We start from the raw sequence: 86,103 nt of genomic DNA, 5'->3' as shown, positions 1-86,103 counted from the left end.
AGGTACCTGTGCTTCAGCTCCTCCGAGCCGGACAGGATCACCGGCAGCGAGCCCAGCTTGTTGACCGCCGGGATCAGCGAGGACGAGCCGCACGCACGCGCGACCTCCTCGATCACGATCACCGTGGCCAGCGCGTCCGCGCCCGCGCCGCCGTAGGCCTCCGGGACGTGCACGGCGTGCAGGTCGCCGGCGACCAGCGCGTCCAGGGCCTCCTGCGGGAACCGGCCCTCCTCGTCCACCGCCGCGGCGAACGGCGCGATCTTCGCCTCCGCGAGCGCACGCACCGACTCCCGGAGCATGTCGTGCTCCTCGGAGGGCCGATACAGGTCGAAATCAGAAGAACCTGACACTCTCACTCACTCCCACACTGCTAACTACCGTTAAGTAACCCGAAGCGTAGGGCGTGCCCCGGCCCCGGACCAGAGCACGACTATGCTCGGGCAGGCATTCCGCCCGACGTTCACTGGAGACCCGCATGGCCCTCAAGATCACCGTGATCGGCACCGGCTACCTCGGCGCCACCCACGCCGCGGCCATGGCGGAACTGGGCTTCGAGGTCCTGGGGCTCGACGTCGTCCCCGAGAAGATCGAGCTGCTGTCCTCCGGCCGGGTCCCGATGTACGAGCCGGGCCTCGAGGAACTCCTCGCGCGCCACGTGGCCGGCATCGAGGGTTCGAGCGGGCGGCTGCGCTTCACCACCTCCTGGGAGGAGGTCGGCGCCTTCGGCGACGTGCACTTCGTCTGTGTGAACACCCCGCAGAAGCACGGCGAGTACGCCTGCGACATGAGCTACGTGGACGCCGCCTTCGCCTCCCTCGCCGAGGTCGTCCGCGAGGGGGCCCTGGTCGTCGGCAAGTCGACCGTGCCCGTCGGTTCGGCCGAGCGGCTCGCGGGCGTGCTCCCGGAGGGCGTGGAGCTGGCCTGGAACCCGGAGTTCCTGCGCGAGGGCTTCGCCGTGCAGGACACGCTGCACCCGGACCGGATCGTCGTCGGCGTCCAGGGCGAGCGGGCCGAGAAGCTGCTGCGCGAGGTGTACGCCGGGCCGGTCGGCGACGGTTCGCCCTTCGTGGTGACCGACTTCCCCACCGCCGAGCTGGTGAAGACCTCCGCGAACTCCTTCCTCGCCACCAAGATCTCCTTCATCAACGCGATGGCCGAGGTGTGCGAGGCCGCCGGCGGTGACGTCGCCAAGCTGGCCGAGGCGATCGGGCACGACGACCGGATCGGCGCCAAGTTCCTGCGCGCCGGCATCGGCTTCGGCGGCGGCTGCCTGCCCAAGGACATCCGGGCCTTCATGGCCCGCGCGGGCGAGCTGGGCGCCGACCAGGCGCTGACCTTCCTGCGCGAGATCGACTCCATCAACATGCGGCGCCGCGGCCAGATGGTCGAGATGGCGCGCGAGGCCCTCGGCGGCAGCACCTTCCTGGGCCGCCGGGTCGCCGTCCTCGGCGCCGCCTTCAAGCCGGACTCGGACGACGTCCGCGACTCCCCCGCGCTCAACGTGGCCGGTCAGATACACCTTCAGGGCGGCCAGGTGACCGTCTACGACCCCAAGGGCATGGACAACGCCCGCCGTCTCTTCCCGACCCTCGGATACGCCGAGTCCGCCGTCGAAGCGGTGCGCGGGGCGGACGTGGTGCTGCACCTGACGGAGTGGCGCGAGTTCCGCGAGCTCGACCCGGCGGCGCTCGCCGAGGTCGCCGCCTCGCGGGTGATCCTGGACGGCCGCAACGCGCTGGACTCCGAGCGCTGGCGGGCGGCCGGCTGGACGTACCGGGCGATGGGCCGCCCGCGCGCCTGAGGACACCGCCGCACCGGGGCGCTGTCGTCAGCGCCCCCTCCTCCCTTCCCGCCGTCAGGCCGCGGCCGGCCTGATGCGGTTCGTCCGCGCCAGGAACTCCGTCTCGCGCAGCGCCCGCGTCACGTTGGCGTGCGCGAGGCCGACCAGTTCCTCGGCGGTCCAGCCGCGGCGGAGGAGCTCCGCGAAGAGCGGGACGTAGCCGACGGCCGGGGTGGTGGCGTGGGAGACGCCCACGCAGTGCGTGCCCGCCTCCGTCCGCACCCGGTCCAGGACGTCGGCGACGGCGGCCGGGTCGTCGGTCACGGTCACCATGCAGACGGCGCCGTTCCCGCCGAGCAGGCCCAGGACGTCGTCCGGCAGGCCTTCCGGGGCCGCCCTGGTGAGCAGGGCGGGGGCGCGGGTGACCGCGAGGGCGCGGCGGACCGTGTCCTGGTCGGCGCCGGAGAGGTCCACGGCCAGGCCGAGGCGGTTCATCTCCCGTACCGCGTCGCGGGCGAAGCGGTCGAAACGGGTGAGGTTGACGGCCCGTACGCCCAGGGCGTGATAGGCCCGCAGGGTCGCGGCGGAGGCGCCGAGCGCCGTCCAGCTGACCGGTCCGAGCAGGGCGGCGACGCGGCCGCAGTTGCGGGCGTGGGCCATCTCGGAGGTCGTGTGGGCGAGGCGCAGGTCCTCGGGGCAGCCGGCGACGAGGGCGCGGATGGCGTCGATGCGCCGCAGGGTCCCGATGACGCCCGCCGTGTCTTCGCCGGGTTCGACGTGGAGCGACCAGAACTGGGCTCCGGCCTCCGCCGCGCGGACGGGCGGGAGGTCCTCCGGGTCGAGGGAGGGGGGCAGTTCGGTGTGTCCCTCGACGACGGGCTGGGCCGCCAGGAGGGCGCGGGCGCGGGACGTCTCGTCGGGCGGCGGGGGTGGTTCGGGGGGTGCGGGCTCCCCGGCGGAAGCAGGGACGGTGGAGAGGGTGGGATGGTCGTCTAGCAGTTCCGCCATGGTCTTACTCCAACTCGGTGATGCAGTACCGCCCCGCCGAGTCGGGCGGGGCAGTACCGTCCACCGTGCCACCGGGCCCGCGCGGGGGCTCGGTGGGCGGAGCCGTCCGGGTGAACGCCGGGGCCGGAGCCGGGGCGTGCGCACGCCGTCAGGCGCCCGGCGCGTCCAGGGAGTCGAGCGTCGCGTTCGACGGTGCCGTACGGCTGCGCAGGTCGCGCGAGACCGCCTCCGCGTCACGGAGGACGCGGACGGCGTTGGACCAGGTCAGCTTCGCCAGGTCCGGCTGCGACCAGCCGCGGTGCAGCAGCTCCGCGACCAGGTTCGGATAGCCGGCGACGTCCTCCAGGCCGGCCGGGGTGAAGGCCGTGCCGTCGTAGTCCCCGCCGATGCCGATGTGGTCGATGCCGGCGGCCTCGCGCATGTGGTCGAGGTGGTCGGCGACCGTGGCGGCGGTGGCGACCGGCCGCGGGTTGGCCTCCTCGAAGGCGCGGTGCAGCTTCATGGCCTCTGCGGTGGTGTCGAGGTGGTCGAAGCCGTGCGCCCGGAGGTTCTCGTCGGCCCGCGCGGTCCACTCGACGGCCGCGGGGAGGATGAACTTGGGCACGAACGTGGCCATCGCGACCCCGCCGTTGGCGGGCAGCCGCTCCAGGACGTCGTCCGGGATGTTCCTCGGGTGGTCGCAGACGGCCAGGGCCGAGGAGTGCGAGAAGATCACCGGCGCCGCCGAGGCGTCGAGCGCGTCCCGCATGGTCGTCGCGGCGACGTGCGACAGGTCGACGAGCATGCCCGAGCGGTTCATCTCGCGGACGACCGTACGGCCGAAGGCGGAGAGCCCGCCGACGCCGGGTGCGTCGGTCGCCGAGTCCGCCCAGTCGTTGTTGTCGTTGTGGGTGAGCGTCATGTAGCGCACGCCGAGGGTGTGCAGGGCGCGCAGGGTGGCGAGGGAGTTGTTGATCGAGTGGCCGCCCTCGGCGCCCTTGAGGGAGGCGATACGGCCCTGCGCGCGGGCCGCCTCCATGTCGTCGGCCGTCAGCGCGGGGGCGAGGTCGCCCGCGTACCGCTCCAGGAGCTGGTCGACGATGTCGATCTGCTCCAGGGTCGCGCTGACCGCGTCGTCGCCGGCCAGCCGGCAGGGCACGTACACCGACCAGAACTGGGCGCCGACACCGCCGGCCCGCAGCCGCTTGAGGTCGGTGTGCAGGGCGCCGGTCTGGTCCGCGCCGATGTCCATCCGGTCCAGGTCGTACCGGACGTGCTCCCGCAGCGCCCACGGCAGGTCGTTGTGGCCGTCGACGACGGGGTGGGCGGCGAGCAGCTCGCGGGCCTCGGCGAGGCGGTCGGCCGCGCCGCCGGAGGCCCCTTCCGCGGCGCTCACTTGGCGAAGCCGAACGACTCCGCGCCCTCGACCCTGGCCCGCAGGCGCTTGCCCTTCTCGGTCGCCTGGTCGTTCAGTTCCTGCTGGAACTCCCGCATCCGGGTGAGCAGTTCGGGGTTGTGCGCGGCGAGGATGCGGGCCGCGAGCAGGCCCGCGTTCCGCGCGCCGCCGACGGAGACCGTGGCGACCGGCACGCCGGCCGGCATCTGCACGATGGAGAGCAGCGAGTCCATGCCGTCGAGGTACTTCAGCGGCACCGGCACGCCGATGACCGGCAGCGGGGTGACGGAGGCGAGCATGCCGGGGAGGTGGGCGGCGCCGCCCGCGCCCGCGATGATCGCCTTGAGGCCGCGGCCCGCGGCCTCCTCGCCGTACGCGATCATCTCGCGCGGCATCCGGTGCGCGGAGACGACGTCGACCTCGTACGGGATCTCGAACTCGTGGAGGGCCTGCGCCGCGGCCTCCATGACGGGCCAGTCGGAGTCGGATCCCATGACGATGCCGATCACGGGGGCGATGGAGGTGGCGGGGGCTGCGGCGGGGCTCGTGCTGCTCACTCGGTGATCGTTCCTCGCAGATAGCCGGCGGCGTGGCGCGCGCGCTCCAGCACGTCGTCCAGGTCGTCGCCGTAGGTGTTGACGTGCCCCACCTTGCGGCCGGGCTTCACGTCCTTGCCATACATGTGGATCTTGAGCTGCGGGTCCCTGGCCATGCAGTGCAGGTACGCGGAGTACATGTCCGGGTAGTCGCCGCCCAGGACATTGCACATCACGGTCCACGTCGCGCGCGGCCGCGGATCGCCGAGGGGCAGGTCGAGGACCGCCCGGACGTGGTTGGCGAACTGCGAGGTGACCGCGCCGTCCTGGGTCCAGTGGCCGGAGTTGTGCGGGCGCATCGCCAGTTCGTTCACGAGGATGCGGCCGTCCGTGGTCTCGAACAGCTCGACGGCCAGGTGGCCGACGACGCCGAGCTCCTTCGCGATGCGGAGGGCCAGCTCCTGGGCCTGTCCGGCGAGCTCGCCGTCGAGGTCGGGCGCGGGTGCGATCACCGTGTCGCACACGCCGTCGACCTGCCGGGACTCGACGACCGGGTAGGCGACGGCCTGGCCGTGCGGGGAGCGGACGATGTTCGCGGCGAGCTCGCGCGCGAAGTCGACCTTCTCCTCGGCGAGGACCGGGACCCCCGCCAGGAAGGGATCGCGGGCGTCCTCCGGCTTCCGGACGAACCAGACGCCCTTGCCGTCGTAGCCGCCGCGGACCGTCTTGAGGATGATCGGGAAGCCCCCGACCTCGGCGGCGAAGGCCGCCGCGTCCTCGGGGTCCGCCACGATGCGGTGCCGGGGGCAGGGTGCGCCGATCTCGCGGAGCTTCGCGCGCATCACCCCCTTGTCCTGGGCGTGCACCAGCGCGTCGGGCCCGGGGCGGACGGGGATGCCGTCCGCCTCCAGGGCCCGCAGGTGCTCCGTGGGGACGTGCTCGTGATCGAAGGTGATCACGTCACATCCGCGCGCGAAGTCACGCAGCGTAGCCAGGTCGCGATAGTCGCCGATGACGACCTCGCTCACCACCTGCGCCGCAGAGTCCTGCGGGGTGTCGCTGAGGAGCTTGAACTTGATGCCGAGGGGGATGCCCGCCTCGTGGGTCATTCGGGCGAGCTGTCCGCCACCGACCATGCCGACTACCGGGAACGTCACCCTCTTAGGGTATCCGCACCATCCGTGAACACTCGTCCGGCTGTGGTTTGGCACAAGAACGACGCTGGTGGGGAGCCGGTTCGCCAGCGGTTTCCCAGGTACACGGGCGGGTGACAGGAGCGCTGGTTAGCATGGTTGGGTTGACGTCACCCGGACGTCATCCGGACGGACGGGACAGAGCCATCACCATGAGTGAACCCGGCGCGCTGCGCACGCGACTCGACCGGCTCGCCCGGGAGGTCGCCAAATTCGGGGTGGTGGGCGGTCTCGGCGTCCTGGTGAACCTCGGCGTCTTCAACATCGTCCGGGGTGCGACGGACATCCCGATGGTCCGGGCCAGCCTGATCGCCACCGTGGTCGCGATCGTCTTCAACTACGTGGGGTTCCGCTACTTCACGTACCGTGACCGCGACAAGTCCGGGCGCACCAAGGAGATGTCGCTGTTCCTGCTGTTCAGCGTCATCGGCATGGTCATCGAGAACGGTGTGCTCTACGCGGCGACGTACGGCTTCGGCTGGGACGGCCCGCTCGCGAGCAACTTCTTCAAGTTCTTCGGCATCGGGATCGGGACGCTGTTCCGCTTCTGGTCGTACCGCACCTGGGTGTTCCGCGCGCTGCCGGCGAAGGAGGCGGTGCAGACCGCCGAATCGTTCCTGGAGCAGGCGCCGCGGCAGGCGGCCGCCGCCCGGCAGCCCGACCGCGTCTGAGCCCTGGCTCCTCGAAACCCCCGAAACCCCTGGCCGGCATCGCTGACCAGGGGTTTCGTCCGTTCGACGGCGGGTGGCGCGCGCACGCGTCAGCGGACGGGGCGCTCCTGCTGGCTGTCCGCGACGCTGCGGACCTCCCGGCTCAGGAACAGTGCGAAGACCGGCGGCTGCTGCTGGAGGAGCTCCAGGCGGCCGCCGTCCGCCTCCGCGAGGTCCCTGGCGACCGCCAGGCCGATGCCGGTGGAGCTGCGGCCGCTGACGGCCCGCTCGAAGATCCGCGCGCCGAGGTCCGCCGGGACGCCCGGGCCCTCGTCGGTGACCTCGATCACCGACTGGTTGCCGGTGACACGGGTCCGCAGGGCGACGGTGCCGCCGCCGTGCATGAGCGAGTTCTCGATCAGGGCCGCGAGGACCTGGGCGACCGCGCCCGGGGTGCCGACGGCCCGCATGCCCTGCTTGCCGGAGTGGACGATGGCCCGCCCCGCGCTGCGGTAGGCGGGCCGCCATTCCTCGATCTGCTGCTTGACGACCTCGTCGAGGTCGAAGGCGACGGCGGAGCCGGTGCGGGGGTCGCGGGAGTTCGTGAGCAGCCGCTCGACGACGTCGGTGAGGCGCTCGACCTGGGTGAGCGCGATCGTCGCCTCCTCCTTGACCGTGTCCAGGTCGTCGGCGAGCGCGACCTCCTCCAGGCGCATGGAGAGGGCGGTGAGGGGCGTACGGAGCTGGTGCGAGGCGTCCGCGGCCAGCCGGCGCTCGGCGGTGAGCATCCGGGCGATGCGCTCGGCGGAGGCGTCCAGGACGTCCGCGACGCGGTCCAGCTCGGGCACCGCGTACCGCTTGTGCCGGGGGCGCGGGTCGCCCGAGCCGAGGCGCTCGGCGGTCTCCGCGAGGTCGGTGAGCGGGGACGTGAGCTTGTTGGCCTGCCGTACGGCGAGGAGGACGGCGGCGATCACGGCGAGCAGCGCGACCGCGCCGATGATCATGAGGGTGCGGCCGACCTCGGCGGTGACCGCCGAGCGGGACTCCTCGACGACCACGGTCTCGCCGCGCTCGCCCTCGGCGAGACCGCGGGTGACGTCACCCTGCGGGCGGGTGCCGATCTCGATCGTGTCGCGGCCGGGGATGTGGATCTGGGCGTACCGCTTGGCGCCGCTCTGCTCGGCCAGGATGTCCGGGTTCACGGGCTCGCCGCCGATGAGCCGGCTGTCGACGATGGAGACGATGCGGAGCGCCTCCAGGTCCACGCTCTCCTGGGCGCTGCTGGAGATGGTGCGCGTCTCCACGATGACCAGGGAGACGCCGAAGACGGCGATGACGACGAGGACGACGGCGAGGGTGGAGTTGATGAGACGGCGACGCACGGTTGCCCTCCGGGCGGGAACGGGAGACGCTCCCGACCTTACGGGCCCCGGCTAGCTCTTCTCGAAACGGAAGCCGACGCCTCGGACCGTGGCGATGTAGCGGGGGTTCGCCGCGTCGTCGCCCAGCTTCTTGCGGAGCCAGGAGATGTGCATGTCCAGGGTCTTCGTGGAGGACCACCACGTGGTGTCCCAGACCTCGCGCATCAGCTGGTCGCGGGTGACGACCCGGCCCGCGTCGCGGACCAGGACCCGCAGCAGGTCGAACTCCTTGGCCGTGAGCTGGAGCTCCTCGTCGCCCATCCACGCCCGGTGCGACTCGACGTCGATCCGTACGCCGTGGGTCGAGGGGGCGACGACCGGCTCGGTGGAGCCGCGCCGGAGCAGCGCCCGGACGCGGGCGAGGAGCTCGGCGAGCCGGAACGGCTTGGTGACGTAGTCGTCGGCACCCGCGTCGAGCCCCACGACCGTGTCGACCTCGTCGGCGCGGGCGGTGAGCACCAGGATCGGGACCGCGTGGCCCTCGGCGCGCAGTCGCCTGGCGACCTCCAGGCCGTCCATGCCGGGCAGGCCCAGGTCGAGGACGACCAGGTCCACGCCGCCCTGGAGGCCGGCGTCGAGGGCGGTCGGGCCGTCCTCGCGGACCTCGACCTCGTACCCCTCTCTCCGCAGGGCGCGGGCCAGCGGCTCCGAGATGGATGCGTCGTCCTCGGCGAGCAGTACACGGGTCATGGGGTGATGGTAGTCCGCACGGGTGGGGGCCCGGGGCGTGATCCACGGGGAGGGAGGAGACCCTGGGGATCTTGTGGCCATCTTGCACATGACCTTCGAATGACCCTGCGCGGTTGCACCGTCACCTGTGATCCATCTCTCAAGTCCTTCCATATCCGGCACTGTCGTGTCGTATGGTGGCTCGACGTCTGTAGCGGTAATCGGGGACCTTTGGCCAGCTTCGCGCGCCAAGGTCCTCTTTCTGCGTGAGGTCGGCCCAGCCGAACCTCGAGGACGATGAATGACCTGTGGGCCGGGTCCCGGGACGCGAAGACGCATCTCCCGGGGCGTGGATCCCGGTGGAGTCCACTCCGATTCCGCCGGTGCCGGCCTCCCCCACCGGGCGCACCACGCTCACAAGGCGCGCGTCCCGACAGAGCAAGGATCGACATGGCGTCCAGCCTGACGAAGGACTCGGCCGAACCCCTCGGCTACGAGAAGACCTTCCTCGGCCACCCCCGTGGTCTGGCCACTCTCTTCATGACCGAGATGTGGGAGCGTTTCTCCTACTACGGCATGAGGGCCCTTCTCGTTCTGTACCTGGTCTCCGGCGGCGTGGACGCCGCGACGGGCAGCCAGGGTGGCGGCCTCGCGATGACCGCGGCGACGGCGACGGCGATCTACTCCGTCTACGTCTCGATGGTCTACCTGATGGCCATGCCCGGCGGCTGGTTCGGCGACCGCGTCTGGGGCGCCCGCAAGACCGTCGCGATCGCGGCCTCCGTGATCATGCTCGGCCATGTCTCGCTGGCCGTCCCCGGCCAGGCGATGTTCTTCGTCGGTCTCGCGCTCGTCGCGGTCGGCTCCGGCCTCCTCAAGGCCAACATCTCGACGATGGTCGGCCACCTCTACAAGGGCGCCGACGACCCGCGCCGTGACGGTGGCTTCACGCTCTTCTACGTCGGCATCAACCTCGGCGCGTTCTTCGCCCCGCTGGTCATCGGCACCGTCGGCGAGAAGGTCAACTGGCACCTCGGCTTCGCCCTCGCCGCCGTCGGCATGGGCCTCGGCCTCGCCGTCTTCCTGATCTTCGGCAAGACGCTGAACCCGAAGAGCAACGAGGTCCCGAACCCGCTGTCCGCCGCGGAGCGCAAGGCCGTCATCACCAAGGCCGCCGTCATCGCCCTCGTGGTCGCGGTGTTCTACGGCGCCGTCGTCGCCATGGGCATGTACACCCTGAACTGGGCGATGGTCCCGATCACCCTCGCCGGTCTGATCATCCCGGTCGCCGTCCTGGCCCGTATCAAGCGCGACAAGGACCTCGACTCGAGCGAGAAGTCGCGCGTGACCGGCTACATCTGGTTCTTCGTCGCCGCCGCCATCTTCTGGATGATCTACGACCAGGGCGGCTCGACGCTGTCGCTGTTCGCGGACGACAAGACCGCCGGCACGATCTTCGGCCTCGGTTTCCCCGCGACCTGGTACCAGTCGCTGAACCCGCTGTTCGTGATGGCGCTCGCCCCGGTCTTCGCCTGGCTGTGGCTGTGGCTGGCCCGGAAGAACCAGGAGCCGAACACCATCGTGAAGTTCGCGATGGGTCTGGTCCTCGTCGGCGCCTCGTTCTTCGTCTTCATCGTCCCGATGAACATGGCGGGCGACGGCACCAAGGTCTCCCCGATGTGGCTGGTCACGATCTACATGATCCAGACCATCGGCGAGCTGTGCCTCTCCCCCGTCGGCCTCTCCGTCACCACGAAGATGGCGCCGAAGAAGTACGCCTCCCAGATGATGGGTGTCTGGTTCCTCGCCGTCACCGCCGGTGACTGCACCACGGGTCTGCTCTCCATCGCGGGCGTGGACCTGAACGGGACAGGGATCATCGCGATGCAGGCGACGCTCGCCGTCGCGGCGGGCTTCGCGATCTACATGTACCGCAAGAAGGTCCAGGGGCTCATGGGCAGCGTCCACTGACCTCCCCCGTACGGCCGTGAGGGCCGCCGCACCGATCCGGTGCGGCGGCCTTCCGCCGTTTCTCGGGCCCGCGTCAGCGCCTGAGGCGCGCCCACGGGGTGAAGGTGAACACGGCGCCGCCGAGCAGGATCACCGTGCCGGCGACGAGGGCGAGGGCGCGCAGGGCGCCGTCGCTCTCGGCGCCGGTCTCGGCGAGGTTCCCGCCGTCGGAGCCGCCGGAACCGCTACCGCTGCCGGAACCCGATCCGCTGCCCGAGCCCGAGCCGTTGCCGTCGCCGCCCGACGCGCCACCCGCCTGCTTGCTCGTGTCCAGTTCGAGGGAGGCCTGGACAGCGCCCTTCACCTGGCACGGGATGTCCATCGTCGAGCTGCCGAGGGTGACCTTGATGGTCAGCGTGCCGGGGCTGAGCGTGGACGTGCCGGTCGCCCCGGGCTTGTACGTGCCCTTCATGTCCGGCAGGTTCACCGGGTCGCCCAGCTTCAGCGCGGTGGGGTTCGGGGGCCCGGAGACGTTCACCGTGCCGCTGTCGGCCCCGCCGATCCTGATCGCCATGGAACCCTTCAGGGCACCCGCGGGGAGGGCGGCGGGGCTGTTCATGACGCCCTTGGCCGTCCTGACCGTGAGGTCGTACACACCGCCGTTCTTCTTGGCGTCGATCGTCACCTTGCCGTTGATCGGGTCCGGGCCGGGTGCCGTGCAGCCGAACGTGACGGCGACCTCCTTGCCGGGGAAGGACGTCTCACCGCCGCCCCCGCCGCTCGCGCCGCCGCTGGAGGATCCGCCGGAGGCCGATCCGGAGCCGGAGCCGGAGGATCCGCCGGAGCCGCCGGAGGAGGAGGTCGAGGAGCCGCCTGAGGACGAGGTCGAGGAGCCGCCGGTGGTGTTCGAGCCGCCGCCGGTCGTGGTCGAGCCGCCCGTGGTGCTGCCGCTCGCGTTGCCGCCCGACGTCGTCGTACCACCGGTGGTCGTCGTGGACCCGCCGTTCGTGCCGCCCGTCGTCGTACCGCCGCCGCCGGCCGTGACCTTGATCTTGGCCGCGACCGGCACCGTCTCCTTCGGGGCGCACTTCGTGTCCGTCGACAGCGGCTTGGACACGTTGATCGTGTACTTCCCGGGCGTGAGGGTGATCTCGCCCGCCTTCGTGAGCTTCAGCTTCCCCTTCATCTCGGGCAGCACCATCGGGCTGTTCTTGGGGATCGGCGGATTCTGCCGGGGCCCCTCCATCGCGACGGTGCCGGTCCCCGCGCCGCCCACGGTGAGGACGCCGGTCGGCTTAACCGTGTCCGCGCCGAGGTCGAGCACGTCGGGGTTCTTCGACGCGGCCTGGACCGTCTTCCAGACGATCTCGACCTCGTCGCCGACCTTGGCCTCCGCCGGCGCCGTGATCAGCACCTTCGTCGTGCCCTGCACGGGCGGAAGCCCGGAGATGGACGGCGGGATGCACTCCGTCTTGTACGAGACCTCGGCGGCCTGGGCGGGGCCGGCGGAAATCATGATCCCCGCGCCGCCGAGCATCAGCGCGACTCCGGCCGCGCTCATCCTCCGTTGCGTACTCACGCATGTCCCTTCGTCGTCGGGCTGCTCTCTGGGGCTGACGGTGCGGAGTCAGGACTGAACCACGGCAGGACCGCGGTCGGTTCGTCGTCCCCCTGGCCCCGGCGCGCGGAGTCGCGCGCGGGGTCGGGGGCACGTGTACGGAGCCGGGCCAGGGGAGCGGTCCGGGGCCGGGCGCGGGGCCGGGGCCGGGCGGGGCCCGTCGCCGGGCGGACGCGGTCCACCACGGCCATCCCGATCCGGAACAGCGCCGCCGGGACGACCACGGCGAGCAGCAGCCAGAAGAGCGTCACGCCCCAGGGCCTGCCGACCCCCCACGGCTGCTCGACCAGGACCTTGCCCGCGTACCGCACGGAGACCTGGTAGTCGCCGTGCGCGCCCGCCGTGAGTTCGACGGGGAGCCGGACCAGGGCCTTCCTGCCGGGGGCGATCGTGCCGCGCCACTGCCGCTCCTCGTACTGCGGCGCGAACACGCCGTGGCTGGAGCCGACCTGGAAGACCGGGTCCTTCACGGGAGCGGAGCCGAGGTTGCCGACGGTGAAGACGATCTCGCGGCTCGGCGGCGCCCCGAACCAGGTGAGGAGGCCGCTGGAACCGTCGAGGCGTACGGCGGCGAGGACGGCGAGCCGTCCGTCGCCCGAGGCTTCGGGGAGCGGCGCGACGGGATGCCCGGCGACGGTGAACTCCCGGTCGACGGCGTCCTGCTGTCCGGTCACCCCGGCGACGTGCACCACGCAGGGGCAGGGCTTGGGCGGTTCGGCGACCGGCAGCTTCACGCTGAAGCCGCCGCGCGCGTCGACGGTGGCGGCCCGGCCCTCGGTGTTGGCGCAGGAGTTGGTGCCGCCGATGACGCCCTTGTCGGGCGCGGCCTGGCCGCAGATCAGCAGCATGAGGAGCGCGGCCGGTTTCCAGCCGCTGCCGCTGACGGTGACCTCGCCGCCCTTGCCGCCCTCCGCCCGGGAGAGCTCGACGGCGGGACCGGGGGCCGCGAGGGCGGGGGCGGCCGGGAGGAGGCCGAGGGCGAGCACGCTCACGAGCGCCGCCGCTGTACGTATCCACCTCATGTGTGCACTCCCGCCGGGGCTCGCTGGATACGGGACCTGCCGCGCCGCCGTACCGCGTAGCCGCCGGCGCCCGCCGCCGACAGCAGCAGTCCGGCCGCCCCGGCGAGCGCCGGGCCCGAGGCGAAGGAGGCCTCGGCGCGGGCGGTGGCCGGGGCCGCGCCCTCGGCGGTGGCGGTCAGCCGGACGGTGACGGAGTCGAGGGCCGGCGGGTCGGGCCAGGCTTCGGTACGGGTGGCCCGCTGGCCGGGCTTCAGGGTGAGCGGCAGGGGCCGGCCCGGCCGGTCGAGGACGGTGCCGAGGACCCCTTCGGCGCGCACCGCGAGGTGCGGGGCGAGGACGGTGGTGCCCCGGTTGACCAGGGTGTAGCGGAGGGCGCCGGTCGCGGTGTCGACGTGGACGTCCTCGACGGTGAGCGCGGCGAGCCGCGGTCCGCTGACCCGCAGCCGCAGGTCGACGCGTACCTGCCGGCCGGCCGCCGAGGCCCGTACCGTCCCCCGGTGTTCACCGGGCGGGGTGTCCGCGGTGACGGTCACGGCGAAGGGCACGTCCGCCCGGGTCCTGGCGGGCACGGTCACCGTCCGGGCGGCGAAGGACACCGGGGCGCCCTGCCCGCTGAGCCGGACCGTGAGCGGCCGGGCGCCCGGGTTGGTCAGCGACAGGGTGTCCTGGAGGACGCTGCCCGCGGGGCCCTCCAGATAGGCGTACGGCCGCCCGGCGGCGGGCGCCGCCGTCCAGGAGGCCGGGGGGGCGTCGGCGGGGGCCGCGGTCCGGGCGTGGGCTGGGGCCGCCGCCCCGGCGTCGGCGGACACCGCGGTCCGAGCGTCGGCGGGGGCCGCGGTCCGGGCGCCCGCGGGCGCCGCCGCGACCGCGCCGACGAGGGCGGTCGCGACGGCCACGAGTCCGGTGCGTGCCGCCGTCCGCATCAGCGAGCCGTGCGCCGCGTGAGCCAGAGGACTCCGGCCGCGCCGGTGAGGAGGACGGTGCCGCCGAGGGTGCCGAGGGCCACGGCGGAGTCGAGCGGGCCGGTCCTGGGCAGTTCGGCGCCCGTGTTCTCCTCGTCGTCGCCCCCGTCGGCGGGCGGCGGGGTGTCGGCGCCGCCGGACAGCCCCGTCACCTGCAGTTCCAGAGCGGGCTTCGGGTTGTTCCTGGGGGTGCAGACGGCCGCGTCCATGCCGAGCGCGTGCACGGTCAGGGTCCCGGCCGTGAAGGTGACCTTGCCGTTCTTCTTCGGGGTGTACGTGCCCGTGAGCGTGCCGATCCTGATCGGGGTGTCGGGCGGGATGGCGGCGGTGTTCGGCGTTCCCTTGACCTTGACGGTGCCGGAGTCCGCGCCGCCGAGGACGAGGTCGGCGCGCGGGGTCATGACGCCCTTGGGCAGCTCGACCGGGCTGTCGGAGACGCCCTTCTCGAACGACATCGTGATCGTGTACGCGCTGCCGCTCTTGACGGCCTTGATGTCGACGGGCGAGACGGCGCCCTTGGGCCCGATCTTCGTCTCACAGGCGTAGTCGACGTCGACGACGGCCGCCTGGGCGGTCGGCGCGCCGACGAGCACGGTCGCGCCCGCCACCGCGACCGCCGCCGCGAGCGCGGCGGTCGTTCTCCTCCGGTTCGGCTCCTTGGACACCCCGAGCACCCCTCACCGCAATGAAACTGACGGTCTTTCAGATTGGGCGTCAAGGTACGCCCGGGGCCTTGCGGAGGGAAGAAGAGAGACGGTGAAAGTCCTAGGCGGGTGCGGAGAGTTCGGCCCAGACCGTCTTTCCGGGGGCGCCGGGGGTGCGCTCGATGCCCCAGTCGAGGCAGAGCCGCTGCACGATGAACATGCCGTGGCCGCCCGGGCGGCCGGACCGGTGCGGGGTGCGGGGTGCGGGGGTTCCGGCTCCCCGGTCGGTGACTTCGAGGCGCAGGGCCTTGGGCAGCCGCAGGACACGGAGGCGCTCGGGACCCCCGGCGTGCAGGCAGGCGTTGGTGACGAGCTCGGAGACGACGAGCAGGACGTCCTCGGCGGCGGCCCTGCGGTCGGCGGTGGCGGCCGGCAGCCAGCCCCACTCCTGGAGCGCCGACCGCGTGAAGTCACGGGCGAGCGGCACAGTGCCACTGGTCTCGCCGAGGGCGAGCGTACGGACGTCGGAAGCTTGGTCCATCAGCGCTTCACCTCACCGATCGACGGGACAGAGGGCAGGACGTGCGGGCGGTGCGGAGCCGGGACGTGGGGGCGGGCCCGGCCGGGGGTCAGCCGGGCAGGGCTGTGGCGAGTGTCTCGTGCACGGTGAAGACGGCCTCCGCGCCCGTGATGTGGAACACCCGGGCCACCGCGGGCCGCATCCCCACGAGATGGACACCGCCACCGGCGGCGTCCGCCCTCAGCCGGGCGCCGAGGAGCACGTTGAGCCCGGTCGAGTCGCAGAACTCCAGGCCCGAGCAGTCGACGACGAGCCGCGTACGGCCCGCGTCCAGCGCCTGGTCCAGGGGGGAGCGCAGCAGTTCGGCGGTGTAGTGATCGAGCTCACCCACCGGGGCGAGGAGTTCGGTCCGGTCCATGGTCCGGACCTCGACCCGCAACCGCGCGGGCGGTGCGCTGCCGATGTTCTCGCGGTCCATGGCCGTGCCTCTTCTCGCTCTCGCGGATGCCGACTGACGTGACTCGAACCCTACAAGCGAGGCACCCTCCGATGCACACGAGGTCCACCACATAACGGGCAAAGCGGATTATCGATACTTGCGACCTTCCCCGTCGAGCAGGTAGGGCTAGTAGACAACACCCGACACGACCGGCCTCGGAGGCGCCGCAAACCGCAGCAAGAACCCACGAAGGAGACCCATGTCACCCCGGCTCGACGCCCCGCGTACCCCCGACGCGCCGTCGGCAGCAGTCCTCCCGGACCATCCGCTCGACCAGCTTGCCGAGCTCTCCCCCGAGCTCCCGCACGACCGGACGCACGCCCTCCCGCACGACCGGGCGCTCGCCCTCCCGATCGACCGGCCCCTCGACGGCATCGGACCGGTCGACGCGCGTGCCCTGTCGAAGCAGCTCTTCGCCCGGCTCGCCGAGCTCGAAGAGGGCACCCACGACCACGCGTACGTCCGCAACACCCTCGTCGAACTCAACCTGGCCCTGGTCAGGTTCGCCGCCGCGCGCTTCGGCACCCGCAGCGAGCCGATGGAGGACATCGTCCAGGTCGGCACCATCGGCCTCATCAAGGCGATCGACCGCTTCGAGCTCACCCGCGGCGTGGAGTTCCCCACCTTCGCGATGCCCACGATCATCGGCGAGATCAAGCGCTTCTTCCGCGACACCTCGTGGTCCGTGCACGTGCCGCGCAGGCTCCAGGAGCTGCGGCTCGACCTCGCCAAGGCGGGCGACGCCCTCTCCCAGCGCCTCGACCGCGCGCCGACCGTCGCCGAACTCGCCGAGGAGCTCGGCATCCGGCAGGAGGAGGTCGTCGAGGGCATGGCCGCGAGCAACGCGTACACCGCGACCTCGCTCGACGCGCAGCCCGACGAGGAGGAGGGCCCCGGCGGCGAGGCCACGCTCGCCGACCGGCTGGGCTACGAGGACCACGGCCTCACCGGGATCGAGTACATCGCCTCCCTGAAGCCGATGATCGCCTCACTGCCCGCCCGCGACCGGCACATCCTCTCGCTCCGCTTCGTCTCCGGCATGACCCAGTCGGAGATCGGCACGGAGCTCGGCATCTCCCAGATGCACGTGTCCCGGCTGCTCGCCCGCACCCTGGCCACCCTGCGTCGGGGGCTCACTCTGGAGGAATGACCTCCACCGGCTTCCCCGAGCCGCCAAAATGGCTGCGGAAAGGGCCCGTCCACGGTCTCTCGACCCGTGACGGGCCCTTCCGCATGCCGCGTCCCGAGCCACTCCCGCGGCAGCTCGCACGGCCAACCGCGCGACGGGGACGTCTTGTTGACGCGGCGTCCGGAATGGGCCACATTGAGCCCGGGGGTTCAGGGGGGATTCACATGCTTTCTGCGTACGCGGAACTGGAAGAACGCATGCGCGGCCGGCTCGGGGGCAGGGAGTGCCTCTACGTGCCGTCGTGCCGCTTCGGGCTCTACCTCGCTCTGCGGCACTGGTGCCGGCCCGGCGGCAGGGTGCTGATGTCGCCGGTCAACGACGACGTCATCTTCTTCGTCGTCCTGGCGGCAGGGCTCCGCCCCGTCCAGGCGCCGCTCGACCCCCGGGACGGCTCGATCGACACGGCCGCCGTGCCCGAGTCCGTCTGGCGGGGCCTCTCCGCCGTCCTCACCACCAATCTGTACGGGAACCCCGACCCGGCTCCCGAGCTGCGGGGCCACTGCGACCGGCTCGGCATCCCGCTGATCGAGGACGCGGCCCACGCGATCGGCTCCACCGTCGGCGGGCGCCCGGTCGGCACGTACGGCGAGGCGTCCGTCTTCAGCCTCTCGAAGCACACCGGCGCCAAGACCGGCGGCTTCCTGACGCTCGCCGACCCGGCACTGCGCGAGGAGCTCGCCGCCGCCCGCGACGCGCTGCTGCGCCCGACCCGCATCACCGCCGAACTCGCCCACCTCGTACGGCCGTACGCCGAGTCCACCCTGCGCGGACTGCGCCTGGTCGGGGCCGCGCGGGCGGCCGTCCGGCGGCTCGGCCTCGACGAACGGGAGGAGATCCGGATGCCGCTCCGCGCCGAGGAGCTGACCCGGGCCCTCACGGCGGCGCCCGCGCTCGAACCCTTCCACTCCTGGGTCCGGGTCGACATGCACGACTACCGGCTGCGGCCCGGAGCCGGCCGGCTCCGCCGCACCACCCGCAGGTTCGCCCGGCTCGACGACGTCCTCGACGCCCACCGGGCGGGCACCGCCCTGCTCCTGGCCGGCGAGTACGGCGCGGCGGAGGCGTTCCCGGGCGGCGCGGCCGAGGAGCCCCCGGCCGGCACGCCGCCGCAGCCGCTCTACCGGGTGCCGCTGCTCGTCGACGACCGCGACGCGGCCGTCGCCGCCCTCGCCCGGCGCCGCATCACCACCGGCTACCTCTACGACCCGCCGCTCGACAGCTACGCGGGAGAGGCCTTCACGGACCCCTCCCCCGCGCCGGAACCGGGTGCCTGGTTCGCCCGGCACGCCCTGCCGGTGGACCCGCGCCGCGCGGCCGAGGCACTCGCGGTACTGCGCGCGGCCGGGATCCGCCCGGCGCGCCCGTCGATGGTCCCCGGCGGGTCACGGTGACGGAGACGGTACGGCTGCGGGGGTCCGACCGGGACGACGCGGCCGACACGGCGAGCCGTGGACCCGCGCCGGCCGAGACGCCGGCGGAGCACAGCCAGAGCTCCGGATCCGCCGACAACTCCATGTTCCGCAACGCCTACGCCCTGATGCTCTCCACCGGCGTCTCGGCGGCCCTCGGGCTCGGCTTCTGGCTGATCGCCGCCCGCTACTACTCGGAGGAGGCCGTCGGCCAGGGCTCCGCCGCCATCGCCGCGCAGCGGATGCTCGCCTCGATCACGGCGACCACCCTGTCCGGCGCGGTCGTCCGGTACGTGCCACGGGCCGGCCGCGCCACCGGCCCGCTGGTCGTGCGCCTCTATCTGTTCAGCACGGTCGTCGTCACCGTGGCCTGCGGGATCTTCCTGCTCACCCTCGACCTGTGGGGGCCCTCGTACGCCCCGCTCGGCACCGTCTCCGCCGGGATCTTCTTCACCGCGTCGGCGGTCGGCTGGGCCCTGCTCACCCTCCAGGACGGGGTGCTCACCGGGCTGAGACGGGCGTTCTGGGTGCCCGTCGGCAACGCCGTCTTCTCGCTCGGCAAGCTCGTCCTGCTCGTGCTCCTCGCGACCGCCGTGCCGATCCTCGGCGTCTTCGTCTCCTGGGCGGCGGCGATCGTGCTCTCCGTCCTGCCGTTGGGCTGGCTGGTGTTCCGCCGGCTCATCCCCCAGCAGGCCCGCGCCGACCGGGACCGCGAGCCGCCGGGCATGCGGGAGATCGGCCGGTTCGTCGCCGGGGACTCCGTCGGCGCGTTCTTCAGCCTCATCATGATCAGCCTGCTGCCGGTGATGGTCGCCGTCCGCTTCGACGCCGCCCACAACGCCTTCTTCTACACGGCGTACACCGTCGGCGGCACCATGGAGTTCATGGCCATCAACATGGCCTCCTCGCTCACCGCGCACGCCTCGCACAGCCCCGAGTCCCTCGCCGAGGGAGTGCGGGGCGCGCTGCGCCGCATGGTGCTGCTGCTCGTCCCCGTCGTCCTCGTTCTCGTCGTCTTCGCGCCGCTGATCCTGGCCCCCTTCGGCCAGGGCTACCAGGACAACGGCTCCACCGTGCTGCGGCTCCTCGCCGCCGCCGCGCTGCCCCGGGTCGCCGTGGAGCTCTACATCGGCGTGCTGCGGGTCCAGGGCCGTACGGGCATGCTCGCCGTCCTCCAGGGCGCCATGTGCGTCCTCGTGCTCGGCAGCGCGTCCGTGCTGCTCGGCCCGTACGGCATCAGCGGGGCCGGGATCGCCGTCCTCGGCGCGATGACCGTGATGGCTGTGGCCTGCGTGCCGGGCCTGCGGGCCACCTTGAAGGGCCGGACACCCGCCGAGCGCCCCCGGGCGGCGGCCCGGGTGAAGGAGCGCGAGGAGGACGGGTACGGCACCAACTGGGCGCGGGAGAGCGCCTATCTGCGCGGCGCGCACGAGTCGGTGACGCCGGCCTTCGGCATCCCCGTGTACGTGCCCCGGCAGCGTGACGACGCGCCCGCGGGCCCGCTCGCCCGGCCCCTGCCGCCCCCGGCGTCCCGGCCGGAGACACCGGACACGCCCGACCGGTGGGGGACCTGGCTGTGGCCGGCCCTCGGCCTGGCCGCCGGTCTCTTCTGGTTCCCGCTCGCCCGGTCAGGCGAGCTGGACGTGTCGACGCTGTCCGGCACCGGACTGCTCACCGCGCTGCCCCCGGTCACCCTCCTCGCCGGGCTGCTCCTGGTCGCCCTCCAGGGCGCCGCCGTCGGACTCCGCTTCTTCCGCCCCGCGTTCGCCGCGGCGGTGCTGCTCGCCACGTTCCTGGCCCTGCACACCGCCCCGCCGCTGCTCGGCCTGCGGCCGGCCGACGCGGCGGGTCCCGGGGCGACGCTCCTGGGCGAGGGCGTCGAGCGGGCGGTCGTCCCGATCGCGCTGCAGGCCCTGAGCCTGCTCCTGGCGGCCGTGCTGCTGCGGGTGGTCGGAGTGGGCGCGCGGGTCACGACCGGCGCGGTGTGGGTCCTGGTGTGGGCGGGCTGGGCGGGCCAGCAGGCCTTCGCCACCGCTCCGCTCCCGCTCTTCCTGGGCCTGGCCGGCGGCACGATGGCGGTGTGCGCCTTCCGGGGCCTGACGTCGGGGGGCCGTTGAGAGTCGTCAGCGGCGCGGTGGGAGCTGCTTGAAGTACGGGTCCCGCCCGGCGATCCGGTAACCCTCCAGGCCGGGACCGGAGTCGACGGTCAGATCGCAGCCGGGCCCGGGAACGGCCCGGTTCCAGTGCACGTACGCCTTCGCCTCCGGCAGGGTCGGCGCCACCTTCGGGATCGCCGTGTACCAGTCGCGCTGCCGCTCGGGCCTCTCCGGGTCGGGGGCGGTGGAGAACTCGGCGAGCATGATCGGCTTGTCGTCGGAGATGTTCTTCCGGAGCCAGTCGTAGCCAGGGCGCTGGCTGCTGTCGAAGTCGAGCCAGTCGGGCGACTTGTGGCAGAGGTAGTAGTTGTACTGGTCCATGCCGATCCAGTCGACGTAGTCGTCGCCCGGGTAGAGCGCCTTCATCTGCGCGGCGTTGCCGAGCCAGCCGGAGACGGTCCACACCCACACCACGTTGGTGACGCCCAGCTTCCGGAAGCGGTCGTGGAGGTGGCGGTAGGCGGCGACGTACTCCTCGGGTGTCCCGGCGCCCTCGGGGATGCGGAAGTCCGCCTCCTGGTCGAAGGAGAAGAAGACCCGCTTGCCGTACTCCTTGATCCGCCGGGCCTGCGGGTCGATGACGGAGGTGTCGTACCGCCCCGAGGCGATGTTCTTCCAGCCGAGCTGCCGCTCGGTCCAGCCGGCGTGGTGCTTCTCGGTCCACACGGTGGACTCCCAGGCCAGCATGAGGAGTCGCTCGCGGCCGAGTTCGCGCTCGTCGGCGGTGAGCAGCTGGCCGTCCGCCTCGCTCCCCGACATGTCGTGGTAGGTGTACACGAGGTCGAGCTTGCGGCCGATCTTCTTCTCGAAGGCGTACACGGGCCGGGTGAGCGAGCTGTCCTCGTCGTACGGGATGTACGCGCCCCACCAGGCCCCGCACGGGGCGACGAGAGCGGCGTCGGGGGCGCAGCGGTCGTCGCCCTCGTCGAGGGCCGACCAGACTCCTATGCCGGCGGTCAGCGCGCCGACGGCGGCCAGCGCGACCGCGAGCCTGGTCCAGGGGCCGCCCCGGCCGCGCCGACCGGTCATCCGCCCCCACCGGCCCCTCGGGTGCGCGACCGCGGCACACGGAACGGGAGCCCGCGGGTCCCGGCGGGCCGGGCGCCGTCGCGCTCGACGGCCCCGCGCGTGGCGGCGGGCAGCGGGACTCCGGGGAGGATCGCGACGACGCTGACGAAGAGGGCGAGGACGACGAGGAAGAGGGTCAGCGAGAACGCCTTCGCCAGGAACAGGGTCGTCGCGACGAGGGTGGCCACCGAGAGGCTGACCGGCGCGGCCAGCGCCAGTGCCTCCAGGCGGGCGCCGGGGCGCAGTCCGAGCGGCTGCGGGAGCAGCAGGGCCAGGCCGGGTGCGAGGACGACGAAGGCGAGGACGGGGATCCAGCGCGCCGGGGAGCCGCCGGGGAGCGCGGTCGCCGCGAGGGCGACCCATCCGGAGGCCGCGAGCGCGGCTCTGCGCTGGACGCGCGGGGTCAGGCGGGGGTGGGCCATGGCGTACCTGCTCCTCGTACGGACGGGCCGACGGCCGGGTCGTCGGCGGGGTGTGCGGCCGGTGGCGGGCGGTCGTGCTCAGCCGGTGGTGGTGGGCCGGTAGCGCAGGACGAGCCCGTACCGGCTCTCCTCCACGACCGCGAACAGCGGCGATGCCTTGAGCGCCGTGCCGAGGCGTGCGAAGCCGCCCTCCGGGAGGTAGCCCTCGCCGATGACGGCCTCGCCCTGGGTGGGGGTGAGGATCACATAGGCCGGGCGGCCCGCGGGGATGCCGCCGGCGAGGTAGCCGGCCGGGTCCTTCAGCATGCGGAGGTTCTCGTCGACCTCCTGCTCGGTGAAGAACCAGCGCTCGTACTGGTCGTAGCGGTAGTACGAGTCGGCGAACGCGCCGGTCGCGGCGAGGATCAGCGCCCCCTCGGGCGCCCGGTCGAAGGCGCGGCGGGTGAGCGCGGTCTCGCCGGGCGGCGCGTAGTGCATGCCCTCCTTGCCGTAGTACGAGGGCAGGAAGCCGGCGAGCATGGCGACGAGGGTGAGGGGCAGCGCGACGGTGGCCGTGCGGCGGGCGATCGTGGCGGCGCGGCTCGCGGCCCCGGCCGCGGGGACGAGCGCGGCGGCCGCGAAGAAGGCGGCGCCGGGAAGACCGAAGAGATAGACCCGGAAGATCATCTCGCCGCCGTAGTCGTTCACGGCGAACATCGGCAGCGGCGCGGCGGCGGTGAGCAGCAGCGGCAGCGCGCTGCGGACCAGCCTGCGGCGCAGGAGCACGGCGGCGGCGGCGAGACCGCCGAGCGCGAGCACCATCAGGATGTTGGCGCTGCCGACGAGTTCCGGGCCCGGCCCGGTGGGGTCGCCCGCGAAGCCGGGGCGCGAGTTGCCGAGCAGGTCGCCGGCCTTCTCGCGCAGGGTGCCGAGCGTGTCGAGGAACAGCTCCCGGCCCATGGTCAGGTTCCAGACCAGCATGATCAGGCCGGTGACGGCGAGGAGCCCGAGGTTGCGGTAGCGCCGGGTGAGGCAGAGGGCGAAGAGGCTCGCGCACAGCATCACCGGGGTGAGCTGGTGCGAGGCGTTGATGGTGGCGATGACCGGGACGAGGAAGAGGACCGCGACGGCCCGCTGACGGGTGGTCGTGGGCGGCGGCACGGCCGCGGCGGCCGGGTCGAGCACGGCGCGGTCGCGGAGTGTTCCCGCCGAGCCGGGCAGGACGAAGTGCCGGACGACGACGGCGAAGACGGTGAGGTAGAGCAGGTACGAGAAGCCCTGCGGGGAGAGGTAGTCCTGGCCCACCCAGTTCGCGAGCTGGAAGACCCACACCCCGGTCCACACGAGGCGCCAGTCGTCGCTGAACGTGCGGTAGACGAGTATCAGGACGGGAACGGTCAGCAGACCGAGCGCGACGGGCGCCCAGTTGATGAACGACGCGGCGGCGTCCACCCCGAAGGCGCGGACGAGGGCGGCGTCCAGCGAGAAGAAGCCGGGCCACTGGTCGTAGGCGGACATGCCGCCGGAGAGCTCGGTCCCGGGGTGGACGGTGCCCTGGGCGAGCAGCCTGCTGATGATCGCGTCGTGCTTGGACGCCCAGGCGTAGCGGACGGTGTCGTAGAGGATCGCGGGAGGCGCCTTGAGGGCGACGAGCATCGCCGCGCAGTAGGTGGCCGGCCAGAGGGGCGCGGTGCCGGCGCGACGCAGGGTGATGACGAAACCGCAGGTGAGGACCACGAGGGCGGCGTAGAAGGTGAGCGGGAAGCGGTCGAGGAGACCGAACTCGTCCATGCTCCGGAAGTCGATGCCGGGCAGTGCCCAGAGCCAGAGGGCGCCGGCGACGAGGAGGGGGACCAGGTTGAGGGCGTCGGGGGAACGGAGGGCGGTGGCGAACCCGGCCCGTGGGGCGGCCCGCTCCGTCGACTCCCGCGCCCCTGCCGCCGGGTCCCCGGCCGTCCGTTCCCCCGCCTCGTGGTCCTCCGCCTTCCGGTCCGTGGCGGAGGGCCGCGGTGGCACACCGCTCCCGGTCACCGGTGCGGGCCCCTGACGCTGCACGGCCTCTCCCCCCACGAACTGTCCTTTTCGACGAAGTACAGGAAGGTACTTCGGTTTTGTTCGTGCTTTCAACTGCCGGTCGGATCGCCGGAGTTGTCGATCTCGGGACACACCGGCACTCAACCGGCGAACTCGGGCCCCTTCAGCAGGGCGCGGGCCCTGCGGTACATCCGCCAGCCGACCGTGGGCAGCGAGTCGGGGTACGGCGCGGCCTTCGCGCCGCGCCCCTCCATCCACTGCTCGATGTCGGCGACGGTGTGACCGCGGCGCAGGATCAGCCGGGCGATGCGGTAGATCTCGTCGGTCCCTGAGCTGAGCGCGTGCCGGACGGCGACGGCCGAGGTGTACCCGGCGGCCGCGGCGGCCCGCCGTACAGCCGGGCTGTTGTAGCCGTGCGGGTAGGCGAGATGACGGACCTCGTGCCCGAGTACGTCCTCCAGCACCGCTTTGGACTCCCGCAGTTCCCGCCGGAGCGCGGCCGGGGCGAGGGTGTCGAGCTGCGGATGGGTGGCGGTGTGCGCGCCGACCTCCATCCCGTACTGCTCCAGGAGCGGCGCCTGGGCGAGCGTCATCATCGGCGCGGGCGGCAGCAGACAGGGCCGGCCGCGGGTGATGGCCCCCGTGGTGAGGTACGCGGTGGACGGCAGGCCGCGGGTGGCGAGGGCCTCGGCGGTCGGTCCCACCAGATCGGCGAAGCCGTCGTCGAAGGTGAGGACGACGGGCCGGGGCGGCAGCGGGGCGCCGGTGGCGAAGTGCGCGGCGAGGGCGCCGACGGTGACGGCGGTACGGCCGCTGGCGACGACCGCGTCGAGCTGGGCGGCGAACTCCTTCGGTGTCACCGTGAATTCGGCGATCCAGTCCGGGGGATCGTCCATCACGGCGTGGTAGAGGAGCACGGGTATGCGTGCGGTGAGGGGGGCTCCGGTCATCGGGGGTTCCTCATCTGCCGTGTCGCGACACGGGCCTTGGCGTATCCGATCGGGCCGTAGAGCATGCCGCGCCGCTCCAGTCGGGAGAGGGAGGCGGGCCAGGGGTGGTGCTGGGTGCCGTGCTCGCCGGGAACGCCGCCCTCGGGGGTCTCCCCCCGCCGGGCGGTCATGGTCCGGGCGTACGCGAGGCCGCGCGGCAGCCGGGTGAGCAGGGCGGGCAGCAGGCGAGGGCTGCGGACGAGGGTCGCGGTGAGGTAGGCGGTGAGGCCGGCGCCGTAGCCGTACGCCTGGTTCCGCAGGTCCTGCCAGGTGTCACGGTGGTGGTGCCAGACGAGGGCCTCGGAGGTGTAGCGGAGGCGGAAGCCGGCGGCGAGGACGGCGACGAACGCGTACAGGTCGTCGCCGCCGCGAGCGGCGGTCCCGGTGCCGGTCGCCGGGTCGAAGCCTCCGGCCTGTCGGAGGGCCGCAGCCCGGAAGGCCATGTTGGCGCCGGAGCCGAAGCTGCCGGCGGTGAAGGGGAAGAGCGGCTCGTCGGCGGGCGGCTCTGCCGGGTCGTACAGGCGGGGCGCGAAGCCCTTCGCGAAGCCGCCGTGCGATTCGAGGAGGACCTGCGCGGGAGTGCCGAGCCGGGCGGGCAGGATCAGGCCGGTGACGCAGCCGAGACCGGGATCGGTGGCGAACGGCTCGGTGAGCGCGGTCAGCCAGTGCGGGTCGGCGATCACGTCGTCGTCGGTGAAGGCGACGACGGCGCCCTCGGCGGCGGCGAGGCCGGTGTTGTGCGCGGTGGCGAGCCCTGGTGTGTCCTCGCGGACGTACCGGACGCGGTCGGTGTGCCTCCGGGTGACCAGGTCACGGGTGTCCGTGGTGCGGGGCGCGTTGTCGACGACGACGATCTCGAAGTCGGGGTGGTCCTGGGCGAGCAGCGAGTCGAGGGCGCGGGCGAGGGACCCGGGGCGCTCGCGGGTGGCGACGACGACGGAGGTACGGGGCGGGGGCCCGGCAGGCACGGACCGCGACCGGGCGGCGAGCCGCTCGGCGTCGCCGCGGGGCCCGGCCTCCGCGAGTCGCTCGCGGGCGAGCGCGGCGAGCACCTCGGCGGGGTCCTCGCCCTCGGCGACGGTCCCGACGACGGTGGCGGCCGGCCGCCCCCGGAGCCGTACGAGCGCGTACACGTCACCGCCCGCGAGGGCAGGCCCGCCGGGCGCGGGCCGGAGCGCCAGGACCTTCCCGTCGGGTGCGTCGAGGTCGAGTTCGGCGACGGAGAGGGGCCGGAGGGCGGGGGTGCTGCTCATCGGGGGTCTCCCCAGAGACGTACGGAGGCGGGCGCGGGCGGGGCTGAGGGGGCAGACGGGGGTCGTGCGGCGTGCGGGGCGCGTACGGCGGGTGTCCGCCGGGCGCTCGGGGGCGCGACCGCGCACCCGGTCACGGACCGCGCCACCGACCCGGTCGCGGACCGCGCCAGCGACCCGGTCACGGTCAGAGACGCGGCCGACGGCGCGATGGTGGGGCTAACGATGGCCCCGCAGGCGGGCGAGACCGTTGAGAACGGCGCGCCCGCGGGCCGCGAGGGCGGGCCGGGTGCGGACGAAGCGGTGCACGCGCAGCGGGGGCTCCCGGCGCAGCCAGTGCACCGCGCCCCGCACACCCGGCCGGACGACGGCACCCTCGTACACCGTCAGCTCCCCCGTCTTCAGCGCGTCCTTGTACTCGGCGGCGCCACGGCCCAGGTCCAGCATCCCGATCCCGGCGGCGGCCGCGGCCTCGGCCATCCGCAGATGGAGGACGAGCCCCGGCGAGTACTTCGCGAACTCGGGGTCGTACGCCGGGAACCAGCAGGACAGCACGGTCCGGGACCGCAGCCCGAAATGCGCGGCGATCGGGCGCTCCCCCGCGTACAGCACGGACAGGACACCGGAGCAGCCGGGCGTACGGAGCGTGTGGAGGCGGCGGACGAGCTCGCTGATCCACTCCTGGGCGAAGCGGTCGCCGCGGCCTGTCCTGCGGTACTGCGCGGACTTCCACGCCATGAGGGTGCGCAGGGCCGCCGGATCGCGCTCGTCGAAGACGAAGCGCACCTCGCCGTCCGTCTGCCGGCCGAGCCTGCGCTCCTTGGCGAGCGTGGTCCTGAGGAACTTGGGCGACTGGACGCGGAGCAGGGCCTCGTAGGCCGCGTACCCCTCGCCGACGTCGATCACGGGCGAGGCGAAGGACTCGGTGGCGGCGCCCTCGAAGACCGGCTGCCCGTCCTCCAGGTTGTCGAACTGCCAGACGGCGAGACCACAGGCGCGCAGCAACGCCCTTGCCCCCGGCCGCAGTCCGGAGCGCAGGACGGCTCCCTGACTGTCGGAGACCCCGAAGCCGATGGCCCGGCCCCCGCCGAGCAGGCCCTTCTCGTACGGGAAGAAGCCGACCGGCTCGCCGTCCTCCCACCAGACGGCGACCCGCGAGCGCGGGCGGACCTCGGCGACCGCGCGGGTGAACTCCGGTTCCATGAAGGGATTCGCGGGCCCTCCGGCCTTGGCGCGGAGCTCCCGCCACGCCTCGGTCTCGCGCTCGCCCAGCTCCCCCGGCCGCACGACGCGCACGCTCACAGCACTCACCTGCCGACCCCCCGGTCTACCCCCTGAGCACTACCAGGACAGGACGGTACCGGTCCGCGGGCACCCGTGGCAGGGATACTGGGCCTTTCCGTGACCAACCCGTGAAGGAGGGGACATGACGGGGATCCTGGGTGGTCAAGGGGCCCGCGAGGTCGACGAGTTGGAGATCATCGGCTGGGGAAGGGCCGCGGACGTCTACGCGCTGCCGGGGGACGACGCCTGGGTGCTGCGACGCAACCGCGACGGCCGTGACACGGCCCGGGAGGCCGAGGTCATGACGCGACTGGCGCGCCAGGGCTACCCGGTGCCCGCGGTGCTGCGCGCGGAGGGGCCCGATCTGGTGATGGAGCGGCTCGCGGGGCCGTCGCTCCTGGACGCCCTGCTGGCCGGCACGTACGAACCGGAACCGGCGGGCGCGTTGATCGCGGAGCTCCTGGCGAGGCTGCACGCGCTGCCGGGGCCGCCGCCGGCGCATCTGGACCTGCACCCCGGCAACGTCCTCCTGACCACCGACCGGGGGCCCGTCGTCATCGACTGGGAGACGGCCGAGGAGGGGCACCCGCCGGGCCTCGACCACGCGATGTCGGCGCTGCTCCTCGCGGAGGTGGCGGTCTCACCGGCCCCCTACGCCCCGGGCGCCCGGGCGGGCCTGGCCGCGCTCCTCTCGGCCGCGGCGGTCCCGGTCCTGCCGCACGTCGGCACGGCGCGGGTGCGCCGCGCGGCGGACCCCTGCCTGACGGCGGGGGAGGTGGCGGCGCTGGGCGCGGCGGCGGACCTGGTGACGGAGCTGGCGGCGTCCCGGGAGGCGTGAGCGACGCGTTCACGCGGCCTGCCGGGCGGCGGTCCGCCGGCCCGTGCCCGCGCCGAAACCCGGTGGCCCACCGCCCGGCCCCGTCGGTAGCGTCGAGGTCCGGCAGACCGCCCCCGCGGCCGCCCGCCCGCCCGCCCGGAGAGTGAACCCATGACCGCCGCCCACCGCCCGACGACGACCCTGTGGCGCCCCACCGGCCCGACCGAGCTCGACCTCGTGCGCGAGCTGGAGTGGCGGGCCTGGCCACCGCGGCTGCCGGAGCAGCCGATCTTCTACCCCGTCCTCGACGAGGAGTACGCGGTGATGATCGCGCGCGACTGGAACGTCAAGCACGACGGCGCCGGCTTCGTCACGCGCTTCGAGGTCGACACGGACTTCCTGCGCAGGTACCCGGTCCGGCAGGCCGGCGGGCGGACGATCCTGGAGCTGTGGGTGCCGGCGGAGGAGCTCGACGCGTTCAACGCGCACATCGTGGGCGAGATCGAGCTGGTTCACGAGTTCCGCTGAGCCCGGCTGGCTAAGGTGCGGTCATGGGAGCACTGACGACCGCCGTCCGCGGGCACGGGGAAGCCACCCGGTTCCTCGCCCCGCCCGACGACTTCGAAGCCCGGAACGAGCCCTACGAGCCGCGCCTGCCCGTCGGAGGCCACCGATGACGATCCGCCGTGCGGTCCCCAACCTCCGGACCGCCTCCCCCGGGGAGAACCGCGACTTCTACGCGCTGCTCGGGTTCGAGGCGGTCATGGACCACGGCTGGATCACCACCCTCGCCTCCCCGTCGGCCCCCACGGCCCAGATCAGCCTCATGACGCACGACCTGACCGCCCCGGTCACCCCGGACCTGAGCGTGGAGGTCGACGACGTGGACGCGGCGTACGCGACGGTCCGGGCGTCCGGCGCCGAGATCGTCCACCCCCTGACCGACGAGCCCTGGGGTGTGCGCCGCTTCTTCACCCGCGACCCGGACGGCCGGGTGATCAACGTCCTGAGCCACCGGCCCTAGGCCGACAGGGCCTAAGGGCTGAGCCCGCCCCTGCCGGGCTCAGCCGCGGCGCTTCACGTCCGTGCAGTACACCGCCGGGTGGACGCCGTACGGGTCGAAGGTCGTGCGCGTTCCGTCGTAGGTGCCGTCGAGGCACAGCTCGCCACCGCGGAGGTCGAGGGTGAACTCGACCCTTCCCCCGGCTTCCTCGGGGCCGTGGAGACGGTAGGGGAGGTCGTAGCCGATCTCGGCGAGGGCCTTCTCGACGTGGGCCGCGGTCGGGTCGCCGGACCCGTCAAGGGCCTTCGCGATACGGCTGCCGTGACGAAGCGCCGCACACTTCTCGGTGTCGCCCAACTCGACCTCCTGACGCACGCGATCGAAGTCCCAGGAGGTATCGCCGAGCGGGGGGAGGTCCTCGACGGGAGCGGGGGTTACCGAGTCACCGGGGCGGGGCGGCGGTTGCATGCTCGGGGATTCGGCGGGAAGGCCCTTGGAGCTCCCCTCGCAGGGCGCGGCGACCTCGGTCACGAGTCTCATGAACGCGACCGCGGCCCTCTGCTCCTCGACGGTGAGGCCGGGGTCGTCCATGGGGTCGGGCCTCGCCTCGGTGGGCGTCGGCGAGGCGGTCGGCGTCGCGGCCGCCGCCTCGCTCCCCGCCCCCTCCGTGCCGCATGCCGTGAGCGCCAGGGCGCACAGCGCCGCCGCGAGCGCACCGCCGACTCGCTGGGTCTTCCCGATGGTTGAGCGCTCTGAAGTCATGCCCGAAGTCTGTCGCGGCGGTCGGGGCCGCACCTGAGTACGGCTACTCAACCGCCGCACCCGTGTGCTCAGACCACGCGTGCCCCGGCCCGCCAGACCTCCGTCACCAGCGGGACGCCCGGGCGGTAGGCGAGGTGCACGTGGGACGGGGCGTCGAGGAAGGTGAGGTCCGCGCGCGCGCCGGGCGTCAGCCGGCCGACGTCCGTGCGGCGCAGGGCCGCCGCGCCGCCCGCCGTGGCCGACCAGACCGCCTCGTCCGGGGTCATGCCCATGTCCCGTACCGCGAGCGCGATGCAGAAGGGCACCGAGGACGTGAAGGACGAGCCCGGGTTGCAGTCCGTGGACAGCGCGACCGTCACGCCCGCGTCCAGGAGGCGGCGCGCGTCCGGCCACTGCGCGCGGGTGGAGAACTCCGCGCCCGGCAGGAGGGTCGCGACCGTCGACCCGCTCGCCAGCGCGTCCACGTCGGCATCCCTCAGGTGGGTGCAGTGGTCCGCGCTCGCCGCGTCCAGCTCCACCGCGAGCTGGACGCCGGGGCCGTACGTGAGCTGGTTCGCGTGCACCCGGGGGTGCAGGCCCTTCGCCTTGCCGGCGGTCAGGATCGCCCGCGCCTGGTCGCCGTCGAAGGCGCCCTTCTCGCAGAAGACGTCCACCCAGCGGGCGTACGGGGCGCACGCGTCCAGCATCTCGCCCGTCACGAGGTCCACGTACGCGGCCGGGTCGTCGGCGTAGTCCGGGGAGACGATGTGCGCGCCGAGGTACGTGACCTCGTCGGTGTGCTCGGCCGCGATGCGGAGCGCGCGGGCCTCGTCCTCGACCGTGAGGCCGTAGCCCGACTTGGTCTCGAAGGTCGTCGTGCCCTGGCGGAGTGCCTCGCGGAGGTAGCGGGCGACGTTCGCCGAGAGCTCGGCGTCGGTGGCCGCGCGGGTCGCCGCGACCGTGGTGCGGATGCCGCCGGCCTCGTAGGGCCGGCCGGACATGCGGGCGTTGAACTCGGCGGTGCGGTCGCCCGCGAAGACCAGGTGCGAGTGGGAGTCCACGAAGCCGGGGACGACCGCTCGTCCACCGGCGTCGACCCGGTTGTCAGTGGCCGGTGCTTTGCTGGATTCACCGACCCAGACGACGCGGTCGCCGTCGATGACGACGGCCGCGTCCTGGATCAGGCCCAGGGCGCTGCCATCACCGAGGGAGGGATCGTTCGTGACGAGGCTGGCGATGTTGACGATGGCGGTGGCGGTCGGCGCCACGGCGCTGTTCGCGCTCGTGGGGGCGGAGCTCGCCATCGGGTTGTTCGTCGCCGCGGGGCCCGTGTTCATGGTGGGAGGTGTCTCCTTCAGGCGTTTCAGCCGCGCAGTGCGGCGATCGAGTCCGCGAGGGCACGGGGCACGTCCTGCACGGTCTGGTGGACCCCGTCCCGTACGACGTGACGTCCGCCCACGACCGTGTGCCGTACGTCCGCTGCCGACGCTGCGAATACCGCCGTCTCGGCTGCCAGACGCGGTACCGGTCCCGCTGTCCTGACCGAGTCGAGCGCGATCGTCGTGAAGTCGGCGAGCGCGCCGGCCTCCAGGGTGCCGGCGTCCGTCCAGCCGAGGGCCGCGTGGCCGTCCGCCGTGGCCGCGCGCAGGAGGGCCGCCGCCGTCCAGTGGCCGCGGGTGCGGGTGCGGAGGCGTTCGTCCAGCTCCATCGCGCGCGCCTCCTCCAGGAGGTCGATCACCGCGTGGCTGTCGCTGCCCAGGGACAGCGGGGAGCCGGCCCGCTGGAGGGCGACGGCCGGGCCGATGCCGTCGGCCAGGTCCCGTTCCGTCGTGGGGCACATGCAGGTGCCGGTGGACGTCGAGCCGATCAGGGCGATGTCGGCATCGGTCATGTGGGTGTTGTGGACGCCTGTGGTCCGGGCGCCGAGCACGCCGTGGTCGGCGAGGAGCTGGGTGGGCGTGCGGCCGTGGGCCGCGCGGCAGGCGTCGTTCTCTGCGGTCTGCTCCGAGAGGTGGACGTGGAGCGGGGCCTGCCGGTCCTGGGCCCAGCGGGCCACCGTGGACAGCTGGTCCGCCGGGACCGCGCGGACCGAGTGGATCGCCGCCCCGATCCGTACGCCGTCCCGTTCCTTCAGGCCGCTCGCCCGCTCGGCCCAGGCCTCGGCCGTGCCGTCGGAGAAGCGGAGCTGGTGCCGGTCGGGTGCGGCGCCGAAGCCGGCGGAGAGGTACGCCGTGTCGAGGAGGGTGATGCGGATGCCCGCCTCGCCGGCGGCGGCGATCAGGGCCTCGCCCATGGCGTTGGGGTCGGCGTACGGGGTGCCGCCGGGCGCGTGGTGGAGGTAGTGGAACTCGCCGACGGCCGTGATGCCCGCCAGCGCCATCTCCGCGTACACGGCGCGGGCGAGGGCGAAGTAGCTGTCGGGGGTGAGGCGTTGGGCGACGTTGTACATGACCTCGCGCCACGTCCAGAACGTGCCGGAGCCGACCTGGACCGTGCCGCGCAGGGCGCGGTGGAAGGCGTGCGAGTGGGCGTTCGCGAGGCCCGGGATCGTCAGGCCGCGCAGCACGACGGCGCCGGGCGGCGGCGTGTCGACCCCGGTGCGGACGGCGGTGACGCGGCCGTCCGGGGAGCCGGCGGCGGCGTCGCCGGTGGACACGGTGAGGGCCACGCCCGGCTCGACGTTCGTGTCGAGCCAGGCGTGCTCAAGCCAGTACGTCGTCAGCGGCACGCCAGCTCCTCCAGTACGTCGGCGAGTGCGAGGACCCCGGCCACGCAGTCGTCCTCGGCCGCGAACTCGGCCGGGGAGTGCGAGACGCCGGTGGGGTTCCGTACGAACAGCATGGCGGTCGGAATCGATTCCGAGAGGATTCCCGCGTCGTGTCCGGCACCGGTGCCGAGGACCGGGACCTTCCCGGACACGCCCAGGATCCGGGACAGCTCGTCGCGCAGGGCGTGCGAGAAGTCCACGACCGGGGTGAAGGACTCCCGGACGACCGTGAGGTCGATGCCGTGCCGCCGGGCGTAGTCGCGGGCCGCCGTCTCGACGCCGGCCACGACCGTGTCGAGCGCGTCCTGGTCGGCGGCGCGGGCGTCGAGCCAGCCGCGGACCAGGGACGGGATGGCGTTGACGCCGTTGGGCTCGACCGCGATCTTGCCGAAGGTGGCGACGGCTCCCGCGAGCTCCGCCTCGCGGCGGGCGGCGAGCACCGTCTCCGCATAGGTGAGCATCGGGTCGCGGCGGTCGACCAGCCGGGTGGTGCCCGCGTGGTTGGCCTCGCCGGCGAAGTCGTACCGCCAGCGGCCGTGCGGCCAGATGGAGGAGGCGATGCCGACGGAGTCCCCGGACAGGTCGAGGGCGCGGCCCTGCTCGACGTGGAGTTCGACGAACGCGCCGATGCGGGAGAGCCGTTCGGGGTCGGCCCCGAGGGTCGAGGGGTCGTGTCCTGCGGCCTCCATGGCCTGCGGGAGGCTGATCCCGGAGGCGTCGCGGAGTTCGTACGCCTGCTCCTTCGTCAGCCGGCCGGCGGTGAGGCGGGAGCCGACGCAGGCGAGGCCGAAGCGGGCGCCCTCCTCGTCGCCGAAGTTGGTGATGGCGAGCGGGCGCTTGAACGAGACGCCGCGCGAACGGAGTTCGTCGAGGGCGGCGAAGGCGGAGACGACCCCCAGGGGGCCGTCGAAGGCGCCGCCGTCCGGAACGGAGTCCAGGTGGGAGCCGGTGACGACGGCGTCCCCCGCGGTGGGGTCGCCGAGCCAGGCCCACTGGTTGCCGTTGCGGTCGGTCTCGACGTCCATGCGGCGGGCCTCGGCCTGCATGCGGAACCAGAGCCGGCAGTCGGCGTCGGCCTCGGTCCAGGCGTAGCGCCGGTAGCCACCGGAGGCGGCGCTGCGGCCGATGGGCCGCAGCGACCGCCACATGGCGTCGAAGCTCGCGCTCACGCCTCGTCGCCCTCGCGCATCGGGACGCGGACGCCGCGCTCGTCGGCGACCCGCTCCGCGATGTCGTAGCCCGCGTCGACGTGGCGGATGACGCCCATGCCGGGGTCGTTCGTCAGGACGCGGCGGATCTTCTCGCCGGCGAGCTTCGTGCCGTCCGCCACCGAGACCTGGCCGGCGTGGATGGAGCGGCCCATGCCGACGCCGCCGCCGTGGTGGATGGAGACCCAGGACGCGCCGGAGGCGACGTTCACCATGGCGTTGAGGAGCGGCCAGTCGGCGATGGCGTCGGAGCCGTCGAGCATGGCCTCGGTCTCGCGGTACGGGGAGGCCACCGAGCCGCAGTCGAGGTGGTCGCGGCCGATCGCGAGGGGCGCGGCGAGGGTGCCGTCGCCGACCATGTCGTTGAACATGTCGCCGGCCTTGTCGCGCTCGCCCTGGCCGAGCCAGCAGATGCGGGCGGGCAGGCCCTGGAAGTGGACGCGCTCGCCGGCCATCTTGATCCAGCGGTGCAGGGACTCGTTCTCCGGGAAGAGGTCGAGGATCGCCTTGTCGGTCTTGTGGATGTCCGAGGCCTCGCCGGACAGGGCCGCCCAGCGGAACGGGCCCTTGCCCTCGCAGAACAGCGGGCGGATGTAGGCCGGGACGAAGCCGGGGAAGGCGAACGCGCGGTCGTAGCCGGCCAGCTGGGCCTCGCCGCGGATCGAGTTGCCGTAGTCGAAGACCTCGGCGCCCGCGTCCATGAAGCCGACCATGGCCTCGACGTGCCTGGCCATCGACTCGCGGGCCCGCACCGTGAACCCGGCCGGGTCCTTCGCGGCGGCGTCGGCCATGTCGTCGAAGGCGACGCCGACCGGCAGGTAGGACAGCGGGTCGTGGGCGGAGGTCTGGTCCGTCACGATGTCGATCGGGGCGCCCTCGGCGAGCATCTGCGGGAGCAGCTCGGCGGCGTTGCCGAGGAGGCCGATGGAGAGCGGACGGCGGGCGTCGCGGGCCTCGGTGGCCAGCTGGAGGGCGTGGGCGAGGTTGTCGGCCTTCACGTCCAGGTAGCGGTGCTCGATCCGGCGCTCGATGGCGCGCGGGTCGACGTCGACGCAGATGGCGACGCCGTCGTTCATCGTCACGGCGAGGGGCTGGGCGCCGCCCATGCCGCCGAGGCCGGCGGTGAGGGTGATCGTGCCGGCCAGGGTGCCGTTGAACTTCTTGGCCGCGACGGCGGCGAAGGTCTCGTACGTGCCCTGGAGGATGCCCTGGGTGCCGATGTAGATCCAGGACCCGGCGGTCATCTGGCCGTACATGGTGAGGCCGAGCTGCTCCAGGCGCCGGAACTCCTCCCAGTTGGCCCAGTCGCCGACGAGGTTGGAGTTGGCGATGAGGACGCGCGGGGCCCACTCGTGGGTCTGCATGACGCCGACGGGGCGGCCGGACTGGACGAGCATCGTCTCGTCCTGCTTCAGCGTCCGGAGCGTGCGGACCATGGCGTCGAAGGAGCGCCAGTCGCGGGCGGCCTTGCCGGTGCCGCCGTAGACGACGAGCTTGTCGGGGTGCTCGGCGACCTCGGGGTCGAGGTTGTTCTGGAGCATCCGGAGGGCGGCCTCCTGCTGCCATCCCAGGGCGCTCAGTTCCGTACCGCGCGGGGCCCGTACGGGGCGGGGTCCTGACATGGCGGTGCCTCCTCGAATGTCGTTCAGATATTCACATCCTGTCGCCTTGAATAGTTGTAGTCAACAGCTGCGGGGCCGCACGTCCCGGTGATGGGATGGACACATGGCCTCCTCCCGCCGCGACCTCGCCGTCCGCGCCGCCGTCGACCAAGGACTCCTCTCCTCCGCCGAACCGGTCGTCGCCCTCCTCGACACCGCCGGCATCCGCGCCTCCGCCGCCGCCCTGACCAGCGCGTTCGCCGCCGTCACCGACGCGCCCGTGCTGCACGCCTTCGCCGTCAAGGCCGCCCCGCTCGTCCCCGTCCTCCGCCTCCTGCACGAGGCCGGGCTGGGCGTCGAGGTCGCGAGCCCCGGCGAGCTGGCCCTCGCGCGCGCCGCCGGAGTCCCGCCCGCCGACACGGTGCTCGACTCCCCCGCCAAGACCCCCGCCGAGCTGCGCCAGGCCCTCGCGCTCGGCATCGCCGTCAACGCCGACAACCTCCAGGAGCTGGCCAGGCTCGACGCGCTCGTCGCCTCGGCGCCCACCGCCTCGCCGCTCGGGATCCGGGTGAACCCGCAGGTCGGCGCCGGTTCCATCGGCGCGCTCTCGACCGCGACCGCCACCTCCAAGTTCGGCGTGGCGCTCCGCGACGAGGGCGCCCGCAAGGCCGTCGTCCAGGCCTGTCTGGAGCGTCCCTGGCTGACCCGGCTGCACACCCACACCGGCTCCCAGGGCGTCCCGCTCGCCCTGATGGCCGAAGGCGTCGGGGAGGCGTACGCGCTCGCCGAGGAGATCAACCGCGCGGCCGGCCGGCAGCAGATCGACACCCTCGACATCGGGGGCGGCCTGCCGGTCAACTTCCACTCCGACGAGGAGACGCCGACGTACGCGGAGTACGCCCGGCTGCTCGCCGACACCGTTCCCGGGCTCTTCGACGGCCGCTACGGCCTGGTGACCGAGTTCGGCCGCTCGCTGCTCGCCAAGCACGGCACGGTCCTCGCCCGGGTGGAGTACACGAAGACGTCCGGCGGCCGCCCCATCGCCGTCACCCACGCGGGCGTGCAGCTGGCCACCCGGACGGTCTACGCCCCCGACGCCTGGCCGCTGCGCGTCCTCGCCTACGACGCCGAGGGCCGCCCCCGCACCGGGGAGGTCACCGTCCAGGACGTGGCGGGCCCCGCCTGCTTCGCCGGGGACCTGCTCGCCACCGGCCGGGCCCTGCCGCTGCTGCACCAGGGCGACGTGGTCGCCGTGCCGGACACCGGGGCGTACTACTTCGCCCACCACTACGCGTACAACAGCCTGCCCCGGCCGGGCATCCACGGCTTCACGGTGACCGGGAACGGCGACGGGGGCGGGAACGACGGCGGGGACGGCGGCGGAGACGGGGGCGGGAACGGCGACGGAGGCGGCGACCGGGTGGTCGCCTTCACGACCGTACGGAAGCCCCAGACGCTCGCGGAGATCGTCGCCGAGTCGGGTGGGGCGCACGCCGACGCCCTCGTCGGGTAGCGCGGGCCGTGCGTCGCGGTTTCGATGAAGCCATGACTGGAACGGGAACCGGCTCGAACACCACGACCGTCGTCGTCGAACGGCGGGTCGACGCCTCCCCCGGGCGGGTCTGGGAGTCGATCACCGACCTGCCGGACATGCCCCGCGTCCTCTCGGGCGTCGAGCGGGTCGAGGTGCTCACCGAGGGCGGCTTCGCTGTGGGCACCCGCTGGCGGGAGACCCGGCGGATGCTCGGCAAGGAGGCCACCGAGGAGATGCTGGTGACGGAGTGCGAGCCACCCGACCGGTACGTCACGGTCGCCGACTCGCACGGCATGCACTACGTCTCCGAGATCACCCTCACGCCCGACGGAACCGGGGCGACCACCCTGCGGATGACGTTCTCCGCCCGGCCCTCCCGCGGCCGCCGGCCGGGCTTCCTGGGGCGGCTGATGGCCCGCTTCGGCGCGAAGGCGGTCGCCAAGGCGCTCACGAAGGACCTGTCCGAGATCGCGCACGCGGTGGAATCGAAGACCTGACGGTCGACCTGACACACATCCGAGCCCGATTGCCGTCGAGTGCTGGCATGTTCCGATGGAAAATGCCAGAACACCCCCCTGAGGCCGCTGCGTTGAGTAACGTCACCGTCACTGCCGCACGTTCGCACGCCGCATCGGGAGGGGAATCCGCGTGCCCGGAATCGACGAGTGCCTTCTGGAGGCCATGGCCCTGCCGGGCGCTCGCGGGGCCTCCCTGGTCGACTGGACCAGTGGGCTCGCCCTCGGGACGGCGGGTGACTCACCGGTCGGCGACCATGAGACGACGGCCGCCGAGACCGCCGAACTCGCCCGCGCCGCCGCCGAGTTCGACTCGTTCGCAGCCGCGGGTGAGGACCCCGGCGACGAACCGCCCGTCGAGGACCTGATCGTCACCACCCGCGCCGGCTACCACGTCCTGCGCTTCGTCGAGACGACCTTCGACAGCAGCGTGTTCCTCCACCTCTGGCTCGACCGCGACACCGGCAACCTCGCCCTCGCCCGAATACGCCTCCGCGACCTCGCCGAACGGCTGGTCCTGGGATGAGTGCGCCCGGAGCGACCGCCGTCGCCACCCCCGTCTCCCCGATGCTGGTCCGGCTGGCCGCCGAGAAGGCCACCGGCGCACTGCTCCGCGACCACGGCACGCTCTACCTCGTCGACGGCCGCGTCGTGCACGCCGAGAGCCCCGCCGCCCCCGGCGTCGACGTCCTCCTCACCACCGGCGGACGGCTGCCCCGCGAGGGCTGGGACGAGGCCGTCGACCGGGCCGGCGCCCACCGCGCCGTCGGCCGCTTCCTCGTCGACAGCGGCCGGCTCCACGACGGCGAGCTGGAGATCTGCCACCTCGGCGCCGTCTTCGACGCGGCCTTCTTCGCCCTCTCCCCCACCAGCGGACCGACCCGCTTCCGGTACGGGGTCGGGCACTGGTTCGGGACGGTGCGGCCGGTGTCCGCCGAGGCCGTGGAGCGCGAGACGGTACGCCGCCGCGAACTGCTCGACGCCGTCTGGCCGTACGCCGCCGTGGACGCCTCCCCCGTCGTGCCGCGCCGCGCCGCCCCCGGCCAGACCGTGGGGGCGCGCCAGCGGGCATTGCTCGCCGCCGCCGACGGGCGCCGGACCCCCGCCGAACTGGCCCTGGCACTCGGCCGCCCCGCCTTCCACACCCTCCTCGACGTCCGGCGGCTCGCGGCCGCCGGCCTCGTCGAGACACCGCTCGACCCCACCCCCGTACCGCCGCCACCGCCCTTGCCTGTCCTCTTACCGGCCCTGCCGGTGGCCGATCCCGACATCGCCCTGCTGCGCCGGCTCCGTGACGCCCTGGAGGCACACCTGTGATGAGGCGTGCCCTGCGCCTGCGCGCCGAAAGGAAACAGCTCATGACGGCAGAAGCCGAGGTACTCGGCGAGCTCAGACGGCTGCGGGCCCGGCTGCCCCAGCTGACCGGAGCGCTCGCGGCCAGTGCCGACGGGCTCGTCCTGGCCCACGACACCGTGGACGGCGAGGCGGAGAGCGTGGCCGCGCTGACCGCGGCGGCGCTCGGCGTCGGCCAGCGGCTGACCGACAGCACCGGCCAGGGCCGGTTCCGGGAGCTGCTGGTACGCGGCGAGAACGGCTACGTGGCGACGTACGCGGCGGGCGGCTCGGCCGTCCTGACGCTGCTCGCCGAGCCCCGGATCAACGTCGGGCGGCTCCATCTGGAGGCCCGCAGGTCCAGCGTCCGGATAGGCGAACTCGTCGACGGCGCGCTGGAGCGCAGAGACCTGAACTGACGCACCGCACCGCAAGAAGCACCACGAGCAGCACCACGCAGAACGAGCACCGCGAAGAAGATCCGTACACGAAAAGGAAGTGCGACACCCATGGCGAACACCGAGACCTCCCTCAAGGAAGCGGCCTCCATCGAAGGCGCCATCGGCGCGGCCCTCGTCGACTACACCAGCGGCATGGCACTCGGCACGATCGGCGGCGGCAAGGAGCTCGACCTCAACGTCGCCGCGGCCGGCAACACCGACGTCGTCCGGGCCAAGGTCCGGGCGATGGAGATGCTGGGGCTCAACGACGAGATCGAGGACATCCTGATCACCCTCGGGACCCACTACCACCTGATCCGACTGCTCAAGGGGCGCGGCACCAACGGCCTCTTCCTCTACCTGGCCCTGCACAAGGACCGGGCGAACCTGGCGATGGCCCGCCACCAGCTGAAGAAGATCGAGGCCGAGCTGGAGGTCTGACCCGGCTGCGCGGGCGCGGGATCTATTCGACGAACAGGCCCCGCGCCGCCGCCTTCGCGTCGAACTCCTCCAGGCGCGCCTGCGCGTCCGGGAGCCCGTCGGCCATGGCCTCCAGGAGGACCCGGCCGAGCATCATCGGCGCACAGGCGGTGTCGAAGGCGAGCCCGGTGCCGACGGCGGCCGGGATGAGCAGGTCGCTGTGGGCGGCGACGGGCGCGAACGCCGATTCGGCGACGGTCACGACCGTGAGCCCGGCCGCGCGCGCGTACTCCAGGGCCTCGACGACCTCCCGCGGGTGCCGGGGCAGCGCGAAGCACAGCAGGGCCGTGGCACCGGCGCGTACGGCGGCGTCGACGCGGTCCGTGAGCATGGAGCCGGCCTCGTCGAGGAGCCGGACGTCCGGGTGCACCTTGGCGGCGAAGTAGGCGAAGCCACGCGCCTGCGAGGAGGCGGCCCGCAGACCGAGCACGGGGAGCGGGCGGGAGCGGGCGAGCAGCCGGCCGGCCCGCTCGACGGGCGCGGGGTCGGCGAGGAGCCCGGCGAGGTGCCTGAGGTTCTCGATCTCGGCGAGGACGGCCTGCTGGTACTCGTTGAGCACCTCGTCCTCCCCCTCGGCCGCATCGGGCTCGGGGGGCGCGACCTCGCGCAGGTGGCGGCGGAGCGCCGGGTACCCGTCGAAACCGAGGGCGACGGCGAAGCGGGTGACGGAGGGCTGACTGACCCCGGCGAGCTCGGCGAGCTCGACGCTGGACAGGAAGGGCACGTCACCGGCGCGCCGCACCATGCAGTGCGCGATCCGCCGCTGTGTCGGCGTCAGCCGGTGCCCCTCGAAGAGCGCCTGCAGCCGACCGGCCGGGCTGTCGCTCATGCCGCCGCCCCCTCTCTCTCACCTATTCACCCGCAAAGGGCTCTGCATAAGGATATGCAGCGGGTGCTCAGGAGAGAAGCGCGAAGAGGAAGCCCGACGGGAATCCCGAGCGGCGGACCCGGCGGGGAACCGCGAAGGGAGACCGCCGGGGCGCGAGGGGAGACCGCCGGGGAGCCGCGCGGGCGGCCCGGCGGGAGACCGCGAGGGGAGCCCGGCGGGAAACCGTGCCGGGGAGGCCCGGCGGGGCCGGGAGGAAGTCGGCGCGGGGACCGCCGCACCCCCGAAACGGGGGGCGGGACGACGGCGGTCCCCGCGAGGACACGGGCCCGGGTCAGGGCCGGCCTCCGCGTCCGCGGCGTCGTCAGGAGTCCGGGAGCCGCTCCGGAAGTCCGTGACGCCGACAACCACCAATGTGCCGGACGCGTGTTAAGCGGGTGCTGCGCGTACGTGTCGCGCTCGTACCGATTGCGCGAACGCGCCCGCAGCACCCGCGGCTCCGGCCCGGGGGACTACTTCGCGCCGCCGATGGCCAGGAAGGCCAGCAGGTCCTGGCGGCTAACAACGCCGGTCGGCTTGCCCTCGACCAGGACGATCGCCGCGTCGGCGGCCTCGCCGAGGACGGACATCAGGTCGGCGACCGGCTCGCCGGAGCCGACCTGCGGCAGCGGCGCGCTCATGTGGCGCTCCAGCGGGTCCTCCAGGGACGCGCGCTGCTTGAAGAGCGCGTCGAGCAGCTCGCGCTCGACGACCGAGCCGACGACCTCGGCGGCCATCACGTCGGGGTGGCCGGCGCCGGGCTTCACGATGGGCATCTGGGAGACGCCGTACTCGCGGAGCACCTCGATGGCCTGGCCGACGGTCTCGTCCGGGTGCATGTGGACCAGGGAGGGCATGGTGCCGCCCTCCTTGTGGCGCAGGACGTCGGCGACGGTGGCCGTGGAGGTGTCCTCCAGGAAGCCGTAGTCGGCCATCCACTCGTCACTGAAGATCTTCGACATGTAGCCGCGGCCGGAGTCCGGCAGCAGGACGACGACGACGTCGTCCGGGCCGAGCTCCTTGGCGACCTCCAGCGCGGCGACGACGGCCATGCCGCAGGAACCGCCGACGAGGAGGCCCTCCTCCTTGGCGAGGCGGCGGGTCATCTGGAACGAGTCCTTGTCGGACACGGCGACGATCCGGTCCGTGACGTTCCGGTCGTACGCGGTCGGCCAGAAGTCCTCGCCGACGCCCTCGACCAGGTACGGACGGCCCGAGCCGCCCGAGTAGACCGAGCCCTCCGGGTCGGCGCCGATGACCTTCACGGAGCCGCCGCTGGCCTCCTTGAGGTAGTTGCCGGTGCCGGAGATCGTGCCGCCGGTGCCGACGCCCGCGACGAAGTGGGTGATCTTCCCCTCCGTCTGCTCCCAGAGCTCGGGACCGGTGGTCTCGTAGTGGGAGCGCGGGTTGTTCGGGTTGGAGTACTGGTCGGGCTTCCAGGCACCGGGCGTCTCACGGACCAGGCGGTCCGAGACGTTGTAGTACGAGTCCGGGTGCTCGGGGTCGACCGCGGTGGGGCAGACGACGACCTCGGCCCCGTACGCCCGCAGTACGTTGATCTTGTCGAGGGACACCTTGTCAGGGCAGACGAAGATGCACTTGTAGCCCTTCGTCTGCGCCACGATCGCCAGGCCGACGCCGGTGTTGCCGGACGTGGGCTCGACGATGGTTCCGCCGGGCTTGAGCTCACCGCTCTGCTCGGCCGCCTCGATCATCCGCAGGGCGATCCGGTCCTTGACCGAGCCTCCGGGGTTGAAGTACTCGACCTTGGCCAGAACGGTCGCCTGAATACCCGCTGTGACGCTGTTGAGCTTCACCAGCGGGGTGTTGCCGACGAGGCTGATCATCGAGTCGTGGAATTGCACCGTAATCTCCGGGGTCTCCGTAATGGTGTGGCCAGCGTATGCGTAGTCGGAGCGGGTTACGGGGCAGTTAGACCCTGAACGGCTTGAAGGAGGTGACGGCCCCATGTCGAGGGCGAGGGTGGCGCGGCGGATCGCGGCGGGTGCGGCGTACGGCGGCGGGAGCATCGGGCTGCTGGGTGTGGCGGCGGTGGGCGTCCTGCTGGCCGAGATGCAGATCGCGAAGCGGACGGTGGGCGGCGGCGCGGCCCCCCTGCCGCCGGGAGCGGACGGCCTCTACGGCCGCGCGTTCGGTACGGACGCCCCCCTGCGGCTGGCCCTTCTGGGTGATTCCACGGCGGCGGGTCAGGGCGTGCGCCGCGCGGGCCAGACGCCGGGCGCGCTGCTCGCCTCGGGGCTCGCGGCGGTGGCGGAGCGGCCGGTGGTGCTGCGGAACGTGGCGCTCTCCGGCGCCCGCTCGGACGACCTGGAGCGCCAGGTGTCGCTGCTGCTCGCCCAGCCGCTCGGGCCGCCGGACGTCTGCGTGATCATGATCGGCGCGAACGACGTGACGCACCGGATGCCGCCGACGGAGTCGGTACGGCTCCTGGCGTCGGCGGTCCGCCGGCTGCGGACGGCCGGCGCGGAGGTGGTGGTCGGGACGTGCCCGGACCTCGGGACGATCGAGCCGGTCTACCAGCCGCTGCGCTGGCTGGCCCGACGGGCCTCCCGGCAGCTGGCGGCGGCGCAGACGATCGTGGTGATCGAGCAGGGCGGCCGGACGGTGTCGCTGGGCGACCTGCTCGGGCCCGAGTTCGCGGCGAACCCGCGCGAGATGTTCGGGGTGGACAACTTCCACCCCTCCGCGGAGGGGTACGCGACGGCGGCGATGGCCGTGCTGCCGACGATGTGCGCGGTGCTGGGGGTGTGGCCGGAGACGGACCGCCTCGAACCGGCACGGCGGGAGAACATGCTGCCGGTCGCGAAGGCGGCGGCGGAGGCCGCGAAGGAGGCGGGCACGGAGGTCACGGGCGCCCGGGCCCCGTGGGCCCTCCTGAAGCACCGGCGCAGGCGGCGCCTGCCGGTCGCGGCGGACGCGTCGCCGGAGGCGCAGGGGGAAGGGGCCGAGGAGACACCCGCCACCACCAACTGAGCGCTCGCTTAGAAAAGAGGTCCGCATCACATGCCCAGGCCGGTGACCCCATGCGGTACGTACGGGTAACTTCCCTTTCAGTCCGCTCACTCCGCACCCTCATGGAGCCGTGATGCCCGAAGCCGTGATCGTCTCGACCGCCCGCTCGCCCATCGGCCGGGCCTTCAAGGGCTCCCTCAAGGACCTGCGGCCGGACGACCTCACCGCGAACATCGTCAAGGCCGCCCTGGCCAAGGTGCCGGAGCTCGACCCGCGCGACATCGACGACCTGATGCTGGGCTGCGGCCTGCCCGGCGGCGAGCAGGGCAACAACCTGGGCCGCATCGTGGCCGTGCAGATGGGCATGGACCACCTGCCGGGCTGCACGATCACCCGCTACTGCTCGTCCTCGCTGCAGACCTCCCGCATGGCGCTGCACGCGATCAAGGCCGGCGAGGGCGACGTCTTCATCTCGGCCGGTGTCGAGATGGTGTCCCGCTTCGTGAAGGGCAACTCGGACTCCCTGCCCGACACGCACAACCCCTTCTTCGCCGAGGCCGAGGCCCGTACCGCCGAGGTCGCCGCCTCCGAGGGCTCCACGTGGCACGACCCGCGCGAGGACGGCGTCATCCCGGACGCGTACATCGCCATGGGCCAGACAGCGGAGAACCTGGCCCGGCTCAAGGGCATCAGCCGCCAGGAGATGGACGAGTTCGGCGTCCGCTCGCAGAACCTCGCCGAGCAGGCCATCAAGAACGGCTTCTGGGAGCGCGAGATCACCCCGGTGACGCTCCCCGACGGCACCGTGGTCTCCGCGGACGACGGCCCGCGCGCCGGCGTCACCCTGGAGGGCGTGCAGGGCCTCAAGCCGGTCTTCCGCCCCGACGGCCTGGTCACCGCCGCCAACTGCTGCCCGCTGAACGACGGTGCCGCCGCGCTCGTCATCATGTCGGACACGAAGGCCCGCGAGCTCGGCCTGACCCCGCTCGCCCGCATCGTCTCCACCGGCGTCTCCGGCCTCTCCCCCGAGATCATGGGCCTCGGCCCGGTCGAGGCGTCGAAGCAGGCCCTCAAGCGCGCCGGCCTCACCATCGGCGACATCGACCTGGCCGAGATCAACGAGGCCTTCGCGGCCCAGGTCATCCCGTCCTACCAGGACCTGGGCCTGGACCTGGACAAGGTGAACGTCAACGGTGGCGCCATCGCCGTCGGCCACCCCTTCGGCATGACCGGCGCCCGGATCACCGGCACGCTGATCAACAGCCTCCAGTTCCACGACAAGCAGTTCGGCCTGGAGACCATGTGCGTCGGCGGCGGCCAGGGCATGGCCATGGTCATCGAGCGCCTGTCGTAAGGCCCGGGCGCCTGCCGTGAGGCCCGGGCGCCAGGATCGAACGTCTGTCGCAGGGCAGGGAGTGCGCCGGGGCGCGTCTCCTCGTACCGAAGGCTCCAACCGCTCCGCGTCCGAGCCGTGACCGAATCTCCCCCAGGATGTGACCTACGTCCCGGGGGAGTTCGTTTTCCCAGGTCAGAGCCGTTTCGGGACTAAACGCCTGGTAGAAATACCTGTCCAATTCGTGACGTAATGCACTGACAGCGAGCCCCACCCCAGGACAAGCTGATGTAGGAAGTCGGGGGATCGACTCGGAATCGGGAGTACGTCAGTGAGCGCCATGCCTCTTGCCCTGCTGCTGACCACGGCCGCTGCCACGGCCGTGGGCGCTGCCGCCCTGCACGCCGTCCACGGTCTCCGCAAGCAGGTGACCGCCCTGCGGAGCGAACTGGCGGCCGGGCACGGCGTCACCGTTCCCGCGGCCCGTGCCACGCCCGCCGCCGAGATACAGGCCGCGGTCGCGGAGGCGCTGGCCGAGGAGCGCGAGCGTGAGCTCGCCGAGGCGCGGGCCTTCTGGGCCGCGCAGGAGGCCAGGGACGCGGCCGACGCCCCGTCCCTGCTGGGCGGCCTCGGCGGCCCGGTCGACGACGGCACCTTCTTCGTCCCGCGCCAGGCCGACTTCGTCGGTTTGGAGGCGATGGCCCTGGAGGCCATGGAGGCGGAGGCTGCCGCGCTCGACGGCCCCGACGCACTGGACGCGCTCGACTCGATCGACGCCCTCGAGGAGTACCCGGAGGACTCGGCCGAACTGGCCGCGGCCCGCCGCCGGCACCCCTCGCACCCGGACTTCGTGCCGGTGCAGACACCCGTGGTCACCGACCACGAGCGGACGGTGGCCCGCCTCGAGGAGCTGGCCGACACCGCCACCGCGCTGACCGACGTGCGTCCGGGCCCGCTCGGCACGCTCGACGTGTACGTCTTCGCGGACGGCACGACGCTCTGTATGACTCCGGGGCACCGCGAGACCGCGGAGCGCCTCGCGGAGGCCCTGCGCTCCGGTCGTACGCCGGTGCTGCTCGGCGGCTCGGGCGTCTCGGGCGCCTTCGCCCTCACCTTCTCGTACGGCGAGGCGGACGACGAGAACGTCTACATCCTGGCGGACCGCGTCATCGCGTCCCTCTGATTCCGCGCCCGTCTGATTCCACGCCCGTCGCACCGGGCGGCGCTACAGCCCCGAGCGCTCCGCCGCCTCACGGACCAGTCCCACGGCCTCTGCCAGTTCCCCCTCGCGGGAGTCGGCCGGGGCCGTTCGCAGGATCTCGGCCAGATCGTTCCCGGCGACGACCAGCTGGTCGGCCACGGTGAAGACCCCCGCGTCCGGCATCGTCCTCGGCTCCCGCTCCGGGTCCTCGGCGCGCTGGGCGCGCACCGCGAGCTCGCGGGCGAGGGCAAGTCCCTCGGCCGCCGCACCGCGCTGGAGGCGGCTCTGCGGGGCGGCCCGCAGCCGGTCGGCGAAGCGTTCGACGGCGGCGGTCAGTTCACTCGTATCGCGCACCCCGCGACCCTACGCGCCGTCCCGGGCCCCTTGCCAACGGGCGAACACTTGGGCACGGTGACGTGAAGAAGTGCCAGGAGTACGAGGAGCACACGGTACGACGCGTCCGGAGGCGCCGATGACCCACACATTCTCCGAAGAGACCCACCGCAACATGCTGGCCCGCATCCCGGGCCGCACCGGTCGTGAGATCGCCGACTGGATGCGCACCGTCGAGGAGGGCCCCTCCCTCCTCCGATTCGAGGAGCGGGTGAGCTGGCTCCGCGGGGCCCACGAGCTGGCGTACGGCCACGCGAAGGCGATCCTGCACGAGTACGACCTGCGGCGGGCCGCCCGGAGACTGCTCTGACGTCCGAGCCCCACCTCGTCCGACGGGGAAGGTCGGAGCACCGCCCCCGTCCCGACCGGGAACGCGGAAGGGCCCGCCCGGCACGAAGCCGGACGGGCCCTTCCCCCGAGTCGGGACGCGTCAGTCGTCGCCCTGCAGGATCGACAGCAGACGCAGCATCTCCAGGTAGATCCACACCAGGGTCATGGTGAGACCGAAGGCGGCCAGCCAGGCCTCCTCGCGCGGCGCGCCGTAGGTCACGCCGTCCTCGACCTGCTTGAAGTCGAGGGCGAGGAAGCAGGCGCCCAGGATGATGCCGATGACACCGAAGAGGATGCCGAGGCCACCGCTGCGGAAGCCGAGGCCGTCACCGCCGGCGAAGACGGCGAACAGCAGGTTGGTCACCATGAGGAGCATGAAGCCCATCGCGGCGGCCATCACGAAGCCGTAGAAGCGCCGGTTGACCCGGATCCAGCCCATCTTGTAGGCGATCAGCACTCCGGCGAAGACCGCCATCGTGCCGAGGACCGCCTGGATGACCACGCCGTCGGCGATGTACGTCGAGACGGCGGCCGAGATCACTCCGAGGAAGACGCCCTCGAAGGCCGCGTAGCTCAGGATGAGCGCCGGCGACGGCTTGCGCTTGAAGGACTGCACGAGCGACAGCACCAGGGCGACCAGGGCGGCGCCGATGGCGATGCCGTAGGACTTGCCCAGGTTGGCGGGGTCGACCGGCAGGAGCAGCCAGGACAGGACGGCGGTGAACACGACCGTACCGAGCGTCATGGCCGTACGGCTCACGACGTCGTCGATCGTCATCACGTTGCCGCGGGCCTGCTGCGGGGCGCCGAGCTGCGTGTCCTGCGGGGCGTACGGGTTGGTGGCGTACGGGTTCGTCGCGCCCTCGGCATACGGGTTGCCGGTGGCGTACGGGTTGGTTCCGACGGCGGGGCCCCCGGCCTGCGGCTGCTGGCCGTTGAAGCCCGCGGTGCCGTTGTCGCGGCTGAACCCCCGTCGCGAGAAGACCGGGTTGCTGCTCCTCATCTCACTCCTCCATGGCGTGCCGCATGTGCGCGGCCTCGCGTCAAGAGTAATGCGTAGGCAAAAGAAACTCTCTAGTGCTCGGGGAGGATCTTTTCCCGTACGTTCTCGGTCTTCGAGTGGGCCGCCACGGGGGCGGGAGGGTCCACTCGGTGAGTGAGGGGCTTCGCCGGGCCACAGGCGTGACACCTGGGGCCCGGGTGGTGCCCGGAACCGGACTCGAACCGGTACGGCCCGAAGGCCAGCGAGGTTTAAGCTCGCCGTGTCTGCATTCCACCATCCGGGCGTCGCGAAGCTCCGCGTTGGCACATGAGCCTATCCGGGGCGCTTCCCCCGTTCAGCGGAACATCCTCCCGATGTTGTCTTATTTTATTGACGCCTGAGGGTGTGTCAGTGCAGGTGGGAGCCGTTTCACCGAACTGTGACAGGGGTCGCAGGCGCAAAGCCGCACCCCCCGGAATGACGAAAAGTCGTCGCACGTCTGTCACGTCGGCGCGAACCCGGCTCTCAGGGCCGCCGTCATACCTCAGGAGGAGGATCGGACCCCCCGGTCCGACTCGAGACTGCCTCGGGAACGGGCACGTGGGCGGACGATCCGAGCACGAACGCTCGACACGATGGAGGGGTTCCCGAAGAAGCCCCGCAGTGACAGGAGTCCCTCGTGACCACCACCCCCACCGTGTCCCGCGCCACCGCGGTGGCCGCCCGCGCCACGGATCTCTCGAAGGTCTACGGACACGGCGAGACCCAGGTCGTCGCGCTCGATCACGTCACCGTGGACTTCCGCCAGGCCGAGTTCACCGCGATCATGGGCCCCTCCGGCTCCGGCAAGTCGACGCTCATGCACTGCGTCGCCGGCCTCGACTCCTTCTCCTCCGGCTCGGTCCGGATCGGCGAGACAGAGCTCTCCACCCTGAAGGACAAGCAGCTCACCCAGCTGCGCCGGGACAAGATCGGCTTCATCTTCCAGGCCTTCAACCTGCTGCCGACCCTGACGGCCCTGGAGAACATCACCCTGCCGATGGACATCGCCGGCCGGAAGCCCGACAAGCAGTGGGTCCAGCAGGTCATCGACATGCTCGGACTCTCCGCCCGGCTCAGCCACCGCCCCACCGAGCTCTCCGGCGGCCAGCAGCAGCGCGTGGCCGTGGCCCGCGCCCTCGCCTCCCGTCCCGAGATCATCTTCGGTGACGAGCCCACCGGAAACCTGGACTCCCGCTCGGGCGCCGAGGTCCTCGGCTTCCTCCGCAACTCCGTCCGCGAGCTCGGCCAGACCGTCGTCATGGTCACCCACGACCCGGTCGCCGCCTCCTACGCGGACCGCGTGATCTTCCTCGCCGACGGCCGGATCGTCGACGAGATGCTGCACCCGACGGCGGACGGCGTGCTCGACCGCATGAAGGCCTTCGACGCCAAGGGCCGTACGAGCTGACGCGACGGCGCCGGAACCGGACTCGAACCGGTACGGCCCGCGCCTCGCGCTCCCGCCCGCCGCCCCTCCCTTCCTCCAGGACACACCCATGTTCCGTACCGCCCTGCGCAACGTCCTCGCGCACAAGGCGAGACTGCTGATGACCGTCCTCGCCGTGATGCTCGGCGTGGCCTTCGTCTCCGGCACCCTCGTCTTCACCGACACCCTCGGCCAGGCCTTCCGCAACCAGTCGGCCAAGAGCTACGACGACGTCGCCGTCGCCGTCGAGATGTACCCGTCCGCCGAGGACGCCCGGCAGACCCCGGGCCTCTCCCAGCAGGACGTCGACAAGGTCGCGAGGCTCGACGGGGTCGCCTCCGTCACCCCCCGCGTCGACGGCTTCGCCGGCGTGCCCGACAAGAACGGCAAGCTGATCGGCGCCGGCTGGTCCAACAAGGGCACCAACTTCGCCCCCGGCAAGGACGGCAAGGACCGCGCGTACGCCTTCACCTCCGGGAACGGCCCGGCCTCCGCCGGTCAGATCGCGCTCGACAAGGACACCGCCGACAAGGGCGGCTACAAGGTCGGCGACACCGTCCGCGTCGCGACCACGGGCCCGGTGAAGGAGTACGAGCTCTCCGGCGTCTTCACCACCGAGGACGGCGCCGTCAGCGCCGGCGGCAGCCTCGTCGTCTTCGACACCGCCGTCGCGCAGAAGCTCTACCTCAAGCCCGGCTACTACCGGGACCTGGCCGTCAGCGCCACGCCCGGCACGGACGACGAGAAGCTCCTCTCCGAGGTCCTGAAGGTCGTCCCGAAGGCGGCCACCGCGCAGACCGGCGAAGCCCTCGCCGAGCAGCAGGCCAAGGACATCGAGGCCGGTCTCGGCGCGCTCAACCAGGTGCTCCTCGGCTTCGCGGGCATCGCGCTCTTCGTCGGGATCTTCCTGATCTCCAACACCTTCACGATGCTGGTCGCCCAGCGCACCAAGGAACTGGCGCTGATGCGAGCCGTCGGCGCCTCGCGCAAGCAGATCACCCGCTCCGTCCTCGCCGAGGCCGGTCTGGTCGGCCTGCTCGCCTCCGCCGTCGGCTACGTGCTCGGGATCGGCCTGGCCGTCTCGCTCCGCTCGGCCATGAGCGCCTTCGAGATGAAGGTTCCCGGCGGCGGCCTGGTCCTCACCGCCACCCCGGCCGTCAGCGCCTTCGCCGTCGGCGTACTGATCACGATGCTCGCCGCCTGGCTGCCCGGCCGCCGCGCCGCGAAGATCCCGCCGGTCGCCGCCATGAGCAGCGTCCACGCCACCGCGAGCACCAAGTCGCTCGTCGTGCGGAACTCCATCGGTGCGGCGTTCAGCGCCCTCGGTGCCGTGCTCATCGTGCTCGGCGCCGGCCAGGGCGGCGACGAGGGCCGCATGCTCATCGCGGGCGGCGCCTTCCTCGCCCTCATCGGCGTGATCGTCCTGATCCCCTTCCTGTCCCGGCCCGTGATCGCCCTGATCCGCCCCGTCTTCGTGAACCTCTTCGGGGTCTCCGGCAAGCTCGCCGGCCTGAACGCGGTCCGCAACCCGCGCCGCACCGGCGCCACCGCCTCCGCGCTCGCCATCGGCCTGACCCTCGTCACCGGTCTCTCGGTGCTCGGCGCCACGGTCGGCACGGCCCTCGACAAGGCCACGACGGACCAGATCAAGGCCGACTACATGGTCACCATGGCCAGCGGCAACAGCCTGAGCCCGGAGGCGCTGACCGCCTTGGAGAAGGCGCCCGGCGTCACCGCGATCTCCCCGCAGCAGGCGGGCGCCCTGGAGATCAAGGGCTCGTTCGTCTCGGCCTCCGGCGTCACCCCCGGCGACATCGGCAAGGTCCTCAACCTCACCGTCGTGAAGGGCTCGCTGTCCTCCCTCGGCGAGGGCGCGATCGCCGTCGACGAGAAGACCGCCGCGAAGCGCGGCCTGAAGGTCGGCGACACCGTCCCGGTCGAGTACCTCGACAAGCAGAAGGCCGAGCTGACGGTCGGCGCGGTCTTCGAGCCCAGCGAGTTCGTCTCGCCGGTCCTGATCGACCACAAGCTGGTCACCGCGCACGAGGAGCGGGCGGAGATCCGTCAGATCTTCGTCTCGACCGAGGGCGGCGCGAACGCGGCCAACGAGCGGGCCCTGGCGAAGGCCATGGGCGACAACCCCGACATCACGGTGATGGACCACAAGGGCATCCGCGACTCGTTCGGCGGCCCGATCAACCTGATGCTCAACATCATGTACGGCCTGCTCGGCATGGCCCTGATCATCGCGGTCCTCGGCGTCGTCAACACCCTCGCGATGTCCGTCTTCGAGCGCCAGCAGGAGATCGGCATGCTGCGGGCGATCGGTCTCGACCGGCGCCGGGTGAAGCGGATGGTCCGTCTGGAGGCCGTGGTCATCTCGGTGTTCGGCGCGGTCGTCGGCATCGGCCTCGGCTCGTTCCTCGGCTGGGCGATCGGCGAGACCATCAGGGAGCAGATCCCGGGCTACGCCCTGGTCCTGCCCTGGGACCGGATCGGCATCTTCCTGGTCCTGGCCGCCCTGGTCGGCGTCCTCGCCTCCCTGTGGCCGGCCCGCAGCGCGGCCAGGCTGAACATGCTCGCCGCCATCAAGGCCGAGTAGCCCGGCAGCGGAAGCAGCGGTACGAAGGGCCGGTCCCCCACCCGGGGGCCGGCCCTTCGGCGTACCTCAGGCCTTCTCGTTCCAGACGCGCGGCCGCAGCGCCGTGCCGCTCCTCCCCGACACCGGGGTCCGCACGGCGAGGAACTGGTTCACGCCGATCCGGTTGCGCTCGAAGGAGACGGCGGAGGCCGCCATGTACAGCCGCCAGATCCTCGCCCGGCCCGGTGAGGTGAGCCGGACCGCCCGGCCCCACTCGCGCTCCAGGTTGGCCACCCAGCGGCGCAGGGTGAGGGCGTAGTGCTCGCGGATCGCCTCCACGTCCCTGACCTCGAAGCCGGCGTCCTCCAGGGTGCTCAGCGTGCGGCCCATGGGGGCGAGTTCGCCGTCGGGGAAGACGTACGCGTCGATGAAGGCATCGACCTCGTACGCCTCCTCTTCGGGCTCGGGGCGCCGCGAGATCTGGTGGTTGAGGAGCCGCCCGCCGGGCTTGAGGAGCCCGTACAGGATGTCGGCGTACTCCCGGTACCGGACGGCGCCGACGTGCTCGGCCATGCCGATCGAGGAGATCGCGTCGTACGGGCCGTCCGTGACGTCCCGGTAGTCCTGGACGCGGATCTCGATCAGGTCGGTCAGGCCCTCGTCGGCGATCCGCTTGCGGGCGTACGCGGCCTGTTCGCGGGAGAGGGTGATGCCGACGACCCTGGCCCCGTACTCCCGGGCCGCGTGGAGGGCCATGGAGCCCCATCCGCAGCCCACGTCGAGCAGCCGGTCGCCCTCCTTCAGGTTCAGCTTGCGGGCGATCAGGTCCAGCTTGTCGCGCTGGGCGTCCTCCAGGGTCGCGTCGGGGCCGTCGGAGGGCCAGTACGCGCACGAGTAGACCATCGACGGGCCGAGGACCAGCTCGTAGAAGTCGTTGCCCACGTCGTAGTGGTGACTGATCGCCTGCTTGTCGCGGCGCCTGGTGTGCCGGCCGCCGCTGCGGCCGCGCATCTCCTCGGCCGGCGGCTGCGGCGGCAGCGGCGGACCGGCCAGTCTCAGCAGGGCGCGGGCGGCGGCGCGCAGCCTCGGGTCGCGCGCGGACGCGAGCAGCCCCCTGGCGGCCCCGTCACGCTCCCAGAGCAGGCCCGAGAGCCCGTCCAGAAGCTCGTACAGGTCTCCCTCGACGTCCAGCTCCCCGGCCACCCAGGCGCGGGCCAGGCCCAGTTCACCGGGTTTCCAGATCATCCTCCGCAGAGCGCGGCGGTCGCGGACGATCAGGACGGGGCCGCCCACTGGACCGGCCTCACTGCCGTCCCAGGCTCGCAGCCGGACCGGGAGCGGCTCGCCCAGCAGCTCCTCGGCGAGAGTCGTCAGCCGCGACGCGGCGTCGGCCATGGTGCACACCTCCGTGATGTCGTGCCCCAGAAATGCTCGTCACCAAGGGAACACCGTCCGTAGGCGTTTGCAGTCCCGGCACAGCGCAATCAGTCGGCAAAACACGCGAAGGGCCGTCCGCACCACGGATGGCGGACGGCCCTTTTACGGCCTTGCGTGTACTGCTGGTACTGCTCGGTGCTGCTGGTACTGCTCGTGCTGCTGGTCCTGCGTGTACCGCGGGTGCCTAGGAGGCCTTGGCCTTCTCCTGCGCCGGGGCGGCCGGCGCGGGGGCGGGCTTGGCGGCCTCGTAGAACTCCTCGCGCGGCGTCTCGATGGCGCCGAGGGAGACGACCTCACGCTTGAGGAACATCGCGAGGGTCCAGTCGGCGAAGACGCGGATCTTGCGGTTCCAGGTCGGCATCGCCATGCCGTGGTAGCCACGGTGCATGTACCAGGCGAGACGGCCCTTGAGCTTGATCTTCACCTTGCCCATGACGATCATCGCGACGCCCTTGTGCAGACCGAGGCCCGCCACCGCGCCCTTGTTGGCGTGGCTGTACTCCTTCTGCGGGAAGCCGCGCATGCCGGCCACCACGTTGTCGCCGAGGACCTTGGCCTGGCGCAGGGCGTGCTGGGCGTTCGGCGGGCACCAGGCGTTCGGGTTGCCCGCCTTGCGGCCGACCATGTCCGGGACCTGGGCGTTGTCGCCCGCGGCCCACGCGTAGTCGAGGCCGTTGATCTGGAGCTTCTCGTTGCAGTCCACGTGGCCGCGGGGGCCGAGCGGCAGACCGAAGCGGGAGAGCGCCGGGTTCGGCTTCACGCCGGCGGTCCACACGATCGTGTTGGAGTCGACCTCCAGGCCGTTCTTCAGCACGACGTGGCCGTCGACGCAGGAGTCCATGGAGGTCTCGAGGTAGATCTCGATCCCGCGGCTCTCCAGGTGCTCCTTGCCGTACTGGCCGAGCTTGGGGCCCACCTCGGGGAGGATCTTGTCGGCCGCGTCGACCAGGACGAAGCGCATGTCCTCGCGCGACACGTTCTGGTAGTACTTCGCGGCGTCCCGGGCCAGGTCCTCGACCTCGCCGATGGTCTCCGCGCCGGCGAAGCCGCCGCCCACGAAGACGAAGGTCAGCGCCTTGCGGCGGACCTCCTCGTCGGTGGTCGAGTCGGCCTTGTCGAGCTGCTCGAGGACGTGGTTGCGCAGGCCGATGGCCTCCTCGATGCCCTTCATGCCGATGCCCTGCTCGGCGAGGCCGGGGATCGGGAAGGTACGGGAGACGGCGCCCATCGCGATGACGAGGTAGTCGAAAGGCAGCTCGTACGCCTCGCCGACGAGCGGCGCGATCGTGGCGACCTTGCGGTCCTGGTCGATGGTGGTGACCCGGCCGGTGAGCACCTCGGCTCCGCGCACGACGCGTCGCAGCGGGACGACGACGTGGCGCGGCGAGATGCTGCCGGCGGCGGCTTCGGGGAGGAAGGGCTGGTAGGTCATGTACGACCGCGGGTCGACGACCGTGACGGTCGCCTCCGCGTAGCGCATCTTCTTGAGGATGCGCCGAGCTGCGTACAGGCCTACGTACCCGCCGCCTACTACGAGGATCCTGGGACGCTCCGTGGTGCTCATGAGATCGAGTATCCACCCCTCCTGAGGGGGGTGCTCGTGCGCCCCTTCACAAGGTCTCCGGACACCTCTGCTACACTCCGCCGCCCACGTGATCCATGTCATGGTGCTGCAAAGGAACCGGAGTGCCGGGGCGAACGTTGTTCACCCCTTGTGAACTGGCCCGGAGAGCCCCCGTTAACGCTGAACCAGGGCACCCGTTCACACGATGGAAACATCGAGCGAATCGGCCCCCGCGCCTGCGAAAGGGCCCTGCGGCGCCACCCGAAGGGCCCAAAGACCCCCCTCGGGCGCCATCAGGGCCCTTTTCCTTGTGAAGAACTTCACGAACTTTCCCGACGACACGTCGCCGGAGGGCGTCGATAGGGGGCCGCTATGCGACGGATAGGGCGATCCCATCGAGGATGTCGTGCTCACTGACGACGACCTCGTGGGCTCCGACCCGCTCGACGATCTCCCTCAGAACGATCGCGCCGGCGATGATCACGTCGACCCGGCCGGGGTGGATGACGGGGATCGCGGCCCGCTCGGCGTGCGTGGAGGCGAGCAGCCGGTCGGTGACCTCGGCGACCTGGGCGGCGGAGATCCGCGCGTGGTGGATCTTCTCGGAGTCGTACTCCGGGAGCCCGAGGGCGATGGCGGCGACCGTGGTGACCGATCCGGCGAGCCCGACGAGGGTGTCGGCGGTGTCGATCGGGACGGTCTCGGCAGCCAGGTCGAGGGCGGCCCGGACGTCGGCGCGGATCGCGTCGGCCTCCTCGGCGGTCGGCGGGTCGTGCCGGACGTGCCGCTCGGTGAGCCGGACGCATCCGATGTCGACGGAGCGGGCCGCCTCGACGTGCCGGTTGCCGACGACGAACTCGGTCGAGCCGCCGCCGATGTCCACGACCAGCCGGCGGTCGTCGCCGTGCAGCTCGCCGGTGGCGCCGGTGAAGGAGAACGCGGCCTCCTGGTCGCCGGTGATCACCTCGGGTTCGACACCGAGGATCTCCACGACCCCGTTCACGAAGTCCGCGCGGTTCTCGGCGTCGCGGGAGGCGGAGGTGGCGACGAAGCGCAGCTTCTCGACGCCGAGGTCCTTGATGACCTCGGCGTACGCGCGACAGGCGGCGAAGGTCCGCTCCAGGGCCTCGGGGGCGAGCCGGCCGGTCTTGTCGACGCCCTGCCCGAGCCGGACGATCGTCATCCGGCGGTCGAGCTCGACCAGGTCACCCGTGGAGCCCGCGCCGGAGGCGCTGTCGGGCACGGTGACGTCGGCGACGAGCAGGCGGATGGAGTTCGTACCGCAGTCGATTCCGGCGACCCGGGTCACTCCGCCGCCTCCTTCTTCTCCTCGTCCTCGTCCGCGCACGGCGTGACGCAGGCGCCCTTCGCCCACCACTCCGGCAGCATCGCGAGCGCCTCGTCGCCGAACGGGTTCACACCCGGTCCCGCGGCGAGCGAGTGGCCGACGAGGACGTGCAGGCACTTCACGCGGTCCGGCATGCCGCCGGCGCTCGGGAAGCCCTCCAGGACCTCGATGGCGTCACGGCGCGCGATGTAGTCCTCGTGCGCGGCCCGGTAGGCGGCGGCGAGCTCCGGATCGGTGGCGAGCCGGGCCTGCATCTCCTTCATGACCCCGTTGGCCTCCAGGGTCCCGATGGCCGAGGCCGCCCGGGGGCAGGTCAGGTAGTACGTGGTCGGGAACGGCGTGCCGTCGGGGAGCCGGGGCGCGGTCTCGACGACGTCCGGGTTGCCGCACGGGCAGCGGTGCGCGATGGCGCGCAGGCCGCGGGGCGGCCGGCCGAGCTGGAGCTCGAAGGCGGCGATGTCCCGCTCGGTGGGCTCGGTGCGTTCGGTCTGCGGAGGGGGCGTTTCCATGTCTGCCTTGCTCGTCTGGTGCGGAGGAGGGGTCAGGGGCGGTCGGCGTGGTCGACGCCGTCCCAGAGGTTGTCGTACCAGGGGCGGTCCGCCGCGCCCTGGTCGCCGCGGGGCCGGTGCTCCGCGTCGGGGTCGTTCACGGTGAAGCCGGTCTCGCCGGGCAGCACGTAGTGGAGGTGCTCGCGGGCGAGGCGGCGGACGTAGGCCGGGTCCTGGAGCCGGGCCTTCTCGTCCCTGAGTTCCTCGACCCGTCGGGCGGCCTCGGCGGCCCTGCGCTCCTGCTCGGCGATCTCGCCCTGCTGGGAGACGTAGCTCCGCATCGGGTAGGCGAGCGCCACGACGAGGGAGCAGACGACCAGGGCGAGGAAGGCCGCGCGGCCGGTGAGCCGGGAGCGGCGGGCCTGGCGGCGGGTCTGGGAGCGGTAGACACGGGCGGCGGTCTGCTCGCCGAGCAGTCTGATCCGGGTCGCGGTGGAGAACCGGTCCCGGTCCTTCGCGGCCATGTCGTGTCGCCTCCCCTGTTCACGCGGACGTCCCCGCACACGGTACGGGACCGAGTACGGGGACGTACGGAAGCTGCCCTGCGGAGAGGTTCAGCCGTCGATCAGCCTTGCGGGGTGATCAGCCCTTGAAGCGCGGGAAGGCGCTGCGGCCGGCGTAGACCGCGGCGTCGTCGAGGATCTCCTCGATGCGCAGCAGCTGGTTGTACTTGGCGACGCGGTCCGAGCGGGCCGGGGCACCGGTCTTGATCTGGCCGCAGTTCACGGCGACCGCGAGGTCGGCGATGGTGACGTCCTCGGTCTCGCCGGAGCGGTGGGACATCATGCACTTGAAGCCGTTGCGCTGGGCGAGCTCGACGGCGTCGAGGGTCTCGGTCAGCGAGCCGATCTGGTTGACCTTGACCAGGAGGGCGTTCGCGGTGCCCTCCTCGATGCCGCGGGCCAGGCGCTCCGGGTTGGTGACGAAGAGGTCGTCGCCGACGATCTGGACCTTGGAGCCCAGCTTGTCGGTGAGGACCTTCCAGCCGGCCCAGTCGTCCTCGTACAGCGGGTCCTCGATGGACACCATCGGGTACGCGGAGACGAGCTCCTCGTAGTACTCGGTCATCTCGGCGGCCGAGCGGGACTTGCCCTCGAACTCGTACTTGCCGTCCTTGTAGAACTCGGACGCGGCCACGTCGAGCGCGAGCGCGACGTCGGAGCCCGGGGTGTAGCCGGCCTCCTTGATGGCCTCGACGATGAGGTCGAGGGCGGCGCGGTTCGACTCGAGGTTCGGCGCGAAGCCGCCCTCGTCGCCGAGGCCGGTGGAGAGGCCCTTGCGCTTCAGGACGGCCTTGAGGGTGTGGTAGATCTCGGCGCCCCAGCGGAGGGCCTCGGAGAAGGACTCCGCGCCGATCGGGGCGATCATGAACTCCTGGATGTCCACGTTGGAGTCGGCGTGCGACCCACCGTTGAGGATGTTCATCATCGGAACGGGCAGCAGGTGCGCGTTCGGGCCGCCGAGGTAGCGGAAGAGCGGGAGGTCCGAGGCCTCGGACGCGGCGTGCGCGACGGCGAGGGAGACGCCGAGGATGGCGTTGGCGCCGAGGGAGCCCTTGTTCTCGGTGGCGTCCAGGTCGAACATGGCCTGGTCGATCAGGCGCTGCTCGGTGGCGTCGTAGCCGACGAGCTCCGGGCCGATCTGCTCGATGACGGCGAGGACGGCCTTCTCGACACCCTTGCCCAGGTAGCGGTTCGGGTCACCGTCGCGAAGCTCGATGGCCTCGAACGCACCGGTGGAGGCGCCGGACGGAACAGCAGCACGACCGGTGCTGCCGTCGTCGAGGCCGACCTCGACCTCGACCGTGGGGTTGCCTCGGGAGTCCAGGATTTCCCGGGCTACGACGACGTCGATGGACGGCACGAGCATCTCCTTTTTGGGATGTGACGCTGGATGTGACGCAAGGTCGGTGCAGGGTCGCTTGGCCTTGCGACAAGAGCCTAACCGGCTCGGGGGCTCCGGCCAGCCGGGCGCCCGCCCCCTGGGACGAAAAAGGACCCAAGGGCATGCATGTAGGGACGAAGGACCCCAGATCTACCGGCCGGTAACCGCGCCGGGCGTCCGGTTCGCCCGCGGGCTCTCCCCTTAGTACCTCCGCGAGTACCGCCGTACGCCGCCATACGACTCCGTACGACTCCGGAAACGGGGGAACCCCGGCCCGACGCGCACGGGGGATGGGCGCGCCGGGCCGGGGTGGTCACCGCGGGAGGGTCGGAGGGGCCGCGTGAGCCGCCGGACTCACGCGAGCCGCCGGGCTCACTTCAGGTGAAGCTGCTGGCCCGGGTAGATCAGGTCGGCGTTCTCGACGACGTCCTTGTTCAGCTCGAAGAGCTTGGTCCAGCCGCCCTTGACGCCGTGCGCCTGGGCGATCTTGCCGAGGGTGTCGCCGGCCACGACCTTGTACTCGCCGTCGCCCTTCTTGACCTTCTTGCCGGTCGGGGTGGTGACGGTCTTCTTCGCGGCGGCCTGCGGAGCGGCCTGCTGCTGCGTGGCCTTCTTCGGGGCCTGGCGCTGCTCGCTGCGGGTGGTCGGCTGCTCGGCCTTCCGCTCCTGCTGCGGCTGCTGGGTGCTCTGCTGCGGCGCGCTCTCGGCGGCGCCGGTGTTCGGCGAGGCGCCGGAGAGGCCCACGCCGCAGGACGGCCAGGCGCCCTTGCCCTGGCCCGCGAGGACCTTCTCGGCGATGGCGATCTGCTGGGACTTCGACGCCTGGTTGGCGGTCGCGGCGTAGGCGGTGCCGCCGTACGCGGCCCAGGTGGAGGCGGAGAACTGCAGGCCGCCGTAGTAGCCGTTGCCCGTGTTGATGGACCAGTTGCCGCCGGACTCGCACGCGGCGACGGTGTCCCACTCGGAGACCGTGGCGGCCGAGGCGGTGCCCGCGGTCATCAGCGGGGCGGCGACGGCGACACCGGTGACGCCGACGAGCGTGACGACCTGGGTGGCCTTGGAGGGACGGCGGTGTTTGCCCTTACCGGAAAACAGCATGGAGATTCTCCTCACCGACGCCTGTGAGGTGAGCTGTCGGGTTCGGGCCGGAAAGTTGCCCGGCCGCGTGTCCTAGCACGCGGCTTCACCCCAAGCCGTTCGCCGGCCGTCTGTCTCAACGGCCGGGACCGGCACTTACCTTGGGTCCCCCACTCCTGCCTTCGGCGCTTGCGCGACGACTGTTCCCATCGGCCGACGGCAGGATTCGGCGTTTCGGTCGACGGGGCCCGCGGTGGCGAGCGGTGACGACCGTAGACACAGACCCACCGGAAGTTCAAAGAGGCGTATTGCGGAAATAACGCCCCTACTTGCCTTCCGGTGGGGGGTGTTTGTGCAGGTGAGAGGTGACGGGAGCAAAGTTTGCGGACGGGACACGCCAGTTGGGGCGAAGAGACCCATGTCTCACTTGCCCAGAACCGGACATACAGCCCCGAATCACTCCGCCGGGGCGGTCGAACCGTTCGTCAGGTCGAGGGCCTGACCAGGGAGGATGAGGTCCGGATCCAGGCCCACGGTCTGCCGGTTGGCGTCGTAGAGGGCGGTCCAGCCGCCGGGGAGTTCGTTCTCCTGTGCAATGTCGGACAGATTGTCGCCCGGCTGCACGAGGTAGGCGCCCGACTTGCCCTGACTGTCCGTTGCGTCCGATTCCATCGACGCGTCAGCCGGAGACTTCCCCGCGGGCTTTTCGGCCAACTTGTTGTCCGACGAGGCATGTCTACCTGATTCGGCAGAACTGTCCGGGTTGCCGGTTTCCTCCGGGGCGGCGTCGCCCCGGTGCTTCCCGGTTCCGGGAGTGGCCGGCGACACGTCGTCCGTCGGGCCGCCGGGCGTGGTCGCCCCCGGCCCGGTGGGCGTACCGGGCGTGACCGGCGTAACGGACTCATCGGGCGTGCCCGGAGTGGTGGGCACCGTCGGGTGGCTCGGGTCGGTCGACACGGAGGGGCTCGCCGGGGTGGTCGGCGAGACGGGAGCGGTCGGCGAGACGGGAGTGGCGGGTGCGGTGGGCGAGGCCGACTCCGTGGCCTTCTTCGCACCTTCGGAGTCCTTGGACTCCTTCGCCTCCGCCGAGGACGCCCCGGAGGTCCCGGGAAGGCCGGTGGTCCAGTTCGACTCGGGAACCGGGCCCGTGGGGGCCTTGGGGACGCTCGCGGGGCCGGGGTCCACGCCGGGCGAGGTGCCGTCGTTCGTCAGGCCGGCGATCGGCGCGCAGGTGGCCCACTCGGTGGAGCCCTTCGCAAGGGCCTTCTCGGCCACCGCGATCTGCTGGGCGCGGCTGGCCAGGTCGGGGCTGGGCGCGTACGTCAGGCCGCCGTTCCGCTCCCAGCTGTCCTGGGTGAACTGGAGCCCGCCGTACATGCCGTTGCCGAAGTTGGCGCTCCACTGGCCGCCGGACTCGCACTCGGCGACGCGGTCCCAGGTGGCGGCGTCGGCGGCGGAGGCGGACCCGGTGGCGAGCAGCGGCAGCGCCATGGCGGAGCCGGTCACGCCCGCGGCGACGACGATTGCGGGGGCCTGACGGGGGCGACGGTGACGTCCGTTCCCGGAACGCATAGGAGCGCCTTTCGCGTGACGACTGTGTGGACGACCCGAGTTGCCGGACGTGGCCGAATTACTCAACCACGTTGACGAACCGAGCTGACGGGGAAGGTAGCCGTATTCGAACGCTCATCACAAGTCGATGCACCCGCGATCACGTGAAGATCACAGTTCTGACGGATCATCACTTCGTGGAGGTCGTGCGGAAGGGGAGAACTCCACCGGAAGCGTGCGCAATCCGCGCATGATGAGCCCTCCGCGCCAGCGCAGTTCCTCGGGATCGGCGGCAAGTCGCAGGTCCGGAAGGCGCGTCAGCAGGGTGGCGAGCGCGGTCTGTCCCTCGAGCCGCGCGAGCGGTGCGCCCAGGCAGTAGTGGATGCCGTGCCCGTACCCGAGGTGCTGGTTGTCGCGCCGGGCCAGGTCCAGGACGTCCGGCCCGTCGAACCGCTCCGGGTCCCGGTCCGCGGCGGCGAGCACCACGAGGACGGGGTCGCCCGCCGGGATGTCCTGCCCGCCGATGGTCAGCGGCTCGGTCGCGTACCGCCAGGTGGCCATCTCCACCGGCCCGTCGTACCGCAGCAGCTCCTCGATCCCGGTCTCCAGGAGCCCGGTCTCCCCCGCCGCGATCGACGCCTGGAGCAGCTCGCGCTGCGCGGGGTGGCGCAGGAGCTGGTACAGGCCGTTGCCGATGAGGTTGACGGTCGTCTCGAAGCCGGCGAAGAGAAGGATGAACGCCATGGCGGCGGCCTCGTTCTCGGTGAGGTGCTCGCCGTGGTCCGAGGCCTTGATGAGTCCCGAGATGAGGTCGTCCGCCCCCTCCTGCCGCAGGCCTTCCCGCTTGCGGTGGATCAGCTCGGCGAGATAGCCGCGCATCTTCTTCACCGACCGCGCGACCCCGCCCCGCGGGCCTCCGCCGTGCCGGATCATCATCCCGGCCCAGTCGCGGAAGTCGTCCTGGTCCTCCTCGGGCACGCCGAGCAGGTCGCAGATCGCGTAGATGGGGAGCGGGAAGGCGAACTCGTGGATGAGGTCCGCGCTCCCCTTCTCCACGAAGGCGTCGATGAGCCGGTCGGTCAGCTCCTGCACGCGCGGGGCGAACTCGGCGACCCGGCGCGGGGTGAAGGCCTTGGAGACGAGGCGCCGCAGCCGGGTGTGGTCCGGCGGGTCGATGTTGAGCAGATGCGTCATCAGCTCGGCCTTGCGCTCGCCCGGGATGCCCGTCTTCCCCTTGGCGTGCGGGGACTCGTCGTGGTGCGCGGGGTTCTTGGAGAGCCGCTGGTCGGCGAGGGCCTGCCGGGCGTCCCCGTACCGCGTCACCAGCCAGGCCTCGACCCCGCTGGGCAGCGTCGTCCGGTGCACGGGCGCGTGCTCGCGGAGCCAGGCGTACGCGGGATACGGATCGCTCGCGAACTCCCAGGTGAAGAGCTCGGGGGCGGGGGGCGACGCGGGGCAGGAGGCGGGACCGGTTCCGGGGGTGGTGCTCACTCCCCGACCGTACAGGGCGGTCCGGAAGGTGCGGTCTGTCGGATCCTGTGATCAAGAAGGGGGCGGTGCCCTAGATTCTTGTCAGTGGATCCTCAGATGCTCAGAAGCACGTTCGCGGTCGTCGAGAGACGGGCCGAACACGCCGTCACCTTCTTCTACTCGCATCTGTTCTGGAACAACCCCGCCATGCGCGAGCTGTTCCCCGAGGACATGCAGCCCCAACGGGACCGGCTCTTCGCCGCGCTCACCCATGTGGTGACCCATCTGGAGTCCCCGGGGCTCGCCGCGTACCTGGGGCAGCTGGGCCGCGACCACCGCAGGTTCCTCGCCTCGCCCGCGCTCTACGCCGCCGTCGGGTCGAGCCTGCTCGCCGCGTTCGCGCACGCCGCCGGAGCCGCCTGGAGCCAGGAGGCGGAGAAGGCCTGGACCGAGGCGTACGGGCACGTCGCCGATCTGATGCTGGCGGGTGCCGAGGAGGCGGTCGGGGCCGGTGAGCCCGCCTGGTGGGACGCGGACGTCGTCCGGCACGAGCGGTACGGCGAGGACCTGGCCGTCCTCACCCTGCGGCCCCGGCAGCCCTTCCCCTTCCTTCCCGGGCAGTACGTCAGCGTCAGCTCGCCGCGCGTCCCGCGTGTCTGGCGCACCTACTCCCTCGCGGACGCGCCCCGTCCCGACGGCACGGTCGAGCTCCATGTGAGCCGGATCCCGGGCGGCGCGATGAGCACGGCCCTCGTCGACGGGACGGGTCCGGGCGAGACGCTGCGGCTGAGCGCTCCGGGCGGCGGCCTCACCGCGCGCACGGAGCCGGGCGGACTCCGTACCTATGTATGCGCGGGTACGGGCTGGGCGCCGGTGAGGGCGCTCCTCTCCGAGGCGGCGGAGGCCGAGCCGGAGCTGAAGGGCCGGCTGTTCGTGGTGGCCCGTGCGAAGGAATACCTGTACGGCCGGCGGGACGCGGAGCGACTGAAGAAACGTCTCAGCGGACTCAGCGTCACCTACATCACCTCGGCCCCCGGCCATCGCAAGGACCAGGCGACCGAACGGCTCGTCCAGGCACTGCGGGCCTGCGTCCACTGGCCCTCGCACGACGTCTACCTCGCCGGCCCGCCCGGCTTCCTGACCGAGGTCGCGGAGGTGCTGGTGGAGCTGGGCACCGACCCGTACCGGATCCACCACGACACCCTGCAGCCCGTGGGCCCCTTCACCGCCCGCCCGAACACCGCCGCGGAGCGCCTCCTGGGCCCGCCGCCCCCGCTCTGGCACAACCCGGGCGCCCGGGCGCCGCGCGAGCCGTGACGCCGGCCGGCGTCAGCCGAGCAGAGCGCGAGCCTGAGACCGCACATGAGCGCGAGCCCTAGCCCGAGACCGCACCTGAGCCCGAGCCCGAGCTGAGACCGAGCCTGGGCTGAGCCCGAGCAGAGCGCGAGCCCGGGACCGCACCTGAGCCCGAGCCCGAGCTGAGACCGAGCCTGGGCTGAGCCCGAGCCGGCCGCGTACGGCTACGCCTTCACACCCTCCGCCGCGCGGATCGCCTCCCGGTACGTCCGGGCCGCCGCGCGCAGCGCCGCCTCCGGGTCCACGCCCTCCGCCTCCGCGCGGACCGCGAGGGCGAGCAGCTCGTAACCGATGCCCCGCTCCGACGGAAGGGCCACGTCGAGGCCCGCCCCACGCGCCCGGCCCCCGAGCTTCGCCGCGAGCGCGAGCCCCGGCTGCCCCAGCGGCACGCCGTCCGTCACGGACTCCCGCTGCTTCTCGACCGCCTTGGTGCGCAGCCAGTGGGCCCGTACCTCCTCCGGCGTCTCCGCCGTCGCGTCCCCGAAGACGTGCGGGTGCCGGTGGACCAGCTTCGCGACGAGGTCGCCGGCGACGTCGTCCACGGAGAAGGGCTCCTCCGGGTCCTCCTCGGCGATCCTGGCGTGGAAGACCACCTGCAGGAGGACGTCGCCGAGCTCCTCGCGCAGCGCTTCCCGGTCGTCGTCCTCGATCGCCTCGACGAGCTCGTACGCCTCCTCGATGCCGTACCTGACGAGCTCCTTGTGCGTCTGCCGCGAGGACCACGGGCACTCCCGCCGGATGCGGTCCATGATCTGCACGAGGTCCAGGAGCCGGGCGCCGGGCAGGTCGTACGAGCCGGGCAGCAGTTCCAGGTCCGGCATCGTGAGGCGGCCCGAGCCGGCGAGCCGGGCGAGGCCGTCGGTCAGCGCCCGGTCGCCCTCGCCGGAGGGCAGCAGCAGGACCGTACGGCCCCCGGCGCACGCCTCGACGAGCTCCTCGGCGGTGAGCCCGAGGTGCTCGACGGCGACCCCTGCCTCCCGCAGGTACGGCAGCTGGGGGTGGTGCTCGTCGGGGCAGAGCACCCGGTCCGCGCCGTGCAGCGCCTGCCAGGCGGGCCAGGACAGCAGTCCGGGTGCCACACGGTGGCTGGCGGTGAGCAGAACGATGCGGCCGGGGCTCTCAGATGTCACCCCTTGAACTTACTCCGCCTCACGCACCGGCCGGGACGGCGCCCGGATCCTGGGTGAGCTGCCGCAGCCAGGGCGCGGTGGTGTTGCCGAGCCGGACCTGGGCGTCGTCCCAGGCGCCGTAGCGCGGGTTCACGTCGATGTCGAGGGCCTTGGAGGCGGCGGCGAAGACCTCCGTCAGCTTCCGCTGGCCCTCGGGGGTGTCCGTGACGCCCAGCTTGGCGGCGATCTTGTTCATGAGGACGTTGCGGCGGACGACGTCGTCGATCTGGCCGGGCGCCACGCCCTGCTCCTGGAGGAGGACGTCGGCGAGCCGGTCCGCGCCGCCGCTCTCGCGGACGAACGCGGTCCTGGTCTCCTGGAGCTCGGCGCGGGTGACACCGACGCCGTTGTCCGCGGCGACCTTGTCGACGACCCGGTCGAAGATCATGACGTTGAGCTTGCGGCGGGGCAGGTCACCGGTGGCCTGGACGAGCTGGGCGGCCTGCGGGGAGCGCTCCTGGGCGGCGCGCACGTCCTGCACCTGTGCCTGCAGGCTGGAGACGTCGATCCGTTCGCCGCCGACGACGGCCGCCGCTCCTGGGTGGGCGTCACTGCCGCAGGCGGTGAGCAGCGGGGCCGCGGCGAGCAGTGCGGCGGAGACGGTGAGCGCAGTGCGGCGGTGCAAAGGAGCCTCCCGGGCTGGTCGTGCGTCAGTTGAACGACCTTGCGGTGATCGATGTTAGGGAGTCGCCCGGGCCGGAGCCACTACTTCGGTGCGACTGTTTCCCACAACGACTCACCGGCACGCCGGGTGTCGGCCGGTACCGGACCCGTGTCCGCCCCCTCGCGCGCCCCTTCGTACGTCCCTTCGTACGCCCCCTCGTGCGTCTCCTTGACCAGGTAGTGCGGGCGTCGCTTGACCTCGTAGTAGATGCGCCCGACGTACTCGCCGATCAGTCCGACCATCACCATCTGCACGCCGGCGAGGGCGGTGACGGCCACGAGGAGGGTCACGTAGCCGGGTGTGTCGACGCCGTTGACCAGCGCGTCTGCGACGATCCAGGCCGCGTATCCGAGGGCGACGAGGACGAGCAGGAAGCCGAGGTGGACGGCGGCCCTGAGCGGCTTGTTGTTGAAGGAGAGGAGGCCGTCGAGGCCGTAGTTGAGGAGCTTGCCGAAGGTCCACTTGGAGCGGCCCTCCTCGCGGACGGCGTTCTCGTACGAGAACGTCGTCGTCCGGAAGCCGACCCAGGAGAAGAGGCCCTTGGAGAAGCGGTTGTACTCGCCGAGACCGAGGACCGCGTCGACGGTACGGCGCGACAGGAGCCGGAAGTCCCCGACGCCGTCCACCAGCTCCACGTCGACGAGCCGGTTGATCGCCCGGTAGTAGAGGCGGGCGGTCAGGGTGCGGGTGACGCGGTCGCCCTCGCGGGTGCGGCGGGCGACGACCTGGTCGTACCCCTCGGAGTGCAGCGCGACCATGCGGTGCACCAGCTCGGGCGGGTGCTGGAGGTCGGCGTCCATGATCACGACGGCGTCGCCCGCGGCGTTGCGGAGGCCGGCCAGCATCGCCGCCTCCTTGCCGAAGTTCCGGCTGAAGGAGACGTACCGGACGTGGCGGGAGTCGCGCGCGGCGAGCTCCTGGAGGAGCGGGAGCGTCCCGTCCCGACTTCCGTCGTCGACGTAGACGATCTCGAACTCGCCTGTCAGCTTGGCGAGTTCGGTGGTCACGTGGTCGTGGAAACGGGCGAGGACGTCTTCCTCGTTGAAGCACGGGACGACGATCGAGAGCAGCACGCGGACCACGACAACGGAGCTTGGTGTCCCGGCCGGTCCGCATGGATGGCGTCCAGAAGACCATTGAGTGAACTGGGTCGCGGGGAACGGACTTTCCCGGTCGGACGCTGGCATATTCGACGGGTCATGTCGAACGCCACTCGAACGCGGGGCTCCGCACCGCCCGCCCTCACACCCACCGCCGTGGCCGGCGCGACCCGGCTCACGGCCGGGGGCCCGCGCTCCCTGCTCCTCGCCGCGCTGCTCACCGTGCTCGCCGTCTGCGGCGGCGACGCCGCCGCCCGGGTCTTCCCCTTCGGGCCGCGCCACCGGGCCGTCAACGACCTCGCGAACCAGTTCGTGCCGTTCCACGCGCACCTGTGGGACCTGCTGCGCGGCCGGGCGGACGGCGGTCCGCTGCTCGACTGGCAGGCCGGCTGGGGCACGAGCTTCCTCCCCGACTACGGCACCTACGTGTCGAGCCCCTTCGCCCCGCTGGTCGCGCTGTTCCCGCGCGGGGACATCGAGTACGCGGTGTACGGGATCACCGTCCTGAAGACGGCGGTCGCGGCGGCGGCCATGACGTACCTGCTGCGCCGCCTCGGCCCCGGCACCTGGTGGTGGGCGTCGGCCCTCGGCGCCTCGTACGCGCTCTGCGGCTGGTCGCTCGCGGAGGGCACGTACAACCCGATGTGGCTGGACGGCCTGATCGCCTTCCCGCTGCTCTGCCTGGTGGGCGAGTGGGTACGGGAGAGCAGGCGGCCGCTGCTCGGCCCGCTGGTGGTCGCGGTCTGCTGGGTGGCGAACTTCTACACGGCGTACATGGCGACGATCGGGGCGGCGCTGGTCCTGGTGGCGCGGCTCGGCACCGGCGCGCGCCTCGGCACCGGCGCGCGCCTCGGCACCGGCATGCGCCTCGGTGCCGTGCGCACTCTCCTGCGCGCCGGGCTGACGACCGGGACCGGGATCGCCCTCGCGGCGCCCGTCCTGGTCCCCGTCTTCCTCGGCTCGCGTCACGCCCACCCCGGCCTGGTGCGGGAGTTCGACCCGGCGCCCGCCACGGACGTCCTCGCCCGGCTGCTCCCCGTGACGTACAGCTTCTCCACCCCGGCGGCCTTCGTCTCCACGGCGGTGCTGCTGCTCGTCGCCGCGCTGCTGTTCCGCCGCGAGATCCCCGGCCGGGAGCGGTGGCTGTGGGCCGGCCTGTGCGCGGCGGTCCCGGCCTCGATGCAGTGGGGTCCGACACACCTCCTCTGGCATGCCTTCGCCACCCCGAACGGCAGCCCGTACCGCCAGACCTTCGTCCTCTCCGGCGTCCTCGTCCTCGCCGCGTGGACCGGCTTCGCCCACGGCCGCCCGGACCGCCGGGCGCTGCTCGGCGGGACGGCGGTGGTCGCGGCCCTGTCCCTCGGATCGCTCCCGAGCCCCTTCCTCACGTCCTGGGCACTCGTCCTCACGGCCGTGGGCCTGGCGGCGGTGGCGGGTGCGCTGCTGCTCCCGCGCCGGGGCCGGTACGGGGTGCTCGCCGCGCTCCTGGTCGTCGGCACCGTGGTCGGCCAGGCGGCGGCGACGACCGCGTACGCCGACCGGGAGCGGCTGGTCCGGCTCGACGACTACCCGCCGTGGGGCGCCGGGCAGCAGCGGCGGGCGGCGGCCCTGGCGCAGGCGGACGGCTGGCCCGCGTACCGCACGGACCCCGGTCTGCCCCGAGTGGCGGGCAACGACCCGCTGCTCCTCGGCGGCCAGGGCGCCGCGTACTACAGCAGCCACACCCCGGCGGTCCTGACGGAGACGCTCACCGCGCTGGGCGGCGGCTGGACGTCCCGGGGCCGGAACCTGCTGAGCCTGGACAACCCGGTGACGGACGCGCTGTTCGGGGTGGGGGCGCGGTGGCGGGACGGGAAGGTGGTCCGCGCGGAGCCGTCGGCGCCGCCGCTGCCGCTGGTGACGGTACGGCCGCCGGGCCCGGCCCCGGCGTACGGCAGGTCCCCGTTCCGCAACCAGGAACTCCTGCTGGGCGCGCGGGTGTACGAGGCCCCGGGGGCGGGCGGTGCGTGCCGGGTCGGCACGGAGGTCTTCCTCTGGGCCCCGGACGCGACGGGCACGGCCCGCCTGGGCGCGTACGAGACGCGGCTGCTCGGCGGCCGGCCGAAGCGGCTGGCGGCGCTGACGTCCCTGGGCGTGCAGCAGCGGGAGGGGATCAGGCCCCGGGTCCCGCCCGGCGGGACCGCCGAGATCGCCTGCCTCGACCACGACCGCCTGCACGCGGCCGTGGCGGGGCTCCGCGCCCGGGCGGCGACGAGGATCGACGTCCGGGACGACGGCCTGACGGCCACGCTGCCGCCGGGCGTGACGGGCACGGCGGTGGTGGCCGCCCCGAGGATCGCGGGCTGGCGGTGCGAGGGCGGGAAGGCGGGTTCGTACGGCGGCCTGCTCGCCCTCGACGTCCGCCCGGGCACGTCGGCCATGACCTGCCGCTTCCGCCCGCCGGGCCTGCGGGCGGGGACGGCGGCGGGAGCGGCGGGCGCGCTGCTCCTCGCCGCGTCCCTGTGGCTCGGTGCCAGGAGCCGCCGGAGGACGGAGGGACCGGCCCCTCTCAGCCGGTGAGTGCGCGCTGCTTCGCTGAGGATGACGTGAGGAGCAGCCGGGAGCCGTCAGTCCGACAGCCGCCGCTCCCACCTGATCTCGCCGTCCTCCACCCGGTCCGTGGGGGTGAGGCCGGCCGCCGCCGCGACCGACGCCGACGCCGTGTGGTCCGGGTGGACGTGGGCCACGATCGTGCGCGCGCCGTGCTCCACGAGCAGGGCGACCAGGCCCTCGGCCGCCTCCCGTGCGATGCCCCGGCCCTGCCACTCCGTGCCGACCACCCATGCGACCTCGGCGACCCGACCGCCCTCCGTGACCGTCGCCTGCACGGTCCCGGTCAGCCGGTCCTCGGCGCGGAGGCGGACCACCCAGTTGCCCCAGACCGCCGCCGGGTCCGGCGAGCCGGCCGCCAACCGCTCGTACCGGGCCCGCAGTTCGTCATGAGTCAGCGGGGCTCCGCCGATGAAGGTGTGCAGGACGGGGTCGGCGAGGACCCCCGCCATCTCCCCGGCGTGCGCGACGGCCAGCGGGACGAGGTCGAGGCGGGAGGTCCGTACCGTACGCGCGGCCACCCCGCTCCCCTCCCCCGCGGTCATACGTTCCCCAGGAAACCGGGGTCGCTCTCGTCGAGCCCCACGCTCGTCTCCCGCTCGACATCCAGGAGCTCCGCCATCGTCACGACACGGCGGCTGGTCGCGGCCAGGTCCTGGTGAGCCTCCGCCGACCACAGCGGCGGGTAGAGGGTGAGCCCCCGGTCGCCGTCCAGCCGGCGGACCTCCTCCTGCCAGCCGGGCCAGCGCAGACCCTCGTAGAACTCCTCCGTGCCGCCGGCCAGCACCCACGACAGCCAGGCCCCGTATCCGGCGCCCAGCGCCTCCCAGCTCAGCGAGTCCGGCGCGAAGTACACCATCTCGCCGGGCCGCCCCGGCAGCCCGACCCGGTCCGCGGGCCCGCCCTGGAGGACGAACACCCCGCCGAGTACGTCGTGGGCCACGACGAGCCCCGCGTCGGGCCGCCACCCCGGATCGGCCGTCGCGTCCGCGGGGAAGCCGTTGACCTGGGCGAGCGACGGCAGCCGCCGGTCGTTGTCGGCGGCCGGGCTGCCGTACACCCGCAGCCAGCCGTCGTCGACGAACGCCCCGCCGCTGTGGAGGACGAACGCCCCCAGGAACGACCGCACGGTCACCTGCGTCCGCAGCAGCGCGGCCGCACCCCGCGTCGCGTCGGCGTCCAGGACCTCGACGGCTACGGGCGCGGCCCGCAGCTTCTCGCCGAGGACCGGCCAGGCCGGGTCCTCGACCTCGATCAACTCACTCAGTTCACGCACCGGGGCATGCTCGCACGTCCACCGTCACGACCGGCCCTCCCGGCCACTCGCGGCCCGGGGGGCTCAGGCTCCGTGGCAGGGTGGGCGGATGACGACCGGCCCCGCACGCTCCCCTGACCCGACCGAGCTCTCCGGCTTCGCCGCCCCACTCCACGGAGATGTCCTCGCGGCGTCGGCGCTCGTCTTCGGACCCTGCGGTCTCGCCTGCTCGCAGGTGGTGCCCGAACCCGAGTCCGCCGACTACGCGGCCCACGCGCTCCGCCTCGGCGGCCGCTCCGTCCGGTTCCGGGTGGCGAAGACGACGCCCGCCAAGGCCGGCCAGTTCGTCACCGTGTGGAAGAGGACGCCCGCCGGGCCGATCGCGCCGTTCGACACGGCGGACGGCATCGACCTCGTCGTCGTCAGTTGCCGGGACGACCAGGACACGGGCCGCTTCGGGCAGTTCGTGTTCCCGGTGGGGACGCTCCGCCGGCACGGCGTCGTCTCGGAGAACGGGTCGGGCGGGAAGCGCGGGTTCCGCGTGTACCCGCCCTGGGCGACCACGACCAGCAGCCAGGCCGCCCGTACGCGGACCTGGCAGCTGGACCACTTCCTGTACGTGCCCGAGGACGGCACGCCCCTCGACCTGGCCCGGGCCCTGGCGCTCTACGGCCGCTGACCGCCGGCCGACGGGCCGGAAAGCCGAGGCTCGGCGGCCCTTCGCGGCAGTGCCGGCTACGCGTCGCAGAGGGACCGGTCGTACAGCGACTTCAGGGCCGTGTCGATGGGGTGGGGCTGCGCGGTTCCTTCCGCCGTCCGGGGGTTCCAGCGCTGGAGGTTGACCGCCATCGACATCTGGCGGCCGCCGTCCGCCCTGGTCAGGGAGATCGTGCCGGCTCCCCAGACCGTGCCGTCGTGGCCCCAGAAGGTGCCGCAGTCGGGGATGACGACCTTGTGCAGGCCGAGGCCGTACTCGATCATCGTCCCGTCCAGGGCACGCACCGGGACCGTGCGCTGCATCTGCGCCAGCGACGACCGGCTGACGATCCTGCCGTCGAGCAGCCGCGCGTAGAAGCGGTTGAGGTCGTCCATGGTGGAGACGAGGGCGGCCCCCGTGCCCGTCCACGACATGTTGTAGACGCTGTAGTCGCGAGGCGGTTCGAGCAGACCCCACAGGGACTCGTACATGCGCGCGTGCGGCCCGTCGATCGTCGGCCCGTCCGGGAACCCGGTGTGCCGCAGCCCCGCGCGGTCGATGACGTGACGGGTGATGTAGCGCTCGGCGGTGGTTCCGGTGACCCGTTCCAGGAGCCGGCCGAGCAGCAGCCAGTTGGTGTTGGAGTAGACGCCCGTGGGGCCGCCGGGCTCGCCCGCGGGCGGCGCCGCGAGTCCCAGCGCGATCAGCTCGGCCGGCCGGAACTCGCGGAAGCGGTTGTCGTCCAGGCTGGCGGGCGAGTTCCGCTGGAGGGAGGGGAAGGCGTACGGGATGTAGTCGGGGATGCCGCTCGTGTTGTTGAGGAGCATCCGGACGGTGATCCTCCTGCCCCGCTCCCCCGGGACGAGGTCGGGCAGATACGCGCCGACGGGCGCGTCCAGCCGGATCCGGCCCCGCTCGACCTGCTGCATGACGGCCGCGGCGGTGAAGGTCTTGGTGACGCTGCCGACGCGGTGGCGCATGTCGGGGCTCACCGGCCGTCCGGTGGCGAGGTCGGCGACCCCGGAGGCCCCGCGCCAGGTCCGTCCGGCGTCCCGGACCTCGCCGAACACCCCGGGGACGCCGGCCCGGTGGACGGCGTCCATGGCGGCGCGCAGCCGTGCCGGGTCGACGCGGGCCGGCGCCGCTGCCGCCCCGTCGGCCGCCCCGGCCGTCGTCATCGCTGTCGTCCCGGCCGTCGTCGTGTGCGGGGCGGGTGCGGCCGCCACCGTGCCGACGCAGGCGGTGAGCGCGGCCACCCCCGCGATCAGGGAGAGGCGGATCTTCGATCGGCGTTTCACGGCGTACGTACTCCTTCGATGGGTGAGGGTGGGTCCGGCGGCCGGCCTCATCCGGCCAGGGCTCGGCGCAGGACGGCACCGAGTTCGGCGTTCTGCCGCTGCGAGACCTCGGCGGAGAGGAGCGCCTGCGAACCGTGGAAGGTGCCGGGCCACTGGTGGATCTCGACCGACACCCCCGCCTGGAGCAGGCGCAGCCCGTACGCGAGGCCCTCGTCGCGGTTCGGGTCGAACTCGGCGGTGGCGAGGTAGGCCGGCGGCAGGCCGGTCAGGTCCTCGGCGCGGGCCGGGGCCGCGTACGGGGTCGCGGGACCGTCGCCCAGGTAGTGCTGCCACGAGGCCAGGGACTTGGCCCGGTGGAACCACGGTGTGTCGGTGAAGTGCACCGCCGACCACGAGTCCTGCCGGTCGTCGAGCCCCGGCTGGTTGAGCAGCTGGAAGCGGATCGGCGGCCCCTGCCGGTCACGGGCCCGCAGGGTCACCGCGGCGGCGAGGTTGGCGCCGGCGCTGTGGCCGCCGACCGCGATGCGTTCCGGCTCGACGCCGAGTTCGGCCGCGTGCCCGACGACCCACTCCAGCACGGCGTACGCGTCGTCCAGGGCGGCCGGGTAGGGGTGTTCGGGGGCGAGCCGGTAGCCCACCGAGATCACCACCGCTCCGGAGGAGGCGGCGATCCGGCCGGCCCACGGGTGTTCGGTGTCCAGGTCGCCCATGAGGAATCCGCCGCCGTGCAGCCAGACGACGGCGCCCCGGGCCCCGTGCGGGCGGTAGACCCGTACCGGCACGGGCGATGCGGCCGGGACCACGTGGTCCTCGACGTCCATGTCCGTGGTGTCGGGGGCCGGTACGGCGGCGGCCAGTTGCGCGAAGCTCTTCCGCGCGGTGACCGGGTCGGCCAGGTCGGTGCGGGGGAAGAACGGTACGAAGGCTTCGAGTTCGGGGTCCATGACGGTCATCCTCGGGGGGCCGCCCGCGCCGGGTCGTCCGCCGTCCGTCGGGCATCGGGGGCCGATCGCGCGCCGGTCGGCGCCCGCGTCCCGCCGGCCCGCCCTCCTATCCTGCTGCCATGGAGGCTTTGGCCGTACGGCTGTCTGGACTCGATCCGTACGTCGACGGCGCGCTCCGCATCGTCGCGTTCTACGACACCCTGATGCGCAGGCGGGTGGACCTTCCCGCGCTCGCCCGGGCCTCCGCCGGTCTCGCCGAGTGCGTCGCCGGCGTCGTACTCCGCGGCACCGGGCGGACGATCCGCGTCGGGCCCGACGGCCGCGAGGCCTCCGGCCCGGCGGAGCCCGCGTCCGGCACGGCCCCGGTCGTCCTCGACGAGGAGGAGATCGGCACGGTGTGGCTGGAGCGGGCCGGGCCGGCCGGCCCGCTCGACGAGGTGCTGCTCGACCGGCTGGCCCTCGCCGTGGCGGGGGCCGTGGAACGGTACGGTCCGGCCCGTACGACCATGGCGGACCCCGCGCTCGTCGAGCTGGTCATCAGCGCCGAGACCGACGAGGCGGCCCGCGCGCGGGCGCTGCGGCTCCTCGGCTTCGCCGCCGGGCCGCCGGTCCGGGTGGCCGCCGTACGGTCGCCACGGCTGCCGCTCGACCAGGTCGGCGGAGTCGTCTGCCCCGGCCGGCCCGTGAAGGCGGCGCGGATCGGCGGGGTCGGCGTGCTCCTGGCCTCGGCGGTGGACCGGGCCCTGTTCCCCGCGGGAGTCCGCGCGGGCATCGGCGCGGCCGACCTGCCCGACCTGGCGTGGCGGGAGGCCCGTACCGCCCTGCGTCTCACCACCGCGCGCGAACCCGTGCTCGATCATGCCGAGTTGGGTGCGCTGGCGCTGCTCGCGGAGGTGCCGAGGGAGGTGCTGCGCGGCAACCCCGACGTCGCGGCGCTCATCCGGCTGGCCGGAGCCCCAGGGGAGCCCGAGGCAGGGGCCCGGGAGAATCGGGAGACCCAGGCGGCCCGGGAGACCCAGGCGGCTCGGGAGGAGACCCAAGCGGCTCGGGAGACCCAGGCGTCCCGAGAGACCCGGGAGAGGCTGGACACGCTGGACACGCTGGAGGCGTACTGCGCGGCGGGGTCGCTGCGCCGGGCCGCCGACGTCCTGCATCTGCACCACAGCAGCGTGGCCCGCCGCGTCGACCTGATCGGCAGGGCCCTGTCCGTGGACCTCACCACCCCGACGGGCCTGACCAGGGCCCGCGTGGCCCTGACGGCATGGCGGCTGCTGGGCGACTAGAAGCCGCGCGCGGCGACGGGCCGACAGGCCGGCGGGCGGATCCGTACAAGCGGCGGGCGCCCCCCAGCCCAGCCCGGCCCGCGTACAAGCGGCGGGCGCACCCCCAGCCCAGGCCCTCGGAAACTTTCTCGGCGCCGGTCGCAACCTCCCGGGCCGACGCACGTCTGGTGGGGTGAAGGCGCCCTTCACCCGATCCACCCGACCGTGTCCGTCCCTTCCTCGGGAGAACCCCATGTCCAGCCACGCCAAGCGGAACTTCCGCCCCCGCCCCCGCATCCTGGGCGTCATCACCGGTGCCGCGCTCCTCCTCGGTGGCGGCGGCTTCGCCGCGCAGGCCCTCGCCGACTCCGGTCCGCAGCCCGCACCGGCCGCCCCGAAGGTCTCGGTCCCGGACGCGGCCCCGGCGGCCCCGACCGCCGCCCCCGCGCCCGCCGTCGCGCCGAAGGCCGTCCCGAAGGCCGCCGCGCCCGGCACGCCCGCCCAGGCGGCCGAGCCCGTCGCCGCTCCTGCTCCGGGCGTCGCCCCGAAGGTCGTCTCACCCGGCAAGCCGGGTCCCGTCGTCGCCGTACCCGCGCCCGCGCCCGCCGCCGGCCAGGGGGCTCGCCCCGCCCCCGCCCCGGCCCCGGCGGTCAAGCCGACGGCCGCCCCGGCTCCGGCCGGTGCCGCGCCCCGCGTCCAGAAGTAGCAGCACGCGGTAGCACCGAGGAGCGGGTGGCCCGGCCGGGCTCGCGCAGGTCCGGCCGGGTCGCCCCTCCGTCCCGCAACGGATCGAGGACCGTGCAGTTGTCGTACGCCATACCCGTACCCGGACACCCGGACCGGCCGTCGCCCTGGTGGGCCCGGCTGCTCGCCCGCATGCCCCGGACCCGGACCCGGGCCGACGACGCCCCCGGGGCCGTACGGGGAAGGCGTCTGCGTGCGGTGGACGCCCCGGAGGACCAGGGGCCGCCGCCCACCCTCACGGAGTTGTACCGGGCCCGGCGGCTCGACATGGTGCGGCTCGCGCTGTTCCTCGTCGACGACCTGCACACCGCCGAGGACGTCGTCCAGGACGCGTTCGCCGCCGTGTGCCGGACGTACGGCACCTCCCTGCACGGGCTCCAGGACCCGGGCGCGTATCTGCACACCGCCGTGGTCAACGCCGCCCGTTCCGTGCTGCGCAGGCGCCGCACCGCGCGCGCGTACACCCCGCCCCACCCGGTCTCGGAGCCGCCCGTCGACGAGGGGCTGCTGCTCGCCGAGGAGCACCGGCACGTGCTCGACGCGCTCGCGCAGCTGACCCGGCGCCAGCGCGAGGTCCTCGTCCTGCGCTACTGGTCGGAGCTGACCGAGGCGCAGATCGCGCAGACGCTCGGGCTCTCGCGCGGCACGGTGAAGTCGACCGCGAGCCGCGCGCTCGACGCCCTGGAGAAGAAGCTGGAGGCGGGCCGATGAGACCGCGTGCCGAGGACCCCCTCACCGTCACCGAGGAGCGGCTGCGTGCCGCGTTCGCCGCGCGCGCGGCCCTCGTCACCTACCGGGACCTGCGCCGTGACGAGCCGCCGGAGGGGCGGAGCTGGGGGCTGCGGCGGGTGCGCGGCGTCGCCTACGCCTCGCTGGGGGCCGTCGCCGCCGCGGCGGCCGTGGCGGCCGCGTACCTGCTCTTCCTGGTGCCCGCCGGCTCGGTCTCCCCCACCCCGGCGCCGCCCGCGCGGCCCCCGGGCGTCAGCAAGTCCCCGGTCACGCCCACCCCCTCCCCGGTCGCCCCGTCGGTCACCGGGCCGGGCGCGGCGCCCGATCCGGGGGCGGTGCGGCCGTCCGGGGGCGGTCCGAAGCCGGGCGCGGTACCGAAACCCGGGGCCGAGCCGAAGCCCGGGGCCGTGCCGAAGCCCGGGGCGGAGCCGGCGGACCCCGCGTCCCCGGCGGACCCGAGGCCCGTCGGCCGGCCGTAGGCGGCGTGCCGGGCCCGGCACGCCGGAAGGGCCGGAACCCCCGCGGGGGTTCCGGCCCTTCCCGTACGTGCGGGTGCGCGCGGACTACTTCGCGGCGACCTCTTCCAGGCACAGCACGAACTTGTCCGACTCCAGCTGCTGCGCGAGCGCCGACAGCTCAGCGCCGCACTGGTTCACGTCGAAGGTGTCGTCGATGACCTTGACGACCTTGTACAGGTCGGCCTTGCCCGAGGAGCAGTCCGTGGTGTCGACCTTGGGGTCGTTGTCCGGGCCCGTCACGGTGACGCACTCGCCGGCCTTGGCGTGCACGGGGGCGTCGCCGGTGAGGTACGGAAGGCCGAGCTTCACACCGAGGGCGAGGGCGATCGCGAGGACGACACCGCCGACCTTCTTGAGGATGCGGCTGCCCTTCTTCGCGGGGGCGGGCTGCTCCGGAGCGATGGGCTGCTCGGGGGTGAAGGGCGCGGGCGGCGTCGTCATGAGGGATTCCTTGGGGACGTGAACATGATCAGACGCGAACGCTACATTTACCAAAAAGGGCATAAAGGATCAGGAAGATCTATTCACCGATCAGTTGTCGAGTCGTGATTCTGTCGCTCCGTCAGGAGCGGGGCCGCAGCTGACGCTGGTGCTCCAGCGCCCGCCGCAAGTCCGCCGGAAGCGGGTGATACGGGCCGAACGCGCGCTCCGCGTCGAACAGCAGCCGTTGGAGCTGGTCCTGGCCTGCCGCGTGCTCACCCGTCGCCACGAGAAGCAGGGCGATCCGCTGCCGGATGTCGAAGGCACGGGCCGGGTCGCCCTCGTAGTACGGCAGGACCGCGCGGAACTCGGCGAGCGCGGGGCCCGTCTCCCCCAGCTGCTCCAGGCACAGGGCGGCGTCATAACGGAACTGAAGAGCCTGCGGATCCGCCGGCCCGGCCTCCGCGTCGCGGTCCGCCGCGAGACGGCGCAACTCGGGCAGCGCACGCCGGTACTGGCCGTCGTCCATCAGCGTGGACGCGTACTGCTTGCGCAGGATGCGGACGACCGGCGACCGCTCGCCGTGCTCAGCCGCGGCGGCGGGCAGGATCCCGCCGAGCATGTCGACGGCCCGGGTGAGCGCCCCCTCCCCCAGCAGCCGCTTGACCTCGTCGACCGCGGCGGCGACGTCGGGGCGGGCGAGCGCGGGCACAGGCACGGGGGCGGGGGCGGGGGCGGCGAGGGGCGGCGGCGGATACGAGACCCTCGGGTCGCTCCCGGCGGCAGTCACGGGAGCGGTCACGGGAAGCGGCGGCGGGACCTGCGCCGGGACGGCCGGTGCGCCCGTCGCCGCCGGTGCGCCCGTCGCCGCCCGAGCGCCCGTCGCCGCCGGGCGGTCCGGCCAGGGCGCGTGCGGGCGGAGGAACGGCCGGGTCGGGTCCATCGGCCCGGCCGGGGCCCCGCGCGCGGGCAGCAGCGGCAGCAGCCCCTCGTACACCTCGTGCGCACCGGACGGCCGCTCCCGCGGGTCCTTGGCGAGCAGCCGGAGGACGAGCCCTTCGAGCGGCTCGGGCACCTCGGGCCGCAGCTGACGGAGCGCCACGGGAGGCTCGTACAGGTGGCGGTGGAGGACACCGAGCGCGGTGGACCCGGCGAAGGGCACGTTCCCGCTGAGGAGTTCGTGCAGCAGCACGCCGAGCGCGTACAGGTCGGTGGACGGGCCGACGGCGCCGCCCATGGCCTGCTCGGGCGCCATGTAGGCGGGGCTGCCGATGGGCGAACCGGTGTGGGTGAGGCGGGTGGTGTCGCTGTCCAGGACGGACGCGACGCCGAGGTCGAGGACGATGACGGACCCGTCGGGACGGACCATCACGTTCCGCGGCTTGAGGTCGCGGTGCACGATCGGCACCGCGTGGACGGCCGCGAGCACGGCGCACAGCTGCGCGGCGACGCTGACCGCCCACTCCCAGGGGTACGGGTCGTGCTCGGCGAGGTGGTCGGCGAGGTCGGCGCCCTCCACGTACTGCATGACGAGGTACAGGTCCTCGCCCTCGCTGCCCGCGTCGTGGACGGTGACGAGGCCGGGGTGGTCGACGTGCGCGGTCACCCGGCACTCGCGCACGAAGCGGCGGCGCAGCTCGTCGGCGGCGGTGGACGGGCCCGTCATGGTGGCGGGCCTGAGCAGCTTCACCGCGACCCGGCGGTCGAGCCTGCGGTCGTACGCCGTCCACACCTGGCCCATGCCGCCCTGTCCGATGACGGTGGCGAGCTCGTAACGCCCGCCGATCACCCGCCCGTTCACGCCCGACCGTCGTCTTCCCCGGTCTGCCGGAGCAGGTCGCTGAGCTCGTCGAGCTCGGCGCGGACCTGCTCGATGCGGGGGGCGTGACCGGGAAGGGGCGGCGGGACCTGGCCCGGCGCCGGGCTCGGGGTGGTGACGGCGGCCGGGCTCGGGGTGGTGACGGCGGCCGGCGGGTAGCCGTACCCCGGCGTGGCGTATCCGGGAGTGGCGTACCCCGGCGACGGCGTGCCGTACGGGTACGCCTGCGGCTGCGGCTGGTGCTGCAAGTGGGGCGCCGGGGACGGCGGCGGCATCATGATCACGACGGGAGCCGGCTGGTGGTGACGGATGTCGACCACCAGGAAGTAGCAGGTCACGACCGCCATCTGCACGAGCAGCACGATCATGCCGGCGGTGTTCATCCAGGTGCCGGCGAACCGCTGCTCCAGCGGCACCACACACCCGACGTTCAGCACCAACTGGCCCCAGAAGAGCGCCCAGTCGCGCCCGGTGCGCCGCATGATCGCGATCCGGAGCATGGCGACCCACGCGAGGAAGCCGAGGGACACGACCACCAGGACCGTGATGAGGACCCGGACGGTGATCGTGGCCGCCGTCGGGCCGGCGGCACGCGGCGGCGCGGGCGCGGGTGTGGCCGCGGGTGTGGGCACCTGACCGTACATACGACGCTCCCCCAGGACGGACGATCAGGCCTCTGCGGGTGACCGGACCGAGTCGGACCAAGAGAGTATGACGGCCTTCACGCGGGCTCCACACTTCCGTCCGCGAGTCCGTCGTACAGCCCCTGGACCAGTTGCTCGCCCAGGCGGGCGGCGAGCCGCAGGGCCTCCTCGAACTCGGCGAGCGACTTGAAGTGGGCCCCGTGGCGGCGCTGGTCGGCCAGGGGCAGCCGGGGCAGCTGGAGACGGCGTACGTCGAGCCGGGTCGCGGTCGAGGCGAAACTGCTGGCCTGCCGGTTGTTGGCGGTGCCGCGCAGGAACCCGGCGAGGAACCAGGGGTCGAGGGCGGCCGGTTCGGGCCGCAGGAGCTGGAGGTTGCGGCCGAGGGCCGCGCCCGCGGTGGCGGCGTCCACGACCCGGGCGACGGAGCCGCCGCCGAGGACGGGGACGACGACGTCGCCCTCCGCGACGAGGACGGGCTCCTCGCGCTCCTCGCCCGGACCGGCGCCGACGGGGAGGGCGCCGGAGGGCGCGCCGCCGGACAGGACGTCGTGCTCGGTGAGGACGGGCACGCCGCCGCCGGCGGGGGCCGTGCCCGAGCCGCCCGTACGGAGCTGGAGGGCGCCGGTGCGGGCGAGTTCACCGACGGTGGTGAGGGGGCGGGGCGCGGGGCGCGCGGGGACGGGGGTGGGGGTGAGGCCCTGGGTGCGGCGCAGGGTCTCGTCCAGGCGGTCGCGGACGGCGGCGAGTTCGGGTGCGGTGCCGCCGGCGGCGGGGGCGGTGAGATAGCGGGCGGGGGCGAGGTCGACCTCGTCGTCGAGGAGTTCGATCACGGGGACGGCGCGGGCGACGGACTCCTCGCCGCCGCGAGCGGCCCAGGCGTCGAGCACCGTGTTCCGCAGGGTGGTCCAGGGGAGTCTGTCGCGGCCGGCGTCCGGGACGAGCCCGGCGGTGTCCACGAACAGGGTCTCCGCCGGCGGGCGCTGGTCGGCTCCGGGGCGGACGAGGACCCAGAGGTGGAGCGGGATGCCGTACGGGGGTGCGGCGCCGGCCGGGAGGGCGACGACGGCCCGGAGGGCGCCGCGGCGCAGCAGGTCGGCGCGGATGCGGCGGCCGGAGCGGCGGGAGGCGACGGCGGGCGGCATGAGGAGGACGGCGGCGCCGCCGGCGCGGAGCCGGGCGAGGGCGTGCTGCACCCAGGCCAGCTCGGACTCGGTGCGGGCCGGGAAGCCGTACTCCCAGCGTGGGTCGTAGGCGAGTTCGTCGTGGCCCCAGGTCCGCTCGTTGAACGGGGGGTGGCACAGGACCGCGTCGACGGCCAGGGTCGGGAAGGCGTCGGCGCGGAGGGTGTCGCCGGTGGCGGCGCGGACGTCGGCGTCGCCGTGGAGGGCGAGCCGGAGGGCCGTGAGGGCGGCCAGGTCGGGGTCGGCGTCCTGGGCGTAGAGCGCGGTGGGGTGCGGGACGGCGCGCAGCAGGCTGCCGGTGCCGGAGGCCGGGTCGAGGACGGTGGCGACGGGGCGGGCCTCGGGGGTCGCGGCGGCGGCGAGGGCCGCCATGAGCTCGGCCAGCGGGGGCGGGGTGAGCGTGTACTGGCGGGGGTTGGCGTCGAGGTGGCGGCCGAGCAGGAACTCGAAGGCCTGGCGGGCGCCGCCCAGCTCGGCGGCCAGCTCGACGGCGGCGCGGAGCAGGGGCACGGCGGGGAGCGTGTCGGCCGGGGTGGGGGTGTGAACGGTCCTGGGCAGACCGAAGCGGGCGGTGAGGACCTCTTCGAAGACGCCGGGCAGGAGTTCGCCGAGGCGGTCGTCGGGGAGCGCGGCCAGCTCGGTCCAGGCGCCCGGGCGGGCGCGCAGGAGCAGCAGGACGCAGCCGGTGTGCACGAGGCCGGCGACGGTGCTGGCGGGGTGGCCGGCGAGCTGCTGCCAGACGCGCTCGCGGAGCGGCACTTCGGCGAGTTTCCCCTGGTCGCGGAGCCACCACTCGACGTCGGCGAGGGAGAAGGAGGGGCTGGTCTCGGTGCCGCCGACGGGCTTGGGGAAGTCGGCGTGGCGCCGGCGCCAGTTGCTGACGGCGGCCCTGCCGACCCCGGCGAGCCGGGCGATGCCGGCGGCGGTGACCTCTGCCGTGCTCTCTTCGGGCACCTGTCCGTCTCCCCTCGTACGTGTGTGAACACACCGAGCATAGCGCTCGAACCGGTTCACGGCGTGAGCGAACTCGAAACGCGTGAACCGTGTTGACTCGGTTCACAGCTTCGGCTGTGATTACTCCATCGGAACACGGAGTCCCGAAAGCGGAGTCCTCACAGCGCCCGGAAGGTGCCACAGCCATGTCTCAGCAGCAGCAGCGCAACTGGTTCGCCCGCCACAAGGTCCTCACCGCGGCCGGCGCGGTCGTCGCGGTCATCGCGATCGGTGCGGCGATGGGTGGGGGCGGCGACACCGAGTCCCCCACGGCGGGCGCGAAGCAGGAGCAGCCCGCGAAGCAGGGCGGCGACAAGAAGGCCCAGAACAAGGCGGAGGACAAGCCGAAGGGCGCCACGATCGACGGAGACGGCGACTTCGAGGTCGGCTCCGACGCGAAGCCCGGCCTCTACCGCTCGACGGGCAACAAGGACGCCGGCTGCTACTGGGAGCGCGCGAAGGACGCCTCGGCCGACACGGACTCGATCCTCGCCAACGACAACGTGACGGGCACGAGCTACGTCGAGATCAAGGCGACGGACAAGCTCTTCAAGTCGACGGGCTGCGGCACGTGGGAAGCGGTCGACGCGAAGGCGAAGGGCACCCCCGGGACGACCCTCAAGGGCGACGGCGGCATGTTCAAGGTGGGCGTCGACATCGCCCCGGGCACGTACAAGTCGACGGGCAACAAGGACGCGGAGTGCTACTGGGAGCGCGCGAAGGACGCGAGCCACGGCACGGACTCGATCCTGGCGAACGACAACGTGACGGGCACGGCGATCGTGAAGGTGAGCGCGTCGGACGGGTACTTCAAGTCGTCGGGGTGCGGGGACTGGAAGAAGACGGGCTGAGGGGCGGCGACGCGGAGAGGCCCCGCCGGCGTGTCCCGGCGGGGCCTCTCTCTGCGGGTGTGGGTACCACCCGGATCTACTCGGATCTTCCCGGATCTACTCGGGCGGCGTCGCCGGGATCGTCGCCACCGTCACCTGCCCGTCCATCAGGCACTCGATGAGGACGGACCCACCCAGGGGGTGAATCCAGAAGTGCGGTCCGGCGTCGAGGATGTCCCGCGCGTGCCGCATCGCGACACCCGCAGGCATGGTCACGGTCGGCATCAGCAGGTTTCCCCACATGACGGCCACCCGCTCTTCACGCTGCGCGTACGGCGCGAGCAACTCCGCCGCCACCGTCACCCACTGTTCCTCGTCGTCCCACCAGAGTCGGTCGTCGTACGAGGCGGTGTCGAAGTCGATGGCATCGCCGGAGGCGGCCGGGAACCTGCCGAGGGTCACCCCGTCCAGCTCCCGGCTCTCGGTACGGTCCAGCCGCACGACAAGGCGACCGTCCTCGTCCCGCGGGTCGTTCATGAAGGCCGGAAGGTAGTCCGGTCGGCTTCCGTAGGCGTTGTTGTCGGTCATCTCTGCAGCTTCCTGAGCCAGGGGGCGACGGTCTCGGAAGGCCAGCGGATCGCGTACTTGCGAACGTTCGCGCCCCTGCCCGTCATGACATTGATGTGCGCACCCTTCTTCTCGTCGACGTCGAGGCGGAACTCCCTGTAGTCACCATTGCTCTTCCCGGTGAATCCGGTCACCTTGCCGAAGGTTTCGACGGCGATTTCCAGTCGGCCCCGCAGAGTCTTCCGGGTTCCTGTGTCGAGCGGGCCAACGATGTCCAGGCCGGTGTTCCGCGCGGATTCGAAGGAGTCCCTGTCGAGGGTCACCTCGCTCCTCGGATTGTCCGGCTTGCACTCGCAGACGCTTGAGTGGCCAGGCTGCTTGCCACCGCAGTTGTGCACCAGCACCGCGTCGTTCGGGTCCGCCGCCAGTACCGTGTCGCCCGCGAACACGAAGTACGTGTGCAGGCCCTCGATGCTCAGGTCGTACGTGGTCCTGTCGGCCTTGTACGACCTGACGTCGACGATCGACGTAGGCGCGCCCTCGCCGTTCTGGAGCTTCTGGCCGACCTTGAGGTCGCCCGCCTGCGTCCAGGCGTTGCGGGTGGACTCGTAGAACTGGTGGTGCTCGGTGGTCTCGATCGTCTTCGGACCGGCCTCCGTCTTCACGGTGACGTCGACGTAGTCGCGGTCGGTCTTCGTGACGATGACCTGCTTGACCTCGTGGATCTCCTTGGTCTTCTTGCCGGGCTCGGCCGTGAGGACCTTGTCGCCCGCCCTGACCTTGGAGATCTGCTTGGTCGTGCCGTCCGCGAGCAGCACCGGCGTGGTTGCGGTGAAGCTGTGCGGCGTTCCGCCGCGACGGATCGGGCAGCCGGGACCGGACGAGGCGCCCGGCGAGTCCTTCGCCTTCGGCCCCTTGCCCTTGCCCTTCGCTCCGAACGCGCCGCCCATGACCGCGCCGATCGTCGCCGCCTTCGCGGCTCCGGCGACCGAGCAGCCCTCCTCGCTGTTCACGCACGAGGTGCCGTACTCGACCGCGCCCGTGAGGGCTTCCTCGCCGGCGCTCTCCGCGACGTTCGTCGCGATCTTGCCGGCCGTGCCCGAGAGCAGCTTGCCCGCGGCGCTCGCCGCGAGGCGGCCGCCGACACCACCGGCGGCACCGGTCACGGCGCCGATGGCGACCGCTCCCAGGAATCCGCCGACCGACTTCGGTCCGTCGCTCATCATGTAGCCGACGCCGTTGGCCGCGGCGCCCGCGAGGGCGGCACAACCCACGGCACCCACACCGGCCGTGATCGCGGTGCAGCCCGCGAAGACGGCGATGCCGGTGGCCACCGAGGCGATGGTCGAGGCGTGCTGCTTGACGAAGTTGGCTGTCGCCTTCGCCGCCTTCTTGACGGCTCTGCCGACCTTCTTGGCTGCCTTGACCACCTTCTTGGCCACGTGTTTGACGGCCTTGGCGACCTTGCGGACCGCCTTCTTCACATGCTTGACGACCTTGTGGGCCACACGTTTCACGGTCTTGTAGACACGCTTGACGTATCTCTTGACCTTCCGGACGCTGTCGGCCACGTACCGGACGGCCTTCCGCACCGCCCGCTTGGCCCGCTTCACCACCTTCTTGACGGCCTTCTTGACGACCTTCGCGGCCTTCTTGACGACCTTGGCGACCTTCTTGACGGCCTTCTTGACGTGCTTGTAGGCCGACTTGACGGTCTTGGTGACCTTCTTCTTGACCTTCTTGACGATCTTGTCGGCCCAGCCCGGCCAGTGGCCGGTCGGGTCCATGCCCGTCATCGGGTTGCCGTCCGCGTACGCGTACCGGTTCGCCGAGATCGAGTTCGGGACCCCGCTGAGGGCGACGGTGTCGCGGCTGTTGAACTGGCCGGTCTCCGGCGAGTACCAGCGCGCGGCCATGTTGACCTTGGCCGTCTCCGGATCGGTCCAGCCGGACTGGTAGCCCAGCGAACCCAGCATCGTCGCCGACTGGACGACCTTGCCGAACGGCGAGTAGGTCGTCGAGCCGGTCAGCGCCTCGCCCGTGGTGGTGAACTGCGCCACCACGTCCGTGTGCAGGTCCGTCATGGCGAGCACGGAGCTGACGGCGTTCTTCACACCGACCACGGCGCCCCCGGCGTCACGGCTGTAGGTCGACAGACCGTCCGATGCCACCTCGTTGCCGTCGCCGCTGTACTTGAACGCGTAGAGCTCGGTGCCCGTCTCGTCCTTGGCGTTCAGGACGCGGTCGAGACCGT

Annotated in this window: 80 protein-coding genes, 1 tRNA gene and 1 riboswitch (1 of these 82 running past the window's edge); of the genes, 30 read left to right on the top strand and 51 right to left on the bottom strand. The window is 72.8% G+C overall.

Annotated elements, in window-relative coordinates:
• The coding region (locus ACIP84_RS29100) for an acyl-CoA dehydrogenase family protein (RefSeq protein ID WP_401801684.1) at positions 1-350 on the bottom strand (350 nt) is incomplete at its 3' end.
• 125 nt (positions 351-475) lie between these two features.
• On the opposite strand from ACIP84_RS29100, the gene ACIP84_RS29095 reads away from it, so the two are divergent.
• Positions 476-1,801: a UDP-glucose dehydrogenase family protein gene (locus ACIP84_RS29095; protein ID WP_401801681.1), complete on the top strand. Its 1,326-nt coding sequence runs from the start codon at positions 476-478 to the stop codon at positions 1,799-1,801.
• A gap of 54 nt (positions 1,802-1,855) precedes the next feature.
• Here the strand turns inward: ACIP84_RS29095 and ACIP84_RS29090 are convergent, their stop codons facing one another.
• The 4 genes from ACIP84_RS29090 to ACIP84_RS29075 form a co-directional block, all read right to left on the bottom strand.
• Positions 1,856-2,788 carry a membrane dipeptidase gene (locus tag ACIP84_RS29090; RefSeq protein ID WP_401801679.1) on the bottom strand — a complete coding sequence of 311 codons (933 nt, stop codon included), beginning with the start codon at positions 2,786-2,788 and terminating at the stop codon, positions 1,856-1,858.
• A 148-nt stretch (positions 2,789-2,936) separates the two neighbouring features.
• Positions 2,937-4,163, bottom strand: coding sequence for a dipeptidase (locus ACIP84_RS29085; protein WP_355965782.1), 1,227 nt, complete (start codon positions 4,161-4,163; stop codon positions 2,937-2,939).
• The gene (purE, locus tag ACIP84_RS29080; RefSeq protein ID WP_355965792.1) at positions 4,160-4,657 is read right to left on the bottom strand and encodes a 5-(carboxyamino)imidazole ribonucleotide mutase; all 498 of its coding nucleotides are present in this window, start codon (positions 4,655-4,657) and stop codon (positions 4,160-4,162) included. The genes ACIP84_RS29085 and purE overlap by 4 nt, the downstream gene beginning before the upstream one ends.
• Positions 4,658-4,716: 59 nt before the next feature.
• A complete protein-coding gene (locus tag ACIP84_RS29075; RefSeq protein ID WP_401801677.1) occupies positions 4,717-5,856 on the bottom strand; it encodes a 5-(carboxyamino)imidazole ribonucleotide synthase in 1,140 nt (379 codons plus the stop codon).
• A gap of 188 nt (positions 5,857-6,044) precedes the next feature.
• Here ACIP84_RS29075 and ACIP84_RS29070 point away from each other — a divergent pair, with 188 nt between their 5' ends.
• Positions 6,045-6,563 carry a GtrA family protein gene (locus ACIP84_RS29070; RefSeq protein WP_355965779.1) on the top strand — a complete coding sequence of 173 codons (519 nt, stop codon included), beginning with the start codon at positions 6,045-6,047 and terminating at the stop codon, positions 6,561-6,563.
• Between the two features lie 89 nt (positions 6,564-6,652).
• Here ACIP84_RS29070 and ACIP84_RS29065 read toward each other — a convergent pair whose 3' ends face one another.
• Together ACIP84_RS29065 and ACIP84_RS29060 are read right to left on the bottom strand one after the other, a co-directional pair.
• Entirely contained in the window at positions 6,653-7,924 is a 1,272-nt protein-coding gene (locus ACIP84_RS29065) for an ATP-binding protein (protein ID WP_355965778.1), read from the bottom strand.
• 51 nt (positions 7,925-7,975) lie between these two features.
• The gene (locus ACIP84_RS29060; protein WP_329279450.1) at positions 7,976-8,653 is read right to left on the bottom strand and encodes a response regulator transcription factor; all 678 of its coding nucleotides are present in this window, start codon (positions 8,651-8,653) and stop codon (positions 7,976-7,978) included.
• Positions 8,654-9,082: 429 nt separating this feature from the next.
• On the opposite strand from ACIP84_RS29060, the gene ACIP84_RS29055 reads away from it, so the two are divergent.
• Positions 9,083-10,603: an oligopeptide:H+ symporter gene (locus ACIP84_RS29055; protein WP_355965777.1), complete on the top strand. Its 1,521-nt coding sequence runs from the start codon at positions 9,083-9,085 to the stop codon at positions 10,601-10,603.
• A 73-nt stretch (positions 10,604-10,676) separates the two neighbouring features.
• Here ACIP84_RS29055 and ACIP84_RS29050 read toward each other — a convergent pair whose 3' ends face one another.
• The 6 genes from ACIP84_RS29050 to ACIP84_RS29025 form a co-directional block, all read right to left on the bottom strand.
• Positions 10,677-12,143, bottom strand: a complete 1,467-nt coding sequence (locus ACIP84_RS29050; protein WP_401801671.1) for a hypothetical protein — start codon at positions 12,141-12,143, stop codon at positions 10,677-10,679.
• A 14-nt stretch (positions 12,144-12,157) separates the two neighbouring features.
• Positions 12,158-13,222: a hypothetical protein gene (locus ACIP84_RS29045; protein ID WP_401801668.1), complete on the bottom strand. Its 1,065-nt coding sequence runs from the start codon at positions 13,220-13,222 to the stop codon at positions 12,158-12,160.
• Entirely contained in the window at positions 13,219-14,145 is a 927-nt protein-coding gene (locus ACIP84_RS29040) for a hypothetical protein (protein WP_401801666.1), read from the bottom strand. Before ACIP84_RS29040 ends, ACIP84_RS29045 begins: the two co-directional genes overlap by 4 nt.
• Positions 14,145-14,849 carry a peptidase gene (locus tag ACIP84_RS29035; RefSeq protein WP_355965772.1) on the bottom strand — a complete coding sequence of 235 codons (705 nt, stop codon included), beginning with the start codon at positions 14,847-14,849 and terminating at the stop codon, positions 14,145-14,147. The genes ACIP84_RS29040 and ACIP84_RS29035 overlap by 1 nt, the downstream gene beginning before the upstream one ends.
• Before the next feature lie 100 nt (positions 14,850-14,949).
• A complete protein-coding gene (locus ACIP84_RS29030; RefSeq protein ID WP_355965771.1) occupies positions 14,950-15,369 on the bottom strand; it encodes an ATP-binding protein in 420 nt (139 codons plus the stop codon).
• Positions 15,370-15,457: 88 nt separating this feature from the next.
• Positions 15,458-15,826 (bottom strand): STAS domain-containing protein, encoded by a 369-nt coding sequence (locus ACIP84_RS29025; protein ID WP_355965769.1) that lies wholly within the window; start codon positions 15,824-15,826, stop codon positions 15,458-15,460.
• Between the two features lie 220 nt (positions 15,827-16,046).
• On the opposite strand from ACIP84_RS29025, the gene ACIP84_RS29020 reads away from it, so the two are divergent.
• The 3 genes from ACIP84_RS29020 (at position 16,047) to ACIP84_RS29010 (ending at position 20,562) form a co-directional block, all read left to right on the top strand.
• Positions 16,047-16,997 carry an RNA polymerase sigma factor SigF gene (locus ACIP84_RS29020; RefSeq protein ID WP_401801662.1) on the top strand — a complete coding sequence of 317 codons (951 nt, stop codon included), beginning with the start codon at positions 16,047-16,049 and terminating at the stop codon, positions 16,995-16,997.
• Positions 16,998-17,200: 203 nt separating this feature from the next.
• Complete coding sequence (locus ACIP84_RS29015; protein WP_401801659.1) at positions 17,201-18,427, top strand: DegT/DnrJ/EryC1/StrS family aminotransferase; 1,227 nt, start codon at positions 17,201-17,203, stop codon at positions 18,425-18,427.
• Positions 18,424-20,562 (top strand): lipopolysaccharide biosynthesis protein, encoded by a 2,139-nt coding sequence (locus ACIP84_RS29010; RefSeq protein ID WP_401801656.1) that lies wholly within the window; start codon positions 18,424-18,426, stop codon positions 20,560-20,562. The genes ACIP84_RS29015 and ACIP84_RS29010 overlap by 4 nt, the downstream gene beginning before the upstream one ends.
• Before the next feature lie 6 nt (positions 20,563-20,568).
• On the opposite strand, the gene ACIP84_RS29005 is transcribed toward ACIP84_RS29010, so the two are convergent.
• From ACIP84_RS29005 to ACIP84_RS28980, 6 genes are all read right to left on the bottom strand, one after another.
• Positions 20,569-21,630: a glycosyl hydrolase gene (locus ACIP84_RS29005; RefSeq protein WP_401801654.1), complete on the bottom strand. Its 1,062-nt coding sequence runs from the start codon at positions 21,628-21,630 to the stop codon at positions 20,569-20,571.
• Positions 21,627-22,091: a hypothetical protein gene (locus ACIP84_RS29000; RefSeq protein ID WP_401801651.1), complete on the bottom strand. Its 465-nt coding sequence runs from the start codon at positions 22,089-22,091 to the stop codon at positions 21,627-21,629. Before ACIP84_RS29000 ends, ACIP84_RS29005 begins: the two co-directional genes overlap by 4 nt.
• A gap of 78 nt (positions 22,092-22,169) precedes the next feature.
• On the bottom strand, positions 22,170-24,125 hold the full coding sequence (locus ACIP84_RS28995; protein WP_401801649.1) for a hypothetical protein: 1,956 nt from the start codon (positions 24,123-24,125) through the stop codon (positions 22,170-22,172).
• 119 nt (positions 24,126-24,244) lie between these two features.
• The gene (locus ACIP84_RS28990) at positions 24,245-25,054 is read right to left on the bottom strand and encodes a polysaccharide deacetylase family protein (protein ID WP_401801647.1); all 810 of its coding nucleotides are present in this window, start codon (positions 25,052-25,054) and stop codon (positions 24,245-24,247) included.
• Complete coding sequence (locus ACIP84_RS28985) at positions 25,051-26,346, bottom strand: glycosyltransferase (protein ID WP_401801644.1); 1,296 nt, start codon at positions 26,344-26,346, stop codon at positions 25,051-25,053. The genes ACIP84_RS28990 and ACIP84_RS28985 overlap by 4 nt, the downstream gene beginning before the upstream one ends.
• Positions 26,347-26,562: 216 nt before the next feature.
• Complete coding sequence (locus tag ACIP84_RS28980; protein WP_355965754.1) at positions 26,563-27,645, bottom strand: GNAT family N-acetyltransferase; 1,083 nt, start codon at positions 27,643-27,645, stop codon at positions 26,563-26,565.
• Between the two features lie 124 nt (positions 27,646-27,769).
• On the opposite strand from ACIP84_RS28980, the gene ACIP84_RS28975 reads away from it, so the two are divergent.
• The 4 genes from ACIP84_RS28975 (at position 27,770) to ACIP84_RS28960 (ending at position 29,468) form a co-directional block, all read left to right on the top strand.
• Positions 27,770-28,465, top strand: coding sequence for a phosphotransferase (locus tag ACIP84_RS28975; protein ID WP_401801641.1), 696 nt, complete (start codon positions 27,770-27,772; stop codon positions 28,463-28,465).
• 150 nt (positions 28,466-28,615) lie between these two features.
• Positions 28,616-28,972, top strand: coding sequence for a hypothetical protein (locus tag ACIP84_RS28970; protein ID WP_355965750.1), 357 nt, complete (start codon positions 28,616-28,618; stop codon positions 28,970-28,972).
• Between the two features lie 23 nt (positions 28,973-28,995).
• Entirely contained in the window at positions 28,996-29,121 is a 126-nt protein-coding gene (locus tag ACIP84_RS28965) for a hypothetical protein (protein ID WP_401801638.1), read from the top strand.
• On the top strand, positions 29,118-29,468 hold the full coding sequence (locus ACIP84_RS28960; protein WP_355965748.1) for a VOC family protein: 351 nt from the start codon (positions 29,118-29,120) through the stop codon (positions 29,466-29,468). The genes ACIP84_RS28965 and ACIP84_RS28960 overlap by 4 nt, the downstream gene beginning before the upstream one ends.
• Positions 29,469-29,507: 39 nt before the next feature.
• On the opposite strand, the gene ACIP84_RS28955 is transcribed toward ACIP84_RS28960, so the two are convergent.
• The 5 genes from ACIP84_RS28955 to hutU all read right to left on the bottom strand — a co-directional run bounded on the left by ACIP84_RS28955 (position 29,508) and on the right by hutU (position 35,785).
• Positions 29,508-30,209, bottom strand: a complete 702-nt coding sequence (locus ACIP84_RS28955) for a hypothetical protein (protein WP_401801635.1) — start codon at positions 30,207-30,209, stop codon at positions 29,508-29,510.
• A 68-nt stretch (positions 30,210-30,277) separates the two neighbouring features.
• Positions 30,278-31,492 (bottom strand): imidazolonepropionase, encoded by a 1,215-nt coding sequence (hutI, locus tag ACIP84_RS28950; protein WP_401801711.1) that lies wholly within the window; start codon positions 31,490-31,492, stop codon positions 30,278-30,280.
• Positions 31,493-31,551: 59 nt separating this feature from the next.
• A complete protein-coding gene (locus tag ACIP84_RS28945) occupies positions 31,552-32,916 on the bottom strand; it encodes a formimidoylglutamate deiminase (protein ID WP_401801632.1) in 1,365 nt (454 codons plus the stop codon).
• Entirely contained in the window at positions 32,907-34,103 is a 1,197-nt protein-coding gene (locus ACIP84_RS28940; protein WP_401801708.1) for an allantoate amidohydrolase, read from the bottom strand. Before ACIP84_RS28940 ends, ACIP84_RS28945 begins: the two co-directional genes overlap by 10 nt.
• Before the next feature lie 17 nt (positions 34,104-34,120).
• The gene (gene hutU, locus ACIP84_RS28935) at positions 34,121-35,785 is read right to left on the bottom strand and encodes a urocanate hydratase (RefSeq protein ID WP_401801630.1); all 1,665 of its coding nucleotides are present in this window, start codon (positions 35,783-35,785) and stop codon (positions 34,121-34,123) included.
• 103 nt (positions 35,786-35,888) lie between these two features.
• Between hutU and ACIP84_RS28930 the strand changes: the two genes are divergently transcribed.
• The 6 genes from ACIP84_RS28930 to ACIP84_RS28905 all read left to right on the top strand — a co-directional run bounded on the left by ACIP84_RS28930 (position 35,889) and on the right by ACIP84_RS28905 (position 40,026).
• Positions 35,889-37,277 (top strand): diaminopimelate decarboxylase, encoded by a 1,389-nt coding sequence (locus ACIP84_RS28930; protein ID WP_401801628.1) that lies wholly within the window; start codon positions 35,889-35,891, stop codon positions 37,275-37,277.
• A 32-nt stretch (positions 37,278-37,309) separates the two neighbouring features.
• Positions 37,310-37,795: an SRPBCC family protein gene (locus ACIP84_RS28925; protein ID WP_355965738.1), complete on the top strand. Its 486-nt coding sequence runs from the start codon at positions 37,310-37,312 to the stop codon at positions 37,793-37,795.
• Positions 37,796-37,946: 151 nt separating this feature from the next.
• A complete protein-coding gene (locus tag ACIP84_RS28920; RefSeq protein ID WP_328944339.1) occupies positions 37,947-38,339 on the top strand; it encodes a hypothetical protein in 393 nt (130 codons plus the stop codon).
• Positions 38,336-39,130, top strand: coding sequence for a transcriptional regulator (locus tag ACIP84_RS28915; protein ID WP_401801625.1), 795 nt, complete (start codon positions 38,336-38,338; stop codon positions 39,128-39,130). Before ACIP84_RS28920 ends, ACIP84_RS28915 begins: the two co-directional genes overlap by 4 nt.
• A 41-nt stretch (positions 39,131-39,171) precedes the next feature.
• The gene (locus ACIP84_RS28910; protein ID WP_030315243.1) at positions 39,172-39,564 is read left to right on the top strand and encodes a roadblock/LC7 domain-containing protein; all 393 of its coding nucleotides are present in this window, start codon (positions 39,172-39,174) and stop codon (positions 39,562-39,564) included.
• A 90-nt stretch (positions 39,565-39,654) separates the two neighbouring features.
• Positions 39,655-40,026: a hypothetical protein gene (locus ACIP84_RS28905; RefSeq protein ID WP_355965733.1), complete on the top strand. Its 372-nt coding sequence runs from the start codon at positions 39,655-39,657 to the stop codon at positions 40,024-40,026.
• 22 nt (positions 40,027-40,048) lie between these two features.
• On the opposite strand, the gene ACIP84_RS28900 is transcribed toward ACIP84_RS28905, so the two are convergent.
• The gene (locus ACIP84_RS28900; RefSeq protein WP_401801620.1) at positions 40,049-40,894 is read right to left on the bottom strand and encodes a MurR/RpiR family transcriptional regulator; all 846 of its coding nucleotides are present in this window, start codon (positions 40,892-40,894) and stop codon (positions 40,049-40,051) included.
• A 509-nt stretch (positions 40,895-41,403) separates the two neighbouring features.
• On the bottom strand, positions 41,404-42,795 hold the full coding sequence (locus ACIP84_RS28895; RefSeq protein ID WP_355965730.1) for a cystathionine beta-synthase: 1,392 nt from the start codon (positions 42,793-42,795) through the stop codon (positions 41,404-41,406).
• Positions 42,796-42,913: 118 nt separating this feature from the next.
• On the opposite strand from ACIP84_RS28895, the gene ACIP84_RS28890 reads away from it, so the two are divergent.
• From ACIP84_RS28890 to ACIP84_RS28880, 3 genes are all read left to right on the top strand, one after another.
• Positions 42,914-43,924, top strand: coding sequence for an SGNH/GDSL hydrolase family protein (locus tag ACIP84_RS28890; protein WP_355965787.1), 1,011 nt, complete (start codon positions 42,914-42,916; stop codon positions 43,922-43,924).
• Between the two features lie 112 nt (positions 43,925-44,036).
• Positions 44,037-45,257: an acetyl-CoA C-acetyltransferase gene (locus ACIP84_RS28885; RefSeq protein ID WP_355965729.1), complete on the top strand. Its 1,221-nt coding sequence runs from the start codon at positions 44,037-44,039 to the stop codon at positions 45,255-45,257.
• A gap of 319 nt (positions 45,258-45,576) precedes the next feature.
• Positions 45,577-46,419 carry a hypothetical protein gene (locus ACIP84_RS28880; protein ID WP_401801617.1) on the top strand — a complete coding sequence of 281 codons (843 nt, stop codon included), beginning with the start codon at positions 45,577-45,579 and terminating at the stop codon, positions 46,417-46,419.
• A gap of 42 nt (positions 46,420-46,461) precedes the next feature.
• On the opposite strand, the gene ACIP84_RS28875 is transcribed toward ACIP84_RS28880, so the two are convergent.
• On the bottom strand, positions 46,462-46,791 hold the full coding sequence (locus ACIP84_RS28875; RefSeq protein ID WP_229313735.1) for a hypothetical protein: 330 nt from the start codon (positions 46,789-46,791) through the stop codon (positions 46,462-46,464).
• Between the two features lie 118 nt (positions 46,792-46,909).
• On the opposite strand from ACIP84_RS28875, the gene ACIP84_RS28870 reads away from it, so the two are divergent.
• Positions 46,910-47,140 (top strand): DUF4287 domain-containing protein, encoded by a 231-nt coding sequence (locus tag ACIP84_RS28870; protein ID WP_355965727.1) that lies wholly within the window; start codon positions 46,910-46,912, stop codon positions 47,138-47,140.
• Between the two features lie 120 nt (positions 47,141-47,260).
• On the opposite strand, the gene ACIP84_RS28865 is transcribed toward ACIP84_RS28870, so the two are convergent.
• Positions 47,261-48,163: a Bax inhibitor-1/YccA family protein gene (locus ACIP84_RS28865; protein ID WP_401801613.1), complete on the bottom strand. Its 903-nt coding sequence runs from the start codon at positions 48,161-48,163 to the stop codon at positions 47,261-47,263.
• A 198-nt stretch (positions 48,164-48,361) separates the two neighbouring features.
• Positions 48,362-48,446 (bottom strand) — tRNA-Leu (locus ACIP84_RS28860).
• Positions 48,447-48,821: 375 nt separating this feature from the next.
• On the opposite strand from ACIP84_RS28860, the gene ACIP84_RS28855 reads away from it, so the two are divergent.
• Positions 48,822-49,592 carry an ABC transporter ATP-binding protein gene (locus ACIP84_RS28855; RefSeq protein ID WP_319319006.1) on the top strand — a complete coding sequence of 257 codons (771 nt, stop codon included), beginning with the start codon at positions 48,822-48,824 and terminating at the stop codon, positions 49,590-49,592.
• Positions 49,593-49,680: 88 nt separating this feature from the next.
• The gene (locus ACIP84_RS28850; RefSeq protein WP_355965723.1) at positions 49,681-52,212 is read left to right on the top strand and encodes an FtsX-like permease family protein; all 2,532 of its coding nucleotides are present in this window, start codon (positions 49,681-49,683) and stop codon (positions 52,210-52,212) included.
• 66 nt (positions 52,213-52,278) lie between these two features.
• Here ACIP84_RS28850 and ACIP84_RS28845 read toward each other — a convergent pair whose 3' ends face one another.
• From ACIP84_RS28845 to ACIP84_RS28805, 9 genes are all read right to left on the bottom strand, one after another.
• Entirely contained in the window at positions 52,279-53,586 is a 1,308-nt protein-coding gene (locus ACIP84_RS28845) for a class I SAM-dependent methyltransferase (protein WP_401801609.1), read from the bottom strand.
• A 226-nt stretch (positions 53,587-53,812) separates the two neighbouring features.
• Positions 53,813-55,192 carry an NAD(P)/FAD-dependent oxidoreductase gene (locus ACIP84_RS28840; protein WP_015034097.1) on the bottom strand — a complete coding sequence of 460 codons (1,380 nt, stop codon included), beginning with the start codon at positions 55,190-55,192 and terminating at the stop codon, positions 53,813-53,815.
• Positions 55,193-55,562: 370 nt separating this feature from the next.
• Positions 55,563-56,501, bottom strand: coding sequence for an exopolyphosphatase (locus ACIP84_RS28835; RefSeq protein WP_401801606.1), 939 nt, complete (start codon positions 56,499-56,501; stop codon positions 55,563-55,565).
• Entirely contained in the window at positions 56,498-57,049 is a 552-nt protein-coding gene (locus tag ACIP84_RS28830) for a DUF501 domain-containing protein (protein WP_355965717.1), read from the bottom strand. Before ACIP84_RS28830 ends, ACIP84_RS28835 begins: the two co-directional genes overlap by 4 nt.
• 32 nt (positions 57,050-57,081) lie before the next feature.
• Positions 57,082-57,552, bottom strand: coding sequence for a septum formation initiator family protein (locus ACIP84_RS28825; RefSeq protein ID WP_355965715.1), 471 nt, complete (start codon positions 57,550-57,552; stop codon positions 57,082-57,084).
• Positions 57,553-57,670: 118 nt separating this feature from the next.
• The gene (gene eno, locus ACIP84_RS28820; RefSeq protein ID WP_055599385.1) at positions 57,671-58,957 is read right to left on the bottom strand and encodes a phosphopyruvate hydratase; all 1,287 of its coding nucleotides are present in this window, start codon (positions 58,955-58,957) and stop codon (positions 57,671-57,673) included.
• A gap of 387 nt (positions 58,958-59,344) precedes the next feature.
• Positions 59,345-60,070 carry a transglycosylase family protein gene (locus ACIP84_RS28815; protein WP_355965713.1) on the bottom strand — a complete coding sequence of 242 codons (726 nt, stop codon included), beginning with the start codon at positions 60,068-60,070 and terminating at the stop codon, positions 59,345-59,347.
• Between the two features lie 3 nt (positions 60,071-60,073).
• Positions 60,074-60,247: riboswitch (cyclic di-AMP (ydaO/yuaA leader) on the bottom strand.
• Positions 60,248-60,505: 258 nt separating this feature from the next.
• The gene (locus tag ACIP84_RS28810) at positions 60,506-61,621 is read right to left on the bottom strand and encodes a transglycosylase family protein (protein ID WP_401801603.1); all 1,116 of its coding nucleotides are present in this window, start codon (positions 61,619-61,621) and stop codon (positions 60,506-60,508) included.
• Between the two features lie 150 nt (positions 61,622-61,771).
• The gene (locus ACIP84_RS28805) at positions 61,772-63,091 is read right to left on the bottom strand and encodes a cytochrome P450 (RefSeq protein ID WP_355965710.1); all 1,320 of its coding nucleotides are present in this window, start codon (positions 63,089-63,091) and stop codon (positions 61,772-61,774) included.
• A gap of 96 nt (positions 63,092-63,187) precedes the next feature.
• Here ACIP84_RS28805 and ACIP84_RS28800 point away from each other — a divergent pair, with 96 nt between their 5' ends.
• Positions 63,188-64,387 carry a globin domain-containing protein gene (locus ACIP84_RS28800; protein ID WP_401801600.1) on the top strand — a complete coding sequence of 400 codons (1,200 nt, stop codon included), beginning with the start codon at positions 63,188-63,190 and terminating at the stop codon, positions 64,385-64,387.
• Between the two features lie 203 nt (positions 64,388-64,590).
• Here ACIP84_RS28800 and ACIP84_RS28795 read toward each other — a convergent pair whose 3' ends face one another.
• From ACIP84_RS28795 to ACIP84_RS28785, 3 genes are all read right to left on the bottom strand, one after another.
• The gene (locus ACIP84_RS28795; protein WP_401801598.1) at positions 64,591-65,556 is read right to left on the bottom strand and encodes a nucleoside triphosphate pyrophosphohydrolase; all 966 of its coding nucleotides are present in this window, start codon (positions 65,554-65,556) and stop codon (positions 64,591-64,593) included.
• Positions 65,557-65,575: 19 nt separating this feature from the next.
• The gene (locus ACIP84_RS28790) at positions 65,576-66,220 is read right to left on the bottom strand and encodes a SurA N-terminal domain-containing protein (protein WP_355965704.1); all 645 of its coding nucleotides are present in this window, start codon (positions 66,218-66,220) and stop codon (positions 65,576-65,578) included.
• Between the two features lie 80 nt (positions 66,221-66,300).
• The gene (locus tag ACIP84_RS28785) at positions 66,301-67,332 is read right to left on the bottom strand and encodes a glycosyltransferase family 2 protein (RefSeq protein ID WP_401801596.1); all 1,032 of its coding nucleotides are present in this window, start codon (positions 67,330-67,332) and stop codon (positions 66,301-66,303) included.
• A 126-nt stretch (positions 67,333-67,458) separates the two neighbouring features.
• Between ACIP84_RS28785 and ACIP84_RS28780 the strand changes: the two genes are divergently transcribed.
• On the top strand, positions 67,459-69,918 hold the full coding sequence (locus tag ACIP84_RS28780) for a YfhO family protein (protein ID WP_401801593.1): 2,460 nt from the start codon (positions 67,459-67,461) through the stop codon (positions 69,916-69,918).
• Between the two features lie 47 nt (positions 69,919-69,965).
• Here ACIP84_RS28780 and ACIP84_RS28775 read toward each other — a convergent pair whose 3' ends face one another.
• Complete coding sequence (locus ACIP84_RS28775; protein WP_401801591.1) at positions 69,966-70,493, bottom strand: GNAT family N-acetyltransferase; 528 nt, start codon at positions 70,491-70,493, stop codon at positions 69,966-69,968.
• Complete coding sequence (locus tag ACIP84_RS28770; protein ID WP_401801588.1) at positions 70,490-71,224, bottom strand: DUF2625 domain-containing protein; 735 nt, start codon at positions 71,222-71,224, stop codon at positions 70,490-70,492. The genes ACIP84_RS28775 and ACIP84_RS28770 overlap by 4 nt, the downstream gene beginning before the upstream one ends.
• Positions 71,225-71,312: 88 nt before the next feature.
• Here ACIP84_RS28770 and ACIP84_RS28765 point away from each other — a divergent pair, with 88 nt between their 5' ends.
• Complete coding sequence (locus ACIP84_RS28765; RefSeq protein WP_401801586.1) at positions 71,313-71,882, top strand: MepB family protein; 570 nt, start codon at positions 71,313-71,315, stop codon at positions 71,880-71,882.
• Between the two features lie 56 nt (positions 71,883-71,938).
• Here ACIP84_RS28765 and ACIP84_RS28760 read toward each other — a convergent pair whose 3' ends face one another.
• Both ACIP84_RS28760 and ACIP84_RS28755 read right to left on the bottom strand, forming a co-directional pair.
• Positions 71,939-73,198, bottom strand: a complete 1,260-nt coding sequence (locus tag ACIP84_RS28760; RefSeq protein ID WP_401801583.1) for a serine hydrolase domain-containing protein — start codon at positions 73,196-73,198, stop codon at positions 71,939-71,941.
• Between the two features lie 47 nt (positions 73,199-73,245).
• Positions 73,246-74,142, bottom strand: a complete 897-nt coding sequence (locus ACIP84_RS28755; RefSeq protein WP_401801580.1) for an alpha/beta hydrolase — start codon at positions 74,140-74,142, stop codon at positions 73,246-73,248.
• Positions 74,143-74,261: 119 nt separating this feature from the next.
• On the opposite strand from ACIP84_RS28755, the gene ACIP84_RS28750 reads away from it, so the two are divergent.
• The 4 genes from ACIP84_RS28750 (at position 74,262) to ACIP84_RS28735 (ending at position 77,356) form a co-directional block, all read left to right on the top strand.
• Positions 74,262-75,425, top strand: coding sequence for a helix-turn-helix domain-containing protein (locus tag ACIP84_RS28750; RefSeq protein ID WP_401801577.1), 1,164 nt, complete (start codon positions 74,262-74,264; stop codon positions 75,423-75,425).
• Positions 75,426-75,657: 232 nt separating this feature from the next.
• A complete protein-coding gene (locus tag ACIP84_RS28745) occupies positions 75,658-76,110 on the top strand; it encodes a hypothetical protein (protein WP_401801575.1) in 453 nt (150 codons plus the stop codon).
• A 92-nt stretch (positions 76,111-76,202) separates the two neighbouring features.
• Complete coding sequence (locus ACIP84_RS28740) at positions 76,203-76,859, top strand: RNA polymerase sigma factor (RefSeq protein WP_401801572.1); 657 nt, start codon at positions 76,203-76,205, stop codon at positions 76,857-76,859.
• Positions 76,856-77,356, top strand: a complete 501-nt coding sequence (locus ACIP84_RS28735; protein ID WP_355965689.1) for a hypothetical protein — start codon at positions 76,856-76,858, stop codon at positions 77,354-77,356. The genes ACIP84_RS28740 and ACIP84_RS28735 overlap by 4 nt, the downstream gene beginning before the upstream one ends.
• An 84-nt stretch (positions 77,357-77,440) precedes the next feature.
• On the opposite strand, the gene ACIP84_RS28730 is transcribed toward ACIP84_RS28735, so the two are convergent.
• The 4 genes from ACIP84_RS28730 to ACIP84_RS28715 all read right to left on the bottom strand — a co-directional run bounded on the left by ACIP84_RS28730 (position 77,441) and on the right by ACIP84_RS28715 (position 82,413).
• Complete coding sequence (locus ACIP84_RS28730) at positions 77,441-77,836, bottom strand: hypothetical protein (RefSeq protein ID WP_355967216.1); 396 nt, start codon at positions 77,834-77,836, stop codon at positions 77,441-77,443.
• Between the two features lie 121 nt (positions 77,837-77,957).
• On the bottom strand, positions 77,958-79,616 hold the full coding sequence (locus ACIP84_RS28725) for a protein kinase (protein ID WP_401801570.1): 1,659 nt from the start codon (positions 79,614-79,616) through the stop codon (positions 77,958-77,960).
• Positions 79,613-80,278, bottom strand: a complete 666-nt coding sequence (locus ACIP84_RS28720) for a hypothetical protein (protein WP_401801567.1) — start codon at positions 80,276-80,278, stop codon at positions 79,613-79,615. The genes ACIP84_RS28725 and ACIP84_RS28720 overlap by 4 nt, the downstream gene beginning before the upstream one ends.
• Before the next feature lie 77 nt (positions 80,279-80,355).
• Positions 80,356-82,413 carry an N-6 DNA methylase gene (locus tag ACIP84_RS28715; RefSeq protein ID WP_401801564.1) on the bottom strand — a complete coding sequence of 686 codons (2,058 nt, stop codon included), beginning with the start codon at positions 82,411-82,413 and terminating at the stop codon, positions 80,356-80,358.
• Between the two features lie 185 nt (positions 82,414-82,598).
• On the opposite strand from ACIP84_RS28715, the gene ACIP84_RS28710 reads away from it, so the two are divergent.
• Positions 82,599-83,303 (top strand): hypothetical protein, encoded by a 705-nt coding sequence (locus ACIP84_RS28710; RefSeq protein ID WP_401801561.1) that lies wholly within the window; start codon positions 82,599-82,601, stop codon positions 83,301-83,303.
• Positions 83,304-83,399: 96 nt separating this feature from the next.
• Here the strand turns inward: ACIP84_RS28710 and ACIP84_RS28705 are convergent, their stop codons facing one another.
• Complete coding sequence (locus ACIP84_RS28705; protein ID WP_401801558.1) at positions 83,400-83,870, bottom strand: hypothetical protein; 471 nt, start codon at positions 83,868-83,870, stop codon at positions 83,400-83,402.
• Positions 83,867-86,103, bottom strand: partial view of a LamG-like jellyroll fold domain-containing protein gene (locus ACIP84_RS28700; protein ID WP_401801556.1) — the 3' end only. Its footprint extends 8,392 nt past the window's final position; the window shows 2,237 of its 10,629 coding nt (coding positions 8,393-10,629); its start codon lies beyond the right edge, outside the window — the gene reads right to left on this strand; it ends in the stop codon at positions 83,867-83,869. Before ACIP84_RS28700 ends, ACIP84_RS28705 begins: the two co-directional genes overlap by 4 nt.

This window comes from Streptomyces sp. NPDC088707 (genome assembly GCF_044752725.1).
GTDB lineage: Bacteria > Actinomycetota > Actinomycetes > Streptomycetales > Streptomycetaceae > Streptomyces.
Note: the sequence above shows the minus strand (reverse complement) of the source record. Positions and strands in the feature narration are given on the sequence as shown.

What these genes read in the sequence shown, in the direction of transcription:
- ACIP84_RS28840 (WP_015034097.1), bottom strand. Translation starts at nt 55,192, where the DNA reads ATGAGCACCACGGAGCGTCCCAGGATCCTCGTAGTAGGCGGCGGGTAC.
- ACIP84_RS29095 (WP_401801681.1), top strand. Translation starts at nt 476, where the DNA reads ATGGCCCTCAAGATCACCGTGATCGGCACCGGCTACCTCGGCGCCACC.
- ACIP84_RS29045 (WP_401801668.1), bottom strand. Translation starts at nt 13,222, where the DNA reads ATGAGGTGGATACGTACAGCGGCGGCGCTCGTGAGCGTGCTCGCCCTC.
- ACIP84_RS29055 (WP_355965777.1), top strand. Translation starts at nt 9,083, where the DNA reads ATGGCGTCCAGCCTGACGAAGGACTCGGCCGAACCCCTCGGCTACGAG.
- eno (WP_055599385.1), bottom strand. Translation starts at nt 58,957, where the DNA reads ATGCTCGTGCCGTCCATCGACGTCGTCGTAGCCCGGGAAATCCTGGAC.
- ACIP84_RS28800 (WP_401801600.1), top strand. Translation starts at nt 63,188, where the DNA reads ATGCTCAGAAGCACGTTCGCGGTCGTCGAGAGACGGGCCGAACACGCC.
- ACIP84_RS28965 (WP_401801638.1), top strand. Translation starts at nt 28,996, where the DNA reads ATGGGAGCACTGACGACCGCCGTCCGCGGGCACGGGGAAGCCACCCGG.
- ACIP84_RS29015 (WP_401801659.1), top strand. Translation starts at nt 17,201, where the DNA reads ATGCTTTCTGCGTACGCGGAACTGGAAGAACGCATGCGCGGCCGGCTC.
- ACIP84_RS28870 (WP_355965727.1), top strand. Translation starts at nt 46,910, where the DNA reads ATGACCCACACATTCTCCGAAGAGACCCACCGCAACATGCTGGCCCGC.
- ACIP84_RS28775 (WP_401801591.1), bottom strand. Translation starts at nt 70,493, where the DNA reads ATGACCGCGGGGGAGGGGAGCGGGGTGGCCGCGCGTACGGTACGGACC.
- purE (WP_355965792.1), bottom strand. Translation starts at nt 4,657, where the DNA reads ATGGGATCCGACTCCGACTGGCCCGTCATGGAGGCCGCGGCGCAGGCC.
- ACIP84_RS28970 (WP_355965750.1), top strand. Translation starts at nt 28,616, where the DNA reads ATGACCGCCGCCCACCGCCCGACGACGACCCTGTGGCGCCCCACCGGC.
- ACIP84_RS28930 (WP_401801628.1), top strand. Translation starts at nt 35,889, where the DNA reads ATGGCCTCCTCCCGCCGCGACCTCGCCGTCCGCGCCGCCGTCGACCAA.
- ACIP84_RS28810 (WP_401801603.1), bottom strand. Translation starts at nt 61,621, where the DNA reads ATGCGTTCCGGGAACGGACGTCACCGTCGCCCCCGTCAGGCCCCCGCA.
- ACIP84_RS28885 (WP_355965729.1), top strand. Translation starts at nt 44,037, where the DNA reads ATGCCCGAAGCCGTGATCGTCTCGACCGCCCGCTCGCCCATCGGCCGG.
- ACIP84_RS28830 (WP_355965717.1), bottom strand. Translation starts at nt 57,049, where the DNA reads ATGGAAACGCCCCCTCCGCAGACCGAACGCACCGAGCCCACCGAGCGG.
- ACIP84_RS29000 (WP_401801651.1), bottom strand. Translation starts at nt 22,091, where the DNA reads ATGGCCCACCCCCGCCTGACCCCGCGCGTCCAGCGCAGAGCCGCGCTC.
- ACIP84_RS28940 (WP_401801708.1), bottom strand. Translation starts at nt 34,103, where the DNA reads ATGTGGCGGTCGCTGCGGCCCATCGGCCGCAGCGCCGCCTCCGGTGGC.
- ACIP84_RS28910 (WP_030315243.1), top strand. Translation starts at nt 39,172, where the DNA reads ATGACGGCAGAAGCCGAGGTACTCGGCGAGCTCAGACGGCTGCGGGCC.
- ACIP84_RS28985 (WP_401801644.1), bottom strand. Translation starts at nt 26,346, where the DNA reads ATGAGCAGCACCCCCGCCCTCCGGCCCCTCTCCGTCGCCGAACTCGAC.
- ACIP84_RS28850 (WP_355965723.1), top strand. Translation starts at nt 49,681, where the DNA reads ATGTTCCGTACCGCCCTGCGCAACGTCCTCGCGCACAAGGCGAGACTG.
- ACIP84_RS28750 (WP_401801577.1), top strand. Translation starts at nt 74,262, where the DNA reads ATGGAGGCTTTGGCCGTACGGCTGTCTGGACTCGATCCGTACGTCGAC.
- ACIP84_RS28990 (WP_401801647.1), bottom strand. Translation starts at nt 25,054, where the DNA reads ATGACCGGAGCCCCCCTCACCGCACGCATACCCGTGCTCCTCTACCAC.
- ACIP84_RS29005 (WP_401801654.1), bottom strand. Translation starts at nt 21,630, where the DNA reads ATGACCGGTCGGCGCGGCCGGGGCGGCCCCTGGACCAGGCTCGCGGTC.
- ACIP84_RS28880 (WP_401801617.1), top strand. Translation starts at nt 45,577, where the DNA reads ATGCCTCTTGCCCTGCTGCTGACCACGGCCGCTGCCACGGCCGTGGGC.
- ACIP84_RS28765 (WP_401801586.1), top strand. Translation starts at nt 71,313, where the DNA reads ATGACGACCGGCCCCGCACGCTCCCCTGACCCGACCGAGCTCTCCGGC.
- ACIP84_RS28815 (WP_355965713.1), bottom strand. Translation starts at nt 60,070, where the DNA reads ATGCTGTTTTCCGGTAAGGGCAAACACCGCCGTCCCTCCAAGGCCACC.
- ACIP84_RS28745 (WP_401801575.1), top strand. Translation starts at nt 75,658, where the DNA reads ATGTCCAGCCACGCCAAGCGGAACTTCCGCCCCCGCCCCCGCATCCTG.
- ACIP84_RS28905 (WP_355965733.1), top strand. Translation starts at nt 39,655, where the DNA reads ATGGCGAACACCGAGACCTCCCTCAAGGAAGCGGCCTCCATCGAAGGC.
- ACIP84_RS28720 (WP_401801567.1), bottom strand. Translation starts at nt 80,278, where the DNA reads ATGTACGGTCAGGTGCCCACACCCGCGGCCACACCCGCGCCCGCGCCG.
- ACIP84_RS29050 (WP_401801671.1), bottom strand. Translation starts at nt 12,143, where the DNA reads ATGAGCGCGGCCGGAGTCGCGCTGATGCTCGGCGGCGCGGGGATCATG.
- ACIP84_RS28925 (WP_355965738.1), top strand. Translation starts at nt 37,310, where the DNA reads ATGACTGGAACGGGAACCGGCTCGAACACCACGACCGTCGTCGTCGAA.
- ACIP84_RS28845 (WP_401801609.1), bottom strand. Translation starts at nt 53,586, where the DNA reads ATGGCCGACGCCGCGTCGCGGCTGACGACTCTCGCCGAGGAGCTGCTG.
- ACIP84_RS29030 (WP_355965771.1), bottom strand. Translation starts at nt 15,369, where the DNA reads ATGGACCAAGCTTCCGACGTCCGTACGCTCGCCCTCGGCGAGACCAGT.
- ACIP84_RS29060 (WP_329279450.1), bottom strand. Translation starts at nt 8,653, where the DNA reads ATGACCCGTGTACTGCTCGCCGAGGACGACGCATCCATCTCGGAGCCG.
- ACIP84_RS28975 (WP_401801641.1), top strand. Translation starts at nt 27,770, where the DNA reads ATGACGGGGATCCTGGGTGGTCAAGGGGCCCGCGAGGTCGACGAGTTG.
- ACIP84_RS28900 (WP_401801620.1), bottom strand. Translation starts at nt 40,894, where the DNA reads ATGAGCGACAGCCCGGCCGGTCGGCTGCAGGCGCTCTTCGAGGGGCAC.
- hutU (WP_401801630.1), bottom strand. Translation starts at nt 35,785, where the DNA reads ATGTCAGGACCCCGCCCCGTACGGGCCCCGCGCGGTACGGAACTGAGC.
- ACIP84_RS29090 (WP_401801679.1), bottom strand. Translation starts at nt 2,788, where the DNA reads ATGGCGGAACTGCTAGACGACCATCCCACCCTCTCCACCGTCCCTGCT.
- ACIP84_RS28730 (WP_355967216.1), bottom strand. Translation starts at nt 77,836, where the DNA reads ATGACGACGCCGCCCGCGCCCTTCACCCCCGAGCAGCCCATCGCTCCG.
- hutI (WP_401801711.1), bottom strand. Translation starts at nt 31,492, where the DNA reads ATGGCGAGCTCCGCCCCCACGAGCGCGAACAGCGCCGTGGCGCCGACC.
- ACIP84_RS29020 (WP_401801662.1), top strand. Translation starts at nt 16,047, where the DNA reads ATGTCACCCCGGCTCGACGCCCCGCGTACCCCCGACGCGCCGTCGGCA.
- ACIP84_RS29070 (WP_355965779.1), top strand. Translation starts at nt 6,045, where the DNA reads ATGAGTGAACCCGGCGCGCTGCGCACGCGACTCGACCGGCTCGCCCGG.
- ACIP84_RS28955 (WP_401801635.1), bottom strand. Translation starts at nt 30,209, where the DNA reads ATGACTTCAGAGCGCTCAACCATCGGGAAGACCCAGCGAGTCGGCGGT.
- ACIP84_RS28780 (WP_401801593.1), top strand. Translation starts at nt 67,459, where the DNA reads ATGTCGAACGCCACTCGAACGCGGGGCTCCGCACCGCCCGCCCTCACA.
- ACIP84_RS29025 (WP_355965769.1), bottom strand. Translation starts at nt 15,826, where the DNA reads ATGGACCGCGAGAACATCGGCAGCGCACCGCCCGCGCGGTTGCGGGTC.
- ACIP84_RS28755 (WP_401801580.1), bottom strand. Translation starts at nt 74,142, where the DNA reads ATGGACCCCGAACTCGAAGCCTTCGTACCGTTCTTCCCCCGCACCGAC.
- ACIP84_RS28710 (WP_401801561.1), top strand. Translation starts at nt 82,599, where the DNA reads ATGTCTCAGCAGCAGCAGCGCAACTGGTTCGCCCGCCACAAGGTCCTC.
- ACIP84_RS28705 (WP_401801558.1), bottom strand. Translation starts at nt 83,870, where the DNA reads ATGACCGACAACAACGCCTACGGAAGCCGACCGGACTACCTTCCGGCC.
- ACIP84_RS28825 (WP_355965715.1), bottom strand. Translation starts at nt 57,552, where the DNA reads ATGGCCGCGAAGGACCGGGACCGGTTCTCCACCGCGACCCGGATCAGA.
- ACIP84_RS28960 (WP_355965748.1), top strand. Translation starts at nt 29,118, where the DNA reads ATGACGATCCGCCGTGCGGTCCCCAACCTCCGGACCGCCTCCCCCGGG.
- ACIP84_RS28865 (WP_401801613.1), bottom strand. Translation starts at nt 48,163, where the DNA reads ATGAGGAGCAGCAACCCGGTCTTCTCGCGACGGGGGTTCAGCCGCGAC.
- ACIP84_RS28915 (WP_401801625.1), top strand. Translation starts at nt 38,336, where the DNA reads ATGAGTGCGCCCGGAGCGACCGCCGTCGCCACCCCCGTCTCCCCGATG.
- ACIP84_RS28735 (WP_355965689.1), top strand. Translation starts at nt 76,856, where the DNA reads ATGAGACCGCGTGCCGAGGACCCCCTCACCGTCACCGAGGAGCGGCTG.
- ACIP84_RS29040 (WP_401801666.1), bottom strand. Translation starts at nt 14,145, where the DNA reads ATGCGGACGGCGGCACGCACCGGACTCGTGGCCGTCGCGACCGCCCTC.